Consider the following 109,097-nt stretch of genomic DNA (forward strand, 5'->3'; position numbering starts at 1 on the left):
CTGGAGCCGGGGCGGGTGCGGACTGCGCGGCGGCGGGCGAACCGCTGCCGATCACGCCGAGCTGGCCGCCGACCGACACCACGTCGTCCTCGTTCGCGCTGATCTCGAGCAGCGTGCCGGCCACCGGCGACGGGATTTCGGTGTCGACCTTGTCGGTGGAGACCTCGAGCAGCGGCTCGTCGACCTCGACCTGGTCACCGACCTGCTTGAGCCAGCGGGTGACGGTGCCCTCGGTGACGGATTCGCCGAGTTCCGGCATCTTCACCGGGGTGCCGTCGGCGGCGCCGCCGGACTGTGCGGCGGGCGCGGGCTGCTGCGCGGGAGCCTCCTGCGCGGGGGCCTGCTGGGCGGGCGCTTCCTGCGCGGGCGCGGATTCAGCCGGTGCCTGCTGCGCAGGTGCTTCCTGGGCCGGGGCGGGCGCCGGCGCGGATTCCTCACCGGCATCGCCGATCACGCCCAGTTCGCCGCCGACCTCGACGACGTCGTCTTCCTGGGCCACGATCTTGGTGAGTACACCCGCTGCGGGGGACGGGATTTCGGTGTCGACCTTGTCGGTGGACACTTCGAGCAGGGGCTCGTCGACCTCGACCGTGTCTCCTTCCTGCTTCAGCCACCTGGTCACAGTGCCCTCGGTGACGCTCTCACCAAGAGCTGGCATCTGGACGGAGAAGGCCATGTCCGTTGACTCCTCTAACTGCTCGACGGGTTCACAACAGTTCGTCTCTCGGCGGGGGCGCGCCGCGGTCGCGGCGAGCACCCGACTGCCACCGAACATTCCTGTGGCACCGGAGATCCGTGCGGTTCTTGTTCCGGTTCTCCATCCTTGCACTCGCCGTTGCGATACGTACCACAGGGCAGGCGGTCGGCGGGCCCATGGCGACATCACAGCATCCGTGCCGCTGCGGAGAGCTGCCTCGATGTCGATCGTCCGGCCCGGCGTGTCTGATTCGACACCCCGCGCGAAACCGCCGGGTCGGGACACGGTGCCCGCGGCGGACCTGGGCATCCGCCCGAAATGCCCGACAGCTGGCACTATCGATGGATCGGGAGCGCACGCACTCGACATGCGAACAGGAGGTAGGCGGCCGTGGGGTTGCTCGATCGTTTCCGCGGCGGCCGCGCGGGTAGAGGCGCCGACGCCTCCGATATCCGGTATCTGGCCGACTGGGTGCGCACCCACGTGGGCGTCGAGGCGTATATCGAACCCAAGACGACAGTGACCGATGTCACAGCGATACTTATCGCCGCCGATGGGGAATGGACGCGCCGGGTCGTGGGCGAGCGCGGCGCGCGCCAATTGTCGAGCCGCCTGGGGATTCCCGTCTACGACGTGGGCCGCACCGGTTACCCGCAGCGCATGCGCGACTACGACGCCCGCAAACGCATCGAGCGTAAGCGCGCGCTGGAGGCCGATCTGCGGGATCTGTCCGCGGAGTAAGCGTCCGCGGACAGATATCCGCAAGTCGATCCAGCAGGGAGCGGCGCCCCGTCGCAAGGGCGGCGGGCACGCGCCGACGATGCCGATCACTCCAGGCGGCGGTTACCCGGGGCGATGGTCACACGCCGACCGAGACCCCGGCCGGCCACGTCCGAGCGTGCCGCCGGGGTTTTCGAATGCTGTTGTGCCGCTTATTCGCCCGCGATATCGGTCAACACGGCGACCAGCGTGCGCACGGGAACGCCGGTGCCGCCCTTGCCGATGTAGCCGAACGGCCCGCCGGTGTTGTAGGCCGGACCCGCCACATCCAGATGCGCCCACTGCACACCCTCGGGCACGAATTCCTTCAGATAGGTTCCGGCGACCAGCATGCCGCCCCAGCGGTGCGGGGACACGTTGGCCATATCGGCGACCTTCGAATTCAGGTCGGCGCGCAATTCGCTGGGCAGCGGCATCGGCCAGCCGTTCTCGCCGACCTCCTGCGACAGCCGCGCGACCCGGTCGCGGAACTCCTCGGTGCCCATCACGCCGGGGGTGCGGGTGCCGAGTGCGACCATCTGGGCGCCGGTCAGCGTCGCGACGTCGATCAGGTAGTCCGGATCGTCCTCGCCCGCCCGCACGATCGCGTCGGCCAGGATCAGCCGGCCCTCGGCGTCGGTGTTGATGACCTCGATCGTGGTGCCGCCGTACTGGGTGAGCACATCACCCGGACGCTGCGCGGTTGCGGAGGGCATGTTCTCGGCCATCGGCACCGTCGCGGTGACCGTGATCGGGAGCCCGAGCCGCGCCGCCACCAGGGTGGTCGCGATGACCGCCGCGGCGCCACCCATATCGGAGGTCATATTCTCCATATTGGCCGCCGGCTTGATCGAGATGCCGCCGGTGTCGAAGGTGATGCCCTTACCGATCAGGGCGACCTTCGTGTCCCCGCCGGAGTAGGTGATGCGGATCAGCCGCGGCGGGCGCGAGGAGCCCTTGCCGACGCCGACGATGCCGCCGTAACCGCCAGCCTCCAACTGCTTCTCGTCGAGGATCTCCACCTCGAGTCCGGCCGCCCGCGCCAATTCCGCTGCGCGCTCGGCGAATTCGGCCGGAAAGAGCGCGTTCGGGGGAGTGTTGACGAAATCGCGCGCGGTCGCGACCGCCTCGGCGACGGCCTGGGCGCGGAACAGTTCCTCCTCGCCGGAATCGGCTGTGGGAACCAGGAATTCGACCCGCTGCAGCGGTTGTTCGGCCGGCTTGGGCGCGGACTTGTCGGACTTGAACGTGGTGAAGGTGTAGGCACCGAGGTAGAAGCCCTCGGCGGCGGCGCCCAGATCCAGTCCGGACAGCGTGGTGACGGCCGTGGCGGTGCCGGCGAGCGAGCGGGCGGCCACACCGGCGGATTTGCGGATCTGCTCGGCATCCAGCGCGTCCTGTCCGCCGAGTCCGACCGCGAGCACACTGGTCGCGCCGAGCCCGTCCGGTGCCGGGATCCGGGTCAGCTCCTCGGCCTTCCCCTTCGCGCCGACGGCCAGCAGCGAGGCCAGCAACTGCTCCCGGGTGCCGGCATCGAGCACCCCGTCGAACACGTCGGCCGCGGCGATCACGGGCCCGTCGTCGGTGGACAGAAGTCCGACCACGAGGACATCGGTGTCGGGGCCGATGCTCTCGGTACGTGCCAGTTCCGGGCCGAGTGAACGATCTGCAACAGCTGTCATGCGCCCAGGTTACTGGGTGGGCTCGGAGCACCATGGGGGGAGCGACGCGGTCGGAGACGGTGGTGCGCGTGACCACGGAGGCCGCCACCGAGCACGACGGGAGCCCGCCCGACGGAATTCGCTGGTGCCGGTTCGCGGTGGCATGCCATTGTGGTGATGAACTATGAACGATCGAGAACTGGTGCGCTTGTCGAAGCGCCTGTCGAAATGGCTGCGGCACGATCCGCGGGGAATCGGCCTGGACCCGGACGCGGCCGGCTGGGTGCCGGTGGACGTCCTGCTGCGGCAGGCGAACGCTGCCGGAACGACGATCACTCGTGCCGACCTGGACGCGGTGGTCGCCCGAAACAACAAGCAGCGCTACGAATTCGACGAGAGCGGCACATCGATCCGCGCCCGGCAAGGGCATTCCATTCCGGTCGAACTCGGCTATACCGCGGTCGAACCGCCGCCGATCCTCTTCCACGGCACGGCCGAGCATCTGGTCGATGTGATCATGGCCGAGGGGCTGCGTCCGATGCGCCGGCATGCGGTCCACCTGTCGGCGGATGTGGAAACCGCACGCGCGGTGGGCGGTAGGCATGGGCGCCCGGTGGTCTTCGACGTCGCGGCCGGGCGGATGCATCGCGACGGGCAGTCGTTCTACCGCACCGGCAATGGAGTCTGGCTGGTGAATGCGGTCGTGCCGGTGTATCTCTCGCTGAGAACCTCCGCAGGCTGAGTTGGGAATTGCCGGGGACTGCCTCGAGCCGACGCGCTCCCGCCCGGGTGCGAGTTCGGCTCACTCCTCGTCGGTCTGCGCCGACAGCGGTACGCCGGTGTGGAAGAACCGGATCAGCCGCCCGATCCGCACGCAGTGTGCGGCGCAGCGCTCGAAATGGTGCGCCAGCAGGGCCGTTTCGACCGCCATCGCATTGCCGTGATGCCAGCCGTCGTCGGCGACCGCCCGCAGCAGTCGCTGCTGGAGCTGTTCGATCGCCGGATCCGGCGGAATCAGCGTGGTATCCGGTTCCACCTGCTGGGCCGAGATCACCGCGATGGCCGCGGCGGTGAGGTCGACCAACGCCGCGGCCATCGCCGAGAGTTGATGCGTGATGTCCTCGGGCGCCACGGGTTCCGGGAATTTCCGCACCACACCGTCGGCCACCCGGCTGAGCCCGCCCGCGATGCCGGACAGATCCTCCGCGATCTGGATGGCGGTCACCACATTGCGCAGATCCCGCGCGACCGGCGCCTCCAGGGCGAGCAGAATCACCGACCGGTCCTCGCATTTGGCGTGCTCGGCCTGGATTCTCTCCTCCAGCGCGAACACCTCGTAGGCAGCGGTCAGATCGGCGTTCTCGATCGCCACCGCGGCGCGTTCGGCCGCCTCGTGTGCCAACCGAGCCATATGAGCGAGCTCTTCGGTGAGCGCCGCGAGTTCGGAGGAGAATTTCGTTCGCACTCTGGTATCTTCGCCGCCCACCGCGCCGAACGTGCAATATCGCAGGAAAAGTCGTCGAATATCCGCCTCGCGGGTCGGTGTCGCGCAGTGCCGCAGCGCGTGTCGATCATTAAGGTGTAGCGCACCGTGCCGACGGTTGTGCGAATGGAGGCTCTCGGGCTGGTGGAGTTACGAAGCGAGACATTATCCGGACAGCGCACGGAATCGGTCGAGGTCGTGGGTCCGCTCGATGCGGCACAGCCGGCGAACGCGGCGGCGGGCGACGAGGACGGTTTCGATTGGCTGGGCCGTACCCGGGCCGGCCGGGTGCTGCGGCTGGAACGGCCGCAACGGATCTGGGAGGGCGAGCGCACGCCGGGCCGCTCGCGCCCGTACGTGGTGGCGACCTTCAACTTGAAGGGCGGCGTGGGCAAGACCACCACCACCGCCGCGCTGGCCGAAATCCTGTCCGCCGAATTCGACAAGCGGGTCCTGCTGATCGATCTGGATCCGCAGGCCAATCTCACCGCGATGATGGTCGGCGAAAACCGCTCGGTGGAACTGGATTCCGCGGGCCAGACCCTGGCCGCGATCTTCGCCGCCGCTCTGGCCGGGCGGCCCGCGCCCGATGTGCGCGCGCTGATCCAGCACGAGGTGTCGCCCATGCACGCCGTCACCACCGTCGATCTGCTGCCCGCCTCGCCGAAACTGATTGCGCTGCAGGACGAGATGCCCGCACTGCGCCACGGCGAGCCCACCGCGGTGCTGGCCCGGGCGCTGTCGGGGGTGCTCGAGGACTACGACTACGTCCTCGTCGACTGCCCGCCGAATCTCGGCCCGATCACCCAGAACGGTCTGCGGCTGTCCGACGGGTACATGATCCCCACCATCCCGGACATCATGTCCACCTACGGAATTCCGCCGGTGCAGGCGCATCTGCGCCACCTCGCCGCGCGCTGGGGCGACCCCCTGGAGGAACTCGGGGTCGTGGTCACCAAGTACCGGCGTTCCTCCGCGGTCCACCGCACCACCCTGGAGATCCTGCAGGCCAATCGCACGCTGCCGCGGCTGTTCCCGACCCGCATCCCCGACTCCAATCAGATCGCCGCCGCGGCCGCGTTCACCGACTTCGGCAGTCTGCGCAGGAAATACGGGACGGGCGGGCAGTTCCTGGCCCTGCGCGAACTGACCGCGGACTTTCTGGCGACGACGCGAATAACCCTCGCGTGGGGGCGGTGAGGAGCGCAGGCCACGAGCAATGACCCGTAAATTCTCGTCAACCATGCATTGACAATCTTATTTTAGTCAACTGATGGTTGACGATCGCGTCGACTCGTCCTAGCGTGGGCGCATGTCCTCCACCGAACCGCCCGCACCGGCGATCACGCCCGACCAGCGCCGGTCGACCGGCGAATCCTTCGGCATCGATCCCGCCCGCTACGACCGCACCCGCCCGCCCTATCCGCAAGCCATGATCGACCGCATCGTCGCGGCGAGCCCGGGCCGGAGCTACCTGAACGCCGGCTGCGGAACCGGCATCGAAGCGCGGCAGTTCCGCGCCGCGGGCTGCACCGTGCTGGGTGTCGAACCCGACGCCCGGATGGCCGACTTCGCGCGCCGTGACGGTCTGGACGTGGAGGTGGCCCGGTTCGAGGAGTGGGATCCGGCCGGGCGCGTCTTCGATGCCGTGGTGTCCGGGACCGCGTGGCATTGGATCGATCCGATCGAGGGTGCGCGCACGGCGGCGCAGGCATTACGCCCCGCCGGTCTGCTGGCGTTGTTCTGGCACGTCTTCGAGTTGCCGCCGGCCGTGGCCGAGGCCTTCGCCGAGGTCTACCGCCGGCTGCTCCCGGATTCGCCGTTCCGTCCGCCGACCCACCCCGACCGGGCAGCGGATCCCTACGAGCCGATACTCGTCAACTCCGCCAACGGGATTCGCGATGCCGGCGGATTCGACGAGGTGCGGCGGTGGCGCTTCGATTGGGAGCGTCGCTACACCCGCGACGAGTGGCTGGACCAGATGCCCACCCAGGGCACGCTGACGCGAGCTCCGGCAGAGGTGGTGGATCAGGTGCTCGCCGGCGTCGGCGCGGCCATCGACGCGATGGGCGGCGGCTTCACGATGCCGTACGCCACCATGGTCCTCACCGCCGCCCGACTGTGATCTGACTCACATCTCCGGTCTGGTGGAACCGCCGCGTCTCGGGAGCGTCCAAACCCATGACGGACAACACCTTTCGAGACAAGGAATCGGCATGATTCGCACTACTGCCGCACTTCTCGCCTCCGCCGCGATCGCGGGCTTCGGCCTGACGGCCGCGCAGGCGGCGGCTCCGCTCGCACCGGTACAGCATCAGGCCGTCGAACCGTCGGCCGCGCAGAACGGCTGCCCGCCGCCGCCGATCGGCCCGGACGGTCGCCCGCTGCCGCCGCCGCGGGGTGTGGACGGCAAGCCGCTGCCCCCGCCCACCGGCGCCGACGGTCAGCCGTGCCCGCCGCCGACCGGCCCCGACGGCCGTCCCTTGCCCCCGCCGCCCGGCGCCTGACCCGGAACGGCCTCGCGCGCGGTCGCGGCTAGCGGACGAGAGTGTAACGGGCGCAGGCGAATTCGCCGTTCTGGGCCAGTTCGGTGAGCTTCAACTCGACTCGGCGGGGCAGCAGCGGCTGTCCCGCCCCGAGCGTGATCGGCGCGATCGATACACACACCTCGTCCAGCAAACCGTGGTCGGCGAACTGCCCCGCCAGCTCGCCGCCGCCGACGATCCAGATGCTCTTGCCCGCCGCGGCCTCGGTCATCTCCTTGTGCACGACGGTGACCGGTTGCTGGGTGTACCGCACGTCGGCCCCGTCGGTGCGCGGATCGAAGTCGCGGTGGGTGAGGACCCACGCGGGCATCGTGTAGGGCCATTCCATATCGGGATGGTTGTCGAGGATCCACCGGTAGGTGTTGGCGCCCATGGCGATCGCGCCGATATCGGTGATGAACGTGTCGTAACCCATCGGTCCGTTGTTGTCGACCTGCCGGGTCACCAGCCAGTCCAGCCGATGGTCCGGTGTGGCGATGAATCCGTCCAGGGTGGTGGCGGTGTAGTAGACGGTGCGGGGCATGGTCATCCTCTCTTGCGCAACCACATGATCGGGTCGCCGTTGTCGTGTTCTGTTGTCTGATCAGGAAATTCGCTGTCGAGCCATTGGCGCACCAGCAGTCGCCGGTAGGCCGAATAGGTCAGAACGTGGGCGATCACGGAGCCGAGGACGAAACTCTCCGGCGGCTCGCACAGGGCGTCGATCAGGGTGTCGTCCCAGCCGCCACGGCGGTCGATGTCGCGGACGGTATCCAGCCATCGCGGCACCACCTGCTCGAATCGCCGCGTCAACTCGGGGAGGTCGTCGGAGCCGCGGTCGGGTTGATCAGTGCCTTCGATCGAGGCCAGCCACACCTGTTTGGTCCACACCAGGGTCGCGAGGACGGTCGCGATGGACGCGTCCGGTCCATCCCACGACAGCACCGCCGCCGTCGAACGCTGCCGCCGGTACCGTTCGTCGTCCAGGCTTTTCGCCCTGTCGAGGAGTTCGCGCGTGTCCTCCACGTCGTGGTGCAGCAGCAGCGACGTCGGATCCATATCGTGTCTGCCTTTCGGTTCGCCCTCCACCCACAGCGACATCGGCGGGTGGAAATGGATCCCGTTCACCGCGGGAAGCCAACGGGTGCGGGATGCGGCCGGCGTCGCGCTGGGCGGATGTCCGTAGGCGCGGCTGTAGGCCCGGCTGAACCCCTCGACCGAGTCGTATCCGGCGGCGAAGGCCACGTCCGTCACCGCCGCGCCACCACTCAACTGCCAGGCGGCGCGTTCCAGCAGCACCCGCCGCCGCATCGCCACCGGTGACTCGCCGGTGCCGCGCGAGAATTGCCGGGAGAAGTGATAGGGCGAGACGAAGGCCCCCTGCGCCATCGCGCTCAGCGTGGTGTTGTTCTCATCGAGAACGGAATCGAGCAGTTCCCGTAATCGGTCACGTCCGGTCGTCACACCGTTCAGTGTGGTCGGCGCGGGTTATCTCGCGCTTGACCGATCTTGCGCATGTCCGCGCGAACCGGCTCCGTGCCGTGCTTTCACACACGGTAGTGCCGCCGGGGGCCGTATCCGGGCGGGCCGTATCCGCGGCGGTGGTGGATGAACAGGAAGAACAGCGCCGGGAAGACGAAGAACGGAATCATATGTGTGGTGGCGACGATCACCACACCGACCACCACGGCGGCCAGCAGCAGAACCGGGAACATCGGTCGTGGCCGGCGCTGCTCGCGCTGCGGGCGGGCCGGCGGGGCCGGTTGCGGACGCGGCAGGTCGGCGAACAGGACGATCAGGTCGGCGGCCGTTTTCGCGGCATAGGCGCGGCTCACGCGCTCGTCGTATTCGTCGAGTTCGAGGCGCCCGGCCGCGAAATGGTCGCCGAGCGCGGCCGCGGCCTGTTCACGTTCGGCCGTGCCGACGCGGACGCTCGGCGACCCGAACACCGCGGGGTCGAAATCGGTCATGGCAACCGCCTCACCGGGAGAACGAAATCACGATGCACCCAGCGTAGGACGGTTCGGCGAATCGTGCCTGCGCCCGCGGGCGTATCCACGGCTACGCCCCGCGACGGACCCGGCGCGTATCACCCGGCGTATACGGTGTGGATCAGTCCCCGGATGCGCCCCGGATGAGCGAGGAAAATACCCGGAAGCCTTGCGGTGAAACACCATTCACCGCGTCGGCGCAGGTCGCGAAAGTGTCGGATTTCGCACAGCTGTGAGCCGCGGCGACCTCCGGTTTCGCTCGGTAGCGTGGCTGGAAACCCGAGAGACAGCAAGCCCGAGATACAGCCATCGCAAGGAGTTGGAAGCCTTGGAGGAGGTACTTCGACCGCTGGTGGTCTTCGCCGCGACGCTCGCGGTCACCATCGCACTCGGCGCGGTGGTCGACCGCCTGTTGAATCACGCCGCGCAGAAGCATCCCGCTAACCGACTGCCCGGTCTACTGCGTCGCGTCCACCTGCCGTTGCAGGTGTTCCTGGCGACGATCGCCCTGCATTTCACCTATCCGCTGGCAGAGATCCACCTGCGCCACGACGCCGTCGTGCTGAACATCCTCGCCGCGGTGGCGATTCTTTCCGCCGCCTGGGTGGTGATGCGCGCCGTCGACGCGGTCGCCGAGAACACGCTGGACAAGTACGCGCACCGCACCCACGACATCGCCAAGGTGCGGCGGCTGCATACGCAGCTGACCTTGGTCCGGCGCATCATCACCACGGTGCTGGCGATCACCACCGCTGCGGTCGCGATCCTGCTGTTGTTCCCGAATCTGCGGACCCTCGGCACCTCGCTGCTGGCCTCGGCAGGCATCATCGGCGTGATCGCCGGTGTCGCCGCGCAGTCGACGCTGGGCAATCTCGTGGCGGGCCTGCAGATCGCGTTCGGTGATTCGGTGAAGATCGGCGACACCGTCGTGGTCGAGGGGGAGTGGGGCACGGTGGAGGAGATCACGCTGTCGTTCCTCACGGTCCGCATCTGGGACGACCGCCGCCTCACCATGCCGGTCTCGTACTTCAATTCGAAACCGTACGAGAACTGGTCCAAGGGCGGCCCGCAGATCACCGGCACGGTCTTCCTCTATCTGGACACCAGCACGCCGGTCGCCGAACTACGCGAACATCTGCGCGACTATCTGCGCACCCGTGACGATTGGGACGGGCGCAGCTGGAATCTGCTGGTCACCGACAGCACCCCCTTCGGCATCCAGGTCCGCGCCTCCATGTCGGCCCGCAACGCCGACGACGTGTGGACGCTGCGCTGCGCGGTCCGCGAGGAACTGCTGGCCTGGCTGCGCACCGAGCATCCGAACGCGCTGCCGAAGGTGCCGACCAGCGTGGTCGAACGCGACCATGCGATGGCCGAGTAGCCGCCTATAGAGTCGTGGGGTGCGCGAATTCCGCTTCGGAGTCAATTTCCTCAGCCCCGGGTCCGCCGACGAGTGGGCCGCGAAATGCCGGCGGGCCGAATCCCTCGGCTACGACGTTCTGCTGGTCCCCGATCACCTGGAACTTCCGGCGCCCTTCCCGTCGGTGCTGGCCGCCGCGCAGGCAGCCGAACGCCCGCGGGTGGGCACCTTCGTCCTGAACGCCGCGTTCTGGAACCCGGTCCTGCTGGCCCGCGACGTGGTGAGCACCGCCCAGCTCACCGGCGGCCGGCTCGAACTCGGTCTCGGAACCGGTTACGTGCGGGACGAATTCGAGGAAGCCGGCATCGAATTCGGCACCCCCCGCACCCGGGTCGACCACCTCGAGAAGACCCTGACCGAACTCCGGCGGCTGCTGCCCGAGCCGCGTCCCACCATCCTGCTGGGCGGCAGCGGTAACCGCATGCTGCGGCTGGCCGCCCGCCACGCCGACATCATCGCCTTCACCGGCGGCGAACCCGTCCCCGGCGCCACCGACGGCTCGATGCGGCTGTCCAGTGCCGAGACGGTCGACGAACGCGTCGCCGCGGCACGGCGTTTCGTCACCGAGTACGACCGCGATCCGGAATTCAACATCCTCGTCCAGCAGGTCGTCGAAACGACCGACCGCAAGGCCGCCGCCACCGAGATCGCCGCGCAGATGCATCATTTGAGCGTCGAAGAGGTGCTGGACGCGCCGACCCTGCTGATCGGCACGCCCGCCGAGATGGCCGATCAGATGCGCGAACGCCGGGAAAGGTACGGCTTTTCCTATGTCACCGTGCTGGAGCCGGCGATGGAGGGGTTCGCGAAGGTGATGCGGGAAGTGCGGGGCTGAGCCGTTAGTGCACGACCGACAGGTGCGGACCGATCTGCGCCTCGCCGAGGACTTCCGCGAGAAGCCATGAGTTCCATCGCAATTCGTCGGTGAGTTCGGTGCGCCCGAACCCCGCGTTGTGCGCGCGCACCACGGCCTCCGCGAGCAGGCCGGGGCCCTCGCCGGGATATTCGGCGACCGGCTCGCGGTCGTGGTGCAGGGTCCGGGTCGCTTCGATGCTGCGCATCCGAGGCGTCCGGTCCCGCACGATCCGCCTGATCACCTCGGTCGGCACACCCCACTGGCGCGCGAGCGCCGCCGGGCTGGGGAAGTGAATCGGCGACGGGCACAGCCGGTCCATCTCCTCGGCGGGAACGAGCAGTTCGGCGGCGAACCGGTCGGCCTCCAGCGCCTGAGTTCGATCTCCGGGCAGCGGGCAGGGGTGCAGCAGCAGATGACCGAGTGCGCGCGCACAGGCGAACCGGTAGCCGTACACGCATTGCGTATGCCGTGCGGCCACCACGATCAGCGAGCGGCCCCAGGTGTGCGTGGCGTAGGTGCCGACCCGGGCCATGGCCGCGCTCGTCGCCGGCGCCAGAGCCACCACGATGCCGCGCGACTCGAGGGTCGCGCCGAGATGTGCCAGCGGGCCCGGAGCGATTCCCCAGTGGTCGCGAAGCAGGCGCGCGGCGTCGGCGGGTGATAGTCCCTGCTCGAGGGCGGGCAGGTCGAGCGCCGGAAACCGCATCCGGCAGCCCAGCGTGTACGCCAATTCCCAGATGTACTCCGCGAACACCACCGCCTTCGCGCGATCCGACGCCGACGCGGAACCGGGATCGTCGAAATGCACGTCCGCGGCGTCGATCCGGCACATCGGGCGCCCGGTGGCGAAGTACTCGACGGGGACCTTCAAGACCCGGGCCAGGTCGGCCGGAACGTCCGGATCGGGCTGCACGGCGCCGATCTCGTACTGTTCGACGACCGCGGCGGACAGACCGGCCGCGGCCGCGAGTTCGGCGACGGACAGTTCGGCCCAGCGCCGCGCCTGGGTCAGCCGGATCGGCTCGAATGCCGACGCGACGAATCCGCCCGGCTCGCCGCTGCGGTCGGTGAGGAGTTTCAGCCCGCGTCGGTCCTGTCGACCGTCACTGTCCACCCGAATTGTTTACCGCATCGACGAGGGCTGCGGGTGATCCGACCCGAGGAAAAATTCGGTTTCCGGCGAAGCGGACAAACTCGGCTGCGGCGAATTGTCCCGCTTCTCAGGGCATTCCGCCGGGCGTGACCGGAAGCAGTTCCGGGCGTTTCGCCGGTCGGCCGTCACCGGTCGACACGCCGCGCAGCCGCCGCCAGACCCACGGGCGCAATGTCGCTGCGACCCAGGCGAGTTCGCCGGCCGCGCGGAACCGCTCGGAGCCGTCCGGCGGATGGGCCCAGCTGTGGTCGGCGCCGTCGAGCCCGAGCGCCTCCGCGGCGGCCAGTGCGAACCGTTCGTGGCCCAGTTCGGAGCCGTGCAGCCGGTCCGGGCTCCACATGCGCAGATCGGCCATCGAGGGAGCCCCGAACAGATCCACCAGGCGCAGTCCGTACCGGCTCGCACACAACCGAATTCGATCGTTGATCAGGTCGACGCGGGGTCCGATGTAGCGGGCGGCCAGTGGCACGATCCGGCGCACGTCCGGGAAGGTCGTCGTCACAACCGTTGCGCCGCAGGCGGTCAGCTTCGCGTACAGCTCCTCCATCAGGTCCAGTGCGGCCACTAGATCGGTGCCGGGCGCCGTGACGTCGTTCATGCCCGCGCAGATGCCGACCAGATCCGGTTCCATCGCCAGAGCGGCGTCGAGCTGTTCGTCGCGGATCTCGGCGAGGCGGCGACCACGCACCGCCAGATTCGCGTACCGGATCTCCGGATTGTCCTGAACCAGGCGCTCGGCCAGCCGATCGGCCCAGCCGCGCAAGCCGCTGCCGTCGTCACCGTCCCACAGCCCCTCGGTTTGGCTGTCGCCCAACGCGACGAAGCGTTCGTAGCGGTTCGGCGATGCCGCCGGACCGTCCGAACGCGGCGAGGACAACGTCGTCATGGCAGACCTCCGAGACGTGAAGAGGGTGATGCGGGAAGCGGCGTGACGGGCCCGAGGTCGCCATCGCCACCGGCTGGACAGGCTACATCGGTGCGGTCCGGTCGGATCAGGGCGTCCGAATCGTGGTGATCCGTGCCACCGGAACCGATCAGCCGGTCCGGATCCGGTCCCGATGGGCGGAACGGGGCCACCACCTCTTCGTGGTCCGCGCTATTACTCGATGCGAGTGGACCGGACCGCCGACGTCGCAGCGATGTCCGGCCGCGTGCCCATCGGAAGGATTTCGCCGTGACCGAATTGGCCGAACTGCACCGCCGTCTCGCCCGCGTCGAGGACGAACGCGCGATCGAGCGGTTGATCGCCTCGTACGGCCCGCTGGTCGACGCGGGCAACGTCGCCGCCGCCGACCTGTGGTCCGCCGACGGCACCTACGACGTCGAGGACTGGCAGATGCGCGGTCGCGCCGATGTCGCCGCCATGGTCGGTTCCGAGGCTCATCAGGGCCTGATCGGGCGTGGCTGCCTGCATTTCCACGGTCCGGCGGTGGCCACCGTCGACGGTGACGACGCGGTCGCGGTCTGCGAATCGATCCTCGTGGTCCAGCACAACGGCCGCAATGTCGTGGCCCGCACCGGCGCCAACCACTTCACCCTGCGCCGGATCGACGGCCGCTGGCAGATCACCGCCCGCACCACCCGCACGGTCGACGGCGATCCCGCGGCCCGCGATCTGCTGACCGCCGGAATCGAAGGGGTGGCGCGATGAGCGGCCAACTCGCCGGCAAGGTCGCCCTGGTGACGGGTGCCGCCGCCCGCGAATGGGCTCCCACCGGCGTCACGGTGAACGCGGTCTGCCCGGCCGCCAAGAGCCGCAGCTTCCAGCGCGTCCTGGGGGAACATCCCGAGATGGAAGCGATGGCGGATGCGGCGAACCCGATGGGACGCAGCGGAGATCCGTACGACGACATCGCGCCCGTGGTGGTCTTCCTCGCCTCCGACGGATCGCGTCATCTCACCGGGAACACCTTGTTCGTCGATGGTGGCAGTCACATCAACGGCGTCGCGTGGGCGCCGGATCTCGATGCCGCCGAACGAGATCAGCCGGCGTAACCGCTCCCACCCACACTCTCGGCACCATATCCTCTGCGCTCCCTTGTGCAATGTAATACCTTGATAGACAGAGGTTTTGGTAGCCAGGGGTGTGGCGGCTCCACCGAAGGACCCGCCCGGCTACGCCGGCAAGGGGGTCCGAGATGCCCGATATCAACTTCGAGCGGCGGCGTCAGCGGGTGGCGCAACAGCTCGGCGAACTGACCGTCCTCACGCCGGTGTGGCGGCGATTCCTGTCGGTGCCGCTGATGCGCAACGGCTGGCATGTGCTCGTGGAACGCGAGAACAGCCGTTCGGATCGCGTCGACGCCTACGCCGTCGGCCCGGGCGGCGTCTTCGCTCTGGTCCTCACCGACGTGGTGCCGGCCGCCGCGGAACTACGCCGGATCCGCTGGCGTGCGGAGGAGACGTTCGCGAATCTCACCGCCGGCCGCACCCGGTACGTGCCGCATATGATCGAGGTATTGCTGCTGATGGACGAGGCGGCCGACACTCCGGCCGAGGCCCGCTACGTCGCGGTCGACCCGACGACCATCGCCGCGCGGCTGTTCGCCGAAGCGAGCCTGTCCAGCCGCAGCGCCCGGCAGATCGCGATGACTGTGGCCGAACGCAACACCTGGTTCGCGCTGCTGTCCGCCGACAGCGGCGCCGGGCCCGAAACCTCGCCCGCCGAAGGACTTTTCGACACGACGACGCTGCGGGAAGAAGAACGATCGCGGGCGTTGAAGCGACCGTTCAGCGAATGGATGACATTCCTCGATCCGGCCCAACTCGACCTCGTCTACCGCAACTACAACGGGCCCGCGAGATTCAGCGGTCCCGCCGGAACCGGAAAGACCGTCGTCGCCCTGCACCGCATGGCGCGGCTGTCCAAGGAAGGCGCCGGGCGGCAGCTCTTCACCAGTTTCGTGCGGACGCTGCCGACCTATCACGAATCGGGATTCCGGCGCCTCGCCCCGCATGCGGGTGAGCGGGTGGAATTCACCGGGCTCCACTCCTGGACCACTCATTTTCTCCGCAGTCGTGATATCGGCTGCCGCCTGGGCAGCGGCGACAACGCGTTCTATCACGCCTGGCGCAACGCCCGCCGCCACCTCGAACCCATCGAACCGAATCCGAGCTATTGGAAGGACGAACTGCATCGGGTCATCAAGGGCCAGGGCATCGACCGCGATCTGTACCTGAAAATCGACCGGGTGGGCCGAAACCGCTTGCGTCTGGACAAGCCGCAACGCGAGCTCGTCTGGACGCACCTCTACCTGCCGTATCAGGCAGCGCTGCGGGACCTCGCGACGGTGGATTTCAACGATGTGATCGATCTGGCGATCGACGAACTGCGCGCGGCGCCGCTGGACGCACCCTACGACCTGGTGGTGGTCGACGAGGTTCAGGACTTCACCCTGATGGAACTCAAGCTCGTCCACCAGATCGCCGGCGGCACCTCGACCTCACCGCTGCTGCTGGTCGGCGACGGTCAGCAACAGGTCTATCCCGGCGGCTGGCGCCTCTCCGATGCCGGCATCCCGATCGTCGGCCGCGGCGCGGTGCTGCGCACCAACTACCGCAATCGCGCCGCCGTGCACGACTACGCCAAGCGGGTCGACGCGACGAATACGGTCGACGACCTGGACGGCGCCCCCGGATTCGTCCTGCGTGACAGCGAGGTCGTGTTGGCGGGTGGTACGGCCCGCGCGGAGACCTTCTCGCGGTCGCGCGCCGAGGAGAAGGTGGTCGCCGCCCTGACCGATTCCGGATATCCGCACTCCGACATCGCCGTGATCACCGACACCAACCGCCAGGCCGAGAGAATCCGAGCAGCACTGCGCCGCAAGAAGATTCCGTCCGTCTCCCTCGAACACTACGACGGTACCCAGCACGATGCGGTGAAGGTGGGAACCGTCCATCGCGCCAAGGGGATGGACTTCGCCGCGGTGTTCCACCTCACCGACGCGCCGACAGCGCCCGTCGACCGGTTGCGCGGCAGCGAGCGCGACCGGGCGGAGCTGGCGGCACGGCAGACCATGGTGGCGCTGACCCGCGCACGGGACCACATCTGGATCGGGCTGATGCGGGATTGACGCCCACGAGTCGGTCTTTCTCAGCTGAATCGGTTACCTTCGGCATCCATGACCGACGCATCACCGGGTTCGGCCGGGCCGTGCGCCCTGCCGGAATCGACGTCCACCGCACCCGCCCGAGATCGCCGGCCACGACGCCTGGGCAAGGTTCGCCAGGTGGTCGTCTCGGTGCTGCTGGCGGCGATGACCGCCATGGTCCCGCTGGCCTTCGCGCCCGCCATGCCCGCCTCGGCGGCGGTGGCGAAGCCGGGCGTGGAGAATCTGCCGGCTCGGGCCGCCGTGGCCGATCTGGTCGGCGACCACCCGTGGTCGGTGGCCCTGCCCGCTGATTTCGCGGCCGAGGCGGGCTATCGGCCGGTGGTCGAGGACGGGATTCTGGTCGATCCCGACGGTGACTGCTCGTCGCCGATCCAGCTTCCCGCCGAGTTCACCGAGGCGTGCAAGGCGCACGACCTGGGATACGACATGCTGCGCTACGCCGAACAGCGGCAGCAACCGCTGCAGCCGTGGGCACGCCAGGCCATCGACGCCACCCTGCAGCGCCGCATGCACGCCGCCTGCGATACGCGCGCCGACGCCGCCGCCCGCGCCCGCTGCGACGTCCTGGCCACGGTCGCCACCACGGGGGTCGATCTGAATTCCCGGCGGCAGAACTACGCGACGCCGGATCCGGAGTTCCTGTTCGGCACCCAGCTGTCGGGCGAACGGCTCAGCGATCAGCTGCTCCATCTCGGTGGTCCCGCCGCGGTGGGAGCGGTCTCGGCGGCGATCGTCGGCATCGTGGCGTGGCGGCGCCTGCGCCCGGCTCGGCTCCCGGCCGCCGCTGCCGTCGCGGAAGCCGGTGCCGCCGGGTGACCGCCGTGACAATGCAGAGCACAACCCCGCGGGCGAACTCGACGACGAAGACCCGCCGGCACCGGTCTCTCCACGTGCGTCCGCGCATCGATACGGTCGTCGCCGTCACCCTCGCCGTCGTGATGTCGCTGCTTCCGGCCGTGCTGCCACGCACCTCCGTATCCCAGGCCATCCTGACCGGTGTGCCGGTGGCGCTGGCCATCGGAGTGTCCGGTCTGCTGCGCTGGACGCTGAGCCGTTGGCGGATCGACATCGACGAACGCTTCGGCCGCCACCGCGTCCCGATCCTGCTGATCTGCGGCTTCGTGGTGACAGCGGTCGTCGTGCGCGCCGCCGCGTGGCAGAACGGCCTGCACGCGGCCATGGGGGAGGCCCCGGTCGGCGCGGCGTACTGGCTGCGCTGCGCCTTCGGTTCGGCTGTGGTCGCAGTCTTCCTGGTGGCGCTGGGACGCGGAATGCGTTGGGGGATAAGGAAACTCCTGCGCCTCTGAATTACAGCGCGGCCGCGACCTTCCATGCCGAGTGGATCGCGCCCTCGATGTAATCGACGGAACCGGCGTCACCCACGACATGCACTTCGGGAACCATCCCGGCCAGCGCATCGGCCAGGGGTGCTTGCGCCGAGACTCCGGAGGCGACCACAACTACGTCCGCCGGCGCGGTCGATATCTGCTCGCCGACGCGAAACTCGACGTGCTGCTCGGTGATCCGCTGCACTGTCGCGTGCCGGTGGATGGTGACGCCCACCTCGCCCGCGTGCCGAACGGCCGTCCACCGCCGCGGCATCGCCATCGGCACACCGAGCTGTCGACCTTCCTCGAGGAGCGTCACGGCGCGCCCGCGTTCGGCCAGGAACTCCGAAAGTTCCAGTCCGACGAGCGAACCCCCGATAACCACCACATTCTTGCCCATCGGCAGGAAGCGGCGCGTCACCGACCGGATCGCGGCGGGACTCTTCGTCACCCCCGAAATCTTGCCCAGCTTCGCGACGGTGCGCAGCAACGGTGGCACCTGCGAAACGTCGCCGACACCGGTCATCAAGGCGCGCAACGTGTCACCGGTGTGCACGTGCGGCAGATCGCCGCCGGGAACTGCCGGGCGATCCCGCACCGCCCCGGTGGCCACCACGACCACGTCGGGGTTCAGCGCCGTGATCGACGGCACGGTCGCCTCGGTCTTCAGACGGATGTCGATGCCGAGTCGCTCGACCTGAACCTTCAGCCAGTTCAGCAGCCGTTCGTTGTCGGGCGTGGTGAGGCTGGAGAACCAGAGGGTGCCGCCGAGGCGATCGGCCTTGTCCAGCACCGTGACTCGGTGTCCGCGTTCGGCGGCGAGGCGGGCGGTCTCGAGCCCGCCGGGACCGGCTCCGACCACGACGACATGTTTCGCGGTCGTGCTACGAACCAGCGGAAGGAGTTTCTCGTTGCCGAGTGCGGGGTTCACCGCACACAACGGGGTGTCGTCCCAGAAGTTCTCCTGCACGCACACATAGCAATTGATGCAAGGTCGGACGTTCTGCGGTGTCCCGGCACGCAGCTTGTTCACCAAGTCCGGATCGGCGAGCAATTGCCGCCCCATCGCCGCGAAATCCGCCTTCCCCTCGGCGATGATCTTGTCGCCGATCTCCGGCAGCACCCGGCCGACCGCGATCACCGGAATCGAGACGGCCTTCTTCACCTCGCCCGCCAATTCCGTATAGGCGCCCACGTGGTCGGGTAGCGGCCCATCGGTGAAATTGGAGAACGGGTTACGTCCCCAGCCCGTGACATGAATCGCGTCGGCACCGGCCGCCTCGAACAGCGCCGAAGCCTGCTTCGCCTCCTCGATGGTCAGCGCATCGTCTTCACCGAATTCACGGCCCGCGATCCGCACCAGAATCGCCAGCGAATCGCCGACCTCGGCCTTGACCGCGCGAATCACCTCGACCGCCAGGCGCGCCCGGTTCGCCGGCGAGCCACCGTATTCATCGGTCCGCTTGTTGTCCGCCCGGCTCAGGAAGCCACCGAGTATGTACCCGTGCGCGCAATGAATTTCGACCGCGTCGCCACCGGCCGCTCGCACCCGTCGCGCGGCCTCCGCGAAACAACGCACCACCCAGTCGATATCGTCCTGCGTGGCCTCGCGATAGGTGGCCTGCTTACCGCCCGTGACGGCGGCCAGCTTCTGCAGTTCTTCCGGGGTGTTGTCGGCCAGCGCCGACAGATCCGCGGAGCCGCTCGGCGCCGACGGAACCAGCAGCGGGCGCCCCTGCACGGTATCGATCCGGGCGATCTTGCCGTGGTGGGTCATCTGCACACACAACTTGCTGCCCGCGGCGTGGACGGCGTCCGCGAGCGCCCGGAGCCCAGGAATGAACCGGTCCTCGGACAGCCCGGGTTCCTTGGTGCTCGCACAGCCCACCGGGTAGGCGACAGCACAGCACCCGGTGATGATCAGCCCCGTCCCACCGGCCGCCCGAGCGACGAAATGATCGATATCGCCTTGCTCGATCTCTCCGTCTTCGCAGAGGTTCATATCCATCGCGGGCAGAACGACGCGGTTGGGGACGGTCATCGGCCCGATGGTTCCGGGAGCGAGCAGATGCGGAAAGGTCTGGTTGCGCGGCACGGGTCGAAGCTAGATCTCCCGGCAGTGGGCCAGGGCAAACCTCCCGATCACCGAGACATCGACCGCACCAGCGCGGCGGCCTTGTCCGCAAGGACCTCCGGAGCCCGATCGGTGTGAAGAACGGCTCCGCGTTCGTCGGCGTCCAGCGGCTCGAGCGTGCGCAATTGCGAATCGACAAGGGACACAGGCATGTAATGGCCCCGGCGGCGAGACATCCGAGCCACCAATTCGCCGCGATCGGCGATCAAATGCACGAAAATCACCTCGGTCGCGGCGGCCCGCAAGATATCGCGATACCGCCGCCGCAGCGCCGAGCACGCGATCACACCGCCGGTCTCCTCGGCCATCCGCTCGCGCAACCACCCCCCGACCGCCGCGAGCCAGGGCGCGCGATCCTCATCCGTGAGCGGAATCCCGGCGGACATCTTCGCGATATCGGCGGCGGAGTGGAGGTCGTCCGCATCCGCGAACGGAATACCGAGCCGGTCGGCCAGGAGACGACCGACCGTCGATTTCCCGGTGCCGGAAACCCCCATCACGACCACACCGAGCGGGCGCATGCGGGCGTTCACCCTGGCACGGTAACCGACACCGTCGCCGCGCCCGCAACCGATCAATGGCGGATATTCGTCAGGTCCTCCAGCAGGCCGGGGTGCGTCGGCTCCCAGCCGAGCACCTCGCGGGTGTGTGTGCTGGACGAGGGCTGGTCGGCGGCGAAGATCGGGCCGAGCGGGCCGTAGGTGTCCGCGGGAACCGACTCGACGGGCAGGTTCAGCTGCCGCCCGATGACCTCCGCGATGTCTCGCACTCGGTCGCCCTCGTCGGCGACGGCGTGCCAGGCAGTACCGGGTTCCGCCCGTTCCAGGGCGAGGCGGAAAAGGACTGCCGCGTCGAGTGCGTGGACGGCCGGCCAGCGCTGGGTGCCGTCGCCCGGGTAGCCGGAGACCCCGGTCCGCCGGGCGATGTTGGTCAGCAGGCCGGCGAATCCGCCGGTGCCCCGGTTGTGCACCGTGCGCGGCATCCGCACGGCCGTGCTCCGGACCCCGCGCGCGGCCAAATCCAGAACGGCCGTGACCGCCCGCCCGCGGCCACCCACGGGCCCGTCGGTCGACACGGGATCGGTCTCGGTGGATGCCCGGCCCGCCACGCTGGGCGTCCCGGAGACCGTGACGAAGGGGCGGTCGCTGCCGACGAGTTCCTCGCCCATGGTCGCCAGGGCCGCGCGTTCCTCGGCGACGGTGACGGCGAGGGCATCGGCGCTGCTGAAGTCGTTGCCGAATGCCAGGTGGATCACTCCGTCGGCCTGAGCGGCACCGGCCCGCAGGACGTCGAGGTCGGCGAGGCCGCCGCGCAGTGGTTCGGCGCCGGCGGCCTCGGCGGCGGCAGCGGACGCGTCGGAGCGGGTGAGTGCGAGCACGGTGTGGCCGCTGCCGAGCAACTCGGCGACCACCGCGGAACCGATCAGCCCGGTGCCGCCGGTGACGAAGACGCGCATGGATAACTCCTCCAGTGATGGGACCTTTGTCCCGTCACGCTACCACGCTGACGGGACTCTTGTCCCATCACTTATGATGAACCCATGGGTCGATGGGAACCGGGCGCACGAGAACGCCTTGTCGTCGCCGCGGTCGACCTGTTCACCGAGCAGGGATACGACGCGACGACGGTCGCGCAGATCGCCGAACGCGCGGGCGTCACGAAAAGCACCTTCTTCCGGCACTTCCCGGATAAGCGTGAACTGCTCGTGGCCGGCCAGGAGACGCTGAGCCGGCTACTGGCCGAGGGCATCGCCGAAGCGCCCGAACGCGCCACGCCCCTCGAGGCGGTCGCCGACGGCCTCGAACGCGCCTCGGCGGCAATGGGTCCCATGAACCGCGAGCTCGCGCCCCGCCTGAAGGCGGCCGTCGCCGCCAGCGCCGAACTGCAGGAGCGCGACGCCCTCAAGAGCGTCGGGCTGGCCGCCGCGATGACCGAGGCGCTCATCGCGCGCGGTGTACCGGACCCGACCGCGGCCCTCGCCAGTGAGCTGGGAGTTCTCGCCTTCAAACGCGGGTTCGCCGAATGGACCGACGGGGAGCGGGACGCCTCGGACGAACTGGCGCGGCATGTTCTCTCGGCGTTGGACGAATTGCGGGCGGCGAGCGCAGCGCTGGGCTGATTCCGCCCGAGCGACACCCTTATCCGATCAACCCTGCCGGGCGAAGGGTTCCGCGGTCGGCTCGGGCGCGATGGCAACGGAATCCGCCCGGAACCGCGGACTTCGGAGATGGGCCCGGTAGAACTCCATGTGCGCGAGAGCCGCTGTCTCCCAATCGTATCGGCGTGCGAGTGCCCTGCCGCGGTCGATGCGCGCCGTGTCGCGCCGCAGGTTCTGTGCCATCGTTGCCGCCATTCCGGTCGGATCGGTGGCGTAGGAGATCGCGTCGCCGAAGACCTCCCGAAGTACCGGAAGCTCGCGCGCGACCACTGCAACCCCTGCGGCCAGAGCCTCCATGGCCGCCAGTCCGAACCCCTCCTTGGTGGAGACGAACGGAACCAGCGCGGCTCCGGCGACGAGTGCGGGCAGCGCGTCGTGGGCTACCGTGCCGAGGATGACCGGCCGGATGCCCAGTTCGGTTGCGCGCGCGTCGAATCGAGCCCGGTACTCGCGGTAGTCGAAGAGGGTTTCACCGCCCGCGAAGACGAGGCGCAGCTGGGTGTGATCATGGCGGAGCAGCGCGAAAGCCTCCAGCAGGTCGATACTGCCCTTGCGAGGTTCGATGCCACCCAGGGCCAGGATGTAGGGACCGAGGCATCGCTGCCAGGTGCGACGGGCGGTCGATGCGGTGACCGAATCGCCTGCGGCGGAAGCGAATCGGTCGTATTCGACGCCGTTGGGGATGACGGCGGGGCGCAGATTCCAGCCCGCGTGAACTTCCGCGGCGACCGCGGCGGAGACGCAGATATGCGCATAGGGCTCGGTGATGGCACGGTCGTGGCAGCGGGCCAATTCGGGTGTGGTGAAGGTGTCGAGGTGGTGGATGGTGCGAACGCACCGGCCGACCGCGTTCGCGCTGATGCAGTCCTGGGCATGGACGATGTCGTAGTCCACGGGAATGAACGCGGAGCGTAAAACGCTGATGGAACGCAGGATTCGTGTCCCGACCGCTTCGCCGTCGATGGCCTCGAAGGGCACCACACGTACGGTCACCGCGGGATCCACCGGGCGGAAGAATCCCGCGTCGCCGCCCCGGCCCAACGTCCACACCGTGACCTCCGCACCGAGACGCGCGAGCGCCTCGGCGAGATTCAGTGTGTGGACCACCCCGCCTCTCGGCTTGGTCGAGTACGTGAGCAGCGCGATGCGCATCAGTAGCCGCCTTTACCGGTCATCAGGTTGTGGTAGGCGTCGACGCGGCGTTCCGCGAGATGCCGCAGCACCCGGCGCGCCCGCTCCACCTCCGCGTCGACGTCGATATCGGCCACCGCGAGGCCGCCCTTGGACCAGGTCTTGGCCAGGATGTCGCCACCTGGGCCCACCACCTTGGCCTGGCCGAGGAACCGCAGCGATCCGGTGATGCCGGTCTGATTGGAGGACGCGAGCACGACCTGGTTCTCGGCCGCGCGAGCCTGGTCGTAGAGATCGAACAGACGCGATTGGCGGTCGTTGGGCATCCGGGAGGCGCGGTCGGTGACACTGGCCGGCCACGCGGACAGCGCCGCGATCGTGCGCGCACCGTCGAGGGCCAGGGTGCGCGCGGATTCGGGGAAGGTCTTGTCGTAGTCGATCAACATGCCGAGGCGGCCGACCGGGGTGTCGAAGGCGCAGAAGCGATCCCCGGCCGAATAGGCCAGGTGTTCACCGGCGGGCTGGTGGACCTTGCGGTGGCGGCCGAGTACGCCGTCGCCGGTCAGGCAGACCGCCGCGTTGTAGCGGGTGCCGTCACAGTGTTCGGCATAGCCGACGCAGATGGTCATGGCCCCGGCCAGCCGGCACAGCAGGCGGATCTCCGGACCCTCGGGATCGATGGCCTCCGGCCCGGTGGCGGGATCCGGGTTGCGGAGGTCGCCGATATAGCCGCCGAGCGTCGCGTCGGGCAGCACGAGCAGGTCGACGCCGTCGGCGGCGAGCCGGTCGACGATGCCGGTGATCTTGTCGAGGGCGCGGGCGATGCCGGTGCCGAAATGAGCGGCGACGGCGGCGATCCGGGTGACGGCCATGAGAATCCGGTTCAGGCGGCGGCGGTCGCGCGGGCGGTGACAGTGATCCGATCCGCGAGATATTCGGCATCGCGGGCGACGGCGGCGAACCGGCCCGACCCCCACGTGTGCAGCCAGGGCAGGCCGAGGAAGTACAGGCCCTCGATGGAGGTGACGCCGCGGTTGTGGCAGGGATGGCCCTCGCCGTCGAATACCCCGACACGCAGCCAGCGGTAGTCGGTCCGGAAGCCGACCGACCACACCACCGACGTGATTCCGCTTGCGGTCAGGTCGATTTCGGTCACTTCGTGCTCGGGCCGCCACACCGGACGGTAGCGCGGTTCGGTGGGTGCGTCGATACCCTCCCGATCGATGTAGTCGTCGATGGAATCCTTGATGCTCTCGGCAACGGCATCCGCGGCGTCGAGCGAGGACTCCAGCGACGGGTCGAAACATGCTGTGCCGCCCGAGATATCGATCATCCGCCCGTAGAGGCGCATCCCCTCGAGTGCGAAGCGGCGCAGGTCGATATCGCGCCCGCCGTCGCGGCCGGTCACGTAGTGGTTGGTGTTCTCGCGCTTGCCCAGGCCGCCGGGCTGATCCTCGATGGGGATGTCGTAGTGGCCCATATCCTGCAGCCATGCCACACAGTCGCGGCCGCGGTAGAAGCGGGCCACTCTGGGCGCGCTGCCCACCGCCAGATGGACTTCGCGACCGGCCAGGTGCAGGTCCTCCGCGATCTGGGCGCCGGACTGTCCGGTGCCGACGACGAGAACGGCTCCCTCGGGAAGATCTGCGGCGCTGCGGTATTCGGCGGAGTGCACCTGCCGGATCGAGCCGGGCAGCCGCTCGGCGAAGCGCGGCACGGTCGGGATGTGATATCCGCCGACGGCGACCACGACCTGATCGGAATGCACCGGCCCACCGGTCGTTTCGATATCGAACCCGCCGCCCGCGGCCACGGTCACCGCGGTGACGGCCACCCCTTCGCGCACCGGCGGGTCGAAGGTGTCGGCGTAACCGCGCACCCAGGCATAGACCTCGTCACGCGTCATGAAACCGTGCGGCTGCGGGCCGTTGTAACTGTATCCGGGCAGCACGCACTGCCAATTGGGAGTGACGAGCGTGAAATTGTCCCAGCGGGTGTCGCGCCATTCGTGCGCGATCGTGTCGCGTTCGAGCACGAGATGATCGATCCCGCGCGCGGTCAGATACCAGCTGATCGACAGTCCGGCCTGCCCGGCGCCGATCACCACCACCTCGTGGTGTTCGATCGAAAAGGGTTGCGGAGTCACGGTTTTCCTCCGGAAGTCGCGGCGGGTACGGACGGCGGGGTCATTTCAGGCATGTGCGGCTGCCAATTCCTCCGGCAGCGACGGCTGACCGACGACGCCGTGGCGCGCGACCACGCTGTCGTAGACTTCCGGCCGCCGGTCCCGCAGGTTGTACATGCCGCCGCCGCGGGCCAGCCCGAGTACCCGGCCGACATCGACCGTGGCGGTCGCCAGCCCCGGCGCGGTGCCGGTGGTGGCGAGTATGTCGCCGCCCGGCCCGACGATCTTGGCGCTGCACACGAACCGCAGTGAGCCGAAGGTGCCGGCCTGGTTGGAAGCGATCCACACCACCTGGTTCTCGACGGCCCGGGCGCGGTCGAAGATGTCGAAGCGCTGGGTCCAGCGGTCGTCCTCGAGCCGTTCGGCGGTGGCGGTGCGGGCGGTCGGCCACGCCGACAGCGAGGTGATGATCTCCGCGCCGTCCAACGCCAACGCCCGCGCGGCCTCCGGGAAGGCCTTGTCGTAGCAGATTTGCATCCCCATCCGCCCGATCGGCGTGTCGAAGGCGTGATACTCCGAACCGGCGGCGTAGCAGAGGTTTTCGCCCAGCGGCTGATGCACTTTGCGGTAGGAGCCGAGGATGCCGTCGCCGGACAGGGTCACCGCGGCGTTGTAGCGCAGCTCGCCGTCGGCCTCGCAGAAGCCGAGGGTGACGACGAGATCACCCGCCATGGCGGCGATCCGCGCCAACTCGGGCCCGTCCAGGGCGAGCGCGGGCGGCAGGCTGCGCAACCGGCGTTGCCGAGCCTCGTCGTTCTCGGCGCCGCCGCCCAGGCTGGGCAGATAGCCGCCGAGACATGCCTCGGGCAGGACCAGCAGTCGGCTACCGCGAGCACGAGCCTGCTCGATCAGTGCGGAGATGGTGTCGTAGCAGGCTTCCATATCGCGGCCGAATTCGGCGGCCGCCACGGAGATGGTCAATTCGGTCATGAGATACCCAATCCGGTCACGGTGCCGGGCACCGCTGTGGTGGTGGTTCCGTCCGGCCAGCGCAAACGCACGCCGGGTTCGGAGGTGAGGACGCCGCATACCGCGGAGGTCGCGGGTCCGGTGGGGCCGATCGCGGATCCGGGGCGGTCGGCGGTGAGCATGGCGAAGCCGGGGAAGCAGGTGATCCATTCGGCCGGTGCGGTGTGCGCCGGACGCGGCATCCGGACCACATCCAGCTCCGCGCCGACACCCGATGCTTCGGCCAGCATGCCCGCCGTACCGGCGATCCCGGCCATGCTGACATCCTTCGCGGCCGCCGGCGCGGTGTCGGCGACGAACCGGCCCAGCGCCCGCAGTTCGTCCCCGGTGCGGTAGGAAGACGAATCCCATTGCCGCCCCGTATATCCGGCGCGCCAGCGCCCACCGAGATCCGCGGTGAGCCGAAGTTCGTGGCCTGCCCGGCCCCCGCCGCCGGGAACGGGCCGGGCGGTGCGGCCCAATGCGGTCACCGACAGTGCGGCCGGGCCGATCTGGGTATGCCCGCCCAATACGGGCACACCCCACGTATCGGCGGCTCGCGCCAGGCCACGCAGGATCCGGGTGAGCAACGAACGGGTGGGTGCCGCGACCGCGTCGAGCAACCCCACGGGTTCGGCGCCCATCGCGGACAGATCGTTGAGATTCACCAGGGCCGCGCACCAGCCCGCCCATTCCGGATCGCGTTCGACCATCGAGGCGATGATGGCGTCACATGCGGCGACGAGATCGCTGCCCGGCACGGGCGCACCGTCATCGCCGCGGAAATCTCTGCCGCCCAGGGTCATCGAACCATTCCCGAGGGTTGTCAGCAGTGGGCCCAGCATCGCCTTGGTCGAGCGCGTGAGCCGGTCGATGCGGTCGATGGGCCAGCGCACGCGAACGTGCGGTGCGCCGCCGAACATGGTGTCTCCCAGCCGGATCCAGCCGAGGTGGGTGAACAGCGCGGCGTATCGGTGCTGCACCGTCGCCTCGAAGCGCAGCACGTTGTTGCTCTCCGCATAGGCGCAGGCCGCGCGCACGAGGGCATTGCCCACCCCGCGCGTGCGGCGGCCACAGTCCACGACCAGCCGGCTGCCGGTCCACCAGCCGAGATCCTCGGCGGTGGCGGGCGCCAGGCGCACGCCACCCAGCACAGTGCCGTCCGACGCCAGTGCGACCAGCACGACGGTGCGCGGATGATCGTCGATATCGTCGGCATCGCTACCCTGGAACAGGCTCTGTTCGACCACGAAGCTCTCGCGCCGCAGCGTTCGATAGGCCGCCAGCTGCCGGGAATCCGCCGGACGAATCAGGAAGCCGCCGGGCGGTTCCTTCGGGTTCGGATGCCCGGACAGCACACAGTAATCGGGGGACGGCCTGCTGGATGCCACAGATCCGTCGAGCCACCAGCGCGGCGTGTCGATCGTCGTCATCTCAGCCTCCCGCGGTGCGCAGCACACTGCACGCGCCGCATGCCGCGCACCCGGCCGCCTGATCGGCGCCGCGCATCCCAGCGCGCCGCAGTTCGGCTGCGACCCTGCGCGTTACGTCCTCGAGCAGCGCCGGTGACGGTGCGCTCGCGTCGTCGACGTCGACGGCGAGGGTTCCGGCGAGCGGCCGGAAGGGAACGACGAAGGGATACACACCCATCGCGATCAATTCCCGTGCCCCACCGACCAGTTCGTCGGGATCCTCGCCGAGCCCTACCAGGAGATAGGTCGACACCTGGTTGCGCCCGAACACCCGCACCGCCTCGGTCCACGCCGCCCGGTAATCCGCGAGCGGCACGGTCGATTTGCCCGGCATCCAGCGCGCACGGACCCGATCGTCGAGCGATTCGACATGAATGCCGATGGAGTCCGCCCCCGCCGCCCGCAGCTCCGCGAGGACCGGCAGATCCCCGGGCGGCTCACACTGCACCTGAATCGGCAGCTGCGGCACGGCCCGCTTCACCGCCCGCACACAGCGTGCGAGATGCCGTGCGCCACGGTCTTTTCCGGCGGTGGTGCCGGTGGTCATCACCATCTGCCGCACCCCGTCGAGCCGGACCGCGGCGGCCGCGACCTCGGCAAGGTGCTCGGGCCGCTTGACCGCGACGGTCGTGCCCGCCGCCAGCGACGCCTCGATCGCGCAGAATCGGCAACGTTGGTCCTCGTCGTATCGAATGCACGTCTGGACCACCGTCGTCGCCAGCACCTCCGTGCCGTGCAGCCTCGCGATCTGCTCGTAGTCGATGCCCTCGGCGGTGCGCAGGTCGTAGAACCTGGGCCGCCGCACCGGCTCGACGGTGAGGCCGAGATCGGTGCCGTCGCGCAGCAGACGATCCCCGCTCAGCGTGTAGGGGCTGTCGGATCGGAGGGGAATGGCAGCGCCGGCACCCCCGAACGACACATGACCGTCGTCGCTGGGCCCGGCTCCGGAACGGCGCTGCACCGGCACGTCGACGCGAATACCGAGTAGCGCCAGGTCTACTCGCGTGGATACCTCGGTCATGCCGGCCGCCTACACCTGATAGGTGGAGTTGATGATCGCGCCCTTGCGTGCGTAGTAGATCAGCGCATCCTGCACATCCAGCGGATGTGCGGGAATGACACCTTCGATCAAATCCTCCTCACGCGCGCCGTGCAGAGCCAGACCGAAGCGGCAGGCGAATACCTTGCCGCCCTCCTTGATGAAGGTCGACAGCGCGTCGTTGATGTTCTGCTCACCCGGAAAACCGCTGTCCCCGGTGGTCGGGAATCCGCGGTTGGCGATGCAGTTGATCGCACCCGGCCCATAGAAGTAGATCGCCGACTCGAACCCCTTGCGCAGCGCCCGAGTCGCTTGCAGGACGGCCACGAAACTCACCGACGACTCGTGCGCGATCCCGTGCACCAGAGTGAAGTATGTTTCCCCGGCCTCGGCCTGATAGTCGGGAAAGATTTTGGTAGCGCCATAGATATTGGTGCCTTTCGGCAGCGCCGGATGCGGAATCTCGGACAGCGATTTCGCGATGTTCTCCTCGATCGCCTTGTCGATCTCGGAGGTGGTTTCGGTGGGTGCGGACATGCTTGTCTCCTGGGGAAGTGACGAGGACCGGTGAGGAATCGAGGTGATTCACCGATGGGTTCAGTTCACGCCCCAGGTGTTTCGTGATGGTCACATCCGGAGTAATACGACGTTGCCGGGTGTTCACCATCGACGATTATGGTCGAGTGCTGGTAATCCGTTGTCCGGCAACATGTCTCGCTGCGAATGGCATCCGGATACGTGGGATTCCGGAAGGCGGATGCCGTGCCGTGTAATCAACGTGCTGGGATTTCTCTCCCGCCGTTAACATTCGGCCGGCGTGGCACGAGCCGATGTGTAACAGGAGCGTCATCAGCGCGGCCGCCGGCCGGGCTCGGGGAGACGGTTGTCGCCCGGAATTCGATACCGACGCGGTCAGGCTTCGGGAATCCGATCGCCGATCTCGCGCGTGCGTGCGGCTCCGGGCTCCCACCCGGGCGGCCCGAACAAATACCCGGCCCATTCGCGAATCCGCTTGGTGGAGCGCAGATCCCGCCACAAGGCGCCGAATTCGTAGTACTGGAGCGTGAGGACGTTCGAGCTGTCGATGTTCTTCGTGAGTCCGTAGGTGGGGCGGAAGGTCTCCGCGCGGAAGGTGCCGAACATGCGGTCCCACAAAATCAGGATGCCGCCGTAATTACGGTCCAGATACTCCCGATCGCTGGCATGGTGCACGCGGTGATGGGACGGGGTGTTGAAGACGAATTCGAACCAGCGGGGGAGTTTTCCGATGGTCTCGGTGTGGACCCAGAACTGGTAGATGAGGTTGAACGACCAGGCCGTGAAGATCATCCACGGCGGCACGCCCAGGAGCGGCAGCGGAACCCAGGCCATTAGTTCGAACCACGGATTCCACTTCTGGCGCAGCGCGGTCGCGTAGTTGAAGTACCGGCTGTTGTGGTGCACCTGATGCGCCGCCCAGACCACCCGGACTCGATGCGCGAGGCGGTGATAGGCGTACCAGAGCAGATCCACCGCGAGCATGACTGCCAGCCACGACAGCGGGTTGCGCGGATCGACGTGCCAGGGGGCGTGCACATACAGCACGGCATAGCCGATGAGTGCGGCGAATTTCGCGGCACCGCTGACGAAGAGTGAGACGAAGCCCATGGTCAGGCTGGTCCGCGCGTCGGTCACGTCGTAGCCGGCGCGGTCCTCGGCGTGACCGCGCAGGGCGGCGATCTCCAGGACCATCGCGAGCACGAAGAACGGAACCGCGTAGGTCACCGGCTGGTTGATCTGTTCCCACAGGGTCATCGCAGGCACTCTCCGGAACGATTATATGACCCTACGGTCACTTCATTGAAAGTGACCGTAGGGTAAGTTCGGGCGCATGTCAACGGCCGCCGGACTCGGAACCAAGGGTATGCCCGCGCAGGACCGCCGCGAGGAGATCCTGATCGCCGCCATGCGGGAGTTCGCCGAACGCGGATTCGCCGCGGTCTCGATGGTGTCCATCGCCGGGCGCGCGGGCATCTCCAAGGCCCTGGTCTATCAGCACTTCACCTCGAAGGAACAGCTCTACGCGGAGTGCCTGACCGTGCTGGCCGACCCGCTCCTGGAGCGCCTCGACGACGAAATGGATCCCGCCACAGCCCCTTTCGCGATGCCCGGCAACGCCTTGCGCGGCCTCTTCGACACCCTCGGCCCCGACCGCACCGCCTGGCGGATCATCCACGACCCGACCGCACCGCCGACCGGTGCGGTGGCGGACCTGGTGCACGGCTACCGCACCCGGATCGCCGCACACGCCGACTCGGGCGTACGCCGGTTCCTCGACGCCCTGGGCGACACCGACGAACGCGATATCGAAGCACTCGCCGGCATCTGGACCGCCGCGGTAGACGCGGTAATGGCTTGGGCGCGAGCACATCCCGAGGAATCGGCCGCCGACCTGACCGCCCGCTTCACCCGTTTGATCGAGATCGTCTTCTCGATCGGAGCAACCCGCTGAAACGGCTCGTGTAGAACCATCGAACTCGGCGCGCCGAGCACGCGCATTCTGGTCGAAGTAGGGGACCGAAACAGGGAGGATCGGATGACGGCAAGGGGTCCGGACCCGACGAGTGCGGCTCCGGAAGACCGCTCGGCTGGGATTCCGCCGCGGTATCGCCTGCGCGACCTCTGGATCATCCGTCACGGCGAAAGCCGAGCCAATGCCGCGTTCAGCGCCGGCGCCGACGAGCCATTCCCCGGCAACGACTCCGATGTCGAGCTCTCGCCCACGGGGTACGAGCAAGCCGCCGAGCTCGGACGGTGGCTGGCCGGGCTGGACCCGGAGCGAGCGCCGCAGCTGGTGGTGTGCTCACCGTATCTGCGCGCGCAACAGACCTGGGCGGCCATGGCACGCACTGCCGAAGGCGCAGGCGCCATACCCACCGTGATCGACGAACGCTGCCGTGACCGCGAGATGGGAATCTTCGAACTCTTTCCGCCGCAAGCCATTCGACGCCGAGCGCCGCAGGAGTTCGAGCGCCGCGCCCGCCTCGGCGACTGGTTCTATCGGCCGCCGGGTGGGGAATCGCCGGCCGATGTCGCACTGCGGATGCGCGATCTGCTCACCGAACTCGACCGAACCACGGCCGAGCGGATTCTGATCGTCGCCCACGACGCGATCGTCGTCACCGCCGCACACGTCCTGGCCGGTGTGGGCGCGACGCCACCGGCTGATATGCCGCCGGTGCCGAACGCCTCGATCACGCACTGGCACAACGGCGAGCGCCATCTGCGGCTCGCCGCATGGGGCATCACGACATCCGCGCGCGACAAGACGATGCCGGGGACCACCGACGAGTGAGCGGCGAGACCACTCGCCCGTTCACGTGAACAGCCCGGCACGCGCGGCCGTCAGAGCCACCTTCGCGGCAGCGTCCGCGGTGCCGTCGTCCACCCGCTCTCCGGTGATCAGGACGCGGAAATAGATCGGCGCCACCAGCGTTTTGATCATCTCCGCCGGATCGGTGCCTTCGGGTAGCTCCCCGCGAGCGATCGCGCGCGTCACCACCGGCAGCGTGTGCCGAATCCGATCGCGAAAGACGTGGCGTGCGGAGTTCGGGGGTGCGGGCAGGCCCGCGGCGGTGGACACCAGCACGGCCAGAATGGCTCGCCCGGAGGCGCTGTCGGCCCAGGCGACGAGGCTGCGCGCCAGTGCGCGGAGATCCTCGTCGACCGAACCGGTGTCGGGAATGGGAATTTCCGCCGCGACACTCTCGGCCAGCGCCTCGGCGATCAGGCTGTCGCGGTCGGGCCACCGTCGGTAGACGGTGGTCTTGTGCACTCCGGTGCGCTGGGCGACGTTGTCGATCGTGAACGCGGCGTATCCGCGTTCGCTCAGCTCGTCGACGGCGGCGGCCAGCACGGCGGCGCGGACCTTCGGTCCACGTCCCAGAGGCGCGGACGAACTCATTGCAACTCCTAGTTGCGATATCGCGGACGGGCGGGCATGCTGACGATATCGCAACTCGATGTTGCGATATTCGGATGGGAGTCTCGATGCTGTCGAAACTTGTCCGGGGAGCCGCACTCCTGTTCCCCGGTCTGCTGGCCGGAGCGTTCGGCTACGGCGCCGTCAATGTGCTGTACGCGTTTCGTGAAGTGCCCCTCGAGGTCCGGTTCACGTTCCATGTCGCGCTCATGCGAGTCAACGGCCCGGTCATGCAATCGCTGATGGCGCTGGCGGTGCTCGGTACCTTGGTGCTCGCGGTGCGATCGCGGGGAGGGCAGCGTCGGATCGCCGCGAGCGCCACGGTGCTGGTATTGCTCTCCTTCCTGGTGACGCGATTCGGGAACGTGCCGATCAACCAGCAGATCAAACGGTGGGCGGTGGGCACTCCGCCGGCGAATTACGCCGATATCCTGCGACGCTGGGAACTGTTCCATTTCACCCGAACCGGTTGCGCCGTAGCCGCATTCGTTCTGGTGATCGTCGCGGTGGTCGGATTCACCGCGGCCGACGACGGCATCGGCCGGAAGGGCAATCCGCGTCGGTCGCCCTCGCGGCGCGACTTCCGCAATCGCATCGTCATCACCGCTCATCGCATCGGCCTGCCGTTCGGCCCCATCCACCTGCTCACCGTTGCGGGTCGTTCGACGGGAATTCCCCGGACCACGCCCGTCGACCCGATACAGCTCGACGGCGACCGGTACCTCGTGCAGGCCTATCCGAACGCCGAATGGGTCGAGAATGCCCGCGCGGCAGGACGCGGTGTGCTCGCTCGCGGCCGGAAATCCCGGATCGTGAATCTGATCGAAGTGCCCGAACCGCGGCGCCAACCGGTGCTGCGTGCGTTTCCTGTTCAAAATCCCAGGGGCGCACAAGCTTTCGTCAGGAATGGCCTGGTCGAATCCGGCTCGCCGGACAGCTTCGCGGACGCGGCGAGCCGCTGCGCCGTCTTTCGCGTCGAGCCGGTCTCCTGAGGCCGAATGTCGTCGCCGGTGCCGTATTCGGAGAGGAACCAATGATCCGCACGTCGTTTACGCCCGTCACCGGGCAAGCCCTGGGAGTCGTTGCCGACGGTACCGTCAAAATAGTGCTCGCCGCCGCCTACATCATCGGCGCCGAATCGCTGAGTCATCGACTCGGTGTCGCCACCCGGCTCATGATCGCCTGCGCCGCAGCCCTGCTCATCGCAGGCGCCAGTGAATTCGCATACCTGCGCAGCCGCCCGATGAGCACATATATGCGGCTCATGATCGGCTACGACACCGGCTGGACGGTTGTCACCCTCGTCGCGCTGCTGCTGGCATCGCAGGGGGGCGGAACGGCCGGCGAACTCTGGATCGGTTATCAGACACTCGCGCCCCTCGTCTTCGCGGCTCTGCTCGGGGCGGCAGGCGACCGGAAATCCGAATCCGATCAGGTCGGCGCCGGCAACTCCGGCTCCGCATGATCGCTTTCTGGCGTGCGCTCCGTCGCTGGAGAAGAGCCGCATCTCAAACCCGACTCGTCCGTATGTACTGATGAGTAATGACGGCTTCGGTAATTCATTGTCTTACAACGCTTTCGGCTGATGTAAGGTACTGTGCCTCTGGCGCCGCGATCGGTGGAGGCGCCGGATCGCTCGGATAATCGTTGTCTTACAGTGGAATCGAGATACGTGCGTGAATCACAAGCTCTGGTTGCTCGGTCGTTCTGTCACCGTCGGGACCCGGATGCTGGGCGAGAAGATTCACGGACCCAGATTGCGCTCCCTCGCCGACGTGCCGATCTCCGGTGACAAAATCACCCCCGAATGGCTGACCGCGGTGCTGTGCCGCGATGTTCCCGGGGCCGAGGTGTCGGGCTTCGAGACGTCCAACGGCAGCAGCGGCACCTCGACGAGGGTGGCGATCCGGGTCGAATACAACGATGTGGGGACCCAGGCACAGTTGCCGACGCGCTTGTTCGCCAAGACCACCACCAGTTTCAGCCAGCGGATCCTGCTGGGCGGCGGAAAGATGATCGACGGGGAAACCCGGTTCTTCCGCGACTTCCGCCCCGCCGTCGACATCGAGGCGCCGATCGGATACTGGGGCGCGTCCGACCCGGCCTCGTGGCGGTCGATCGCCCTGATGGAGGACATCGCCGCGACCCGCGGCGCCGTCTTCAGCGAGCCCACCGCCTCGATCACCCGCGAGCAAGCCGAGGATCTGGTCCGCAATCTCGCCCGCCTGCACGGCACCTTCTGGGAATCCGAGGCGATCGACGTCCTCAACACCCCGGCGTACATGCTCGACGTGTATCTGTCCGCGATCGATATGAAGAAGCGGTGCGAAGTGGGACTTCGCCGCGCGGAGGAGGTCGTTCCGCCCGCCCTGCACGGCAGCAGCGAGCGGCTGTGGGCCGGTGTCGAGCGGGCGGTCACCATCGCGACCGAAGAGGTTCCGCCGACGCTGCTGCACGGCGATCCCCACATCGGACAGACCTACCGCACGAGCGCCGGCCGCATGGGTTTCGTGGACTGGCAGGTCGTGATGCGGGGCGGATGGGCACACGATTTCGCCTACACCGTCAATTCCGGATGCGAGCCGGAAGACCGCCGACTATGGGACAGGGACCTGCTGGCGGCCTACCTGGACGAACTGGGAGAGGCCGGCGGTAAGCCCCCGGCCTTCGAGGACGCCTGGTTGCTCTACCGGCAGCAGTCGCTGTTCGCCTACGCCGCATGGGCTTTCACCATCGGGCGTGCGAGTTATCAGCCCAAGATGCAGTCGAACGAAACCTGCCTGACCCTGTTACGGCGCATCACCACGGCCATCGACGACAACGATTCGCTGGGCGCCCTCGGCGTCTGAGCACCAACGCTTTACCACGAATGATCATCGTGCTGCCGATGGTCGTCCCGGCCAGGGTCGTCCGGTACGACTACCGCAGCCTTCGACGCGCGCGACATCGCGTCATGCAGTTCGACGCAGCGTGCGATACGACAACTGGAGTGGTTGATGACTACGTCGCAGTTCCCGACCCGCCCGACGATGTGTCCCGTCGCCCACGGCTCTCCGACGAGTTCCGACGGCCCGCGAGTCCCCTTGTTCACCCCGGATTTCTCCGACGACCCGCACCGCGTCTACCGCGAAATGCGCAGCAGATACGGCTCGCTCGCGCCCGTCGAACTGGCGCCGGGTGTGCCCGCGACGCTGGTGATCGGCTACCGCACCGCGGTACGAATTCTCAACGACCCCGAACACTTTCCCGCAGATCCACGCGTGTGGCAGCAGACCGTGCCCTCGGATTGCCCGATTCTCCCGCTGCTGGAATGGCGCCCCATGGCCAGCAGAAGTTCCGGTGCCGATTTCCACCGCTACCGTGAGGCCATCACCGCCGGTATCGACGCCGTCGACCTGCACTCGCTGCGCGCGGCGGTCGAGAAGGCCACGCTTCCCCTGATCAACAGCTTCTGCCAGGACGGCAAGGCGGAACTGATCACCCAGTACATCTACCCCCTCGCGTTCGAACTCGTGAACGTGATGCTCGGTTGCCCGCCCGAGATCGGCGCGCAGGTCGCGGCCGGTACGGCCAAACTGCTCGAAGGCGTCGACGCCGAACAGGGCAACCGCATCCTCGGCGAGGCGCTGATGAGTCTGGTGCGCCTCAAACGAGCCACCCCGAGCAACGACATCACCTCGGTCCTGCAACAACACCCGGCCGCCCTCGACGACACCGAGGTCTCCCACCACGTCTCCCAGATCTACGGCACCGGAATAGAATTCGAGCTGAACCTCATCGCCAACACGTTGCTGCTGGTCCTCACCGACAACCGTTTCGGCGGCAGTGTGCTCGGCGGCAATCTCTCCTCCCGCGACGCGGTCGACGAGGTGTTGTTCAACGACCCGCCGCTGGCGAACCTCCTGATCACCTACCCGCGCCAGCCGATGCTGATCGACGACGTCTGGCTACCCGCCAATCAGCCGGTTGTCATCAGCATGGCCGCCTGCAACAACGACCCCGTGATTCGCAGCGACGATATGACGGGCAACCGCTCCCACCTGGCCTGGGGCATCGGCCCACACGCCTGCCCCGCGCAGTCGATCGCGTATCTGATCGCCCAGGAAGCGATCGACCAACTCCTCGACGCCCTCCCCGAAATCGAGCTCGCAACGGATGCGCCGAGCTGGCGACCGGGCCCGTTCCACCGGGCCTTGACGGCCCTGCCGGTGACATTCCCGCGGACCGAACCGCTGAATTTGAACAACAAGCCGGCAATGCCGGGGTGAGAGCCGAGCAGGTCGAGGATCGCGCGACCACTGCTATTCGGACATGGAGTCCACGGCCTTCCCGATTCGACCGAGACTGGTCGCATACCGTTCGTCGACGCTGGTTCGCGCGCTGACGACCTCGACGATCCTCTTTCCGATGCTCTCGAGTTCCGCCAGGCTGGACAGAATGTCCTGTTTCCGCGCCGACGCGAAATCGACGAGCGCCGGTCCGCTCTGCCAGCCTTCGTTCGCTTGCCGTGCCGGTTCGATCTCATCGAATTGTTGTTCGAGCCGGGTTCGGGATTCATTGCTGTTGGTGGAGATGTCCACCCCGGCCTGTTGCGCGGTGGCGGGGTCGATGCAGACGTCTGTCATGGTGAAGCCCTGTCAGAAGAACGCTTCGCACGGATGGTAGCGAGGCGAGATCGGTTCGTCGGTATTCGATTGCAGCAGTGCGGATCCCACGACCAAGGCGTAACCGACGCTGATGATCACCGCCGACGCCGCGACGACAATCGCGAGGACCTTCCCCGGGGTCGAGGAGAATCGCGCAGCGGCGACGATGAACACCACTGCTGCTGCGGCGGCACAGATCAAGAGGACCGTCCCGGCCCAGCTCGAGGCGGTGGCAGCCGTCGGAACGGGAATGCTTCGCGCACAATGCGATTCGAGAAGAGCGTCCGTCCGCTCCGCGAGTCTGTGATCGGCCACCACCAGTAGGAGAACGGCAGATGCGAAGCAGGCGAGGAAGATCGCGGCGGACACGATCGCGGGGCGTTTCAACTACCAGGTCTCCTTCGGCCGAATGATCCGGACGTTCTGTGTGCCGCCGTCCTGATTCGAGAATCCGATCCGGTCGGTCAGGCTGAAGTCCTTCCCGTTGGTGGTGTGCTGGGAGTAGAGGATGTCGCCGTTGGGAAGCACCGCGGTGACCACCGCCGTGTGGTGCGCTTCGCCCGGCTTGTAGTCGCCGACGTTCTGCGTGTGCTCCCAGTAGACGAGATCACCGGGTTTCGCGCCGGCGGTCCCGACCTCCTCCGCCCCATTGTTCAGGAAGAAGTTCTTCTGCTTCTCGGCATTGAACCAGGTATCGCTGTGGCTCAGTCCCTGCAGGGAACCGGGCCCCGGCGGGTCGAAGTTGATTCCCGCGGCGCGGCTGCGGTTCCAGCCGTCCGAATCGGTGGTCAGGGTGCCTTTGTAGTCGAGGCCGGCCGAGGCGAGGGTGGTGGAAACGAAGTTCGCGCAATTGTTCTGGAATTTGTCGATCGAGGTATCGTTCGCGTGGTCGCGAGCGAACTGCACCGCCTTCACAGCGTTGTAGCCGTTGGAGCCCTCGAGCTCATTCTTCACGCCGTCGGGAATTCCCGTGAGGTCGTGAAGTTCCACCGGCACCGCCAACATGAGTTGCTTGCGCCGATCGACGGCCAGCGAGTCCCACCATGCCTTCACCACATCTGGGGGCTGGCCCTGCGGCAGGGTCTCGCGAATGGCGTCGAGCGCGTCGGCCACCGCCGCTGACTGCTGTTTCAGCGCATCGTCGAGCGAGCTGGTGTCGACGTTGATATTCAGTTTGCGCAGCGCGCCGGCGACTTCCTGGTCGGCACGATCCGCCGCATCGATCGCATCCTCGAGCAGCGCGTTGTACCGCCGGCAGTCATCCGCCGCGGTCTCCGGATCGTGATGCCCGGCAGGGACGACCAGAACGTCGCCGTCGAGCTCCAGGCCCGCAACGGTTCCCGCTGTGATCGCCGAACTCGCCTGTGCCTGCGCGATTCGAGCCGCATCTTCCAACGTGTCCAGCGTGGTGACGGCACCTCGCAGCAGGACGCCGATCTCCTCCAGCTTTCCCGTGACATCGGAGATCCGCCCGCGCACGAGTTCACCCAGATAGTCGGTCCAGGATTCCTCTAGCCGCCGCGATCCGTTGGCATGGATCTCGGCGACGGCCTCCTCGCAGTCCTTGGCCGCCGCCAGCAGATCGTCCGCCGCGGCCTGCCAGCTGCCCGGATTGGCATACCGAAGTTGATGCAGATCCATGACCGTCCCCCCGTACCTTCGATGGTGGTCTGAGGGTAGTCAAAACGCCAAAAACGGGCAAATGGAACAAATTTGGTGAGGTGGCGACCTCGGCTGGACGAACCGCGCGCCGCCGGGCTATTTGCGGTGTCGGCCGGTATACCCCTCGGTCGACGGAGAATTCTCGCGGCTGTTGGCCTCGCCGCCGGAGCCATCCGCCGCACCTTTGCCGATCCGGCGCGGTTTGGCGATCCGCCGGATGCCGGCGGCGGGGGCAGCTTCACCAGCTCGTTTCCGCCGAAGTTCGTCCAGATCGACGACGCTCGCATCCTGGTCGCCGGGGCAGGCGTCATCCGCCGCAGGGCTCGAATCGCCCACCGCGGGTCCGTGCCACGCCGCAGCGGGATTCACCGGCCATGCCCCGGTCTCCCGCTGCAATTCCGATCGCATGACGGGTCTGGTCGGCGGCGGATCGTTGACGCGGCTGCCCTCCGAACGCCACGTCTTGCGGGCGGGTTGGGCAGCGTCCTGCGCCACCCGCCGGGGACGCCGGGGCAGCTGGACAACCTTGGGCGCGCCCGCTCCGGTGTCCTTCGGTGCGGATCGCGATCCCGGTACTTCCTGGTCAGACATCGAATTACCGGACGACGAGCGCCGCTGTCCCGGTCGCGGCGCCGGTCAGGTCGCCGAGTCGATGTCCACTTCTGTGGCTGATGGTGGTGCTCACGTCCCTATTGTCTCAGAGTGTCGCGGGTGGGAGCGAGGTCGGTGCGGTCGGGCGCGTGATGCTGTCGAACCGGCGTCGATCGGCGGGTGGCCGGCGGACCGCTGATGTGGTTCCGCGGGCCGGGCTCGAGGTGGTGATGAGCCGTCGATCCGAATCATCGGAATCCGTAATCAGAGGCAGTGCGCGGGCGGAGCCGGGCTCCAGCTGCCGATGCAGCCTGCGCCGATATACGCGAGGAGATCGATCACGGTCGAGCCGGTTTGCAGGACGACGGGTGAGGTCGCGGTGATCTGGTCAGTGTTGCTGTACTCCAAGGGGATTCCGGTTTCTGCGCCGGCGATGCCCGCGGGAGCGATACCGAAGGCGGCGACTGCGACGGCGAGGACGGCAAGCCGTTTCATGGTGTTCCTCTCGAACAACTGCATCAGGTTTCAGCGTTCGAGCCACCATAGTGTGAAGTGATCATGTTTCGGAGTGGATGGGGGGCTTTGCGCAGATAGGCGGACCGGCTGCTTGCGAGTTTGAAGCGCTGTGGGGGATGAGCCGCAACCCAGCGGGCTGCTGTACGCCCTGGTAGCCGCCGGTGCATCAGTCCCGGAAGAAGTCAGTTGCCTGGGCGGCTGCGAGGACGGCGTCCCGATCCGCAAACTGTCCTTCGGATTCTTCACCGCCGACAACGATTTCACCCAGGCTCCGGTCTACGCCGCGCACCTCCAGTGGCGCGGGACCATCGGCTGTAGCAACGACGCCGCCACCGAATCCGGCCCCGAAGTAGCGGAAGGCTACCGGTATTCCTGCGAGCAGGGCGCCAACGTCGTCTGGCGCAAATACAAAGCAGGCAGCCATGATTGGCCGAGCGGCGACCGCGGCGCGGATGTGCGTAACCGTATGTGGCAACTGTTCCAGAACCATTCGCTACCATGACGCTGAGGTGGGCGGCGGAACCTGTTGCGTGCCAACAAGATCAAGCTGGTCAACGCTCACCGGCCCAGCGGGGACTCCTGGTAATCAATCGTTGATATCGTCCGATTCGGGGTTGTCTTTCAGGTGCTCCGGCCGTCCTGGCCAATGAGGTGGAGTGACAGGCTGTCCCGTCCACGCATCCAGTGGCTGAATTTCGAAGATGGAGCGGTCCGCGATTCCCGCGGTATTCCACACGGTTCGATCTTCGAACTGGACCTCAGGAGCGAAATCTTGCCGGTCGCCGTCGACGAACACAATCCACCCATTCTTGAACCCCAGGCGAACCGCTCCGGTCTTGAAGAACACGGCCGAAACAATCCTCGCCCCTAGGAATTCCTCAACCTCAGCGCGGTTCCAATGATCGATTCGATGTCTGTCGGGGGAGTCCTTGGCGAGGGACCGAGCGGACAGTTCGGTGTCGTAACCGACCAACACGCGGAAATGGTTGTCGTCCAAGACGAGTTCGAGGTGGTCCGTTTTCCACTCTATCCTGGTGACGGTTCTTCCGCGTAGAGGCTTGAACAGCCAACGATCCTCGTGCTCAACGATGGCCCGAGGTGCCTCATCGGCTCCCATCAATCCTCCAGTCGGAGTGGATCCGCTGGCTTTGTGCGGCAGGTACGGCCGAGCGGTGACCGGGGCGCGGACGTGCGAAACCGCATGTGGCAATTGTCCCGGAACCACCCGCTACCGTCCCAGCTGCGCGGGTTCGATCCATCTATTGCGAGTTCTCGAAGCGATCCCAGCGAGCAAGGTCTTCCAGAATGGGGCCGGAGTCCGGCACGCGAAACCACCACCATTTACGCGTGCTCGGATCAACCTTGGCAACCGCGGACATACGCTTTCCTGAATCCTCGACCGTGATAGACCGGTATCGGTTATCGGTCGCGGATGCGTATCTCGTGACCTTGTCGGCCAGCGGTGGGGACAGGACGTCGATCGCTGTGTCCAGGTAGTCGCGTATGGTCAAGGCTGCGCAGAAGTCGTATTCGTTCCAGACGCTGCGATCGGACCAAGGCAATGACCTGTCGTTGTCGATTTTCTTGATATGCGCGGCCCAGGAATCGGCTGAACGGATCGCATCACGCCGCTCGCCCGACGCAAGCGTGACCGCGTGATTGATCAGCTCCGCACGTTCGGTCTCGGAAAACTGAACAGCTCCACCGTTGTTGATCTCTGTCACGACCTCCTCATAGTTCTCCGCCATCGTCGCCAATGCCTCGAATATCTGGCGCCCGCCGTCGTGCACATCCGTCCAACCTTCGGAGAACTCGTCGGCGTAGTCGCCGGTCCAACTGCGGTTCAGTAGTTCGGCGACGTCCTTGGCCGCGGAATCCAAGGCTTGGGACAAGGTGTCGGCCAGCCCGTAGATGTATGTCCCGACGTCGCGCACCCGTTCCGGGACAACCGAAAATCCCTGGCCAGGTGCTGAAACGTTCCCCCGCTATCGCTCATAGAGCGATGCTAACGTTCCGTCGACCGGCCGTCCATCGCGATGATGTGTGAGCAAAGTCGGGAAATGGCCAGGTCACCGCCAATTCGCTCGTGGGACCTCGGGTCGTGGAACGATGATCGGGTCCGCTGCCAAGACGGAACGACGTGCCGCGGGTGAGGTGCTGCGGCTCCCATCGACGGAGTCAGCTGAGGCCGAGATCCGTGACCCCCGCCTGCCGCGAGGACACGTCGCCCATCGGATAGCCTTGCAGCCGAGCGCAATACATCTATCGAGGGGGCGAGGTGTCCGATACGGCTGTCCGGGATCGCGAAGATCCGCAATTGCTGGCACAGATCGAACGAGCCGCAGCGCAAGCGGATCTCGGCGCACATCGTTCCGCTCATGCGGCCATGCATCCGGAACACCGTAAGAACATGCAGTTCCTCGGTATCGCTACCCCAGTCCTCGTCGTGGCGACCGTGATCGGCATTGCGGTAAACGGCAATTGGTGGTTTCTCACCGCGATCTTCGCCGTAGGGTTCGCGTTGGCTCTGGTGGGAAACGTAATCAAGAGTCGGCCGTACTACGACAAGAATCGTGGCGTCCGACTCGATCTCTACACCCGAGGTCTGATCTACACGCAGGCAAGTGGGCTGCGTGTCGTTCGGTACGACCGGACCTCGCTGTTGCACGCAACGACTGATTATCACCGCGTCGGTGAGATGCGCGTGGTGCGAACCGCATATCGCTACGACCTCGTCGATCTCGATGGTTCGGAATTCCGGATGGACGGCATCCTGGCGAACCCCCAGGATTGGAGCCGTGCGATTCAGGACGGTGTCTTCGAGGCCCAGGCGCCTTCGACCTGGGCCGCGCTCGAGGCAGGAAGTCGAGTGGAGTTCGGTGACGTGTGGATGACACGGACCGAGCTGGGCTACCGAGGAAAGCCCATACCCTGGAGCTTGATCCGGCGAGTTTCGGTTCAGAAGGGCGTAGTCGTCGTCGATGTCGCCGGAGGCGGTTTGATCCCGCCGACAGTCGCCGTCAGCCGAATCCGCAACTTCGGCGTGTTCTTCGCGTTGGCCGAGCGTCTGTGCGCAATGTCCGGCCACGAAAGCCCGACTCGCTGAACGTTATCGGTTCCCTGTCGGCCGCGCCGGGTTTGTGATCGACGCGCAATTCCCGTCGCGGGCGCATGGGGCCAGGAATCGTACTCGTCCGGCGTACATCGGGTCGCGATATAGCAGGGTTCAGAGACACCCCGCATCAGGCGCAGTGCGGCGCAGGTGCGTCGTTGAAACGGTCGATCATCCACGCGGCGGCTGTCGGGACGTTGGCGAACTCGGGAATCCCATGGCCGACAGCGGTTCCCGGGACGAGCGGTGGCAGCTCGATGGTATCGAGGGTGACCGGAACCCCGCGCGAACACCAGGTTTGCGCGAGGTCGTGCACGCGACTGTAGGGGACCGCGTCGTCATTGACGTTGGCGGCGAGCAGGACTGGTGAGGCGGGGGTGAGGTTTCCGACCGCCTGTTCTTCGACGATGCGTCGCCCGACCGGGTCGCCGACGACCGCCGCGCCCAGCGATTCGCCGGTGGTGGTCCATTGCGAGGTGTGCTGGAACGAGTAGCTCAGCAAGGTTTCCGCGACGCACTGGTTGGCCGTGTTGCGCATCATGGCCCGGCCCTGATCGTTGAGGACACGGTCGAGCACGGGTTGGATCTCCGGGTTGGTGCGCAAGGCGCCGTTGAGGAAATAGCCGACGGCTCCGATCAGGGTGCTTCCTTCGGCTCGGGCCAGGGTGTCGTCGAGTTTGACCGGCGGGGCGCCGGCGTAGGTGCCCTTCATGTTCAACTCCGGTGCGTAGGTCGGCTGGAGCTCCGCGGCGGCCGCGGCGGCGTGGCCGCCTTGGGAATAGCCCCAGAACCCAACCGGCCCTCGCGAACTCAATGAGGTTCCCGGCAGGCGCTGCGCCGCACGTGCCGCGTCGATTACCGCACGCGCCGAGGCGGTGCGGTTGCCGTAGGGGTGGGGTCCCGGCGTTCCGAGGCCCACGTAATCGGTGAAGACGACCGCGATCCCTTGTGCCAGTAGATAATCGACGGCCAGCTGTTCGTAGGCGATCGACATGTCGAACGGTGGGCGGTAGTTCAGCACCGACTGCATCGCGATCGACGGCGCGCACTGGCGCCCCTCGCCGATCGTTCCCGAGGCCAGCGACACCAAAGGCCGCGGCCCCGTGCCCGGCCACCGAGTGCTGGGCTCGAAATATGTGCCGGTCACAGCGATCGCGCGACCGGCGTCGTCGACGCTGCGATACATGATGCGCCGCGCCGAGCCGGGGAAAGTGCCCGTCGGCGAGGGGGCCGACAGAACCGGGGTGAAGGGCTGTTCGCGGATCACATCGCCTGCCGCTTCACCGGGCAAGACCGCAGGCGGATCGTAGAACGCCCCCCACGAACCGGACGGCGCGGGCACATCGGCGGGGCTTGCCGAGCCGTGCGGCGTGCCGACTCCGGTGAACAACATCCCAAGCGCCGTTATCAGCGCTGCCGAACAGGTCCGGACACTGCGTCCCATTGCGTATTGCTCCATCCCGTCGACCCCCACAACAGCTCCTCGGTAGTGACCCAGGACACATAGGGCGGCTGCGTGAAGTAATTACAGACACTCAGTGTCCGAAAGTCAAGGATTCGGGACCGTGATCGTCCGGCACAATCGAGACCGTGAGTTCCCCGAGGCGACCGCAGGACACCGCGCCCGCACGTGGCCGTCCGCGAGACCCGGGCATCGAGGCTCGGGTGTTCGCCGCAGTGCAGACCGTCTACTGGGAAACCGGCTGGTCAGGCTTCACCATCGACGCAGTCGCCAAGACGGCCGGGGTCGGCCGCGCGGCGATCTACCGCCGGTGGCCGACCAAGATCCAACTGCTCATCGCAGCACTCGAGCAGGTCTCGCCGCTGCACGACCCGATCGATACAGGCACGACACGGGGGGATCTGAAAGAGCTGACACACCAATTACTTACCGGCTATCAATCTCAGGCTGGGTTGATCGCTCTGCGGGTCGCACTCGACGCCCGGGTGTTTCCCGAGCTACTCGAACCGCTCACCCGGACCATCAGCGCCAGCCGATTCACGGCGACCCGCGACATAGTGCGGCGCGCCATCGACCGCGGCGACTTGCCCGCCACCACCAACATCACCACGTTGCTGGAGATGCTGACCGGGGCCGCGTTGAGTCACGTCTTGTTCTCGCACAAGGTGATTGGACCGCCGGGACCCGACGCCGCATATATCGAGCGCCTGGTGAACATGGTCATGACGGGGGCGAGAGGTAGTGAATGATCCACTGACTACACAGTGCGCACAATGTCCCGGGTTCTGCTTGCTCGGATATCGCTCGGGAGAACACGAATGAATATCGCCCGGAAGGCAGCGGTGAATTTTAAACTCATCCCGCGCCCGGCTCGCCGCTACGTACAGCGAGGACTGTTCCCGCAATTCCGCTTCGGCTCTTTCTGTGTTGCGTGAATCGAACGATGTCGAAGTCTCGGCAGTCGTGGCCGACAGTCCTGCCCAAGTGTCCTCCGCGGTAGCCCGGTACCGCGGCCGCTATGGCTGGCCGGGGCGCGGGCCGGCCACACGGTTGCGTTCCCGCACATCCCGCCACCGGACGGCCGTCATGAAGTAGTTTTCGTCATCGTCAGGGCCGATGCCGTCGCCGAGGATGGCCAGCGGGAGATAGAGGTGGAACAGCCAGGTGGCCAGGAGCCGGCCGAAGGTCGGATATCGGTTGGTATCGGGCTGTATGGCGACAAGCCCGAAGATCGCCTTACCGATGGTGGTGTGGACGATCGACTGGATAGCGACGCGGTCGACGAACGATGCCGCCAGCCAGCAGCCCAAGGCGATGAGCGGGTTGAAATCGATCTGCTGAATATCGTGGGTGCGCAACGCTTCCGGAGAGAACCCGGGCGCGACCAGCAGCGCTATCGCGATACCGGACAGCAGATGTAGCGCGACGTCGACGATGAACGCGCACGTTCGCCGCAGCTTGCGAGGAGACGGATAGCCGGAATCGTGCAGGCTGCCGTATCTGATGCGCGGTGGTGTGGGTTTCGCGGTTGGCGACTGCATGACGACTGTGCCATTTTCGCGGCTCAGTTGGTAACCAGCGTTACCGGCTGTCGAAGAGTGTTCTGGTCCGCTCCGCGGTCCCTCGGCGCGATCGGTGAATGTGAACCGCGGTGGTTGCCTTGCCTTGGAGTAATAGGCGTAGCGCAGATCCTCGCCGCCGGGCCGGGAAATCACTCCATACCTTTTCGGATCGCCAGCGAACCAAATCTCCGGCGTGTTGTGGTCGACCAACTTTCCGAGGTCTTTCGGCCAGGTGCTGAGGATGAGGGCCGAGACAGGGGTTCGGTGGGGATCGAGTAACATCACCCATTCATTTCGTCCTGCCCTGATGTATTGGATCTTCCATCTTGTCCAGGCGTGGCGTTTAACCGACCTTCGGCGCCGGTGTCCGATCCAGACAAAGGTGCCGCCCAAGATCGTGCATATCGTGAATATGACGGCGGTGGGTGAGATGAGCAGTCGGCCGATTCTTTCCGCGCCGTGGATCCCCGGCCGGTCGAACTCGTTGATGAGCAGGAGACACAGGCCGCCACACGCGATGCCGATGAGTAGCAGTGGCCAGCGGAAGAACCAGTTCCTTCGCAGGGCGGCGCGGGTAGCGGGCCACTCGATGGCCGGACTCGATTGTTGCATGGACACCTGATCGGTGGGACTTTCCATCGGCGATCAACCTTCGTTTCACATGTTCAGCTTGGAGGGCCGGCTTGGCGTCTTATCGAGCTTTGCCGACGCCGCGAGCAGGAAGAACATTTCCCGGAAGTGCGGACCTTCGGACACTGAGACGGTCGAGAACTCGATGGCGGCAACGGTGGTCCCATCCTCGGAAGGGATGAAGGCCTCGAGCTGGAAGACTGCCGCGGAACCAGATTCTGTTGTCAGACCGGTGATTTCAGGTTGCGGTTCTGTCCGGATGGACTCTGTGAACAGGATGGGACGGCCTTCGATGTCGACCGGCTCCACGATGAGGGATCCATCCTCCAACTTCTTCGCGGTCGCGATATCGGCCAGAGGAAGTCGAGGATTCCGCGGTTTGCCGTACTTCATCACCGAAATCACGAGCCACGAGGCGACACGTTCCCCCTTCTCCGAGACATGCTGTCCGAGTCCACAATAGCGAGTATTGCCGGCGACCAGCGCATTGAGGAGGAACTTCAAAGTGCCCATGACGTCGGCGACGGCCTCCGCCGGCATCCCGTCGCTGAACTTCTCGACAAATGGAAGAGCGGCATCGAGCTGATGATCGATGTTGTGCAGGGGGAGTTCGAAATATCCAGGAGGAATCTCGACGGCGAGTTCGTATTCGGCGGCCGAGCCGATCGGCTCCTGCACTTGTCAGTCCTCTCGCCATTGATTGTAGCCCCAGTGTCCGATATCGGACACCGAGGTCTTGACCCCCTTCAAGACCTTCAACGCGACCGCAGGATCGGGGATGCTGTGCGCCCCTTCCGCATTGGTGAATTGCAGTACTTTGTGGACGCCCGTTGCCACGCCGGAGTCGTTGATCTTGTCCGCGAGTCCGAACCAATTGCCGTCGATCGTCTTCTGATTGAGCCAGCCAGGTGCGTGCGCTGATTCGGACCAAGCGCGCGCCATCCCCTCGAACCGGCCGACGTCCCCTGCCGCATCGCCGAGAAGCGCGACCTTTCCGGCCTTTCCCAGTGCCCCCGCACCCGGGATGAGGCTCATCGCATCGCCTCCGATGGTTCCCGCAGCCTTCAGCTTCTCCTCCCAGCTGCCGTGCAACAGAGCGTCGCGCATGTCGGCGTCGGTCGCGTCCAGGGCCAGGGCGCCGGCGCCGGCCGCGAGTGAGACTCCCAGTGCGATCGCATCGATCGGTGGCGGCGTGACGATTGCCAGCAGGCCGGAGACGGCCGAAATCATGGAGAGAGCTTCGTGTAGGCCTTTCCGGTGGTCATCGATCCACTTGCCGACGTTTTTCACCGCGTCGGTGATCGTGTCCCAGATACTCTTGTCGGGCGGACTCGGCGCGAAATCCTCGGCGGCCGCGTCCAATTCGGCGGCGATCCGTTTCGCGAGCCCGTCGTGCTCGGCTTCCAGATCGTGTGCCCGTTTGATGATGGCGTCGATGGTCGCTTGCGCATCGCCTACTGCGGCACTGGCGGACCGAACCCGCGCAGTCGCCGCGTTCAACCGGCGTTGGGCATCAGCCAACTGGTTCTGGTCGGTAAAGCTCGTATTGGCCAGTCCCAGATCGGGATTGGCCTGCGCCTGCTGGAGAGCGGTCTGGGCCTTGGAGTGTTCGCTGCGAGCTGCGGCCGCCTCGGTCTCCAGGCCCTTCGCGGTTTCCTGGTAAGCCACCAGGCCGGTGTGCCATTCGTCGAGCAGACCAACTGCGCGCTCGAGCGAATTCTGTGCGTAGCCGAGGTCCTGCGCGAGTGTGGCATCGAAAGATGCGCGAAAGGCGTCGCCGCCATCTCCGACCCAGACAGTGTCGTTACTGTTGCGCAGGCGTGTGAGCAGGCCGTTGGTCTCCTTCACGCCCTCGTACGCCGAGTTGATCTGGCCCCGTAATCCGGCCACGTGGTCGGCTGCACCGGGGACGGGGTTGAATCCCAAGTTCGGATACGGGTTCGCGGCCGCCTTCACGCCGTTGTCTCCGGTGCGGCCGCCTGGGGTGGCGCGGGGGTGGTCGTCTGTGCGATCAGCTGGGCAAATTGCGTATCAACCTGCTGATATGTGTCGTGGCACCGAGATATGCCATCCGCGGTTGTGGTGGCAGCCTCGCCGATGCGCTGGATTCCGAAATGCCACCTGCGTTGAAAGCTGTCAGCGGCGTCATCGAGGGATTTCGTACCGATATCGGTATGGCCGTTGTGGGCCATCGCCTTCATGGCATCGTTCAGCACCTGCTCCGAATTGCGCAGCAGCTGAACCGCTTTGCCCAGCGCCTCGATATCAACTTGCAACAGCCCGGCCATCGGACACCTCCTCGTCTGCCGACAGCCTGACGACGGGATGTCGGCAGGCGAGCGGACGTCATGGTCGCTCGAAGAAGAAGACGCACGCAACGCCGGAACGGTTCCGCCGGCGTTCCAGGCACCTGCGGAACTTCGAAGCACCACCGGAGGCCTCGTCGGCGTTGACCGAACGGGCGAGGGCGCCAGAGTCCAGCGCACGGGCCAGCATCCTTGTGCCAGAACATGTTTTGTGCCCGAAGTCGACGTCTTCGGGCACCCCGTTCTCCCGGCACCGGTCCCGATCGGCGGTCCACGCCTTCGGCGGATACAACTCCCTGTCGATCAGGGTGCGGCCCTTGGCGGTCGTGTACGTGCAGAACACGCCGAGCTGACAGTTCTCCACCCGGCCAGCCGTTCCTGAGTACTGTCGTTGCGCCCCAGCGGATTTCACTCCCTCCTCAGGAATCCTTTTCTCGTCGACAACCAGCACACCGTCCGCATCGCCAGGTGCTCGACGGCATAGGCGCGCACTCATCGCGGACTTCGTCGAGTCCCACACCGCTTGTTCAAGAGCCGCTGCATCCCATTCGGCGTCAGATCATCCGCGGCTTCAGCCAAGGTCCAGCCGTTCTTCCCCACCAGCGGCGCCGACAGGCCCCGCACCAACGCTCGCGCCCGCAACCGAGGCTCCGTCCGATGAAACCGCCCCGCGACCCGCGCGAACAACTCCTGCGGCCCAGCCGTCCGGCAACCATGCCCTCCTCAACCAGCGCGAAACCTCATGCCGCCCAACAACATCACGAAGCGATGCTGGAGTATTAGCCGACGTGGGGTATTCAATCGAATGATACATTCAATGACTTCGACTGGTGGTCGCTTTTGTTATCCGAGTTCGCCACGGAATCTCCTCCTGCAGAGCCCGCCGCACGGTGCTGGATAGTGTTTTGCTAATACCCCCGCCAGATCACCGCAAGGATCGGTGCCTGTCAGTCACCACTGAACCACAAATAACCTTGCTGCCGGATCGCCGATTCCGATGCTCGCCGCAGGATGGAGAACAGTTCTCGCTCCGAGTCGCTCCGCGGATTCGCGGAGTCCAGCTCCTCCAGAAAGAATTTCAACTGGTATGAATTGAACATGGTGTCGGCGTATTTATGAATTCCGCGCATCATCGGACCGGTGGGTGAATCCAAGACTATATCCGAGAGCGTGTCGGCGGCAGCGCCGGAGAACGACTCCATCTCGTTGTGGTTCATGTTTCGTATGCTTATCGTAATCCCCAACTCATCCTCCTTATTCGCCTTGTGGGCTTGTCTGGCCGCGTCGCTCATATCCTTGACGCCTTCGACGAGTTCTTTTGCGCCACTAACCCATTCGCGGTAGCGTCGTCATAGGCGCGGGCGGCCACACCCTCCCAGCAGGTGCCTTGGAGGGCTGCGACCCGGTGTTCGATATCGGTGAGATGGTCGGCGATGAAGCCGGCCGGACCGGACAGCCGGGACACGATCTGGTCGAGGTGTTCGAGGTCGACCGAGAACTGTGAAGCCATCGGACTACGTCCAGTTCAGCTTCGGGATATCCAGCGCCGCAGCATTGTTCGCGTCCACCGACTGGAGTGTTTCGGCGGTGACTCCGAGCTTCTCCGCCATGGTGGTCAGTGCCGCGAATATCTGCCGCCCGCCGTTGTGGACCTCGGTCCAGCCCTCGGAGAATTCGTCGGCGTAGTCGCCGGTCCAGCTGCCGTTGAGCAGTTCGGAGACTTCCTCGGCCGCGGAATTCAGAGCTCCGGACAAGGTGTCGGCCAAGCTATAGATGTAGATCCCGACATCACGCAGCTGTTCCGGGACAACCGAAAACCCCTTGCCAGGAGTCGGAATATTCCCCCCACTATCAGTCACACGGCGATGCTAAGCGGTCAGCGGCCCGTCCGTCCATCATGGTCGAGGGTGACGACCGACGCGTGAACAAGCAGCTAATCAACTACCTCCTACATCGGGGCCGTTCGGCGCAGTATTACAGCGGGGGGATTCCGCTCTTGACGCGGTTCCTGGCGGCGTGGATTCGCGAACGCGAAAAGGTGAAAGACGAGATTGCGGTCATGGTGGAAGGATATGGATGCCAGATCTCATAATTCGACCGGAGATCCAATGCCACCCCACTTGGGTGTATCGAAATGGTATGTACGACAACGTGTCTCCGCGTTCGCTGGGGCTTTCATCGGCCCTGGTGCGCGCGCTCGGCGACTGGGCGGCCCGTTGGGACGCGACCTACGATTTGGTCAACGATCCTGCTAATCCGACGTTCGACTCGCCGGCTGCCGAGCAGCACTTCTGGGACGAAGGGCGCCGCTTAGGCGAGCGGCTTCGGTCGGAGTTGGACGACCGGTGGGAGATTCGGCTCGACTTCGATGACTGACGTATCCGGATGTTCTTCGTGGTCCTGGGCCGACAGGTACGGGTCGCTCGCGGAGAGAGGGGTGGTTCTTACCATTCGGCTTCGGCCGGGTTAGCTGCTTCGATTTAGGTTGCTGCACAGAGACTTCACGTGCCTGTCTACAACAGACCGGATTCCTCGAGTCCGGCACGCAGGCGTTGCTGATGCTCCGGCGGCCCCTGCCGGTATGGCATGCGCAGTGCATCGGAGGAGATCACGCCGAGCATTTTCATCGCGGCTTTGGCCTGAATGGCGCCCTGTGAGACGTGCATGATCGCATCGACGGCGGGGATGAGACTCCGATGGATCTCGCGTGCCCGAGACAGGTCGCCGCGGTCGACGGCGGCGATCATCTCCGCGTAGTGATCGCCGGCGACGTGACCGACCACCGACACGACGCCGGTGGCGCCTTGAGCGAGGTGTGGCAGGTTGACGACGTCATCGCCGGAATACCAGAGCAGGTCGGTCTGCGACATGAGCCTGCTGGCCTCGAAGAAATCACCCTTGGCGTCCTTGACGGCGCGCACGGCGGGAATGTCGGCCGCGCGGAGGATGGTGTCGGTGCTCAGCGCCGTCCCGGTCCGGCCCGGGATGTCGTACAGCATGACGGGCACACCGCCGCCGGCCTCGGCGACCAGACGGAAGTGTTCGAGGATGCAGTCCTGCGGCGGCTTGTTGTAATACGGCGTGACGACGAGGAGAGAATCCGCCCCGCAGGCGACCATTTCGCGCGCCGCACGAGTGGAATGCTCGGTGTCGTTGGTGCCGCAGCCGGCCATCACCTGGACGCGGTCGCCTACGGCCTCGACCACCGCCCGCACGCAGGCGTAGTCCTCCTCGTCGGTGGTGGTCGCAGACTCGCCTGTGGTCCCGTTGACCAGCAATCCGTCATGGCCGTGGTCGGCGAGGTATACGGCGAGGTTCTGCAGGCCGTCGTAGTCGATCGAGCCGTCGGCGTGCATCGGGGTCACCATCGCCGTGATGACTCGACCGAAGGGGGTGTCCACCATGATCGTGAGATTACCTTTGCCCAGCACCTCACTTCTGCCTTGGTCGAGCGCAGCGTACGTTGGTAGCTAGAGGTTTGCCTCATGCGACAGCGATGGTGGATGTGGATTGCGGCGTTCCTGACGGCATTGGGGATGTGCGCTGTAATCGGGTGCGTCAGCGGCACCCGGCCCGAGCGTGCTGCACCCGGCTCGGACACATCCCGGGTAGGGGGCTCGGACACATCCTCCGGGGTAGGCGGCCCGGAAACACCCTCCCGGGTGGGGGCCCCCGTGTTGGTCGTGAAGGTGGACAACAGTCCGCAGGCCCGGCCACCGGTGGGGCTCGGAGCCGCCGATGTGGTTTACGTCGAGCCGGTCGAGGGTGGTTTGAGCCGGTTGGCCGCGGTTTTCTCGACCGACAAACCCCCGGTGATCGGACCTGTCCGAAGCGCGCGGGAAACGGATCTGACGCTGTTGGCCCAGTTCGGTAACCCGACGTTGGCATCCTCTGGTTCCGCACCCGAGCTGATTCCCGCCATCGAGCGCTCCTCGCTCCAGAACGCCTCGGCTGATCAGCAACCCGCGGCGTACTTCCGCGACTACAGTCGCGACGCTCCGCACAACATGTTCGTCCGCCCCGATCAGTTGCCCGAAGGCGGCGGCTGGCCGGAGGCTTCGCAACTGCACTTCGGTCCTGCGCCTCCCGGCGGCCGGCCCACGCAACATGAGGAAGCGCGGTATCCGGGCGCTGTGATCGGTTTCGACTGGTCACCCGGCGACCAGGGGTGGGTGGTCTCCATGGATGGTGATGCCTACACCGATGCCGATACCGGACGGCTCACGGCGAGTACGGTCGTACTGCAGAGCGTGCCGGTGCAGAACTCGGCCATCAGCGACGTCGCGGGCAGCGTCTCACCCCGGGCGCAGACGACCGGTAGCGGTCAGGCACGCGTACTTCGCGACGGTCGAGAGTTCCCGGCCGTGTGGTCCCGGCCCTCCCCGGAGGCGGGCACAACGTATACAACGCCCACCGGTGCGGTCATCCCCTTCGCTCCGGGGCAGGTCTGGACAGTTCTGGTTCCAGAGCAGCTCTGGTGAGTCCTGTCCTCGCGGTGTGACCGTTGATGTCGGATTCGGAGAAGTCGGCGACGTACCGACCTGCAGGCCAGAGATCGTTTCGCCGAGCAGTTCGGCCGTATCGAACGGGTTGTCGAAACCATTGGATGGTTTCGAATCAGTGGGCCATTATTTCGACGGCGGCAAGGGCATTTTCTATTTCTCGCTCGTTGTAGCCGGTTCGGTATCTGCCCTCCAGAGGACCTAGGTGCTGCCACGCTATTCGGAGCGATTCGATCCAAATATTCACGATGCTTTCAGGAATGGTTCTGATGATCTGCGCTTCGGGATCGATCCGCTCTGCTGACTGCCGTTTCGCATTCAGCTCCGTTGCTGTGTGATTGTCGGTCTCGCAGACCGTCAACTGTACTTGTTTCGGTTCTTCCAACTCGCGAGGGACCGAATACATGAGATGTTTGAGGAACTGCTTCGTATCGGCAGTCCATCCGATTTCTTTGAGCTCGTCCTGTGCGACGTTCGAAAGTTCGTACGTCAGTTGTCGCGCAACGCTGAATTCCGTCGCACCCAGGGAGAACGTCCGCTCGGAGTTCTGGTCCCTCATATGGCCTCCGTGTACTGGTGCTGGTTACCTGAGTTCGTGTTCGAAATAGTCGTGCCCATCTTTTGGAGTATAGACCGATCCGCCATTGCCGTTTTCGATGACAACTGCTCCAGTCGCTGGATCCCAGTAGGCGATCCGACCGTTGGAGAGATATCGTGTCTCCTCGTTCGGGAGTTCATTGTTCAGCACCTTTTCGACATAATCGGCAAGATTCTCGGGCGCCACGCCCTTGACATAATGATCGCCGGTTCCTTGTTGTCCTCGGCCATTCGCGTGTTCAGCGATATTCTTGGCGATCTCTCGGGTCGGATCCTCGATTCCGGGCCCGGATCCGTCGCCGTGGTCGTCGATGAAGACCTTCATGGCGATGATGGCGGCGAGTTTGGCGGCGTCTTTTTCGAGGTCGTTGACGGGGACGGCTTCGAAGGCTTTGACGGCGGCGACGGCGCCGATAGCGAGGGTGGTGACGCCGAGGATTTCGACGAGGGCACTGGAGGCGAAAGCTTCTTGGATCGCTCCGATGGTTGCGGTGACGGCAGTGGCGATGCCCTCGGCGGCGGCTTCGACGCTCATGCCGACGGTGAAGATGGCGAGGGCGACGCCGGCGACGGCGGCTGCGGCGACGCCTGCTTCGAGCCAGTTGATTTTGTTGGCGGTGTCGTGGCCGAAGGAGACGGTGGCGTCGTGGTACTGGCCGGCGGCTGTAGCGATGTTCTGGGCGCCGGTGGCGACGTTGCCGGCGCCGGTTTTGAGGGTGGTGAAGTGGTCTTGGATGAGTTGACGGTTGGTGGCATCGTCCATGCCGTCGAACATGGCGGAGATGGTGGCGATGTCGGCTGCGGCGTTGGTGAGGGTCTGGTGGGTGGCGAAGGTGTGCCAGGTGGAGCGTGCTTTGTCGAGTTTGGCGGCGTCGGCATTCGGGAGTTTGCCGAATTTGTCGGCGACCTCGAGGACAAGTTTGTCGAAGAATGCTTTCACGCCGCCGTGGTCGTCGAATCCGCGGCCGCCGTCGATGGGGACCGAGGTGGGCAGGTCGACGGTGTAGTCGCCGACTTGGCGAGTGTCGGGCCGCGGCGGGTTGGATTTGTTGGAGTTGCCCCAGTGGAAACCCTGGGCGTAGAGCACGGCACCGTAGTTGGTGAGGGCGTTGGCGAGGCTCGCGGAGGCTTGCAGGGTGTGGTGGGCGGCTTGGTCGTAGGACTGGCCCCATTGTTTGCAGCCGTTCGCGTCGCCGGCCATTCCCTTGCAGTCGCCTTTGACGGCATCATGGACGGGTTTATCTGCTTTGCGTAGCTCTGTTGCGAGGTCCTGGCATTTCTTGGCGGCTTCGTAGTAGGTCTGCCAGTCGATATTCATTTACTGCCCGCTCTGCAGCATGCGCCGGTTGAGTTCCAGGGCGCGGGTGTAGCCGGTATGCGCCTGTCTCGCGGAGTCGCACATCTCGCGGACGCCGTCGACGATTTCTTTTGCTGCGCTCAACCATTCGCGGTGTGCGTCGTCGTAGGCGCGAGCGGCCACGCCTTCCCAGCCTGTGCCTTGCAGGGTGGTGACGCGTTGTTCGATTTCGGTGAGGTGATCGGCGATGAAGCCGGCGAGCCCGGACAGGCGGGAGACGGTCTGGTCGAGGTGGTCCAGATCGACGGAGAACTGCGACCCCATGCTATGACCAGTTCAGTTTCGGGACGCCGAGCGCGTCGGCGCTGGCCTGGTCGACGGTGGCGAAGGTGTCGGCGGTGACGCCGAGTTTCTCGGCCATTGTGGTCAGTGCTGCGAAGATCTGTCGGGCGCCGTCGTGGACTTCGTCCCATCCTTCGGAGAATTCGTCGGCGTAGTCCCCTGTCCAGCTGCCGTTCAACAGCTCGGCGACATCTTTGGCGACGGAATCCAAAGCGCCGGAAAGGGTATCGGCCAATCCGTAGATGTAGATTCCGACATCGCGCACCTGGTCCGGAACGACCGAGAACGTCTGGCCACGAGCTGGAACGTTCCCCCCACTCTCACTCATGGCGTCATGCTAAGTGTCGGCCGACTGTCCGTCCACCGGAGGTCTTGTTACGCCGTGAGGCATGACGCCCAGGTCAACGGCGGTCCTCTGCGGCGTGACCCGGTGGGTCCGGGTGGCGTCGAGCATTATTCGCTCAAGCACCGTTCGACTTCGGCCAGGGACGCGGATTCGAATAGGCGCTCGCCGTCGTCGATGTCGACCAGAACCCATCGGTTGATCTGCTTGGGCTCGGCGATCAGTTGGTACCCGGCGCGGCGGGCGCGTGCCCTCAGGGGGCACAGGCGCGCGGTCTCCGGGGTGATGTGGCGGTGATCGATCATCGCGGCTGTCGGCTATCGGGGTGGGGCCGCCACTCGCGCAGGGCGTCGGCGAATCGCGTCAGTGCGGTGATGTTCGGGGTGGGTGGCCGAAGGAATTGGTAACGGGGCATGGGATCTGAGTGCGGCCGGGTTTTCGCCGTGGCAGTTCGTCGAGCATGTATTCCTCCGCGGTTTCGGTCAGTAGCCCATGTGCGGCCGGTCGGCCGGGACCATGCGCTGTGCGGTGACGAGGTGGGCTTTGGCTTGCTGCTTGATCGGACAGACGTTGATGGGGCAGTCGATGTGGCGCTGCATCACCGCATGGGCGAGCGTGACGGTCATGGCCGGGACACGGTGGTGATCGGTGACGGGTAGCCCGAATGGTCCCGGTGCTGTCAACGGACCGGTGTGGGAGTCGGGCGTTCGTGTCGGCTTGTCCGAGTTCGTCAAAGCGCTTGTCCCTTCACAATTCGGGATCGAGCGGTGGTCACTGTGAGGCCTCGATGTACTGTGCTGCGAGGCGGAATCGGGGGCAGCCGTGCTTGGCGTGATCGGCCATCACGTGGATGGCGTGTGCTCGCCCGCGGATGGGTTCGGTGCTCTTGCAGCCCGTCGGCGAATCGAGGTGGCGGAGGCCGGCGGCGACGCGCTCGAGGAGGTCCCGGTTGCGGGTGTGCCAGAGTCGCAGGGTGGCCGCCATCGACCGGTTGTGCGTGCGCCTGATGGGGAGTTTTGGTAGGTCCTGGCGGTGCTGCTGGACTATCGACGATTCGTTCGTGGCCGGGTTGTTGTCGCTGTGCAGCAAAGCAACTACTCCATGCGACCGCTTCTCTTCTGTCACTTCGCAGCCCTTCCGAAGGTGATTGTTCCTGGGCGGAAGTCCCGCCCTCGGACGTCGCATTCAGCCTCGCGATGCTCGTCCTGTGGCACCAATCCCCGTGCGGGATATCCCCAGTGGGGATTGCTCGTTCGCGACCGTGCACAGTGCCTTTGGCTCCACCGGCCCGCACCCACGGTTACGGTGAAGTGAAAGAGCCTCCGGCCCAACGGAAAGTGCCGAATCATAGGAGAACGACAGCAGTGCCGCTCCTGCGGAAATGGAGCTCCGATCGAGAATGCCGCCGGCTTGTGCGCGGGGTGCGCCCGAGCGTCGGGCTTCCGTCGACCCTTGCCAGTTGGTTTCTTTACCGGCCTGGCAATGCGAACTGCGTTGTCGGAATACAACTTCGGAGTCGTCTTCGCTGCGATTCGCGACTGCACCGGCATGTCCCAGACCCAGCTTGCGGCGCTGGTCGGGCTGAGTCAGGCTCGGGTGTCGGAGGTGGAAGCCGGAGCGCGGCGGTTGACCAGTGCCAAACTGGCCGCGCGTATCTCGACCGTCTTCGCGGTTCCCGCGCAACTGCTCGGGTTTCATGTGAACACCGCCGACCCCGCGCCCGGTAGCCTGGCCTGCGAGGAGGTGGACTGGGTGAACCGCAGAGATTTCGTCACCCTGGCAACCGCTGCCGCCCACGGCTCGCGTCTGCATCCAGAACTCGAGCGACTGGCCCATGTTCTGCCCGGCCGGCTGGAACACGCGACTCGACCTCGAATCAGGACGCTGAGCGCCGCTACTACGAGCTATGGGAAGAACAACGCTTCGCTCAGGCCGCGGATGCGCTCAGTTCGGTGATCGCCAGCGCGGGGGAGGTACACGGGCCCGACAACGCTAAGGTTCTCAACCTCCGCAGCTTGGTCGCCATCGCCATCGAACTCAGTGGCGACCATCGTGCCGCTCGCCGCGAATTCGACTCCCTCGCCGCCGCATACAGACGCGTGGAAGGCAGGTTCAGCGAAAGTGCCTGGGATTGCCGAGCTTCCGCCGCCCGATGCCAAATGGCTTTGGGGGACATCGAAGAAGGGCTGGCCGATATGGAGCAGCTCGTTAAAGAGGCGATCGAGTTGACCAGTGACGGGTCGGAAGCGGCGCTACGACTACGCGCCCAATATGGGGAACTTCTGGCCGGCGCAGGGGACTTCGCCGACGCGCGCGACGTGTTGCAGCCCTTGTACGACGATATTTGTTTGATCAAAGGTCCGGAGAATGAGCTGGCCGCTGAGGTCGCCACAACCTTGAAGGATTTGGCGGAGGACTGACAAGCGATATGCGCTCTAGGTGAGCGCATTCAGACTCAAACGCGGAGAACCCGAAAAGCGATTCTCACAAATCCAGCTCCTGTACACGTTCCACAATCCGCCACGGCAGGTCAGCCGCCGCCAACCGATAGCTCGACCACTTGTCCTGACTATTCGGGCTGGCCGACGCAGCGAACCGCAGCATGCCCCGTGAGGTCGGTGTCCCCGTCAGCAGTTCGAACTCGTGACTCGGCACGAGCCAAGCGGCGCTGATCGTGCCGTGCTTGATGTCCACCAGGATGAAAAGCAGATCCAGGTTGCGCCGAGGTCGGAACGTTGCTTGACGAACCAACGCTTGAAATCTGCCTTGAGCGGCAGCCGAACCGTCCGACATGCGCGCCTTGACCTGTACGGCCAGGGTGGCAGCTTGACCGCGCAAGTGGAATACCAGGTCGACACCTTCGTCGTCGACGATGGAGGTGGACACGTTCAGTTGACCGCGGGTGGCCAGGATGCAAATAGCAGCGACAAGGTACTCGGCCGCTTTGCCCATGCGCGCGGAGTCGGCGGACTTCTTCAGGTAGTCAGGTTGGCCGTCCTCCACCAGATCATTGGCCGGTTCTTCAAGCTGCGGAGGCTCATCACCGCTGTTGTTGATGGGTCCGCTCACCGGATCAGGCTCTCGACGAGATCGCGAAAGCAGCGGCCATTCATGTCGCTATACGACGGTAACAACACATTCATGGTGTCGTCGGTCAGTCGCATAGTGTTATCGCTGGTCGAGGTCGGGCGCATCAGAGCTGTTCTTCGCTATCCGTCTTCGCCTTCGATTCGATCGACTCCCCGTGAGGAGCAACCTGGCTGTGAGGGCGTGGTGTGTGGCCGTCGCGTCGTATAGTTCGTACCGGTATTCCGGCCAGTGGGAGGGCACAAGTGCGACGGACAGCGGCAGTTCTGGCGATGGGAGCGGCGCTCCTCAGCGCTGGATGTACTTCCACGACTGACGGTTCGCCGACCGCAAGCACGACCGCACCCCAGGCGTCCGCGCTATGGAATCCCTGCACGGGGATCTCTAGTGACGTGTGGCACCGCGTTGGAGTCGATCCGGCGACGTTGAGCGACATGGTCGGCGGGAGCGTGACACCGCCCGATGGGTTCAAACTCTGTGGCGGCCACGACAATCCGTGGACCTACTCCGTTGATGTGTGGTCGCAGCGTTACGGCGTCGACGACTTCCGAAAGAAGGAGTCGGAATCGGCGTTTACGCCGCTAACCGTCAGTGGCAGGGAGGGCTTTCGATACAGCAAGAGCAGCGACGAGTGTGGTGTGGTGTTTGCTTCCGCGCAAGGATCGTTCAGTATCGAGGTTGAGAAGCAGGAGATGGATGACCAGTCGGTGCCGTGTGACCACCTGGTGCAGGTCGCCGGCGCGATCGTGCCGCTACTGCCGAAGTAGGCGCGAAAGGGGGAGTCGATGGCCGATAGCAATGATGTGACTCTGTGGAAGTTCCTCGCCGAGGAGTCGAAAGCGGGGCGGCTGAATCTGGATCCATCAGTGGCATCGGACTGTCTGAAGGCCTGCGAAGACCAGCTGCAGGTCTACCGCGAGTGCCGCGATATGACCCGGCAAATGTCGCATGTCACCGGCCTTGGTGACTTCCCCGCCGCGGATGAGCTGGCAAAAATGCTAGGGGCCAAGGCAGTTGGTGGGGAAGGCAACTTTCACGAGGCGTTCTCTGAGCACATTGAAGTCCTGACCCTGATCCGCGACACGATCAAGTCCTCGGTCGACAGAATCAGTGAGCAGGATCGACAGAATCAGCGCGAGGTCGCGCAACCTGAATAGTGCGTCGCGCTGCTTGTACTCCTTCGCTGCTCGACGCAGCGGACTCCTGCTGGACGCTGGGTCCAGCGCGGAGTGATAGGCGCCGTCAGAGATGGCCGGCCCTGACGGCGACCGTGAACGAATCCCACTCCGCTGCGCTGAACACCAGCTCCGGGCCGCCAGGACACTTGGAGTCGCGAACGCCGACCGAATCTGCTCCCAGGAAAGCCACCTCCACGCACTCTTGGCTTCCAGAGCTGTAGCTGCTCTTGAACCACTGCGGATTCGACGGCTCGGTGCTCACTCCCGTAACTCCTTCATCAGCATGCGGATGAGGTTTTGGCTATCTCCGTCATCCAGCGCGGCTCGCTGGATCTCAGCATAGGCGTTTCGGTACTGCCGTACCTCATCCGGTTTTTCCAGATAGAGCGCTCCGGTGAATCCTTGGATGTATACGACCGGTGGCTCGGTCAGCTTCGCCGTGGGATGCCTCGGGAACTCGAGCAGTACGAAGGGGCCGGCAATCGTTCCGCTATGCCTGCCGACCTGCATCGGCACGACCCGCACAGACACGTTCGGCAGGCTCCCGATCTCGACGAGGTGGTGGAGCTGGGCCGCCATCACCTCACGAGAGCCGATCAGGCGTCGTAGGGCGCACTCGTCGATGAGGGCACAAACTGTCAACGGATTCGTTTTGTCTCGCAATCGCTGTTGCCGTCGTTGGCTGAGTTCGATGCGGCGCTCAACTTCATCCGTCGGCATGGAAGGAAACTCGGTCCAGATCACCTCTCGCCGGTAGTCGGCTGTTTGAAGGAGGCCCGGCAGCAACAGAGTGCTGTATGAACTGAACCGTTTCGCCGCGTCTTCGAGACCCACGTAGAAGTCGAAATGCTTGGGAAGCTCATCACTGTATGCGTGCCACCAGCCCTTTCCCTGTGACTCTTCGGTCAGAGCGAGAAGGACATCCGTGGTCTCCTCGCTCACCTTGTACAGCTCGGCCAGGTGACGGATGAACAGCGGATTGATCCGCGTCGGTTGCCCGGTTTCCATGCGCCAGAACGTTTGTCCTGAGACGCCGATTGCCTTCCGTGCGGTATCGACCGCGATGCCCGCGTCCGTCCGTGCGTCTCTCAGCAGGCGGGCGAGGATGCGGCGCGGGAGGGTGGAACCTGTAGTCATCATTTCACTCCGCGAGGGTGTCACACCAGCTCCTGTCGTTCGTTTGGGAATCAGTTTGACGTCTCTCCAGGAAGCTCGCAAATATATCCGCGAAACTTCGCACAGGAATATTCCAGTTTTGGCGACCTCGTGTTGAGCTGAGCGGGCGACCACAGCAGCGGTGAGATCCCAACGGGCTCGTCAGCCAGGAGGTCGCCTCGAAGGTCTTCTACGAGTCGAAGGTTCGCTCATGGACAGCTTTGTGGCAGGTCGGAGGTCGATGTGGTGAGCACACGCCTTCCGGGGAAGAACCGTGTACTGCAGGCGTGTCGCGGGATCGACTACGGCGATCACCTCGTGTTGCGCCTGGCGCATGATCTCGCAGAGCTGCACGAGCGTCGGCTGAGTGCGGGATCGGATGTAGTTGTCGAAATCGACCGGGCTCGTGCGAATTTGGTAAAGGGGATCGATGACTGGGCGGCGGCGTCGCTGCCGCCGGCGATCGCTGCCGCTTACGTCCATACCGAAACTGTCGGCGCGATAGTCGACCGCCTTGCTCAGTTCACTGCCCATGCCTTCGCCGCCTTGGCCGGAGGGCCTGTGGCAGATCTGGGAAACGTTTGGGAGCGGCTGGCGGAGTTGGCGATCGGCTACGAGGATCTCGTCGAACAAGTGCATACCGGGCACCGGCGCTTACCCGGCGGGCTCTAGAGCTCGGCTTTCAACTGTTACAAGCGAAGTCGCAATGGAGTTCGCGCGGGGCTGGTCAAACATTCGCCGGTATCTCTGCTGCCCGCGCGATCGGGCTTGTCGCTGCTGCAGGTTTTCACCTTCTGCCCGTAACTGACTGGGCGGCAGACATATCTAGGGGAGGAAGAGATGGCAGATCAGAGCGCTGGTCCCCCGGGGAGCGATCTTCCGAATATCCCGGTGGAGCCTTCAGCCTCTCGCCCACTGGCAATCGGTATGGTGCGGCCCGATATCTCCGGTGCTGATATTGCGACACATGCTCTCGAAATACAATGTTACGCAGCCTCTCTCGGCTACCGGTGGCTATTAACCCTCCGGCCTCCAGGTGTCACGGCGGACTCTGTCGGGTACGTCTTGGCGATCGCGGCAGGGATGGATGTGTCAGCCATCCTCGTTCCCGATCTCGACCACATCGACAATCGAGCGGAACGTATCACGGCCGGTTTCGATCTCGTTACCGTTTCTCCCGCGCGACTGTGGCGCCGCGGAGAAGTGGGGCCTATTGCGGTGCAATCACTTCCGCTGAATGACTGCACCTTCGAACCGACTCAACTCGAACGCGACTGTGCCCGTCGGCTGTGGGAGGTGCATCGCGACTGCTTCCCTGACTGCCTGGCCAGGCTCGCGGCGAGCGCGGCACTGTCGGCGCTGGATGAAGTGGATTGATCGCCGCTCGCGTCGTTTCGTTGCCCTGCGGCGGCCGATCCCGCTTTCCGCATTCACTGCTCGGAACTGCTGCCAAGGGCGACCAACCAACTGCTACGCATTCGAAAGCGAGGAACCATGCGCATTGATGCCATTGGCTACCTGCGTCGGGATGTCTCCGGCGTGCGTCAACCGTGGGATGAGATCCAGATCCGTTCGCTGGCAAAACGACTCGGCTACAACCTGCGCAAGATCATCACCTTCACGACCGAGGTCGACGACGTCGGGGTTCGGGTCCGCAACATTGCCGAACGGCTCGGCGTCGAGGCTGTGTTCGTCCCGAGCGTCGACCACTTCGAGGGCGGTGTAGTCCCCGCGAAGCTGGTAGAAGTCGCCGATGTGATCACCGTCGAACCCGAATACACCTATGCGCGATGGGCTAGCGGAGAACTGCCGGCCGAGATCGGGGGCGACCAGTGACGGCAACGTTAGAACGGGCCGGGTGGAGTGCGGAACGCTCACTGATCCAGTCCAATTACCGGACGGCCGCCGGCGGTCGCGGCGTATACGGCGGACGCCCTCCGGGTCGATGGCTTGGCAGTACTCGGGTACGGTCACCAACCCCTGCGGCTGACAAGGAGCGACCAAGGATGAGCGAACAGGGTGGCTGGGATGAATTCGTGGTGGCGCTATGCGATTTGGCGGTGAAGTACGACGCTGATGCATTTCTCCACGAGTCGCTGGTGCTTCTCACGGCACGCGCGATACCGCCGCGCGATAAGGCGGGGAGGATCGCGGTCACCCGGTTCGACGACGAAGCTGCCCGGATAGAAACCGGATGGTGTTTCAACATCGTCACCGACTACGTCGCCGAGGACACCACTCAGCCGGTGCCCGCACTGAGGCTCGTCGAAGCGATCTGTCGCGGTGATGCCGAAGAGCACTGCTTGATCGATGAGGACGGTCGTTGGGTCGGAGTTCTCCTCGATGCATGGGGGAAGGTGGCAACTGGATGTCGGGTGACCACGACCGGCCCGAGAAGAGGGTGACGCGACGGTTTCCGCGCTGGAGCGACGCTCAATGACAGCTACCGCAGCCCGGCAACGTTCGTCGACCGGGCCGTTCGCCGCCGGGGTCTACCTGTCGGTGTGGGGCTGCCGTATGACGTTGGGACCGAATGTGTGTGCCGCTTAGTCCTGGCCCCCCTCGTGGCGTTTGCGCCGTTGCTCGTTGACGTAGTCCTCGTATTCGGTGCCCTCGAAGTCGTATCCGCCGTAGCGGTCGGACAGGTGGAATTTCTGGTCTTCGGGGATCTCCTTGCGACGCTGTTCGAAGGCAGCAAACGCGGCGTTGATCTCGTCCATCTCTTCGGGGGTGGTATTGGTCTCGGTGGTGCGTTCGAACGTTTTTCCGCCGATGTGCACGCGGTCGGGGTTGTCGTCGGTGGTGCTCATGGGGCTCCTTATCTAGTGCTCGATCATGCGGATGACGGTGCGTCCGCTGGCGGGGTCGGTGAACCGTTCGGTGACATCGAACTTGGTGCCGCTGCGGAACAGCACTTCCTGTTCGTGGGCCACTGTCGGGTTTGCGTACTGGGATATGTCTTTGCCGGTCTTCGAGAAGATTTGGAACTCGACGTCTCCTGCGAACGGTGTGCCGTTCTCGGCGGCGGAGGTCGAGGTGAACGCGTCCTCGGTGATGGTGGTGTTGGGCTGGTATTTGGCCAGCACCTCCGGCGGCATCTCGCTGGAGTCGACGCGCCGCGACACGACGCCGCGATGGTCGGGCAGTTTCGACAAGGCTTCGTTGACATTGTCGACGCGGAACTGCAGTGCGTCGCTGCCCTCGACGCGACCGTTGCGGATGGCGGCGTTCAGTTCGCGTCCCCCAGAGGTGCTGTAGTCCAGCAATGCGTCGGAATCCTTCCCGGTCCAGCCCGCCGGGTCCACTCGCGCCGGCGCCGGGGGCTTTTCGATGGTGGGCGGCTTTTTGATGTCTTCGCTGAGTTTGGCCAGGTTCTCCAGTTCTTTCGAGCTTTTTGCCAGGTCTTGTTCGACCTTGATGCCTTTCTCCAGTTTGTGGCCGGCTTTCCAGGCGTCGATGATCGCGCGGATCGGGGCGGCGAAGCGGGCGGCGATCTCGGCTACTTTCGCCGACGCGATCGCGGCGCCGATACCGAAGGTGACGAACGAGGTCGCGACGCCGATGGCCGCGGTGATCGCGACCTCTTTGAGCAGTTCTTTGCCAAGGTCTTCGAGTTGATGCTTGAGGTCTTCACGTAGCTTGGCCAGCGCGTCGTGGTGTTCGGTGCACGCACCGGCGAGCGCTCCGAATGCTCCGGTGACCGCGGTGACACCGGTTTTGAGCTGGGCGAGATCATCGGTGATGAACTGGGTTTCCGGGGATTGGATCGCGGCGAATATGCCGGTGACCCGGTCGATTTCGGTAGGCAGATTCGCCACCGCTTCGGCTGCTGCCAACTGGGACCAGGCGGTGGCGATGTTGCCCAGTTTGCCGGTGTCGCCGTTGGGGACGGTGATGCCGATCTTCTCGGCGAGCTTGACCCCACCGTCTTCGAGGCCGTTGCTCGGCCCACCGGCCGAGGGCAGCGGCACTCGGCAGAGGTAGACCGCGGGGGTCGGGGCGGCGGGTCGTTCCGGTGGTGCGCCGCGCTCGCCGATGGTGGAGTTGTAGTCGGCGAGGGCGTGGTTGTAACCCATTTCGCGCAGCACCGCGGCGTAGCCGTCGAGCGCTTCGGCGGCGTGCACGGCGGTGTTCATCGCCTCGTAGGCGTGCTGGTCGTAGCTTTGGGCCCACTTGGTGGCTTCGTCGTAGGTGCCGGACATGTGCTGGCAGTCGGCCAGGGCGTCCCATTTGCCGTCGACGGCGTTGAACAGGTTTTCCGCGGCGGTGTGCAGTGCGGCGGCGGCGTCGTAGTAGACGCTGGGCTGCACGGCGAGAGGTGTGGTCACCCTCAGCGCCCCAGGAGTTTGAGGTTGGCCGCTACGGCGTTGCTGTAGTGGCCGTGCGCGGCCGCGGCGGCGGCGCGCATCTTCTCGATACCGTCGTGGACCTCTTCGGCGGCTTTCATCCACTCCTGGTGTGCGGCACGGTGTTTGTCGGCGCCTGCGCCGGTCCAGCTTTGATGCGCGGCCGCGACGCGTGCGTCCAAACCGGCCAGGCTGTCGGCGACAAAGCCCTGCAGGCCCGCGATGGCGGCGGTGACGGCGTCGAGGTGATCCAGATCGACGCGGTAGCCGTCACCCGGTGTGGGTGTAGTCATGAGTGCTGTCCCACTTCATTCACATATTGAGCAACGGGCCGGTCGGTCCCCCCGGCTGAGTCGCGGTGCTCGTGCCCATATTCAGCGCGGCGAGGCCGCTGGCAGTGCGGTCGTCGACGGATGCGTAGGACACCGCGACCACACCGAGTAGTTCGGCCATGACAGCCAACGCGTCGAGGACTTCCAGCGCACCGGTTTTCGCTTCGTCCCAGCCGGTCAGATAGGCGTCAGCGGCCGCGCCTTTCCACGTGGACATCAGGCCGACGACTTCGCTGTCGGCGCTGCGGATGCCGTTGACGAGCGCCTCGGCGGTCAACTGCACGAACTTCCCGGCGTCTTGCACCTCGGTCGGCACCGCTGTGAACGCAGCGGCCGATCCCTGCGGATCTGTCACAGAAACCTCCCTCGTCCAGATGTCAGGGTGGAACCGAGAGCGCGAAAGGCGGCCACCAAGCCTGGACACAGTAACGATCGGGTCCCAGGCTGTCGCATCCACCCGGGAAACCGGACTGTCGGGCGGAGGAAAATTCCCGCTACTCGGCAACTCTCCTACCCGGTAGCGGATCCTCCAGAGATACGATCGCCGGGCCCGACCCGAAGACATCACCCAACCTCCTCCACGCCCGTGAGCATCACGGCAGCGGACGGAAACACCGTGTGACGCAGGGTTTTAATCGATGAGCGCGAGGCGAATACCCGCTTCGCTCATCTCGAGTTCCTCGACACCTGACCGACCCAGTCCCTCCTCGGCGTTCTCGAACGTGGTTGTGCACTCGAGGCTTCCCCGTTGGGGGCACAACAGTGAAGTCGAAGACCACCCGCGACGCGTAGCCGACCACCCAGACCAGCCCGCACGACCGCCTACGCGCAAGCTCGGCGGCCTTGGCTCAGCCGAAGAAGGTTTCGGCGACGGCTTGGGCGCCAACTGCGGCCGAGGCACCGGCGGCCGCCGCTGCGACGCGTACGGCTGGCCAATTGCCTTGCTGCGGCGGAGATTTGTCCACTATCGGGGCGATCTCGCTGAACAGGACGGCCAACATGTCGTTCAGCACGAACGAAGCTGTTCCGGCGGCGAGAGCCGGTCCGGTACGACGAGCAGCGCAAGCCCGATCGAATGACCCAGCACCACTTCGTGTCCGGACCGACCCAACAAACGCTGCGCCAGAAGAATCTCGTCCGTTTGTCACACTCTCCCGATTTCGGTCGTCGGATGGGTGAAGGAAGCGAACGACCGGAACGGCACTGCGAATCGAGGAGCGAACTATGACTACAGACCATCGTGTATCCCGTCAACGACCTGGTGAAGGCTGAGGCCTTCCAACCTGACGCCTCCGCGCAAACACCGACCGTCGTGCCTGTGCGCCCCGCCTTCCCAGCCCAGATGGCCGCCCGGTGGCCGCAATGAGCACGCGGCACTACGTTGTGATGTGCGCGACACGACCCAGCAATCCCCGAATACACACATTTGCCGGGCCACGACCCGGCGCCAGCTGAAAACTCGAGACAGGAACATGTTCGAATGAGAAGCTTTGCCGTCGCATTTCCATGCCTGGTGGCAGCGACGCTCGTTGCCGGCACGTTCGGGACCGCGTCCGCGGACCCGGTGGCGGACACATCGCGCGAGGTCGTCACCGACGACGGTTGGCAAGTGCGAGTCAGCAAGGTCGCGGAGAATCTGGATCGTGTTCCGAACCTGGCCGAATCACCGTTCACCCGTGAGGGATTCGTCGGGCTGAAGGCGATCGCGGACATCACCGGACATGGTCGGGTGCCGGTCGACTCGGGGAGTGTGACTGTGGGGTATCAGATCGGTTGCCAGGTCGATGTATCCAACGGGATGACCGTCGGGCTGTCTGCGGCGATCGGACCCAACGTGGGCATTTCGGTGGGCGGTGTGAACGCCGGTGGAAGCGCGCTGGCGATTCCCAGCGTGTCCTTCTCACCGAAGCCGGGCACGATCACCACCGTGCCACTGGGAACGAAGCAGCTCACCGGCGCGCATGCCTCGATCACCGTTGATCAGGTGCAGATCAAAGTCGACGCGTGTATGGGGCCGGTGAGCTTGCGCTCGTACGCGGCCGTGTCCACTTCGACTGCCGACGCCGACACCTACGTCGCCGTGTACGGCGACCCGATATGGCTGTGACGCCGATGCGTGTCAGGTACTTCTACTCGATTACGGTCGCGCTGGCGATCTCCGCGTGCTCGGTTCCCATTGCCCGCGCCGACGCGGCGGTGCCCGCCAACACCTGCAACGGGACGCAATCCACCGTGGAATCCTGCCCACCCAAGCCATCGGGCGGGGGCACTCGATCACCGGGTCTGCCGCTGCCGCAGCTGGTTTCGCCGCCCCGAAACCCGAATCGCCCGAGCCCGGGAGGTCTGGCTTCTGCGCTCCCCTTGCCTCCACCCGGTCCCCCCGCGGCCGAACCCATCGTCGAGTAGCCGAATCCTCCTCCGTCACAGGGGCAGAGAGGGTTTCGCGCCGCACGGACTTTCGACCAGGAGCGGACAACCTGCGCCGGCGAGGAATTCCGGGACCATTTCGGCCCGGGCCTCGCCGGGGCGGACCCGACCCGGCTCGGCCAAGCCACGGGCCCCTGATGCGATCGCGTCGCTCACCGGGCTTGTTCCCGGTATGCCATAGTTTAGATGAGCTTCGAAGCTATTCCGCGCCAACATTTTTCGGTAAGTACGGATGTTGGACATCGAGACGGATCGATATGGAAGCCGATACCGCTCACCTGGCGCCCGGGCCGCACGACACCATCCATTTCGGTCTCCCGCCGCGCGGTGCTCCATCGGTGCTGGACATGAACCTTCCGATCGATAGCGGTGCCGGGCCGTATGGCCTTGTTTTCGGTTCCATCGAGGGGTGCCCCTATGGGATTCGTCAGGGGTGGGGTGGGGTGTTGAGGTGTTCGGTGAGGTCGTCGAGGCATGCCTCGAGGTCTTGTCGGTCGGCGAACTCGTAGTGGGTGCTGGTGCCGGCTCCGGTGATGAGGCTGGCGACGTCGAGTTCGGCCTCGCCACTGGTCCAGACGGTAAGTTGAGCGGCCGTGTGGGTGTTTCCGCAGGTAACCCAGGCTGCGGACTTGTCACGGGTCGGGCCGAGGGTGAGTTCCCAGTTGGTGCCTTCGGACTCCCAGCTCTGGCTGCGGTCCTGGATGGCGGCCGTGAAGGCGGTGAGGTCGAACTCGGTCATGCTGTGATCTTCCAAGAGTTCGTCAGGCTGCCGAACTGCCGGCGTCGGGTGGGTTGGTGGGGCTGCTCGTCGCGGACCATGGTGTAGATGACGTCGCAGCGGCGTCTGGCCGGCAGATGAGGGCGGCGTTGCGTTTCTTGCCCTCGGCGCGTTTCCGGTCCTAGTAAGTCCTGCTGGCGGAGTCGTGCAGCGCGGCGAACGCGGCCAGGACGAACGCGCGTTTGAGCTTGTGGTTGCCGAACCGGGCGGGGTGCTCGCCGCTGATGGAGGTTTCGGAGCGGTGGGTGACTGCTCTCCCACATCTTGTCGCGACGGCCGACGGCGGTGGGTGTCATGAACCCAATACCGTGGTCTCCTCACGCGTGTCGTAGGTCTCGCGCGCGGATTCGATGGCCGGCATATGGTCGGCTGCCCACGCCAACAGTACATCGACAGGGTGGCGCAGGGTTTTGCCGAGGGGGGTGATTCGGTATTCGATCGCGACGGGGCGGGTGGTGACGACTACGCGTTCGATCACGCCGTTGCGCTCGAGTCTGCGCAAGGTCGCGGTGAGCGACTTCTGGGTGACCGCGGGAATGGCGCGGCGTAGTTCGTTGAAGCGGCACGGGCGTTCGCAGAGTTCGTTGAGGACGCTGAGCGACCACTTGTCGAGCACTTGATCGAGTAGGTCACGGTGCGCTGTCTCGATGCGGATTTCACCGTTGGTATCCATGCTGAAACCTGGTTTCGTTGAAGTGTCCTTCGTCAACTAAGTATCTTAGCGATACTTCGAAAACGAAAGGTCCAGAGCATGACTGTCAAGCACTTCACGCCCGAGGGGATGTTGCAGCCGACCCCCTACCATCACGTGGCTGTAGGCACCGGATCGCGCCAGGTGCACGTCAGCGGGCAGGTCGCACATTTCCCGGACGGCACTCCGGTTGTGCCGGGCGATCTCGCCGGCCAGGTAGCCCAGGCGCTGCGCAACACTGCTCGCGGATTGGCCGGTGCGGGTGCGTCTTTCGCGGATGTGCTGCGCCTGACGTTCTACGTCACCAGGTGGAGTCCGGAGCAGATCGACGACTTCATGGCCGGCGTGGAGGCGGTCGCCGCGGAGATCGGACTGCCGATTCCGATGCCTCCGGCGTCGCTGATCGGTGTCGACTACCTTTTCGAGCCGGATGTGCGGGTGGAGGTCGAGGCGACCGCGGTGCTCGACTGACCGGCAGGAATATCCGCAAGCAATGTCATGACTTCTCAATGCATATCGCCGAGATGAGCGGTTACCCGCCCGCACGACCCGGTTTCACTGCCCTCGCCACGGTGCATGCGGGACTGGGTATCTGCTCCCGGCCCAACTGCCCTGGGCCGGGAGCACCTGCCTGTCGAAGCTGCCGTGAATGATTCGGTTGCTGGCATGCCCCACGGCGGCACCCGCACGGGCAGCCCTCGTCTCACGCTAGCCGGCCCGTCAGCGAGGCGGCCGAAAAGACAAGAGACGCACGCTCTCCGGGCGCCGGCGTGATTGTGGCGCGAACCCTGTTTGGCAGTCCGAATGCCGGGAATACGGGCGCAATGGGAACCGCCGTCAAATATGTGATCGGCCTCGTCGAATCGACGGGGACCGCTCGGGCAGCCGACTTCGACATCGAGGGCATCGTCGACAATCTGCATGCCTTGGTCGACGACTGGGACTTCAGCATCATCGACCGCCCTTTGTTCTGGGGCGTCATCGCCAGCTACCAACGGTCATAACGGTTTCCTGAGGCTCGCCTGGCTCGGCCCGGGTGACGCGCTCTCCGACGAGCAGCGACGTGCCGGACGCCGTGCGAACGGCGAAACATACGCGGTCGTACCCCACTTCCGCCGCCACTCGCCGCGTGGCGGAGGTCCCAGCGCCGATCGGGCTATGGCTCGCTGTGGGCCAGGTCGGCGGCGGTGTCCGCAAATGGCCGCACAAGGTACTGTGCCGCCTTCGAGTGTGGGTCGTTGCGCGCACCGGTAAGTCGCTCTGTTCGAGGCTTCGGCTGGAATGCCTGCCTGCGGTGACGCTCGATATCACCCCACGGTCCGATGCCATGCCATACCTGGGGATGAGAGGAAACGAGAAGTCGGCCGATAGCTTCGGTGTATCGACACGTCACCCCGCCCCACGCGCGATGCGCCGGATCCCGATCGACATCGGTCGGCATCCAGAGCGGGCGGGGTGTCGTCCGCGCCTCAGCTCCCAGGAAGAACCATGACGACACCGGCTTTGGTCCCCCTGCCCTCCCCGAGATCATCGCGGCGTACCGGCGCCGACGGTGATTACGCCCGCCTGTTACGTCGAATCTCCGAGGCGGGCTTGATGAATCGACGTCCCGTCTACTACGCCATCCGGCTCGGCCTCGTCGGGATTGCGTTCGTAGCCGGCTGGGTGGCCCTCGTGCTCGTCGGCGACTCGTGGTGGACGCTTCTGGTCGCGGCGTTCATGGCCGTGACCTTCGCTCAGGTCGCGCTCGTCATGCATGACGTCGCCCACCGCCAGGTGTTCCGGCTCCGTCGCCCGACCGAGATCATGGGTCGGGTCGTCGGTAATGCCGGGATCGGACTGGCGTACGGGTGGTGGCAGGACAAGCACACCCGGCATCACGCCAATCCGAATCATGAAGACCTTGATCCCGATGTCGCGCCGGACATTCTGGTCTGGTCGCAACGGCAGGCGCGGGCCAGTCGCGGACTGCCTCGGCTGATCGGGCGGGTGCAGGCGTTTCTGTTCTTCCCGCTGCTGATGTTGGAGGGGCTGAATCTGCATGTGGCCGGAGTGCGTGCGCTCCGGAGCCGGGCGGTCAAGCATCGCGTAGTGGAGGGGGCGCTGCTCTTCGGCCACTTTGCTGCCTATCTGATCGCGCTGTTCGCAATTCTGCCCGCCGACAAGGCTTTCGCGTTTCTCGCTGTGCACCAAGCGCTGTTCGGTCTCTACATGGGGTGCATCTTCGCCCCGAATCACAAGGGCATGCCGACCTTCACGGGCGACAACCGGCCCGACTACTTGCGCCGGCAGGTGTTGACCTCGCGCAATGTGCGCGGCGGCGTGCTGACCGATATCGCTCTCGGTGGGCTGAACTATCAGATCGAGCACCACTTGTTCCCGAGCATGCCGACTCCGAATCTGCGGCATGCCCAGGTCATCGTCCGCGACTACTGTGCCGAGATCGGCGTGCCGTATCACGAGACCGGGCTGGTCGCCTCGTACCGCGAGGCGCTGAGGCACCTGCATGACGTCGGTGTGCCGTTGCGCACCGGAGGTTCGCACCAGGCGCAGGATGAATCAATCGAGGAGCCGGCAGCGGGACGCTAGGACGGCTCGATTCGAACGCCCATCTCTCATCGCGCCCGACCCTCGCGTGACCGCATTACGCACCCACAGCATCGCGCCTGGCGGCGCTGCATCAGGCGCCCCCAGCATCGCCCGCGCAGCTGGTGGCACCGCGCCACGCGCCCGTCACCGCCAGACGCGGCGTCACCGCGTCACGCCCCGCGGCACCGCGCCAGACCGTGCGGCACCGCGCCAGACGCGGCGTCACCGCGCTACACCTCGCGGCACCGCGCTACACCCCGTCACACCCCGCGGCACCGCGCTACGTCAGCGATGCCGTGCCGCGCACGGAGAAGTGGTCGTGCCCTTAATCCACAGCATCCGGCATCGACCGGCGTGCGGGGGTGTGTACTGATCGTGCCAACCGCGCCGAATTTTGCAGTTTTCGGGCTGTTGCAGAATGTGCCGAAGGCTCGATAGTGACGTCACATCAGGTGACCAAACGACCTTCCTCGGGACGCGATATTGCCTCTGCCGCCCAGCTGGACCTGTGACCCAAGTCATGGCGGAAACCCGCTCGCATTCTGCAACAGCCCGTTTTCTCGCATTCTCGTCGAGGTTTGCACGAAAAATTCGGCCCCGACGCCCAGTCGACATCGCGCGAGGCGAGTCGCAGCCCCACTTCGTGAAGTCGCCATCATTCGCGCTATTCAGCGGGCGCACAATGGGCCGTGCGAGGATCGGAGCACCCAACCAGGGGAGATGTGATGACCACACTGGAACAGGCGGTGGAGCTCGGTCGCGCCGAGAAGGGGCTCGCCGTCGTCTCCACTCTCAGATCCGACGAGACCATCCAATCCACGCTGGTCAACGTCGGGCTGCTGGCTCATCCTTCGACGGGGGAGCCGGTTCTTGGTTTCGTTACGTACGGCAAGGTCAAGCTTGTGAATCTTCGTGCCCGCCCACAGGTGAGTGCCACTTTCCGGCAAGGCTGGGCATGGGCGACAGTGGAGGGGCGCGCTCAGATCGTGGGTCCCGACGATCCGCAGCCGTGGATCGACGCCGAGGGATTGCGACGGCTTCTGCGTGATGTGTTCACGGCCGCCGGCGGTGAGCACGACGACTGGGACGAGTACGACCGCGTGATGGCGGCGGAGCGCCGTGCGGTGGTCCTGGTGGAACCGACTCGGGTGTACAGCAACGGCGGCTAGTTTCGACGAAAGGGATTGGGCCATGCGGATATTGAGAACGCCCGACGAACGCTTCACGGGGCTGCCCGACTTTCCGTTCGAACCGCATTACGTCGAGGTGCCCGCGGGTGACGGGACCGCGCTGCGGATGCACTACCTGGACGAGGGCCCGCCCGACGGTCAGGTCGTGCTGCTGCTGCACGGCGAACCGTCGTGGTCGTACCTGTATCGGCGGATGATCCCGGTGCTGGTGGCGGCCGGGCTGCGGGCGATCGCGATCGAGCTCGTCGGCTTCGGCCGCAGCGACAAGCCGGCGGACCGTGCGGACTACACCTATCAAGCACACGTCGACTGGACCTGGGCGGCGATCGAAGCCATCGGCCTCGACCGGATCACGCTCGTATGCCAGGACTGGGGTGGATTGATCGGGCTACGTCTGGTCGGTGAGCATCCCGATCGGTTCGCTCGCGTGGTCGCCGCGAATACATTCCTGCCGACCGGTGACCGCCATCCCGGCGACGCGTTCCTCGCCTGGCAGCGCTTCAGCCAGGACACACCCGACTTCCGAGCGGGGAAGATCGTCAACGGCGCGTGCCTGACCGACCTCTCTCCCGAGGTGATCGCCGCCTACGACGCCCCCTTCCCCGACGACACCTACAAGCAGGGCGCGCGCCAGTTCCCGCTCCTGGTTCCGACCAGTCCTGAGGATCCTGCCGCCCCCGCGAACCGCGCCGCGTGGGCAGTCCTGGAGACGTTCGAGCGGCCGTTCCTGTGTGCCTTCTCGGACTCGGATCCGATCACGCGCGGCGGGGACAAGGTGCTGTCGTCGAAAATCCCTGGCGCCGCGGCGCATTCGCCGGTGACCATCACCTCGGCCGGGCATTTCCTCCAGGAGGACAAGGGCGAAGAACTCGCCGCAGTTGTCGTCGACTTCGTCCACGCGACGCCATTGGATCAGTCGCTCGCCTGAGGCGGCCGGATCGGCGGCGTCCCCGACTCGACCGCTCCCGTTGTCGGCGTGCAACCGAGGGCTGCGGTCGGGCACTGCCTGAGCGATCCGCAGCGCGGGCTGGGCCAATTCCGGATCCAGGTCGTAGAGCGGATCGATCAACCGGGCCACGTCCCACCGAATCGGACGGTGTCCGAGCCGGCGTCGCGGTCGTGCGGACCGTGAACGGTCGAGGCCGAAAAGACAAGTTTCCTTGACATCGGATGTCAAACATCCTTAACATTTGTGTCGTGGTCGGCGATCAACAGGAGCATCCGGTACGCAAGCGACGGCGCGAGTGCCGGATGACCCAGGCGCAATTGGCGACGACCGTCGGCGTCAGCCGGCAGACCGTGATCTCGATCGAACAAGGCGACTACGCGCCGAGTGTTTATCTCGCACTGCGGATCGCCCGTGCGCTGGGAACGACGGTGGAAGACATTTTCTGGACCGAGGATCTGGAGGGGACATGGCCAAAACCACTGCATTCGAAGACATCTTCCTAGCGCCCGACGAGCCGGCCTGGGGCGACGAGCGCGCCCGCGAGGAGTTCTACCGAGGCTCGACCATCGCGCTGTGCGCCACGATCTACGGCTGTTACGCCATCGCCATCGTCGCCGCAGCGTTGGATGCCAAGTGGGTATCGCTGCTGATCTTCGTGCTGCCCAGTCTCACATCACTTCTGCTCCTACGCTATTGCGCGCGGCGCGGCATCGATATGCAGACCGTGCTGAAAGGCTTCCCGCCGCGGCGCAAACGGATCGCGTATGCCACGACGTATCCGCTGATCGCCGCGTGGGTGATCGTCTTCCTGTGGCGCACCCTGCCATCGGATTCGTTGCCGCAGAGCCTGTTAGGCGCGGTGGTCGGCGGTGCGGTCGGAGCGGCTGTCGCCGGAACGATCGCAAAGCTCGTTCGGCGCCGCTCCGCAGCGCAGCAACTTCCCGAGGACGACAGCTTCGACTAGCGATGCGTGTTAAGGTGCGGCTTTCAGCGCGGAAGATGATGTGACGCAGCGCGATAACGTCCCGGGGGAGTGCTGTACTCGCGCTTGAATGCCTTGGCGAAGGCGAATTCGGAGGTGTAGCCGACTCGCTGGGCCACAGTGTGCAACGGGGTGTCGTCGGAGCGGAGCAAGCGGCCGGCGAGAGTCATGCGCCACCAGGTGAGATATGCGAGTGGGGAACGGCCGACCGTGGCGGTGAAGCGGCGGGAGAAGGCGGCGCGTGACAGCCCGCCGAGGGCGCCTAGTTCCTCTACGGTCCAAGGCTTTTCGGGGCTGGTATGGATGGCGCGCAGGGCGGTGGCGACGGGGCGATCGGCCAATGCGGCGGCCCAGCCGTTACGCGGGGTCCCGTCGTCCTCGGTGTCCAACCACCAGGCGCGCAGGATGTAGAGCAGCAGGGTGTCGAGCAGGGACGTGATGATCGCGTCCGAACCGGGCTGGGACTCCTCGAGTTCGGTGCCGAGTAGTTCGACCGCCGCGCGCAGGGAGCGGTGCGCGCCGACTCGTGGGCGCAGATGGACGACATCGGGGAGGTCGGTGAGCAGGGGGTGAGCGCGTCGACGGTCGAGTTGATATGCGCCGCAGAGCAATAACGTACGGGGCGCCTCGGGTTGGTGGGGTTCCGTCGCGGGTGGTGGCCACGATCCGTCGGGCAGCGGGTTCACCACGCGCAGCGGTACGGACGGATCGCTGGCCAGGGCGTGGCCGCGGCCGTGTGGCAGGAAGACGATATCGCCGGGGCCGAGCGGAGTGGGTTCGCGATTCTCGACGATCAACCATGCCGAGCCTTGCAACACGACATGGAATCCCGTGCCGTCGGATGCGAGGAAGCGCATCCCCCACGGAGCCGACTTGCGCTGGCGCGAGGAGTGCGGGCGGCCGGTTCGCATCGTCGCGACGGCATCGCTGAGTACGTCCAAGCCCATATCCGCATGGTAGCCGCGAACGGGGCAGCGAGACGAACGGACATTTGCGCAAGACTTTCACGCATAGATCATCTTCCCGGCGGTACATACCGTCGATGGCATGACAACCGACGCGATTACCGCACGCACCGTCGTCTTCCACGAACTCGGTGACCCCGAGGTATTGACCATCGAGAATCTCGACCTGCCGGCCCCTGGACCGAGGGAGGTACTCATCCGCATCGAAGCGCTCGGACTCAACCGGGCGGAGGCATTGTTCCGGGCCGGCACCTACTACTACCTGCCGACGCTTCCGGGATCCCGGCTCGGCTACGAATCCTCCGGGGTGATCGAGGCGGTGGGCGCCGACGTCGCCGAATTCGCTGTGGGGGACAAGGTTTCGACTGGCCCGAACATCGAGATGAGCTCGGCGGGGGTCTACGCCGAGCGGGTCGTGCTGCCGGTGGAGTCCGTGGTCCCGCGCCCGGAGGGCCTCGACGCGGTGACCGGCGCGGCCACCTGGCTGACCTACTCCACCGCATACGGTGGACTGATCGAAACCGGTGGGCTGCGGCCCGGTGACCACGTACTGATCACCGCGGCGTCGAGCGGTGTCGGTATCGCCGCGCTGCAAACCGCTGCCCGCATCGGCGCCATCCCCATCGCGGTCACCCGCACCGGCGAGAAGAGCCGATACCTCCTCGACAACGGAGCGGCGCACGTCATCGCCTCGGGCGATACCGACGTCGTGGCCGAGACCCGACGCATCACCGACGGCGTCGGCGCGCAGGTGATCTTCGACGCCGTCGGCGGGCCGGGCCTGGCCGAATTGAGCACGGCCGCAGCGCATAACGGCACGGTCGTCGTCTACGGCTGGCTCGACCAGCGCCCGATGGCGATGCCCATGAACTGGCCGCTGCGAATTCTCGGATACGCGAACATGGAGCTGTCGGTCACCGCCGACGGTCGCCGCCGGATCAACCACTGGATTGCCTCCGGCATCCGCGATGGTGTTTTCCGGCCGCACGTGGGCGCGGTCTTCGACGGTCTCGACAGCATTCGCGACGCCCACCGTCTGATGGAATCCAGCACCCACACCGGCAAGATCGTCGTCAAACTCTGAATGTGGGCCATGACGCGCATGATGGAGCCGTCGCTGGTCGCCGGTGCGGGTGACGGCCGGCTCGCCGCTGTCGCGGCGGATGGACGAGCAGTTCCTGGCGCCGGTTCGGGCGTCCGGAGTGCCGCGCTCGGCGTTTTCCGGAGGGAGCAAGGCGTCGTCGAGCGATGAATCGCGGGAGGATCGGCGGCATGGGTCGAGGAGCTCCGGACGTAGATCCGCCCCTCCGGCGTCGCGAAACCAACCGCTGTATCGGTGATTTGGTGAAAAGTGCCGATTGTCACCGCGGAGTAGCCTCGACGCAGGGCGGGCGGACGAAAGGCGACATGTATGTCCAGTGGGAATATGTTCAGCGTCTATGGGCGGATGAAGGCTCTGCCCGGGCGGCGTGACGAACTGATCGCTGTGCTCCTCGCCGGATTTCGCGTCGGCGGAGACGACAGCGGCCTGCTCCACTACAGCATCAACATCGCATTCGACGACCCGGACACGATCTGGCTGACGCAGCTGTGGCGCGATAAGGACGCACACGACGTCACCACCCGTTCCGAGCCGGTCGCGGCGGTTTCTCGCCAGGTTCCGCCGCTGCTGGCCCAGCAGCCCGAAGGCGGTTACGGCCACACCGTCCATGTCGGCGGCCGAATCACCGAAGGCTGAGCGGTCCGCTGCGCGACTGGCCGTCCCGGACCGGCGAGCGGCCGAATCGCCCCGGCGACGAAGGCCGGAACAGCACGTCGGTCACTGTCCCGCCGATCGAGAAGCGCGGCGATGACAAGGCGGAACGGCACCCACGGCGGCTACCTCATGACCGCCATACGGGTGGCGGCCCCGATGGAGCCGGCGGAGCCGCGGGCGCGCATACCCTGGACCCGCGTATGCCCGGCTCGCCGTGGTTACCGTGTACCCCTTCGGATCTCGCCACGGCCGGCCCGGGTTGGCCGCGAACCAGCCGCGCAATTCGGATTCCACCTCGGCACGGATCTCGGAGTATTCGGGCGCGGCCGGTGCGACGCCACAGAACGCGAACAGCGATTCCGCGAACCGAATCGCGGGTTCGGGTTCCGGGATGACCAGTGCGTTGTCGAACGATCGCACTTCGGCATTGCCGAAGACATCCCGCATCATGGCGGGCACGGTGTCGGAGTTGACGGTGTGGTTCATCATGCCCGGCGGCTCTCGGAATCCGTAGCGGCCGGCGACGGCCGTGACGAGGTCGCGGGTCCGTGCGCACGCTCCCGCATGGTTGACGACGACACATACCGTGCCGCCGGGACGGACTATTCGCCGGAACTCCCGGAGAGCGGCGACCGGGTCGTCGAGGTGGTAGAGCATGTGCCTGGCCGTCAGGCAATCCCACGCTCCGTCGGGAGCCGGTATCTGCTCTGCCGTCGCGCGGACACCGGCCGCGCCCGGCACCCGGGCCGCCGCAGCCGCGGCCGACGGCGAGGCATCGAGACCGCACAACCGCCCGGCATGCCCGCGCTCGGCGACGAGTGTAATGAATTCTCCTGTACCGCAACCGATATCGATCAGATGCTCGGATCCCGCGAGTCGCAATGCATCGAACACCGAGGCGTTCACGTCGTCGCCGACCTCGGAATAGAGCCGGTGCGTCCGGATGCGGATCCGAAGAGCATCCAGGTTCGCATACTCGGAGGTGAGCGACGGAGTTGTCATCGGTGCCCTCCCAGATCGGTGCTTCGCCCTGGAAACCACTCTGCCGCAAAGGCAGGCGGGGCGCTCGACGTTCGGTGAACAGGAATCCGAGAGCGCCGCACCGGTTGCCGATGCCGTGACCTCGCCGGGTCCCGAATGCCCCACGACGCCGACCCGACTGCGGAATAATCGTCGAAGTCGTTGCGTGACAAAACATGTGAATGACGGGGGTGGCTGGTGAACGACTATCTGTCTCTGCTTCCATCGACCTTGCAGTGGATTTCCAGGCAACTCGACTCGGTGTCGCCGATACCGTGGCCGCTGTGGATCGGCGGGTTGTTTCCGGTCTACGTGGCTGTCGTGTCTGTGCTGCTCTGGTTTCTGCGTGGTTCGGTGTGGCCGGTTCAATGCGCCTATCCGCGCACGAGCAAGGGGCGACCGTGTCGCAATTGGGTGCCCGGCGAGTGGATGCGCTGTCGCCACCACAATCGCCGTGTCACATATCGGTACGGGCACGAGGTGGTGAAACTGCAACGCTGGCAGACGCTCACCAGGGGCAACAAGATCGTGGACAGGCCGGAGATCGGCGTGGGAGCGCTGAGGCTGCGCCCGGCCAATGCCACCTTGCTGTACGAGAGAGGTTACGCCAGACCGCCTTTGGCTGTGGTGCGGTTGCTGCCGGACAAGGTCGAGGCGGGGCTGCGGCGGGTGAAGGAAGCCCGCTTGAGAAATCCGGCGTCGCCCGCAAACGATACGGAGTCCGATCGCACACCCTACGAACCAATCGCGACGGAACGGCGGACCGATATCGCGAAAGGGCTGAACCAGGTTGTCCGAGCGACCCAGTTCGCGACGATCGCCTTCTGCGTCGCCATCGTTTTCACGATCACCGCGATCTTGCTCCGAGACACCGCTCAGACAGTCCTCCAGTATGTGGCGACCTTGGGATTCGTATTGGCCTGGGCGGCAACGAGTGCGGGAGTCTACGGGCGCAGCGAGACGTGGCTCAAAGGCGCATGCCTGAAATCACTGAAATGGTGGGCGGGCATTTTCGTGCCGGTGGGTCTGCTCAATCTCGCCTTCACGGTCATGAACAAATCTCCCGCATAACGCCGGATGCTCTGGGCCCGGCCCATCGTGACGAGCTCGGTGAGGGCCTCGGGAACCCGGCGCAACCGCGATCGTTCGCCGACAGAACTGTCAAGCGCGGTCGTGGAGGGTGATGTGGTAGCCGTCGGGGTCGGCGAAGGTGAACGTTCGGCCGAAGGGGCCGTCGATCGGTGCGGAGACGATGGCGCGGCCGTCGGCGACCAGGGCGTCGTGGATGGTTTGGACGTCTGTGGCGTGGAGCCAGATCGCGGTGCCGATGCCGGGCTGGGCCGCGGATGCGAGATCGGTGCCGGGGACGATGTCGCGGAGCGCGAAGGCGATGGGCTTCGTCTCGAAGACGACGGCGTGCGGCGGGCCGGTCGGCGAGCGGACGAGGCCGAGGTACTGCTCGTAGAACGCCTGTGAAGCGGCGAGGTCGCGGGTTTGAAGTGAGATGAAGTCGGGGCCGGTGACGGACATGAGGATGCTCCTTAAGTCGTGTCAGTTTTCTGACACGGGCAACGCTATGTCAGAATACTGACATGAGTCAAGACGGTGCCGGCGTCGACCTCGAGACGTCACTCGGCTACCTGCTGAAAGAGGCTTCGAGCGTTCTTCGCGTCGCCATGGAGGAGGTATTGCGGCCGCTCGGGATGAGCGTCACCCACTACTCCTGCCTCGAGCTGCTGGCTCAACGACCCGGCTTGTCGAACTCCGAGCTGGCGCGGGGTGCGTTCGTGACACGGCAGTCGATGAACGTGCTGCTCCAAGCCCTGGAACGAGACGGCTACGTGACCAGGCCCGCGGAAGCGCCGGTCGGAAAGGTGCTACCCACGCGCCTCACGCCTCGCGGACGAGGGAGCCTCGAGAAGGCGAGCGCGGCGGTCCGGTCCGTCGAAGTCAGAATGCTGGCCGGCCTGACCGAGAGTGAGCAGGCGACCGCGTTGCGGATCCTCCGCAGCATGATCCGTTCCCTGCGCGAGGGCAACGAGGACGCATAACTCGTTACCTTCGCTGGAACGCGACTGAAATCGCTCATTCGTGGTAGCCGGAACATATGGCCACGCACGTGAACGAAAGGGAACGGAAGTACCAGTTGCCGATCACGGGTGGGGTGCCGCTCGATGATGTGCCCGGTATGACTCTCGACCCGCTGACCGACGAGCAGGTGCTCGACGCTGTTTACCATGACACTGCGGATCTGCGGTTGGCGCACAGGGGAATTACGCTTCGGCGCCGGACCGGTGGGGACGACGCGGGGTGGCATCTGAAGCTGCCGCTGGGGGAGGACACCCGCGAGGAAATTCAGGTTCCGCTGGGGCGCGGGGGCAAATCGGCGCCAGAGGAACTGACCGACATGCTGACGGGCATCACCAGGGGGCAACCGCTCGCGCCGGTCGCGCATATCCGGACGAAGCGGCGGAAATGGCGGCTGTTGGACGAGACGGGCCGAGTCGCGGCCGAGGTCGTCGCGGACAGCGTGTCCGGTCAGACGCTCGGTGAGTCGTCCTCGGTGATGTCGTGGGAGGAGATCGAGGTCGAGTTGGCCGGCGGTGGTCCGGATGTGTTCGACAGCGTCGAGAAGAGATTGGGCAAGCCATCGGACGCGCCGCCGAAGGCGCTGCGCGTCCTCGGTGTCCGTACCGAGCGGCGCCCGCCCGAGCCGGGCGTGCAGGGCTATATGCGCGAGCAGGCGGACAAGATGCTCGAGCAGGACGTCCTGATCCGGCGCCGCGCCCCCGACTCGATACACCAGATGCGCGTGGCCGGACGCCGACTGCGCAGCATCCTGCAGGCCTTCAAGGGATCGCGAGAGCTGCGCAACGAGCTGAAGTGGCTCTCCGGGGTGCTCGGAGACATGCGGGACCTCGAGGTTCTGCACGACCACCTCGTCGCGGAAGTCAGGGCCTTACCGGACGAACTGGTGATCGGCGAGGTCCGCCGGCGGCTGACCGAGTCTTTCGTGCCGCGCCGGTCGGCGGCCCGCGCCGACGTGCTCGAGGCACTGAACAGCGAACGGTATTTCGCGCTGCTGGACTGCGTCGAAACCAGCCACCGACTGCCGCTGAAGCGCACGAAGGCCACGGCGCTGTGCAAGACACGCCGCCGTGTCGACCGCGCCTTCGACAACATCGGCCGGCTCGGTACCGATCGCGGCCTGCACGAGGTGCGGAAGGCGGCGAAACGTACCCGCTACGCGTCCGAGGCGACCGGCAAGAAGAAGCTGGCCCGCCGCATGAAGAAGCTGCAGAAATCCCTCGGCGTCCACCAGGACGCGGTCGTCGCCCGCGCCGAGGTACGCACCCTCGGCGTCCAGGCGCACCTGGCGGGGGAGAACGCTTTCACCTACGGCTTGCTGTACGGCAGGGAGGTACAGCGCGCCGAGAAGGTGCGGCAAACGCTGCGGCTCGGAGAGCGATAGGCGAACCTACCCGCCGTCGGGTTGCGCGAAGCGGGCGATGGCCCGGGCGATCGCATCGCTCATGGCAGGACTACCGGTGTGGCCGGAGTCGTCGATGACGTGCAGGCGAGCGTCCGGCCAGACCTTCGCGAGTTCCCAGGCGGTTTCGAGCGGCGCGCTGAGGTCGAGGCGGCCGTGGATCAGGTCGCCGGGGATCCCCGCCAACCGCCCGGCCTCGCGGAGCAGCACACCTTCGCCGAGCCACGCCGCGTGCGCGAAGTAGTGCGTGCAGATGCGGACGAAGGTGAGCATCGCGGTGTCCGGCTTCGCGCTGTATTGCCCTGGGCGGCCGAGTGATTCGTGTGCGATCACCGCGTCCTCCCAGCGGCACCACTCGATCGCGGCCTCGCGTCGCACGGCCGGGTCCGAGTGTTCCAGGAGTTGCCGGTAGCCCTCGACCAGGTCGCCGTCGCCGGGCACGCCGGCCCGGAATCGTTCCCAATCGGCGGGCAGCAGCGGTGCGACACCCCGGTACAGCCAATCGATTTCGCGGCGGCGGGTCGTGGTGACGCCGACCAGCACGATCCCGGTGACCCGCTCCGGATACCGCTCGGCGTAGGCGAGGATGAGCGTCGAACCCCAGGAGCCGCCGTACATCAGCCAGCGGTCGATGCCGAGATGGGTACGCAGCCGCTCCATATCCGCCATCAGGTGCTCGGTGGTGTTCACGGCCATGTCGGTGTCCGGGTCGGCGGCGCTCGGAAGGCTTCGGCCGCACCCGCGCTGATCGAACTGCACGATCCGGAAGATGTTCGGGTCGAACGACTTTCGCGGTCCCGGAGTGCTGCCGCTGCCCGGCCCGCCGTGCACGACCAGCACCGGCCGCCCCGTGGGGTTGCCGCTGGTGCACCAGTACACCTGATTGCCCTGGTCGACCTCGAGCAGGCCGTCGGCGTACGGGTCGATCGGGGGAAAGGAGGTCGGCACGGTTGCCGAGGTTAGCGGAACAGGGGTGACGGCGTCGACGACTCAGTCGGGGATCAGGGCATACACCTGCACGAGGAATTCCTGCGTCGCCCCGTAAGGATCGGCGATGTAGAAACCGCGGCGAGACAACGACTTCCGCTCCATCGGCATGCGGGTTCTGCCGCCGGAGACGATGTTGGAGAGTACGCGCTGGTCGTAGTTGGCTCGGACGTCGACCATCACACTGAACTTGATCACTTCGGTGCCGGGGCCTGTCCGCCAGAGCAGTTCTTCCGCTTCCGGCGGCACGGTCGCGAACGAGAAGTTGTCACTCGATCGCGCCTTCTGATTGCGCCGAGGCTGTGAATCCGACCGGACCTCGGCGACCAAGACCTCTCGCATCGCTGCCCTCCCTGTATGTCTTGCGCCGCTTCGGGGTGTCATCGAATCTTAGCGGTTACGGCTGTCCGATCCCCGGTTCGTGATGTCATCGGTGTCGCGGGACGGCGCGGGGACGGATGAGCGTCCCGGATTCGTACTCTTCCATCGCGTGGGCCAGCCAGCCGGCTGTTCGCGCGACGGCGAAGACGATTTCGCCCGCGCCGGGAATCATGTCGAACACCGTGGCGAGAACGCCGAGTCCGAAATCGCTGTTGATCGCGGGCAAGCGACGGTGCCGCAGCTCCGCCGAAATCGCCTCGGCCACAAGGAGAGCCGGGTGATCCGGTGCGATCGTGCGGATCGCATCCACCAGGTAGGTGCCACGCGCGTCGCCGGATCGGTAGACCGCGTGGCCGGCGCCGGGAATACGTTCACCGCGGCGCAGACGCTCGTCCAGCGCCTTGGGTACGGCGCCGGGATCGGTGATCTCGGCGAGCATCCGCTCCACCGCCAGCGAGGCGCCTCCGTGCATCGGACCGCCGAGAACTCCCAGGCCGCAGCCGACCACGGCGTAGGGGTCGGCATGCGCCGAGGCCGCGATCCGGGCCGCGAACGTGGAGGACGCCAGCTCGTGATCGGCCAGCAGAACCATTGCGGCGCAGAGTATGTGCAGTCGGCCGTCGTCGGCAGGCGCGGTGGCGGACAGTCGTGACCACAGCATCGCGGCGGCGGACCGTCCGACCGGGACGGACAGCTGGGGAAGGGCCTCGATCATGCCGGCGATCATGGCGCGCGCGATGGTGACGACGGTCGCGCGGTCGCGGTGGAAACGCAGGGGGTCGCCGACGGCCAAGGTGGTGACGATGAGTTGCAGCCGATCGATCGGCAGCAGGCACTCGGGCAGGCCGGCCTGGGTGGCGCGGGCTGCCGCCACCGCCTTGTCGGAGAATTCCCAGGGGCCGCTGTCGGTGAGGTCGCCGTCCCACAACCATTCGGCGACGGTCTCGAAGGTGTGCGAGGCGGCCAGGTCGACGGCGTCGCGACCGCGGAAATACGGCCGGTCGACGCCGAGCGTGGTGATGAGGGAGGCGATGTCGATCTCGGTCGGCGCAGGCTTGCGGCGCGGTTTGCCTCGCCGGGCCAGCTCCTCGATCTCGGCCGGATCGAACAGGCTGCGCCGCCGGACCGGATCGTAGCGGCGTTTCAGTACGCCACGGCTGACATACGCGTAGAGGGTCGCGGGCTTCACCCCGAGCCGTTCGGTGGCGTCGGCGGTGTCTATCCACTCCATGGGTTGACCATAATCAATATTGATTACGGTGGTGCAGGGGCGCACAGTTCACTCATGCACCTGGTATCGCAATTCGAGCTGCAGGCCAAGGCTTGCGACAAGCTCGGTTCACCGCTGTACGGCTCCCTGCTGCGCGATATCGCGCGCGATATCGACGATCGTGGACCCTGCGCCGCGGTTCTGGCGGGCTACGAGACCATCGACTTCGATTCCGCGGTGCCGCTGCGCTTGCTGGCCGGCGTGCACGCACTGGTATTGTCCGGCGCCGCAGCCGATCTCGCGCCCTTCTATCCCAGTTCGGGCGCGTCGGTGCGGGCCCACGATCCCGCCGGCGCGTGGGCGCCGTTCCGGCAGGTCGTGGCGGAGCGGGCCGGGTGGATCCGGGACTGGCTGACTCGTCCGCCGCAGACCAACGAGGTCGGCCGGGCCGTTCCTTTGCTGGCCGGGTTGCTCGCGGCGGTCGATGTGACTCCGCTGCCGATCCGGTTGTTCGAATTGGGCGCCAGCGGCGGCCTCAACCTGCGCGCCGATCACTTCCGGTGGGACAGCGGCGATATCGGCTGGGGGCCGGAGGATTCACCGGTCACGATCGCGGACGCGTGGCGAGGACCGGTCCCGCAGTGGCTGGCCGGGGCCGTGCGACGCCATCCGCGTCTCACGGTCGTCGAGCGGCGCGGCTGCGATCCGACTCCGCTGGATCCGCTGTCGCCGCGCGACGCACTCGCGTTGCGCGCGTATGTCTGGCCGGATCAGCAGGCCCGTGCGGCCCGCCTCGACGGCGCGTTGCGACTGGCGGAGAAGATCCCCGTCGATATCGCCGTGACCGGCGCCCGCGACTTTCTCGCCGGCATCGAAGTGGAGCCCGGCACGCTGACCGTCGTCTGGCATTCGGTGATGCGCCAATACGTGCGCAAGGACGAATGGCAGGCGGTGACCGCCGAGCTGGACCGGCTGGCCGCGGCCTCGCGGGCCGACGCCGGATTCGCCTGGGTCGCTTTCGAACCCCAGAACAACTCCGACGACCGCAACGGGTTCCGGCTCACCGTCCGGATCGGTGCGAACGAGCCGGTGATACTCGCCCGTGCGATGCCGCACGGCGTTCCGGCGTTCACCTATCCGCTCGACGAGCCCGGCAACACTTAGCCGTCTGCCCGCTTCCCGGCTGCACCCCTCCGGCAGCCGGGCCGGCGGAACCTCTGACGCCAGTATCTCAGTCCCCGAACTGATTTCGCACGGAATGGTTGGCGTGGATCAGGTCCGCCGGATCCCAGCGATCCTTCGCGGCGACCAGCCGCGGCAGGTCGGCGCCGAACAGGCGATCCGGCGCCGCTGCGCTTTCGGTGAAACTGCTGATGTCACGGTCGAGGCGCGCGGGGGCGACGGCGGACGTCAATGCTCGGAAGCCGGTCGTGGCCGCTTCGGCCGCAGCCGGGGCGGGGACCACGGCGACAGCGAACAACAGTGCTGCGGATCCGAGGGTGGGGCTCGCCTCGGTGCGGTCGAGGGCGCCGCCGAGGTGGCGCAGCTCGACCGAGGGGAGGGTGTCGGCGGGGCCGTCGATGACCGCGGTGACGACGGCGTCCACCATATCTGCGGGAAGTGTGCGGAGGAGCGCGCTGCAGCCGAGGGCCGGGACGGGAGTCGGGGGATCCATATGCAGTCCGGCGAGCGCCGACGGGGCGACCACGTCGAAAGTGTCGATGAGAGGCGATAATTCACGCAGCGGAGCGAGCAGGTCGTGTGCCGTCGCCGCGTCGGCTTGCATCACGGCCTCGATGATCGCGAAAGTCCGTCCGGCGAACATCGGTGGCACCTCGGGTGTATCGGGGAAGCGGAGGACGCGTGCCACGGAGGTCACCGTCTCCGGTGCGGTCGCGATCCATGCCGTCCAGGCGTGGAAGATGTCGCGGGTCGATTCGACCGGCCAGAACAGGGCGCCGGCGACCACATCACCGATGGCGTGCAGGCGCAGGGTGAGGGCGGTGATCACGGCGATATCGGCGCCGGCGAGGACCGATTCGAACAGGTCGTCGCCTGCTCGGACGCGGCGGATCACGCCGTCTGCGGTGACGAGTTCGAGCTCGAGAACCGAGGCGCGGGAGGGTCCGTGCGAGCGGGCGAACCAGCCCAGGCCACCGCCCAGCACGAGGCCGACCACGCCGACGTCGGCCGAGAAACCGCCGATGGGTACGAGTCCGGCCGCTGCCGCGGCAGCCGTGAGGTCGGCGCAGCAAACCCCGGCCTCGACATGCGCGATACGGCCATCGGCGTCGATCTCGACCCGGTCGAGTGCTCCGGTGCGCAGCAGGATCGTGCGTGCGAGGTCACCCAGCGGAGTGGCGTTGTGACCGGTGGATTGCGGTGCGACGCGCAGTCCGAGTGCGGCGGCGGCGCGGACGGTGAGTGCCACGTCGTCGGTGGTCGCCGCGGCCACCACGGCGATCGGTCGTTGATCGGCCAGCAGTTGCCAGGCGGCGCGGGCCTGATCCCAGCCGGCGTCAGCTGGTCGAATGAGGGCGCCGGTCAGTGCCGTCGCCAGGTCGTCGAGATCGCCGAAGATGTTCGGCAACTCGAGGTTTCGATCGTCGAGAACACCGGGTCTGTTCGTCGCGTGGGTTTCGTGCGGCAGAGTCATGATTTCTCCTTGTCGCAATGGCTGTACGGGTATGACGGATCGTCCGGCCTGCTGGAAGTGCAGATCGGGTGGGAGTGAAAGAGGATGTGGCCCAGCGGAATCGACCGCGAGAGGCGGCGCGAGGCGCCTTGCGATGAGCGGTTGTCGCAGGGGCCGGTGGGCGCAGATCATCGGCCGGCGTGGTCCTCGGCGAACGGATCGTTCAACACCGGACGCTGGTCGGCTCGACAGAACTCCGGAAGTGGGAGAACTCGGCTGGGACAGTGGGCGAGGTGCCGAGAAGCTGGGGTGCCCGGGATGGGAGGGCAGGCGCCGGTTCGGCAGGAGTGGAAGGCGCGCGAACTGTTTTGCGATGCACCGACACCGGACAGCTGGGCGTCGACTGACCCGATCAGGCGTGGGGCCTGATCACGGCCCAGCACCGATCACCCGGACGGGCCGAGCGTCGGTAGCTCTAGGTCCGCTGCTGAGTGGCGGATCGCACTGCCTCGGCGATGATCTCGTGCACGGCCTCGGGACCGGGGGATCGGCGGATCGCGTCGCCGATCGCCTCGGCGCGCAGGCGATAACGCTGGTCGGTCAGCACGGTGCGGACCGCGGCGGCGACCTTGTCCGGCGCAGGGTTGTCGCAGCGCAGGTCGATGCCCACTCCGGACCACGCCACTCGCGCGCTGACCTCGGTCTTGTCCTCGGTGCGGCCGGCGACCACGATCGGCACTCCGTGTTCGAGCGCATAGTGCACGCCGCCGTAGCCGCCGTTGGTGACGAAGACGTCGGTCTGCGGCAGCAATCGGTCGTAGGGAAGGAATTCCGCGACACGCACATTGGCGGGCAGGTTGTCCGGCAGCGTGTCGACCGGACGTCCGCCGGTGCTGACGACGACGATGACGTCGTCGCCGGCGAGTGCGCGCACCGTGGGCTCGATCAGAGTCCATTCACCGGTGGCGACCGTGCCCTGTGTCACGTGCACGACGCGGCGGCCCGCGAGATCGTCCCACCACTCCGGCACCGGGATCGCCGATGGCCGCGACCGCGCCACCGGACCGACGAAATGCACGGTGTCGGGCAGGCCGCGGCGTGGATATTCGAATTCGGGGACGGTGAACTGCACGAGGTGGTCGGCTCCGGCCGGCCAGTCGAGGAAGAACCGCGGGAGGGCACGCCCGGTCTCGGCGCGCGCGATCTCGTTCGCGAAGCGCTGCACGGGAGCGAACACGACCTTCTCGGCGCCGAGGGTGAGGACCGCGTTGCGCAGACGTCCCAGCGGCCCGCGCATCGGCGCGATCCCGAGACCGAAGGGTGCGACATCCGGATCCTTCAGCGCGAGGGGCAGGATCCCGAGGTTGACCAGCAGTGGTCGTTCCGCGCGCGGAATACCGCTCAGGACCGCGGCGGCGGCGAACATCGACTCGGCCAGAACGGCATCCGTGGACTCGGCGGCGATGGCCTCCCGGACCGCCCGCAACTGGGCGGGGACCGGGCGGAGGAAGATCTCGATCATGTCGTATCGAATGCCCGCGGGGCCCGACAGTCCGCGACGGCCGGGGAAGGCGGCATCGATATCGCGATCGTCGTAGTCGGCCTCCGGCGGGAGCGGCAGGAAATCGGCGCCGGTGGCGAGGACGTCGTCGCGGAAGCGGGTACCGGTGAGGAACCGCACCCGGTCGCCGGCTGCGACGAGCGCCTCCGCGATGGACAGCAGGGGCGTGACGTGGCTGCGCACGGGTGTGGCGGTCAGGAGAACGGAGATCATGGGCAGGTCTTCCGACGGGTGAAGCGAAGTAAGATTGGTGACACCGATGAAGTATTCACTACCTCGCCGGGGTAGTCAATTAGGAATTGAGATGAGTGACAAGACCGCCACCCGGACCTACCGATCCGCCCTGCGCAGTGAACAGGCCGCGGCGACCCGCCGCCGTGTGCTCGACGCCGCGGCGGCCTGCTTCGTGGAGCGCGGCTACAGCGGCACGTCGCTGGCCGATGTCGGCTCGCGCGCCGGAGTCTCGACCGAAACCGTGAAGGCCAACGGCCCCAAGCGCAATCTGCTGCTGGGCGCCTTCGAGCAGGCGTTCGCGGGCGAGGAGGGGGAGGCACCCGTCTCCGACAGCGATGCCGCGGTCGAGGTCAACGCCATCGCCGACCACGACGCCTTTCTGCGGGCGGCCGCGAGCTTCGTTGCCGCGGCGAACGCTCGCACCAGTGTGCTGTGGACGGAGTTCCTGAGCGCCGCCAACGCCGATGCCGCCGTCGCCGAGGCGCTGGCCGGACTGCTGACGCGCCGCAAGCAGGACTACCGCACCGTGGTCGGCATGTTGCTCGAACGCGGAATCGCCCGGGCCGACCTCGATTCCGAGACCGCGGCCGACGAGCTGTCCTTCCTCTGGTCGCCCGAAAGTCATCAGCAGCTCGTCCTGCAGGGCGGATGGAGTATGGAACGCTACGAGGAGTGGCTCGTCGCCGCGGTCCGGCGTCAATTCGGCTGAGATCCGAAAGCCGTTGCTTCGCAGTGCTCTTCGACATCACATCCCCGGTTGCGGTTCGATAACGTCTGCGGCCGCAGCGGAGACCGGCGATGAATTCCGGTCACCGGATTCGTCTATCTCTTCGAGGCCATACGTCTCGTGGAGATAGGAGGGCGTGATGTCGTCAACTGACCGGGAGCCGACCGAGGCAGGGCGCTACGCGGAGCATCCGACCGTGAAAAACCTTGCCGCACAGGCGAGAAAGGCGCCGGATCCGGTGCTGAGCGCTGAGCGGCTGCGGGAGATCTGCCTCGCTGCCGGAGCCGACGATGTGGGCTTCGTGTCCGTCGACGAACCGAGGGTGGCGGAGGAACGCGAGCACGCGCGCGGCATCCTGCCCTCGGCCCGCACCTTCGTGGCCTTCTGTCTCCGGATGAACCGCGACAATCTGCGCAGTCCGATGCGCAGCCTCGCCAACGCCGAGTTCAACCATGCAGACGACGAGACGAACGTGGTGTCGCGGCGCATCACCCGGGCCCTCGAGGAGGCCGGCTACCGCGCGGTCTATCCGGCGCCCGGATATCCGATGGAGGTCGAACAGTTTCCGGGGCGGGTATGGGTGCTCGCGCACAAGGTGGTGGCCGAGGCGGCGGGCCTGGGAGTCATGGGGATTCACCGCAACGTCATTCATCCGAAGTTCGGCAATTTCATCCTGCTCGGCACCGTGGTGACCGACGCGGTGGTCGATGAGCCGAGTCCGGCGCTGGACTTCAATCCGTGCCTCGAATGCAAGTTGTGCGTCTCCGCGTGCCCGGTCGGCGCGATCACCAACGACGGTGGTTTCGATTTCCAGGCCTGCTACACCCACAACTATCGCGAGTTCATGGGCGGCTTCACCGACTGGGCCGAAACCGTCGCCGACAGCGCCGACCGCGACGACTACCGCGAGCGGGTGACCAGGGGTGAATCGTTCTCGATGTGGCAGAGCCTGTCGTTCAAACCCAACTACAAGGCCGGCTACTGCATGGCCGTATGCCCGGCCGGCGAAGATGTGATCGGCGCCTTCCTCGACGACCGGAAAACGCATCTCGACGAGGTGGTGCGCCCGTTGCAGAACAAAGCGGAAACCGTCTACGTATTGCCGGGATCCGCGGCCGAGGAACACGTTACGCGCCGGTTCCCCAACAAGACGCCGAAGCCGGTCGGCAACGGGTTCGGCGACGAGGTCAACGATCTGCTCGATCAGATCGGGCCGCGCCCGCGCCGGGGCGCTACGCCGGAGTGACCTCGGCTACGAGCGTTTGCGCAGCTGCCCGAGCAGCGGCAACAGCGACACCACGACGATGACCGCGACCGCGGGCAGCAGATACTTGTCGACGTTCGGCACCGACGCCCCGAGCCAGTAACCCAGCAGGACCAAACTCTGCGACCATACGATCGCGCCGACGATCTGCCACAGCGTGAACGTGCGCGTGGGCACGTCGAGCACCCCGGCCACCGGGCTGATGACCGTCCGGACCATCGGCACGAAGCGGCCGATCACGATCGCCCGGCGCGCGCCGTACCGGTCGAGCCAGCGTTCGCCGCGGGCCACCACGGTGTGCACTCCGGAGTTCGATGTGCGGTGCAGGACGGCGCGGCCGCCGTGTTTGCCGAAGACGTATCCGGCCTGCGCGCCGGCGATCGAACCCACTGCGGCGCAGAGCAATACCTGCCACAGGATGAGGTGGGGGCCGGAATGGGTCCCGCCCGCGCACAGGATGCCGGCGGGGAAGATCAAGGTGTCGCCCGGAAGGAAGAACCCGACCACCAGTAGCCCCGACTCGGCGAAGGTTCCGGCCAGTACGGCCAGCGCCCCGAAGTTGGCCAGCAGCGCAGACCCACTCGTCGGGTTGAGTGCGGTCCACGTGCCGGTCACGGGACAACCGTAACGGTTTGCCGGATTCGGGGCCGGAAACGGCGTCCGCTCTAGGGAGCGTTCCCCTCCCGCCTGCGCTCGACCGTCTGACCCGGTCGTAGCACCGTTCCGCAGTCACCGGTCTTCTGGTAGTCCGACAACAGGTGCGGAAGGACCTCGGCCGAGTACCGGCGCAGTTGCCCGAGTTGCTTGTCGCCGCGCACCACATCCTTGCGAACCCAGTCCTCGTCCGGACTGGCGAGGTTCTGAGACTGCTGAATCCGGTAGTAGTCGCGGTCCATACGCGGATCGACGGTCAATCCGTTCTGCATCCAGACGCCGTGAGTGTGGACGAAAGTCGGCTTCAGATCCTCGAATACGTAGTCGGCCAATCCGATGTCGGCCTTGCCCGCGTAGATGTCCGCGATCCGGGCATCGGCGAGTCCTGCCATATCGATCAGCCGCAGTCGAGAGGTCAGCGCGCTTCCGCCCATGTCGGGGGCGAGCAATGTGCCCTGCTGCAGGTCGAGGATGTCGGCGTACCCGTTGAAGTAGCGGCCGAAGCGAAAGGCTATCCAGCACAACGGGATATCGGAATCGGCACGGTACGAGTCGGCGGCGTCCGCCAGGGCGACACCGGAGGGGATCATGGCGGCGACCAGCGTCAGCGCGACGAGGGCCCGGCCCCGGGTGCGCAGCCGGGTCAGAACCTCGGTCGCCGAGAGCACGACGACGAGCGCGGCGAGCGCCCACACCGGAGTGGCGAATCGGAACTGCCCCATCCAATCCGGTTGCAGCACGCAGTAGCCGGTGATCGCCAGCGTCAGCGGAACCAGCAGGGCGAGAAGGCCGTTACGGATTCTGCTCGGGCCGGCCAGGGCGAGCCCGGCCACGCCGACGGCCGCGACCACGGCGGGCGCGCCCGCGTACTGCACCAGATCGCCTGCCCTGGTGAGGTCGTGCACGGTCGGCATCGCCTGATTCTTGGCGACCGCCGTATTCGCGACGAGCCGGCCGAACTCGCTGACCCGCCACGCCAGATACGCCCCGAACGGAATCGCGAACGCCGCACCGGAATACAGCACATGACGAAGTGCGACGGGCCAGGTGGCACGGCGAACCAGGATCACCGAGACCAGGGGGTACGCCGCGAGGTAGATCAGGCCGTCGGGACGGGTCAGCGCCGCGAACGCCGCTATCGCACCGGCCGTCACGGCCACCGCGGGTGTCCACAGCCGCTCGTCCAGCACCGCCAGGAACAGGCGGACGGCGAGAGCGCATACCGCCAGCGCGAACAGCGAGTTCTCCAGGCCGGAGAAACACCAGATCACGAAGGACGGAATCGCGGCGAGCACGGCGCCGGTCACGAACGTCACCACCGCGGGCCATCGCGACACCCGCCGGGCGGCGACGTAGCAGCAGAGGAGGATTCCGGCGCAGCACAGTGCCGCGATCGCCTTGGGGTAGAAGACGAAGTCCGGGATGCCGAACAGGGCGCCGGAGTCGAACAAGCCGCACCATTTGCCCAGCACCAGCACCGCGAGCCAGGTGGGATCGGAGAATCCCTCGACCGGTTGCGCGCCGGGTTGCAGTACCGGCCCGGCACCCTCGGCGACACTGCGCGCATACGCGAACGTGATTCCGGCGTCGTCGACCAGCCAGATGCCGTACTGCGCCGCCTGCCACACCAGTAACAGCACGCCGCTCGTCACCGCGGCCGCCGCGCCCCACCATGATCGCCCGCGTCGCCGCCGCAGGTTCTCCCGCTGCCCGCCGGAGGTTTCCGGCCGCGCTGTTACTACCTCAACCATTCACCAGAACCCATACTCGAAAGAGTCGCCAAGGGGCACAACAGCTTTTGCGCCCCTCGCGAGTACATCTACAGAGGTCGGTCGATCTTGAATCCGCGTGTGGACAGCTGTCAATCCGGCGGGACCGGCCAGGGGTGGGGAAGGGCGCGTGCCGGCGGCTCGCCATCGCGCGTCGTCATCGAAACGAGAAGTTCACGCACGACCAATGATCCGGTAACACCCGGAACCGTAGATTCTGTCCAGAAAATATTTCATCTGAAAGCAATGGGAGGTGGGTCCATGCCGCTGTATCAGTTCAGCTGTCGCGGATGCGGGCTGTTCGACCGGTCCTACCGCATGGCCGAGGTGCCCGCGAGCGTGGCGTGCCCGCGGTGTGCGCAGGCCGCGGTGCGGCGCCCCGGGGGTGGGTTGGTGCGGCGTTCGGCCGCCGTCCGGATGCTCGACGCGACCGCGCGCACCGCGTCCGAGCCGGCCGTCGTCGGCGCCGTACCGCAGCGCCGGACCTCTCGCCCGACGACCGCCGACCCCCGCCATCGTCGCCTGCCGCGTCCCTGACCGAAAGCAGAACCGCCATGCCCGAGCTGATCTTTCCCCTCGACTCCAGCAAGAAGTTCACCGAGCAAACGCTGGTCGGCCACAACCGGTGGCACCCCGACATCCCGGCGGTCGCGACCGTCAGGCCGGGCGACGAATTCCGCGTCCACGTCCGCGAATGGTTCGACGGCGCCATCGTCAACGACGACTCCGCCGCCGACATCCTCGACGCCCCGCTCAGTACGGTGCACTGCCTGTCCGGTCCGTTCGCGATCGAGGGGGCACAGCCGGGCGACCTGCTGATCGTCGACATCCTCGACATCGGGCCCATTCCGCAGGAGGACTCCGGGCCGCTGGCCGGGCAGGGCTGGGGATACACCGGGATCTTCGCCACCGACAACGGCGGCGGCTTCCTCACCGAGCAGTTTCCCGATGCCTACAAGGCGATCTGGGATTTCAGCGGCCACACGGCCACCTCCCGGCACATCCCGGGCGTCAGCTTCACCGGCATTCAGCATCCCGGCCTGATGGGCAGCGCGCCGTCGGCGGCATTGCTCTCGTCGTGGAATGCTCGCGAGGCCGCGCTGATCGCCACCGACCCCGAGCGGGTGCCGCCCCTGGCGCTGCCGCCATTGCCGCGCGATGCCGTGCTCGGTTCGCTGACCGGCGCCGACTTCGACCGGGTCGCCGCCGAGGCCGCGCGCACCGCCCCGCCGCGCGAGAACGGCGGCAACCAGGACATCAAGAATTTCACCCGGGGCAGCCGGGTGTTCTATCCGGTATTCGTCGAGGGTGCGAACCTGTCGGTGGGCGACCTGCACTTCTCCCAGGGCGACGGTGAGATCACCTTCTGCGGGGCGATCGAGATGGGCGGTTACATCGATCTGCGGGTGGACCTGATCAAGGACGGGATGAGCCGCTACGGCGTCACCGAGAACGCGATCTTCCTGCCCGGCAACGAGGGACCGGTCTATTCCGAATACCTGGCCTTCTCCGGCACGTCGGTGACGCTCGATGGTGAGCAGCGGTATCTGGATTCGCAATTGGCGTTCCAGCGTGCCTGTCTGCACGCGATCGACTATCTCAGCTCGTTCGGCTACAGCCGCGAGCAGGCGTATCTGATCCTCGGGGCCGCGCCGATCGAGGGCCGGTTCTCCGGAGTGGTCGACATCCCGAATGCCTGTGCGACGGTGTACATCCCGACCGCGATCTTCGATTTCCCGGTCACCCCCACGGCTTCCGGGCCGGTCACCGTCGACCCCGGCCCCGGCGTGCCGCATGCCGCGCGCTGACGGCCGGTGAACGACAGGCGGGGCCGATCAACCGGTGGGCCGGGACGCCCCGATCGGTGTCTCGGGGTGCTCGGCCCGCAGGAACTCCAGCAAAGTCGTGAGCTCGCCGATCAGCTGTGGCCGGGCGCCGGGGATCGTCTCGAGGGCGGTGTTCTCGAGACTCCGCCGCATCTTCTGATAAACGAGAGTCCCACGGCGCGTGCGGGATACGAGCACGCGGCGCCGATCGAGCGGATCCACCTTGCGTTGCACCAGATTGTCCGACACCATCGCGTCGATCAGCCGGGTGAGGCTGGCGCCGGTCAACGGGGTGAGTTCGGACAGCTCCGACATCGACAGGCCGGACCCGCCGTACAGCGCCGCCAGCACGTGCCAGCGGGCGACGGTCGGCTCACCGAGCCGTGCCGTGATCGCCTCGTCGAGCTGCTGTGATGCGCGTCGTAACAGGCGCGCGAATTCTTCCAGTGCGTCCCCTGCGCTGCTACCGTCCATTGAGGACGAGTATACAGCGCCGTATGGGTAATTTTCAGATGAAAATATACGGTGGTGGTTGCGATGCCGTACGGGCAATGGGCACGTGCCCGCCGGCCGACCGTGGACATCGCCCTCGTGGTGCCACTCAGCGGTCCGGCGGGCATGTTCGGGCCGTCGTGTGAAGCGTGCGCCGCCCTCGCCGCCGCCGATCTCGATGCCGCGGGCGGGATTCTGGACCGGCCGGTGCGGCTGCATGCCGTCGACGCCGGTGCTCCGCTGCCGGTGCTGGCCGCTCGCGTGCGGCGCTTGGTGAGTTCCGGTGCGGTCGACGCGGTGGTCGGCTGGCATCTGTCGGATGCCCGGCGCGCGATCACCCCGCATACGGCGGGCCGGGTTCCCTATATCTATACGACGTTCTACGAGGGTGGGGAGGATGCGGCCGGGGTGTACATGGTCGGGGAGACGCCCGATCGGCAGTTGTTCCCCGCACTGCGATGGTTGCGCGCCGAATCCGGCGTCCGGCGCTGGTGCATCGTCGGCAACGACTACGTCTGGCCGCGCGAGACCGCGCGCGTGACGAAGGATTTCGCGTCCGTACTCGGAATCGAGGTGGTCGGCTCGGCATTCGTGCCACTCGGTGGGCGGGAGTTTCGTGGTGTTCTCGAGACGATCCGGACCTCGTCCGCCGAGGGGGTGCTCATGCTCATGGTCGGCGCCGACGCCGCGGCGTTCAATCGCGCCTACGCCCGTGCCGGCCTGGATCGCGACCGCATCCGGCTCGCCATGATGATCGGCGAGGATGTGCTGTACGCCAGCGGTGCGGCGGGTACGCACGGCCTGTTCACGGCCTGCGGATATCTCGAGGGCGTCGCGTCGGCGCCGTCGATGGAGTTCGGCGCGCGATATGAGCGGCTGTTCGGCGCGGAGGCGCCGACGTTGACCAACATCGGCGAATCCTGTTACGAGGGAATGCTTCTGCTGGCCGCGCTGGCCGAACGGGCGGGCAGCCTCGACGTGGGCGCCATCGAGCGTGCCGCGGCCGGGGTCAGCTATCAGGGCCCGCGCGGCGAGGTGCGGGTTCGCGGTGCGCACACGACGCAGCCGGTGTATCTCGCCGACGTGGATGCGCTCGACTTCGGGCTGGTGGCGGACCTGACACCGCGAGGCCGGTGATCCGGGCGCCGGGGATCGAGGCTCGACAGCCTCGATCCCCGGCTTTTCCGACCGCACGCGAACCTTCCCTGTTCCGCTGTCGCTGCGGGGATTACAGCGCCGGTGTGGATTGCCGCAAGCCGAGGTCGGCGGAGGTGGATACCGGATCCTGATGGGTGGCCGACTGGCACTGCTCGTGGCAGCCCTTGGTGAGCGTGCAGGTCAGCGACGACACCGTGCCGCCGTGGAAGGGGCAGTCGTGCACCATGTCGGGGAGTTCGTAGCGCTTGCCGTCGACGATGTCGAGCAACGTCTGCCCGGCCCACAGCGGTTCCCGCTCGATCTCCTCGCGCAGCGGATTCTTGCGTGCCAGATAGTATTTGCCCTTCGTGGCGACCGCGATGACCGGGGCGAGCACCATCGCGACCGCCAGCGCGAGGTACGGCGACCAGGCCTGGCAGAACTCGCCGAACGCGCCGAAGAACGCGGCGATCGAGACCGCCGAGGCCACCAGCATCGAGACGAAGCCCACCGGATTGATCGCGTACAGATAGGCCCGCTTGAACTCCACGTACGGCGGGCTGATCTTCAGCAGTCCCTTGTTGATCACCAGATCCGCGACGATAGCGCCGATCCAGGCGATCGCCACATTCGAGTAGAAGCCGAGGATGGTGTTGAGCAGCGAGAACATATTGCACAGCATCAGTGTCAGCGCGATCGCGATGTGCAGCGCCAGCCACACCACCCGGCCCGGATGGATGTGCAGGGCCCGGCTGAAGAAGTTCGACCACGACAGCGAACCCGAATAGGCGTTGGTGACGTTGATCTTCACCTGCGACAGCAGCACCATCACCGTCGCGACGCCCAGCGCGACGCCGTGGTTGTGCAGGACCGCACCGTAACCGCCCAGGAACTGCTCGATCGGTTCGGTCGCGCGGGTGAACCCGACCTGGCCGACCACGTAGAAGGCCAGGAAGGCGCCCGAAATCTGTTTGGCCGCACCGAGAATCACCCATCCCGGGCCTGCCAGCAGCACCGCCGACCACCATTTCAGCGGCGGGGTCTCCGACTTCTCCGGCATGAACCGCAGGTAGTCCACCTGTTCACCGATCTGCGCGATCAGCGACAACGCGACGCCGGCTCCCGCACCGACGGCGATCGCGCCGACCCGTTGGCTGCCGCCGTCGCCGGTCCAGGACAGGAAGCCGTCGGCCCCGTGTGGATCGGCGATCAGAATCATCGCGATCGGCGCCACGAACAGCACCAGCCACAGCGGCTGGGTCCACACCTGGAACTTCGCCAGCGCCGACATCCCGTACAGCACAAGGGGAATGATGAGGACCGAGCCCAGGATGTACCCGATCGGCAAGGGTATGTGGAAGGTCAGCTTCATCGCCTGCGCCATGATGGCGCCCTCGAGCGCGAAGAAGATGAAACAGAAGCTGGCGTAGATGAGGCTGGTGAGCGTGGATCCGAAGTAGCCGAAACCCGCGCCGCGGGTCAGCAGGTCCATGTCCACGTTGTATTTCGCGGCGTAGTACGCGATCGGGATGCCCGTGAGGAAGATCGTGGCCGCCGCGACCAGAATCGCGACGATCGCGCTGGCGCTGCCGTGGCTGACCGCGATGGACGCGCCGATGGAATAGTCGGCGAGATAGGCGATTCCGCCGAGGGCGGCGACCCCGCACGCCATCGGCGTCCAGCGGCGGAAGGTGCGCGGGGCGTAACGCAGCGAATAGTCCTCGATGTTGTCCTTGGCGGCCCACGTCTGGAAGCGGTTCCACCGCGTCGGTGGAACGCCGGAGGCCGGCGGTGTCGGGGAAGTGTTCATCGTCAGATCTCCTTGCAACGAACGCTGCGACACTTCGGAACTCTGTCGACTGCACTGTCCTACGTCATCCGATCAGCAGCAAAACTCAAGGTAGGAGAGCTGATTCCGTTTGACAACATTCAAATGAATATTTTTCGAACGGGCAATCTGTTGGTTACAAGCGGGCTCGGCACCGTCCTTGCGCACACTGTCGCTCGATTCTGCCGCGCGACACCGTCTGCGCCAGGCCGATCAGCCAGCAGGTGGGGCAGCCGCGCAGCGCGACCACACCGGCGGGCAGCAGGAGCAGGGCGGCCGGTCCCGCGGCGGGGATCAGCGCGATCGACGCGGCGATCAGGCCGAAACCCAACAGCCCGCGTCCCAGGTGGACCGGGACCGAGCGGCTGGCGAACGTGTTCTGGTGTCCGGCATCGTCCTTCACGGCCGCAGCCCCCGATCCGGCATCCCGAGTTGTGCGCGAACAGTAGCCCGGGCTCGGTGCAGTCTGGATTTCATTGCCGCCGTGCTCAATCCGAGCGTGCGGGCCACCATGCCGCCCGGCAGGCCTTGGACGTCGCGCATGATCAGGACTCGGCGCTGATCGGCGGGCAGCGCCGCGATCGCCGCGGCGATTCGCTCGATTTCCAGCCGAGCCAGCACATCGTCCTCCGCCGAGGCCGCCGCGATCTCCGCGTCCGGTTCCCGGTGCACGGCTGTGCCTAGCCGCCGCAAGCACTCGTTGCGCACGATGCGAAACATCCACGAAGCCAGCGCACCCGCCGCTCGCAGCGTGCCGATTTTTCGGAACAGGACCAGCATCGCCTCCTGCGCGGCGTCCTCGGCGTCCTGACTGCTCGCGCACAAGGAATGGGCGAAGCGCTGGACGTGCGGATAGGAACCGGAAACCAGGGCGGCGACGGCGGACTCGTCGCCGTCGCGGGCCGCCGCGACCAGATGTTCCTCCGGCCAGGCCGATCTCGTGCACTCAGCCACGGGTACGCCTCCGCCGCAGAACCAGCATGCAGCTGCACAGTAATACGGCCGCGACCACCACGGCGATGACGGCGACAACCATGTCGACTCCTTCGGTTACGCGGGCCCGGTTGCCCGCACGGTTATGAGAGCGATCGAGGGCGGGAAGGATTCAGGGCGGTGTCGAGTGGGTGCGCGCGGCCGGCCGGGCACCACGAGGGCCGCCGGTTCCCGGTCGATTCGCTGACCGGCGGGTACCGTGCCGATAGCGGGTGCGGCGGATATCGCGGAAGGAACGGGGTCGATGGCGGCAGTGTCGGATACCGTCCCCGAATTGCTGCGCGCCCTCGATCTGACCGGTGTGTTCGCCAACGCGATGCTCGGCGGGGCGGTGGCGCGCACGTTCCGGTTCGACCCGATCGGATTCGCCGTGCTCGCTACCGCTTCGGGGCTGGGTGGCGGCATCATCCGGGACACGCTGCTGCAGCGGGGGACGCCGGTGGCGCTGGTCGACTACGCCTACCTGCTGACCGCCCTGTTCGGGGCGTCGATCGCCTTCATGTTCCGGTTCGAGGGCCGATTGTGGGACCGGCTGTTTCCCTGGGTGGATGCCCTGGCGCTGGGCTGCTGGGCGGCGGTCGGTGCGCAGAAGACGCTCGAAGTCGGGCTCGGGTGGCTGCCGGCGGTGTTGCTGGGAACGACGACAGCGGTCGGGGGTGGGGTGGTACGCGATATCGCGGTGGGCCGGGTGCCGACGATTTTCGGGGGTAACACGCTGTATGCCACCGGTGCGCTGCTGGCCAGTGCGACACTGGTGATCATCTGGTATTCCGGCCACGCGACGGCGGGTTCGATCGCGGCGACGGTGGTCGGCGCGGGATTGTGCCTGCTGGCGCGGTGGCGTGGATGGATGCTTCCCGAGCAGGTGAGTTGGCCCGAACGATTGCGTTACGGTCGGCGAAAGGAGAGGTGATGACCTCGACCACGCGGGATAGCTCGGTACTGGCGGGTCTGGACGACATCCGTGGGTGGCAGGAGGAGTTCTACCGCGACTTGCACGCCCATCCGGAGCTGTCGCATCGAGAACATCGCACGGCCGGACTGATCGCGGAGAAGTTGCGGTCGCTGGGTTACGACGTGCACGAAGGGATCGGTGGAACGGGAGTCGTCGGAATTCTGCGCAACGGTGACGGGCCGGGGGTGCTGCTGCGCGCCGACATCGACGCGCTGCCGGTGCGTGAGGCGACCGGATTGCCCTATGCCAGTACGGTTTCCGCTGTCGACAAGGACGGCAACGAGGTGCCGGTGATGCACGCGTGCGGCCACGACGTGCACGTCACCTGCCTGCTGGGCGCCGCGCAGCTGATGGCCGAGCAGACCGGCCACTGGCACGGGACGCTGGTGGCGCTGTTCCAGCCGGCCGAAGAGGTCGGCGACGGGGCGCGCGGGATGGTCGACGACGGACTGGCGAAGGTACTACCGCGACTGGATGTCGCGCTCGGCCAGCATGTGCTGCCCACGCCGGCCGGTTCCGTCGCCACTCGCAGCGGGCCGACCATGGCCGCGGCCGACAGTATGCGCATCACGGTGTACGGGCGAGGCGGGCACGGGTCGATGCCGCAAGCCACCATCGACCCGGTCGTGCTGGCATCGATGATCGTGCTCCGGCTGCAGATGGTCGTCTCGCGCGAGGTGGCGCCGACCGAGACGGCGGTGCTGACCGTCGGCAGCATCAACGCGGGTACCAAGAGCAATGTGATCTCCGATCACGCTGTGCTGCAACTGAATGTGCGCACCTACAACGAGACCACCCGCACCACGATCCTCGACGCGATCCGCCGGATAGTCACCGCGGAGTGCCAAGCCTCGGGCTCGCCACGCGACCCGGAATTCGAACTGTTCGACCGATTTCCGTTGACCGACAACGAGCCCGGCGCCACCGCCCGCGTGGCCGAGGCCTTCGCCGCCTACTTCGGCGACCACGCCACGGAAATGCCGATGGCCAGCGCCAGTGAGGATTTCAGCGATATCCCGAACGCCCTCGGCGTGCCGTACACCTACTGGGGCGTGGGCGGAACCGACCCGGAGGAGTTCCAGGCCGCACTGCAGGCCGGCCGCGTCATGCAGGATATCCCGGTCAACCACTCGCCGAATTTCGCGCCGGTGATCGAGCCGACGCTGCGAACCGGGACGGAAGCACTGGTCGTGGCCGCGTTGGCGTGGTTGGGACGGTAGGTCACGGCCGGACGACGACCTTAGTTGTCCGCGTGTGATTCTCGGCGCTCGTATCGGCTGCGGGCGATGCGGTGGGCGCAGCGCAGGAGGTCGGCGACGGCGGTGGCGGTTCGCGGGCCCGGGTTCACGACGGCGAGCCAGGCCTGTGTCCCGTAGAGGGGGTGGGGGAACAGGGTGTCGGCGAGGCTCGGGTCGGCCGGGATCGCGGCCTGGTCGCGCGGCGTGTGGCCGGTTCGTTCGATGAAGGCCTCTTTGCCCGCGAAGATGTTGAGGCGGAACATGTTCGGGCGGTCCAGGCGCGATGATCCGTCGTCCGGATAATCCTTGGTGACGATGGTGGCGAAGGGCTGGGTGCGGGGTACCACGCCGTCGGGGGCGTAATAGAAGAAGGTATCGCCCCAGCTGATTTCGGGGGTGCCGTCGCCGGGCCGGGGACTCAGCGTCACGACGCCGCCGAGGTTTTCGACGAATTCGATGATCTCGTTGATCTCCATTGCTCTAGCGTTTCATTGAAGTGCTTGTGGAGACTTCTTCCATCGGAATGGCAGGTCGCGTGATGACAAGTCGCACATCCACTGGTCTGCGAACCGTGGATGTGGCGCGGCGGGCCGGCTGTTCCGTTCAGCAGATTCGCAACCTCGAACGCGACGGTGTGCTGCCTTCGGTCGAGCGCGGTCCGTCCGGGTATCGCAGCTACCGTCGGGTGCATGTGCTGTCGGCCCACGCGTATCGGCTGCTGGCGGTGGCCGTCGGGCCCGCCGAGGCGAGAGATGTTCTGCGCGCGACGCATTCCGGGCAACCATTGCCCGCGCTGCTGGATGCCGCGCACGCGCGCCTCGACGCACAGCGCCGGGAACTGCGGCTGGCGAAGCGAGCGGCCGCGGCGATCGCGGACGAACCGATCGGGGATGCGACATCCGCCGACTCGATGACGGTGTCCGAACTGGCGGGCGCGCTCGGTGTGCGGCCGTCGACATTGCGGCACTGGGATGCGGAAGGACTGGTCGTGCCCGGCCGGGCCGGGGCGCGCGGTGCGCGGCTGTACGCGCCGGACGATGTGCGCGATGCGCGGATCGCCCATCAGCTCCGGCTCGCCGGATATCGCATACCGGCGCTGCGCGATCTGCTGTCTGCCCTACGGGCTTTTCGAGGTGGTGACGTGTCGGCCGCACTCGCGGCGCGGGAGGCCGAAATCGACACGCGCTCGTGGGCGTTGTTCGAGGCGGCCGCCCTGTTGTTCCGGATCGTTTCCCCGTCCGGCGACGACTCCTTCGAGGCCGGATGAACGGTCGCCGGCAATGTGTTTCGTTTTGCCCGGTCGGGTCGTCTGCCGGAGACGGCCCGGTCGGGATGTCGCTCGGCCGCCGTCGATCCTGTGCGCGGGGCAGGAGCGGGCGGCGGCCGACCCGGTGCGGTCACCCGCGAGCGCAGCTCACGACACGGGTGCGTCGGAGGCGATCTCCGGCGCCAAAGGTGCGATGGCGCCGATGATTTCGCCGACGGTCGGCTCCGGAACGCCGGCGTCCGTCAGGGCGTCGGTGAGGTGGCCGGCGACGAGGTTGAAGTGGTGCATGGTGATGCCGCGGCCCTGGTGGACCTGCTTCATCGGGGCGCCGGTGTACGGTTCGGGGCCGCCGAGGGCTGCGGCGAAGAATTCCACCTGGCGCCCCTTCAGCCTCGACATGTTGGTGCCGGTGAAGAAGCCGGCGAGATCCTCGTCGGCGAGGACGCGGACATAGAAGTCCTCGACGACGGTTTCCAATGCTTCGTGCCCGCCGATCTGCTCGTAGATCGACGGGGCGGGCGCGGACGGGGCTGCGGACGATTTCGAGAAAAGTGACGAGATTCGCATGAAAACAGGAAATCAGCGGCGTGTTTCACCTCCGTTAGTTGTGTGTCGCCGACGGGTTGCCCTGTGTAGAAAGGCGGTTGCTCCGATCTCACCTCCGCCGCGGCCGGGTTGCGAGGTTTCTCTCGCTGCGATGACGAGCACGCGGGCCGCGACTATCGAACTACGGGGTGGGCATGGCCGGCACCGCCCGGCTGGGGTCCACGCCGGAGAAGGCCAGCGCGATGACGAAACCGGCGGCCTCCTCCAGCTGACGTGCGCGGTCCAGACCGCCCAGCACCACCGGTACGGCGCCGACGTCGCGTACCAGGTGTTCGGTGGTGCGCAGGGCGGCCGGGGCGTCGCCGCAGATCGTGACCGAGGGCGGTCGGTGAGTCGATCCGGTATCGGCGGTCGCGTCGGCTTCGGGTGCGGCCCACTGTTCGCTGGGGAACAGGTGGAACGCCTTGACCACGTGGGCTCCCGGCGCGAGTTCGGCCACGCGCTGCGCATGCGAGGTGCCGGACGGCAGGCGCAGCACGCCGACCCCATGGTCGATCGCATTGGTCGCATCGATGACGGTGAGACCCGACAGCGCACCACCGGGCGCGCCCACCGCGCGCAGAACCTCCTCGACTCCGGTGTAGGCCACCGCCAGCAATACCGCGTCCGCAGTTCTTCTCGCGCCCGCCCCTCCTCCAGCGTCTGCGCCGCCCGTGACTGTCGCTGGGTAAGCCGCCGCCGGAGCGTGCGCGACCACCTTTCCGCCGGCCCCGATCTCCGTCAGCGGCACGGCCCGCACATCGGCACCGAGCCGCCGCGCGAGCGCCTCGGCCTTGTCCATCGAACGCCCGGCCACCGTGATCTCGTGTCCGGCGCGGGCCCATCGGCGGCCCAGTGCCTCGGCCAAGGTGCCGGTGCCGAGAATCGTGATTCGCATCGTGTGCTCCTTCGAGTTGTCGATCCGGCGCTACGGTAGGACGGCCGATACGCACCGATCGGTGCGCGACGGATGGGTGATCATCACGGGATGAGCGGTTACGACGAGCATGCGGGCGAACTGGTCGCCGATTGCCGATTGCGCGCGGCCACAGACCTTTTCGCACACACCTGGGATCCGGTGGTGCTGGTCGGACTGCTCGGCGGAGCGCGCCGGCGCAGCGAATTGCGGGCCGAGATCGGCGGCATCAGCGACAAGGCGCTCACCGAGGCCCTGCGCCGGCTGCTCGGCCACGGCCTGATCGAGCGTCACCGCTACGCACAAGCGCCACCGCGGGTCGAATACGCGTTGACGCCGCTCGGGCTGAGCCTCGTCGAGGGCCCGATGCGAGCACTCGGCGCGTGGGTGGAGGAGCACGGGGACGCACTGCTCGAGGCGGACCCGCTCGCCGAGTTCGACACGCACGAGCACGGCTGACCCGCCGCCACCCCGCGCCGCACAGTGACCGACCCGACACAGCCGCCCGGGCGCGGACCGCGAGCCGCCGGCGCTCGATAAGCTCGCCGGGTGACCGACGAGACGCTGCAGCAGGGCCCTATCCACGCCGTCCACGCGGAGCTGGGCGCGACCTTCGCCCCGTTCGGGGGGTGGGAGATGCCGGTGCAGTACGCGGGGACCGTCGCCGAGCACACCTCCGTGCGGACCACCGTCGGTGTTTTCGATGTGAGCCACCTCGGTAAGGCGACCGTGCGCGGCGCGGGGGCGGCGGCGTTCGTGAACGCGGCGCTGACCAACGATCTCGGCCGCGTCGGGCCCGGGAAGGCGCAGTACACGCTGTGCTGCACCGAGCAGGGCGGGGTGATCGACGATCTGATCGCCTACTACGTCTCCGACGACGAGATCTTCCTGGTGCCGAATGCGGCCAATACCGCCGCGGTGGTGGCGGAGTTGCGCAAGGCCGCGCCGGAGGGCATCACGATCACCGACGAGCACCGCGAGTACGCGGTCTTCGCGGTGCAGGGCCCGAAATCGGCGGAAGTGCTTGCCGCGCTGGGCCTTCCGACCGATATGGAGTACATGGCATTCGCCGATGCCGAGTGGGACGGCCGTCCGGTGCGCGTCTGCCGCACCGGATACACCGGTGAACACGGCTATGAACTGCTGCCGCGCTGGGCCGACGCGGAGGCGGTTTTCCGCGCGCTGGTGGCCCGGGTCGACGCGGCGGGCGGGCAGCCGGCCGGACTGGGTGCGCGCGACACGCTGCGCACCGAGATGGGCTATCCGCTGCACGGCCACGAGCTGTCGCCGGAGATTTCGCCGGTGCAGGCCCGCGCGGGCTGGGCGGTCGGCTGGAAGAAGCCGGAGTTCTGGGGCAAAGCGGCTCTGACACAGGAGAAGTCGGCGGGCCCACGGCGAGTCCTGCTGGGGCTCAAGGCGCTCGATCGCGGTGTGCTGCGTCAGGGTCAGACGGTGCTTCGAGGTGAGGAGGCCGTCGGTGAGACCACCTCGGGCACCTTCTCGCCGAGCCTCAAGGTCGGCATCGCCTTGGCACTGCTGGATACCGAGGCCGGACTGGAGCCGGGCGACGAGGTCGAGGTCGATGTGCGCGGCCGCCGGTTGCGCGCCGAAGTGGTGCGCCCGCCGTTCGTGACGCCGCACACCTCCTGAACGGCGGTCGCGGACCCTCTGCGTGTGGCGGAAATCATGACGTTTCCGGAGTGGAGGGTCCGGTGGCCGTGAGTGTGCTGCGCGATTGGGACGCGGCTCTCTCCGGAGGGGCCGTTGCGGGACGAATACCTCGCATCGGACGCCCTCGACTGGGGATTATGCCCCGATTGTCGGGATTCTCGATCGCTGCTCGGCCGGTCTCCACGCAGGTCCGAGCATCGGCGTCGACGACCGCAGTTCTAGTATCGAGGTCATGACAGTCGCTGCACAGTTCACTCGTACCCCGCATCCCGCCCCAGTTCCGGCGGATCGGCGCACGGAGATTCTGGCGGCGCCCGGGTTCGGTCGCTACTTCACCGACCACATGGTGTCGATCGACTATCTCGACGGGCAGTGGACCAATGCGCGGGTCGAACCGTACGGGCCGCTGTCGATGGATCCGGCGACGATGGTGTTCCACTACGGTCAGGCCATCTTCGAGGGTCTCAAGGCGTATCGGCAGGCCGACGGCAGTATCGCCACCTTCCGCATCGATGCCAACGCGGCGCGGTTCCAGCGGTCGGCGCGACGACTGGCGATGGCAGAGCTGCCGGAGGAGTTGTTCATCGAATCGGTGCGCCAGCTACTCGAGATCGACGCGGACTGGGTGCCCGCGGCCGGTGGTGAGGAGTCGCTGTATCTGCGGCCGTTCATGTTCGCCACCGAGGCGGGACTCGGCGTGAAGCCCGCGTCCGGCTACAAGTATCTGCTGCTGGGATCGCCTGCGGGAGCGTATTTTCCGCGTGGCGTGAAGCCGGTGCGGGTGTGGCTGTCCACCGAATACGTGCGCGCCGCCCCCGGCGGTACCGGTGAGGCCAAGGTCGCCGGCAACTACGCGTCCTCGCTGCTGGCGCAGCAGCAGGCCACCGACAAGGGCTGCGACCAGGTCGTGTGGCTCGACGCCTGCGAGCGCAAGTACGTCGAGGAAATGGGCACCAACAACCTGTTCTTCGTCTACGGTTCCGGTTCCGAGGCCCGGTTGGTCACCCCGGAGCTGTCGGGGTCGCTGCTGCCGGGCATCACCCGCGACAGTCTGCTGACCCTCGCCGCCGACTCCGGTTATCCGGTCGAGGAACGCAAGGTGTCGGTCGAGGAATGGCGCAACGGCGCCGAATCCGGCGAGATCACCGAGGTTTTCGCGTGCGGTACCGCCGCGGTCATCACCCCGGTCGGCTGGGTGCAGTCCGCCGAGGGCGAATTCGAGATCGGCGGCGGTGAGCCCGGCGAGGTCAC

General features: G+C 66.4%; 126 protein-coding genes and 3 pseudogenes (1 of these 129 running past the window's edge). 57 read left to right on the plus strand and 72 right to left on the minus strand.

The features are described from left to right. On the minus strand, nt 1-676 hold a 676-nt coding region (locus tag NE2_RS16925), incomplete at its 3' end, for a biotin/lipoyl-containing protein (protein WP_305781573.1). 411 nt (nt 677-1,087) lie between these two features. Between NE2_RS16925 and NE2_RS16930 the strand changes: the two genes are divergently transcribed. Further along, a complete protein-coding gene (locus NE2_RS16930) occupies nt 1,088-1,438 on the plus strand; it encodes a hypothetical protein (RefSeq protein ID WP_030515322.1) in 351 nt (116 codons plus the stop codon). Nucleotides 1,439-1,629: 191 nt separating this feature from the next. Here NE2_RS16930 and NE2_RS16935 read toward each other — a convergent pair whose 3' ends face one another. Further along, nucleotides 1,630-3,138: a leucyl aminopeptidase gene (locus tag NE2_RS16935; protein WP_063027295.1), complete on the minus strand. Its 1,509-nt coding sequence runs from the start codon at nt 3,136-3,138 to the stop codon at nt 1,630-1,632. 163 nt (nt 3,139-3,301) lie between these two features. Between NE2_RS16935 and NE2_RS16940 the strand changes: the two genes are divergently transcribed. Then, nucleotides 3,302-3,859 (plus strand): RNA 2'-phosphotransferase, encoded by a 558-nt coding sequence (locus NE2_RS16940; protein WP_063027303.1) that lies wholly within the window; start codon nt 3,302-3,304, stop codon nt 3,857-3,859. A 60-nt stretch (nt 3,860-3,919) separates the two neighbouring features. Here the strand turns inward: NE2_RS16940 and NE2_RS16945 are convergent, their stop codons facing one another. Continuing rightward, nucleotides 3,920-4,582 (minus strand): phosphate signaling complex PhoU family protein, encoded by a 663-nt coding sequence (locus NE2_RS16945; protein ID WP_063027520.1) that lies wholly within the window; start codon nt 4,580-4,582, stop codon nt 3,920-3,922. A gap of 375 nt (nt 4,583-4,957) precedes the next feature. On the opposite strand from NE2_RS16945, the gene NE2_RS16950 reads away from it, so the two are divergent. From NE2_RS16950 to NE2_RS16960, 3 genes are all read left to right on the plus strand, one after another. Further along, nucleotides 4,958-5,800 carry a ParA family protein gene (locus tag NE2_RS16950; protein ID WP_063027522.1) on the plus strand — a complete coding sequence of 281 codons (843 nt, stop codon included), beginning with the start codon at nt 4,958-4,960 and terminating at the stop codon, nt 5,798-5,800. A 112-nt stretch (nt 5,801-5,912) separates the two neighbouring features. Continuing rightward, nucleotides 5,913-6,725, plus strand: a complete 813-nt coding sequence (locus NE2_RS16955; RefSeq protein ID WP_063027305.1) for a class I SAM-dependent methyltransferase — start codon at nt 5,913-5,915, stop codon at nt 6,723-6,725. A 91-nt stretch (nt 6,726-6,816) separates the two neighbouring features. After that, the gene (locus NE2_RS16960; RefSeq protein WP_030515317.1) at nt 6,817-7,107 is read left to right on the plus strand and encodes a hypothetical protein; all 291 of its coding nucleotides are present in this window, start codon (nt 6,817-6,819) and stop codon (nt 7,105-7,107) included. Between the two features lie 28 nt (nt 7,108-7,135). Here NE2_RS16960 and NE2_RS16965 read toward each other — a convergent pair whose 3' ends face one another. The 3 genes from NE2_RS16965 to NE2_RS16975 form a co-directional block, all read right to left on the minus strand. Then, a complete protein-coding gene (locus NE2_RS16965) occupies nt 7,136-7,669 on the minus strand; it encodes a dihydrofolate reductase family protein (protein ID WP_063027524.1) in 534 nt (177 codons plus the stop codon). 2 nt (nt 7,670-7,671) lie between these two features. Further along, nucleotides 7,672-8,589: a helix-turn-helix domain-containing protein gene (locus NE2_RS16970; protein ID WP_218018619.1), complete on the minus strand. Its 918-nt coding sequence runs from the start codon at nt 8,587-8,589 to the stop codon at nt 7,672-7,674. A gap of 83 nt (nt 8,590-8,672) precedes the next feature. Continuing rightward, nucleotides 8,673-9,095, minus strand: coding sequence for a DUF1707 SHOCT-like domain-containing protein (locus NE2_RS16975; protein WP_051755959.1), 423 nt, complete (start codon nt 9,093-9,095; stop codon nt 8,673-8,675). Between the two features lie 349 nt (nt 9,096-9,444). On the opposite strand from NE2_RS16975, the gene NE2_RS16980 reads away from it, so the two are divergent. Together NE2_RS16980 and NE2_RS16985 are read left to right on the plus strand one after the other, a co-directional pair. Further along, nucleotides 9,445-10,497 (plus strand): mechanosensitive ion channel family protein, encoded by a 1,053-nt coding sequence (locus NE2_RS16980; protein ID WP_063027309.1) that lies wholly within the window; start codon nt 9,445-9,447, stop codon nt 10,495-10,497. Nucleotides 10,498-10,516: 19 nt separating this feature from the next. Further along, entirely contained in the window at nt 10,517-11,371 is an 855-nt protein-coding gene (locus tag NE2_RS16985) for a TIGR03621 family F420-dependent LLM class oxidoreductase (protein WP_063027311.1), read from the plus strand. Between the two features lie 4 nt (nt 11,372-11,375). On the opposite strand, the gene NE2_RS16990 is transcribed toward NE2_RS16985, so the two are convergent. Together NE2_RS16990 and NE2_RS16995 are read right to left on the minus strand one after the other, a co-directional pair. Further along, complete coding sequence (locus NE2_RS16990; protein ID WP_063027313.1) at nt 11,376-12,506, minus strand: ImmA/IrrE family metallo-endopeptidase; 1,131 nt, start codon at nt 12,504-12,506, stop codon at nt 11,376-11,378. 106 nt (nt 12,507-12,612) lie between these two features. After that, complete coding sequence (locus tag NE2_RS16995; RefSeq protein ID WP_063027314.1) at nt 12,613-13,431, minus strand: SGNH/GDSL hydrolase family protein; 819 nt, start codon at nt 13,429-13,431, stop codon at nt 12,613-12,615. A gap of 288 nt (nt 13,432-13,719) precedes the next feature. Here NE2_RS16995 and NE2_RS17000 point away from each other — a divergent pair, with 288 nt between their 5' ends. From NE2_RS17000 to NE2_RS17020, 5 genes and pseudogenes are all read left to right on the plus strand, one after another. After that, entirely contained in the window at nt 13,720-14,196 is a 477-nt protein-coding gene (locus NE2_RS17000) for a nuclear transport factor 2 family protein (RefSeq protein WP_063027316.1), read from the plus strand. Nucleotides 14,197-14,207: 11 nt separating this feature from the next. Further along, nucleotides 14,208-14,540: pseudogene (locus tag NE2_RS17005) on the plus strand (SDR family oxidoreductase); the annotation flags it as partial. 143 nt (nt 14,541-14,683) lie between these two features. Further along, complete coding sequence (locus tag NE2_RS17010) at nt 14,684-16,618, plus strand: UvrD-helicase domain-containing protein (RefSeq protein WP_063909407.1); 1,935 nt, start codon at nt 14,684-14,686, stop codon at nt 16,616-16,618. Nucleotides 16,619-16,666: 48 nt separating this feature from the next. Then, complete coding sequence (locus tag NE2_RS17015; RefSeq protein WP_063027318.1) at nt 16,667-17,473, plus strand: hypothetical protein; 807 nt, start codon at nt 16,667-16,669, stop codon at nt 17,471-17,473. Nucleotides 17,474-17,547: 74 nt separating this feature from the next. Continuing rightward, nucleotides 17,548-17,964, plus strand: coding sequence for an alpha/beta-hydrolase N-terminal domain-containing protein (locus tag NE2_RS17020; protein ID WP_063027320.1), 417 nt, complete (start codon nt 17,548-17,550; stop codon nt 17,962-17,964). 1 nt (nt 17,965) lies between these two features. On the opposite strand, the gene NE2_RS17025 is transcribed toward NE2_RS17020, so the two are convergent. The 3 genes from NE2_RS17025 to NE2_RS17035 are packed head-to-tail and all read right to left on the minus strand — an operon-like array spanning nt 17,966 to nt 21,575. Beyond that, on the minus strand, nt 17,966-20,080 hold the full coding sequence (locus NE2_RS17025; protein WP_106958654.1) for an oxidoreductase: 2,115 nt from the start codon (nt 20,078-20,080) through the stop codon (nt 17,966-17,968). A gap of 47 nt (nt 20,081-20,127) precedes the next feature. Continuing rightward, nucleotides 20,128-20,640: a gluconokinase gene (locus NE2_RS17030; protein ID WP_063027530.1), complete on the minus strand. Its 513-nt coding sequence runs from the start codon at nt 20,638-20,640 to the stop codon at nt 20,128-20,130. Nucleotides 20,641-20,693: 53 nt separating this feature from the next. Continuing rightward, the gene (locus NE2_RS17035; protein ID WP_063027322.1) at nt 20,694-21,575 is read right to left on the minus strand and encodes an SDR family oxidoreductase; all 882 of its coding nucleotides are present in this window, start codon (nt 21,573-21,575) and stop codon (nt 20,694-20,696) included. Between the two features lie 84 nt (nt 21,576-21,659). Here NE2_RS17035 and NE2_RS17040 point away from each other — a divergent pair, with 84 nt between their 5' ends. Next, nucleotides 21,660-22,238, plus strand: a complete 579-nt coding sequence (locus NE2_RS17040) for a TetR/AcrR family transcriptional regulator (RefSeq protein WP_063027324.1) — start codon at nt 21,660-21,662, stop codon at nt 22,236-22,238. A gap of 27 nt (nt 22,239-22,265) precedes the next feature. Here the strand turns inward: NE2_RS17040 and NE2_RS17045 are convergent, their stop codons facing one another. From NE2_RS17045 to NE2_RS17080, 8 genes are all read right to left on the minus strand, one after another. Then, a complete protein-coding gene (locus NE2_RS17045) occupies nt 22,266-23,429 on the minus strand; it encodes an MSMEG_0565 family glycosyltransferase (protein ID WP_084494104.1) in 1,164 nt (387 codons plus the stop codon). Next, a complete protein-coding gene (locus tag NE2_RS17050; protein ID WP_063017797.1) occupies nt 23,429-24,280 on the minus strand; it encodes a carbon-nitrogen hydrolase family protein in 852 nt (283 codons plus the stop codon). The genes NE2_RS17045 and NE2_RS17050 overlap by 1 nt, the downstream gene beginning before the upstream one ends. An 11-nt stretch (nt 24,281-24,291) precedes the next feature. Next, the gene (locus tag NE2_RS17055) at nt 24,292-25,554 is read right to left on the minus strand and encodes an MSMEG_0569 family flavin-dependent oxidoreductase (protein WP_233429804.1); all 1,263 of its coding nucleotides are present in this window, start codon (nt 25,552-25,554) and stop codon (nt 24,292-24,294) included. Between the two features lie 45 nt (nt 25,555-25,599). Next, nucleotides 25,600-26,523 (minus strand): carbon-nitrogen hydrolase family protein, encoded by a 924-nt coding sequence (locus tag NE2_RS17060; RefSeq protein ID WP_063027326.1) that lies wholly within the window; start codon nt 26,521-26,523, stop codon nt 25,600-25,602. After that, nucleotides 26,520-27,974 (minus strand): MSMEG_0567/sll0787 family protein, encoded by a 1,455-nt coding sequence (locus NE2_RS17065; protein ID WP_063027327.1) that lies wholly within the window; start codon nt 27,972-27,974, stop codon nt 26,520-26,522. The genes NE2_RS17060 and NE2_RS17065 overlap by 4 nt, the downstream gene beginning before the upstream one ends. Before the next feature lies 1 nt (nt 27,975). Then, a complete protein-coding gene (locus NE2_RS17070; RefSeq protein WP_063027329.1) occupies nt 27,976-29,034 on the minus strand; it encodes an MSMEG_0568 family radical SAM protein in 1,059 nt (352 codons plus the stop codon). 9 nt (nt 29,035-29,043) lie between these two features. Beyond that, complete coding sequence (locus NE2_RS17075) at nt 29,044-29,589, minus strand: MSMEG_0572/Sll0783 family nitrogen starvation response protein (protein WP_030515292.1); 546 nt, start codon at nt 29,587-29,589, stop codon at nt 29,044-29,046. 375 nt (nt 29,590-29,964) lie between these two features. Next, the gene (locus tag NE2_RS17080) at nt 29,965-30,846 is read right to left on the minus strand and encodes a sterol desaturase family protein (protein WP_063027331.1); all 882 of its coding nucleotides are present in this window, start codon (nt 30,844-30,846) and stop codon (nt 29,965-29,967) included. Between the two features lie 76 nt (nt 30,847-30,922). Here NE2_RS17080 and NE2_RS17085 point away from each other — a divergent pair, with 76 nt between their 5' ends. Then, nucleotides 30,923-31,543 (plus strand): TetR/AcrR family transcriptional regulator, encoded by a 621-nt coding sequence (locus NE2_RS17085; protein WP_063027333.1) that lies wholly within the window; start codon nt 30,923-30,925, stop codon nt 31,541-31,543. Nucleotides 31,544-31,627: 84 nt separating this feature from the next. After that, complete coding sequence (locus tag NE2_RS17090) at nt 31,628-32,386, plus strand: histidine phosphatase family protein (protein WP_174553952.1); 759 nt, start codon at nt 31,628-31,630, stop codon at nt 32,384-32,386. A gap of 21 nt (nt 32,387-32,407) precedes the next feature. Here the strand turns inward: NE2_RS17090 and NE2_RS17095 are convergent, their stop codons facing one another. Beyond that, nucleotides 32,408-32,995 (minus strand): TetR/AcrR family transcriptional regulator, encoded by a 588-nt coding sequence (locus tag NE2_RS17095; protein ID WP_063027335.1) that lies wholly within the window; start codon nt 32,993-32,995, stop codon nt 32,408-32,410. An 86-nt stretch (nt 32,996-33,081) separates the two neighbouring features. On the opposite strand from NE2_RS17095, the gene NE2_RS37115 reads away from it, so the two are divergent. The 4 genes from NE2_RS37115 (at nt 33,082) to NE2_RS17120 (ending at nt 37,281) form a co-directional block, all read left to right on the plus strand. Then, nucleotides 33,082-34,005, plus strand: coding sequence for a nitroreductase/quinone reductase family protein (locus NE2_RS37115; protein WP_228816294.1), 924 nt, complete (start codon nt 33,082-33,084; stop codon nt 34,003-34,005). 41 nt (nt 34,006-34,046) lie between these two features. Then, nucleotides 34,047-34,478 (plus strand): hypothetical protein, encoded by a 432-nt coding sequence (locus NE2_RS17110; RefSeq protein WP_063027337.1) that lies wholly within the window; start codon nt 34,047-34,049, stop codon nt 34,476-34,478. A gap of 211 nt (nt 34,479-34,689) precedes the next feature. Further along, nucleotides 34,690-35,862, plus strand: coding sequence for an aminoglycoside phosphotransferase family protein (locus NE2_RS17115; RefSeq protein WP_063027339.1), 1,173 nt, complete (start codon nt 34,690-34,692; stop codon nt 35,860-35,862). A gap of 147 nt (nt 35,863-36,009) precedes the next feature. Next, nucleotides 36,010-37,281 carry a cytochrome P450 family protein gene (locus NE2_RS17120; protein ID WP_063017816.1) on the plus strand — a complete coding sequence of 424 codons (1,272 nt, stop codon included), beginning with the start codon at nt 36,010-36,012 and terminating at the stop codon, nt 37,279-37,281. Nucleotides 37,282-37,314: 33 nt separating this feature from the next. Here NE2_RS17120 and NE2_RS17125 read toward each other — a convergent pair whose 3' ends face one another. The 5 genes from NE2_RS17125 to NE2_RS17145 all read right to left on the minus strand — a co-directional run bounded on the left by NE2_RS17125 (nt 37,315) and on the right by NE2_RS17145 (nt 40,431). Beyond that, entirely contained in the window at nt 37,315-37,638 is a 324-nt protein-coding gene (locus NE2_RS17125) for a hypothetical protein (protein ID WP_063027341.1), read from the minus strand. 12 nt (nt 37,639-37,650) lie between these two features. Beyond that, nucleotides 37,651-38,046 (minus strand): hypothetical protein, encoded by a 396-nt coding sequence (locus NE2_RS17130; protein WP_063027344.1) that lies wholly within the window; start codon nt 38,044-38,046, stop codon nt 37,651-37,653. Beyond that, entirely contained in the window at nt 38,047-39,300 is a 1,254-nt protein-coding gene (locus NE2_RS17135; RefSeq protein ID WP_063027346.1) for an amidase domain-containing protein, read from the minus strand. Between the two features lie 117 nt (nt 39,301-39,417). Then, nucleotides 39,418-39,912, minus strand: coding sequence for a hypothetical protein (locus NE2_RS35735; protein WP_146165315.1), 495 nt, complete (start codon nt 39,910-39,912; stop codon nt 39,418-39,420). A gap of 264 nt (nt 39,913-40,176) precedes the next feature. Next, nucleotides 40,177-40,431 (minus strand): hypothetical protein, encoded by a 255-nt coding sequence (locus NE2_RS17145; RefSeq protein WP_063027349.1) that lies wholly within the window; start codon nt 40,429-40,431, stop codon nt 40,177-40,179. Between the two features lie 106 nt (nt 40,432-40,537). Here NE2_RS17145 and NE2_RS17150 point away from each other — a divergent pair, with 106 nt between their 5' ends. Beyond that, on the plus strand, nt 40,538-40,930 hold the full coding sequence (locus NE2_RS17150) for a hypothetical protein (RefSeq protein ID WP_063027351.1): 393 nt from the start codon (nt 40,538-40,540) through the stop codon (nt 40,928-40,930). Nucleotides 40,931-41,014: 84 nt separating this feature from the next. Here NE2_RS17150 and NE2_RS17155 read toward each other — a convergent pair whose 3' ends face one another. Continuing rightward, a complete protein-coding gene (locus tag NE2_RS17155; protein ID WP_106958655.1) occupies nt 41,015-41,545 on the minus strand; it encodes a DUF6188 family protein in 531 nt (176 codons plus the stop codon). Between the two features lie 142 nt (nt 41,546-41,687). Then, nucleotides 41,688-42,371, minus strand: a pseudogene (locus NE2_RS17160) (WXG100 family type VII secretion target); the annotation flags it as partial. Nucleotides 42,372-42,706: 335 nt separating this feature from the next. On the opposite strand from NE2_RS17160, the gene NE2_RS17165 reads away from it, so the two are divergent. Next, a complete protein-coding gene (locus NE2_RS17165) occupies nt 42,707-43,534 on the plus strand; it encodes a DUF6585 family protein (protein ID WP_063027357.1) in 828 nt (275 codons plus the stop codon). A gap of 136 nt (nt 43,535-43,670) precedes the next feature. Here NE2_RS17165 and NE2_RS17170 read toward each other — a convergent pair whose 3' ends face one another. Continuing rightward, nucleotides 43,671-44,933, minus strand: coding sequence for a lipase family protein (locus NE2_RS17170; protein ID WP_063027359.1), 1,263 nt, complete (start codon nt 44,931-44,933; stop codon nt 43,671-43,673). A 272-nt stretch (nt 44,934-45,205) separates the two neighbouring features. Here NE2_RS17170 and NE2_RS17175 point away from each other — a divergent pair, with 272 nt between their 5' ends. Continuing rightward, nucleotides 45,206-45,751, plus strand: a complete 546-nt coding sequence (locus NE2_RS17175) for a TetR/AcrR family transcriptional regulator (protein ID WP_233429805.1) — start codon at nt 45,206-45,208, stop codon at nt 45,749-45,751. Between the two features lie 267 nt (nt 45,752-46,018). On the opposite strand, the gene NE2_RS35740 is transcribed toward NE2_RS17175, so the two are convergent. From NE2_RS35740 to NE2_RS17215, 8 genes are all read right to left on the minus strand, one after another. Continuing rightward, a complete protein-coding gene (locus NE2_RS35740; protein WP_106958656.1) occupies nt 46,019-47,203 on the minus strand; it encodes an RDD family protein in 1,185 nt (394 codons plus the stop codon). 18 nt (nt 47,204-47,221) lie between these two features. Continuing rightward, a complete protein-coding gene (locus tag NE2_RS17190) occupies nt 47,222-47,872 on the minus strand; it encodes a hypothetical protein (RefSeq protein ID WP_063027367.1) in 651 nt (216 codons plus the stop codon). 3 nt (nt 47,873-47,875) lie between these two features. Continuing rightward, nucleotides 47,876-49,150: a hypothetical protein gene (locus NE2_RS17195; protein ID WP_063027369.1), complete on the minus strand. Its 1,275-nt coding sequence runs from the start codon at nt 49,148-49,150 to the stop codon at nt 47,876-47,878. Further along, the gene (locus NE2_RS17200; protein ID WP_063027371.1) at nt 49,147-49,482 is read right to left on the minus strand and encodes a hypothetical protein; all 336 of its coding nucleotides are present in this window, start codon (nt 49,480-49,482) and stop codon (nt 49,147-49,149) included. Before NE2_RS17200 ends, NE2_RS17195 begins: the two co-directional genes overlap by 4 nt. Before the next feature lie 58 nt (nt 49,483-49,540). Continuing rightward, the gene (locus NE2_RS17205; protein ID WP_146165317.1) at nt 49,541-49,996 is read right to left on the minus strand and encodes a transposase; all 456 of its coding nucleotides are present in this window, start codon (nt 49,994-49,996) and stop codon (nt 49,541-49,543) included. Nucleotides 49,997-50,447: 451 nt separating this feature from the next. Further along, nucleotides 50,448-50,792, minus strand: coding sequence for a hypothetical protein (locus tag NE2_RS37120; protein ID WP_228816292.1), 345 nt, complete (start codon nt 50,790-50,792; stop codon nt 50,448-50,450). Further along, complete coding sequence (locus NE2_RS37125) at nt 50,789-51,010, minus strand: WXG100 family type VII secretion target (RefSeq protein WP_228816290.1); 222 nt, start codon at nt 51,008-51,010, stop codon at nt 50,789-50,791. Before NE2_RS37125 ends, NE2_RS37120 begins: the two co-directional genes overlap by 4 nt. A gap of 4 nt (nt 51,011-51,014) precedes the next feature. Then, nucleotides 51,015-51,359: a type VII secretion target gene (locus tag NE2_RS17215; protein ID WP_233429806.1), complete on the minus strand. Its 345-nt coding sequence runs from the start codon at nt 51,357-51,359 to the stop codon at nt 51,015-51,017. A 217-nt stretch (nt 51,360-51,576) separates the two neighbouring features. Between NE2_RS17215 and NE2_RS17225 the strand changes: the two genes are divergently transcribed. Then, nucleotides 51,577-51,876 carry an immunity protein CdiI family protein gene (locus tag NE2_RS17225; RefSeq protein WP_507755865.1) on the plus strand — a complete coding sequence of 100 codons (300 nt, stop codon included), beginning with the start codon at nt 51,577-51,579 and terminating at the stop codon, nt 51,874-51,876. A 137-nt stretch (nt 51,877-52,013) separates the two neighbouring features. Here the strand turns inward: NE2_RS17225 and dapA are convergent, their stop codons facing one another. Next, nucleotides 52,014-52,904: a 4-hydroxy-tetrahydrodipicolinate synthase gene (dapA, locus tag NE2_RS17230; protein ID WP_063027540.1), complete on the minus strand. Its 891-nt coding sequence runs from the start codon at nt 52,902-52,904 to the stop codon at nt 52,014-52,016. A 270-nt stretch (nt 52,905-53,174) separates the two neighbouring features. Here dapA and NE2_RS17235 point away from each other — a divergent pair, with 270 nt between their 5' ends. Then, nucleotides 53,175-53,981: a DUF3048 domain-containing protein gene (locus NE2_RS17235; protein ID WP_063027381.1), complete on the plus strand. Its 807-nt coding sequence runs from the start codon at nt 53,175-53,177 to the stop codon at nt 53,979-53,981. Between the two features lie 136 nt (nt 53,982-54,117). Here NE2_RS17235 and NE2_RS17240 read toward each other — a convergent pair whose 3' ends face one another. From NE2_RS17240 to NE2_RS17265, 7 genes are all read right to left on the minus strand, one after another. Continuing rightward, the gene (locus tag NE2_RS17240) at nt 54,118-54,561 is read right to left on the minus strand and encodes a hypothetical protein (RefSeq protein ID WP_063027383.1); all 444 of its coding nucleotides are present in this window, start codon (nt 54,559-54,561) and stop codon (nt 54,118-54,120) included. A gap of 24 nt (nt 54,562-54,585) precedes the next feature. Then, complete coding sequence (locus tag NE2_RS17245; RefSeq protein ID WP_063027385.1) at nt 54,586-55,917, minus strand: hypothetical protein; 1,332 nt, start codon at nt 55,915-55,917, stop codon at nt 54,586-54,588. Then, the gene (locus NE2_RS17250) at nt 55,918-56,220 is read right to left on the minus strand and encodes a WXG100 family type VII secretion target (protein WP_063027387.1); all 303 of its coding nucleotides are present in this window, start codon (nt 56,218-56,220) and stop codon (nt 55,918-55,920) included. 1 nt (nt 56,221) lies between these two features. Beyond that, complete coding sequence (locus NE2_RS17255; protein ID WP_063027389.1) at nt 56,222-56,566, minus strand: WXG100 family type VII secretion target; 345 nt, start codon at nt 56,564-56,566, stop codon at nt 56,222-56,224. Nucleotides 56,567-56,691: 125 nt separating this feature from the next. Further along, nucleotides 56,692-56,886, minus strand: a complete 195-nt coding sequence (locus tag NE2_RS36720; RefSeq protein ID WP_233429807.1) for a hypothetical protein — start codon at nt 56,884-56,886, stop codon at nt 56,692-56,694. 177 nt (nt 56,887-57,063) lie between these two features. Continuing rightward, on the minus strand, nt 57,064-57,207 hold the full coding sequence (locus NE2_RS35010) for a hypothetical protein (RefSeq protein ID WP_167356748.1): 144 nt from the start codon (nt 57,205-57,207) through the stop codon (nt 57,064-57,066). Between the two features lie 145 nt (nt 57,208-57,352). Next, the gene (locus tag NE2_RS17265) at nt 57,353-57,670 is read right to left on the minus strand and encodes a hypothetical protein (protein ID WP_146165318.1); all 318 of its coding nucleotides are present in this window, start codon (nt 57,668-57,670) and stop codon (nt 57,353-57,355) included. A 363-nt stretch (nt 57,671-58,033) separates the two neighbouring features. Here NE2_RS17265 and NE2_RS17270 point away from each other — a divergent pair, with 363 nt between their 5' ends. Beyond that, on the plus strand, nt 58,034-58,537 hold the full coding sequence (locus tag NE2_RS17270) for a helix-turn-helix transcriptional regulator (protein ID WP_233429808.1): 504 nt from the start codon (nt 58,034-58,036) through the stop codon (nt 58,535-58,537). Nucleotides 58,538-58,596: 59 nt separating this feature from the next. Beyond that, on the plus strand, nt 58,597-59,001 hold the full coding sequence (locus tag NE2_RS17275; RefSeq protein WP_146165319.1) for a hypothetical protein: 405 nt from the start codon (nt 58,597-58,599) through the stop codon (nt 58,999-59,001). A 64-nt stretch (nt 59,002-59,065) separates the two neighbouring features. On the opposite strand, the gene NE2_RS17280 is transcribed toward NE2_RS17275, so the two are convergent. After that, nucleotides 59,066-59,650, minus strand: a complete 585-nt coding sequence (locus tag NE2_RS17280; RefSeq protein ID WP_233429809.1) for a hypothetical protein — start codon at nt 59,648-59,650, stop codon at nt 59,066-59,068. A gap of 290 nt (nt 59,651-59,940) precedes the next feature. On the opposite strand from NE2_RS17280, the gene NE2_RS17285 reads away from it, so the two are divergent. Together NE2_RS17285 and NE2_RS17290 are read left to right on the plus strand one after the other, a co-directional pair. Further along, nucleotides 59,941-60,435 (plus strand): DUF3558 domain-containing protein, encoded by a 495-nt coding sequence (locus NE2_RS17285; RefSeq protein WP_084494108.1) that lies wholly within the window; start codon nt 59,941-59,943, stop codon nt 60,433-60,435. Nucleotides 60,436-60,453: 18 nt separating this feature from the next. Continuing rightward, a complete protein-coding gene (locus tag NE2_RS17290; protein WP_030518854.1) occupies nt 60,454-60,825 on the plus strand; it encodes a hypothetical protein in 372 nt (123 codons plus the stop codon). Between the two features lie 85 nt (nt 60,826-60,910). Here the strand turns inward: NE2_RS17290 and NE2_RS17295 are convergent, their stop codons facing one another. Further along, the gene (locus NE2_RS17295) at nt 60,911-61,108 is read right to left on the minus strand and encodes a DUF397 domain-containing protein (protein WP_063027401.1); all 198 of its coding nucleotides are present in this window, start codon (nt 61,106-61,108) and stop codon (nt 60,911-60,913) included. Further along, nucleotides 61,105-61,986, minus strand: a complete 882-nt coding sequence (locus tag NE2_RS17300) for a helix-turn-helix domain-containing protein (protein ID WP_063027403.1) — start codon at nt 61,984-61,986, stop codon at nt 61,105-61,107. Before NE2_RS17300 ends, NE2_RS17295 begins: the two co-directional genes overlap by 4 nt. Before the next feature lie 258 nt (nt 61,987-62,244). On the opposite strand from NE2_RS17300, the gene NE2_RS17305 reads away from it, so the two are divergent. From NE2_RS17305 to NE2_RS17320, 4 genes are all read left to right on the plus strand, one after another. Beyond that, on the plus strand, nt 62,245-62,673 hold the full coding sequence (locus NE2_RS17305; protein ID WP_063027405.1) for a DUF4254 domain-containing protein: 429 nt from the start codon (nt 62,245-62,247) through the stop codon (nt 62,671-62,673). Between the two features lie 417 nt (nt 62,674-63,090). Continuing rightward, nucleotides 63,091-63,378, plus strand: coding sequence for a hypothetical protein (locus tag NE2_RS17310; RefSeq protein ID WP_146165320.1), 288 nt, complete (start codon nt 63,091-63,093; stop codon nt 63,376-63,378). Nucleotides 63,379-63,495: 117 nt separating this feature from the next. Next, a complete protein-coding gene (locus tag NE2_RS17315) occupies nt 63,496-63,837 on the plus strand; it encodes a hypothetical protein (protein ID WP_063027409.1) in 342 nt (113 codons plus the stop codon). Between the two features lie 170 nt (nt 63,838-64,007). After that, a complete protein-coding gene (locus NE2_RS17320; protein ID WP_063027411.1) occupies nt 64,008-64,406 on the plus strand; it encodes a hypothetical protein in 399 nt (132 codons plus the stop codon). Nucleotides 64,407-64,547: 141 nt separating this feature from the next. Here NE2_RS17320 and NE2_RS17325 read toward each other — a convergent pair whose 3' ends face one another. The 5 genes from NE2_RS17325 to NE2_RS35750 form a co-directional block, all read right to left on the minus strand. Continuing rightward, complete coding sequence (locus tag NE2_RS17325) at nt 64,548-64,811, minus strand: hypothetical protein (RefSeq protein ID WP_063027413.1); 264 nt, start codon at nt 64,809-64,811, stop codon at nt 64,548-64,550. A 12-nt stretch (nt 64,812-64,823) separates the two neighbouring features. Beyond that, nucleotides 64,824-66,329 (minus strand): ADP-ribosyltransferase, encoded by a 1,506-nt coding sequence (locus NE2_RS17330; protein ID WP_063027415.1) that lies wholly within the window; start codon nt 66,327-66,329, stop codon nt 64,824-64,826. 2 nt (nt 66,330-66,331) lie between these two features. Further along, nucleotides 66,332-66,640, minus strand: a complete 309-nt coding sequence (locus tag NE2_RS17335) for a WXG100 family type VII secretion target (protein ID WP_063027417.1) — start codon at nt 66,638-66,640, stop codon at nt 66,332-66,334. Between the two features lie 19 nt (nt 66,641-66,659). Next, a complete protein-coding gene (locus NE2_RS36290; RefSeq protein WP_063027419.1) occupies nt 66,660-67,034 on the minus strand; it encodes a WXG100 family type VII secretion target in 375 nt (124 codons plus the stop codon). Between the two features lie 493 nt (nt 67,035-67,527). Then, nucleotides 67,528-67,692: a hypothetical protein gene (locus NE2_RS35750; protein WP_157110943.1), complete on the minus strand. Its 165-nt coding sequence runs from the start codon at nt 67,690-67,692 to the stop codon at nt 67,528-67,530. Between the two features lie 413 nt (nt 67,693-68,105). Here NE2_RS35750 and NE2_RS17345 point away from each other — a divergent pair, with 413 nt between their 5' ends. Continuing rightward, complete coding sequence (locus NE2_RS17345; protein WP_233429810.1) at nt 68,106-68,786, plus strand: MspA family porin; 681 nt, start codon at nt 68,106-68,108, stop codon at nt 68,784-68,786. Nucleotides 68,787-69,533: 747 nt separating this feature from the next. On the opposite strand, the gene NE2_RS17350 is transcribed toward NE2_RS17345, so the two are convergent. From NE2_RS17350 to NE2_RS17355, 3 genes and pseudogenes are all read right to left on the minus strand, one after another. After that, nucleotides 69,534-69,845: an immunity protein TriTu family protein gene (locus NE2_RS17350; protein WP_063027423.1), complete on the minus strand. Its 312-nt coding sequence runs from the start codon at nt 69,843-69,845 to the stop codon at nt 69,534-69,536. Beyond that, nucleotides 69,842-70,134: pseudogene (locus NE2_RS37130) on the minus strand (hypothetical protein); the annotation flags it as partial. The gene NE2_RS17350 and the pseudogene NE2_RS37130, both read right to left, overlap by 4 nt. A 42-nt stretch (nt 70,135-70,176) precedes the next feature. Further along, nucleotides 70,177-70,557 carry a winged helix-turn-helix transcriptional regulator gene (locus NE2_RS17355; RefSeq protein ID WP_063027425.1) on the minus strand — a complete coding sequence of 127 codons (381 nt, stop codon included), beginning with the start codon at nt 70,555-70,557 and terminating at the stop codon, nt 70,177-70,179. A 78-nt stretch (nt 70,558-70,635) separates the two neighbouring features. On the opposite strand from NE2_RS17355, the gene NE2_RS17360 reads away from it, so the two are divergent. The 7 genes from NE2_RS17360 to NE2_RS17390 all read left to right on the plus strand — a co-directional run bounded on the left by NE2_RS17360 (nt 70,636) and on the right by NE2_RS17390 (nt 76,267). Further along, nucleotides 70,636-71,046, plus strand: a complete 411-nt coding sequence (locus NE2_RS17360) for a RidA family protein (protein ID WP_063027427.1) — start codon at nt 70,636-70,638, stop codon at nt 71,044-71,046. A 353-nt stretch (nt 71,047-71,399) separates the two neighbouring features. Next, nucleotides 71,400-71,579, plus strand: coding sequence for a hypothetical protein (locus NE2_RS17365; protein WP_063027429.1), 180 nt, complete (start codon nt 71,400-71,402; stop codon nt 71,577-71,579). 592 nt (nt 71,580-72,171) lie between these two features. After that, nucleotides 72,172-73,164, plus strand: a complete 993-nt coding sequence (locus tag NE2_RS17370; protein ID WP_233429811.1) for a fatty acid desaturase family protein — start codon at nt 72,172-72,174, stop codon at nt 73,162-73,164. 725 nt (nt 73,165-73,889) lie between these two features. Next, nucleotides 73,890-74,333 (plus strand): PPOX class F420-dependent oxidoreductase, encoded by a 444-nt coding sequence (locus NE2_RS17375; protein WP_063027433.1) that lies wholly within the window; start codon nt 73,890-73,892, stop codon nt 74,331-74,333. 22 nt (nt 74,334-74,355) lie between these two features. Further along, on the plus strand, nt 74,356-75,282 hold the full coding sequence (locus NE2_RS17380) for a haloalkane dehalogenase (RefSeq protein ID WP_063027435.1): 927 nt from the start codon (nt 74,356-74,358) through the stop codon (nt 75,280-75,282). A gap of 242 nt (nt 75,283-75,524) precedes the next feature. Next, nucleotides 75,525-75,806, plus strand: a complete 282-nt coding sequence (locus NE2_RS17385; protein WP_063027437.1) for a helix-turn-helix transcriptional regulator — start codon at nt 75,525-75,527, stop codon at nt 75,804-75,806. Further along, complete coding sequence (locus NE2_RS17390; RefSeq protein WP_030514831.1) at nt 75,770-76,267, plus strand: hypothetical protein; 498 nt, start codon at nt 75,770-75,772, stop codon at nt 76,265-76,267. The genes NE2_RS17385 and NE2_RS17390 overlap by 37 nt, the downstream gene beginning before the upstream one ends. Nucleotides 76,268-76,290: 23 nt before the next feature. Here the strand turns inward: NE2_RS17390 and NE2_RS17395 are convergent, their stop codons facing one another. After that, nucleotides 76,291-77,232 (minus strand): AraC family transcriptional regulator, encoded by a 942-nt coding sequence (locus NE2_RS17395; protein WP_233429812.1) that lies wholly within the window; start codon nt 77,230-77,232, stop codon nt 76,291-76,293. 100 nt (nt 77,233-77,332) lie between these two features. On the opposite strand from NE2_RS17395, the gene NE2_RS17400 reads away from it, so the two are divergent. Continuing rightward, nucleotides 77,333-78,334: a zinc-dependent alcohol dehydrogenase family protein gene (locus tag NE2_RS17400; protein WP_063027439.1), complete on the plus strand. Its 1,002-nt coding sequence runs from the start codon at nt 77,333-77,335 to the stop codon at nt 78,332-78,334. 327 nt (nt 78,335-78,661) lie between these two features. Then, nucleotides 78,662-78,988, plus strand: a complete 327-nt coding sequence (locus NE2_RS17405; RefSeq protein WP_084494110.1) for a putative quinol monooxygenase — start codon at nt 78,662-78,664, stop codon at nt 78,986-78,988. A gap of 81 nt (nt 78,989-79,069) precedes the next feature. Here NE2_RS17405 and NE2_RS17410 read toward each other — a convergent pair whose 3' ends face one another. Further along, nucleotides 79,070-80,008 carry a class I SAM-dependent methyltransferase gene (locus tag NE2_RS17410; protein ID WP_063027443.1) on the minus strand — a complete coding sequence of 313 codons (939 nt, stop codon included), beginning with the start codon at nt 80,006-80,008 and terminating at the stop codon, nt 79,070-79,072. A gap of 216 nt (nt 80,009-80,224) precedes the next feature. On the opposite strand from NE2_RS17410, the gene NE2_RS17415 reads away from it, so the two are divergent. Then, nucleotides 80,225-81,097: a hypothetical protein gene (locus NE2_RS17415; RefSeq protein WP_063027445.1), complete on the plus strand. Its 873-nt coding sequence runs from the start codon at nt 80,225-80,227 to the stop codon at nt 81,095-81,097. A gap of 90 nt (nt 81,098-81,187) precedes the next feature. On the opposite strand, the gene NE2_RS17420 is transcribed toward NE2_RS17415, so the two are convergent. After that, nucleotides 81,188-81,556, minus strand: coding sequence for a VOC family protein (locus NE2_RS17420; protein ID WP_063027447.1), 369 nt, complete (start codon nt 81,554-81,556; stop codon nt 81,188-81,190). Nucleotides 81,557-81,618: 62 nt separating this feature from the next. Here NE2_RS17420 and NE2_RS17425 point away from each other — a divergent pair, with 62 nt between their 5' ends. Beyond that, a complete protein-coding gene (locus NE2_RS17425) occupies nt 81,619-82,077 on the plus strand; it encodes a MarR family winged helix-turn-helix transcriptional regulator (protein ID WP_063027449.1) in 459 nt (152 codons plus the stop codon). 56 nt (nt 82,078-82,133) lie between these two features. Next, complete coding sequence (locus tag NE2_RS17430; RefSeq protein WP_063027451.1) at nt 82,134-83,498, plus strand: CYTH and CHAD domain-containing protein; 1,365 nt, start codon at nt 82,134-82,136, stop codon at nt 83,496-83,498. Nucleotides 83,499-83,504: 6 nt separating this feature from the next. On the opposite strand, the gene pip is transcribed toward NE2_RS17430, so the two are convergent. The 3 genes from pip to NE2_RS17445 form a co-directional block, all read right to left on the minus strand. Continuing rightward, nucleotides 83,505-84,464, minus strand: a complete 960-nt coding sequence (gene pip, locus NE2_RS17435) for a prolyl aminopeptidase (protein WP_063027453.1) — start codon at nt 84,462-84,464, stop codon at nt 83,505-83,507. Nucleotides 84,465-84,506: 42 nt separating this feature from the next. Beyond that, nucleotides 84,507-84,845: a hypothetical protein gene (locus NE2_RS17440; RefSeq protein WP_030514821.1), complete on the minus strand. Its 339-nt coding sequence runs from the start codon at nt 84,843-84,845 to the stop codon at nt 84,507-84,509. 85 nt (nt 84,846-84,930) lie between these two features. Continuing rightward, nucleotides 84,931-86,115 (minus strand): citrate synthase, encoded by a 1,185-nt coding sequence (locus NE2_RS17445; RefSeq protein ID WP_063027455.1) that lies wholly within the window; start codon nt 86,113-86,115, stop codon nt 84,931-84,933. 54 nt (nt 86,116-86,169) lie between these two features. Here NE2_RS17445 and NE2_RS17450 point away from each other — a divergent pair, with 54 nt between their 5' ends. After that, complete coding sequence (locus tag NE2_RS17450; protein WP_063027457.1) at nt 86,170-87,258, plus strand: DUF2332 domain-containing protein; 1,089 nt, start codon at nt 86,170-86,172, stop codon at nt 87,256-87,258. Between the two features lie 67 nt (nt 87,259-87,325). On the opposite strand, the gene NE2_RS17455 is transcribed toward NE2_RS17450, so the two are convergent. Together NE2_RS17455 and NE2_RS17460 are read right to left on the minus strand one after the other, a co-directional pair. Then, the gene (locus NE2_RS17455; protein ID WP_063027459.1) at nt 87,326-88,750 is read right to left on the minus strand and encodes an FAD-binding oxidoreductase; all 1,425 of its coding nucleotides are present in this window, start codon (nt 88,748-88,750) and stop codon (nt 87,326-87,328) included. Between the two features lie 454 nt (nt 88,751-89,204). Next, nucleotides 89,205-90,503: a glycosyltransferase gene (locus tag NE2_RS17460; protein WP_063027461.1), complete on the minus strand. Its 1,299-nt coding sequence runs from the start codon at nt 90,501-90,503 to the stop codon at nt 89,205-89,207. Nucleotides 90,504-90,594: 91 nt separating this feature from the next. On the opposite strand from NE2_RS17460, the gene NE2_RS17465 reads away from it, so the two are divergent. Beyond that, nucleotides 90,595-91,233: a TetR/AcrR family transcriptional regulator gene (locus NE2_RS17465; RefSeq protein ID WP_063027463.1), complete on the plus strand. Its 639-nt coding sequence runs from the start codon at nt 90,595-90,597 to the stop codon at nt 91,231-91,233. Between the two features lie 157 nt (nt 91,234-91,390). Next, nucleotides 91,391-92,497, plus strand: a complete 1,107-nt coding sequence (locus NE2_RS17470; RefSeq protein ID WP_063909411.1) for an epoxyqueuosine reductase — start codon at nt 91,391-91,393, stop codon at nt 92,495-92,497. Nucleotides 92,498-92,503: 6 nt separating this feature from the next. Here NE2_RS17470 and NE2_RS17475 read toward each other — a convergent pair whose 3' ends face one another. Continuing rightward, the gene (locus tag NE2_RS17475) at nt 92,504-93,130 is read right to left on the minus strand and encodes a DedA family protein (RefSeq protein WP_063027465.1); all 627 of its coding nucleotides are present in this window, start codon (nt 93,128-93,130) and stop codon (nt 92,504-92,506) included. A 50-nt stretch (nt 93,131-93,180) separates the two neighbouring features. Continuing rightward, nucleotides 93,181-94,920, minus strand: a complete 1,740-nt coding sequence (locus NE2_RS17480) for a hypothetical protein (protein WP_233429813.1) — start codon at nt 94,918-94,920, stop codon at nt 93,181-93,183. 279 nt (nt 94,921-95,199) lie between these two features. Between NE2_RS17480 and NE2_RS17485 the strand changes: the two genes are divergently transcribed. Then, nucleotides 95,200-95,475, plus strand: coding sequence for an FmdB family zinc ribbon protein (locus tag NE2_RS17485; protein WP_063027469.1), 276 nt, complete (start codon nt 95,200-95,202; stop codon nt 95,473-95,475). A gap of 17 nt (nt 95,476-95,492) precedes the next feature. Beyond that, nucleotides 95,493-96,746 (plus strand): formamidase, encoded by a 1,254-nt coding sequence (gene fmdA, locus NE2_RS17490; RefSeq protein ID WP_063027471.1) that lies wholly within the window; start codon nt 95,493-95,495, stop codon nt 96,744-96,746. A 27-nt stretch (nt 96,747-96,773) separates the two neighbouring features. Here fmdA and NE2_RS17495 read toward each other — a convergent pair whose 3' ends face one another. After that, nucleotides 96,774-97,238: a MarR family winged helix-turn-helix transcriptional regulator gene (locus tag NE2_RS17495; protein WP_063027473.1), complete on the minus strand. Its 465-nt coding sequence runs from the start codon at nt 97,236-97,238 to the stop codon at nt 96,774-96,776. A gap of 63 nt (nt 97,239-97,301) precedes the next feature. Between NE2_RS17495 and NE2_RS17500 the strand changes: the two genes are divergently transcribed. Then, nucleotides 97,302-98,393, plus strand: coding sequence for a substrate-binding domain-containing protein (locus NE2_RS17500; protein WP_063027475.1), 1,092 nt, complete (start codon nt 97,302-97,304; stop codon nt 98,391-98,393). A gap of 91 nt (nt 98,394-98,484) precedes the next feature. Here the strand turns inward: NE2_RS17500 and NE2_RS17505 are convergent, their stop codons facing one another. From NE2_RS17505 to NE2_RS17515, 3 genes are all read right to left on the minus strand, one after another. Beyond that, nucleotides 98,485-100,203: a purine-cytosine permease family protein gene (locus NE2_RS17505; protein ID WP_063027477.1), complete on the minus strand. Its 1,719-nt coding sequence runs from the start codon at nt 100,201-100,203 to the stop codon at nt 98,485-98,487. A gap of 154 nt (nt 100,204-100,357) precedes the next feature. Further along, entirely contained in the window at nt 100,358-100,624 is a 267-nt protein-coding gene (locus NE2_RS17510) for a hypothetical protein (RefSeq protein ID WP_063027479.1), read from the minus strand. Then, the gene (locus tag NE2_RS17515; RefSeq protein ID WP_063027481.1) at nt 100,621-101,175 is read right to left on the minus strand and encodes an RNA polymerase sigma factor; all 555 of its coding nucleotides are present in this window, start codon (nt 101,173-101,175) and stop codon (nt 100,621-100,623) included. Before NE2_RS17515 ends, NE2_RS17510 begins: the two co-directional genes overlap by 4 nt. Before the next feature lie 283 nt (nt 101,176-101,458). On the opposite strand from NE2_RS17515, the gene NE2_RS17520 reads away from it, so the two are divergent. Next, nucleotides 101,459-102,127: a trimeric intracellular cation channel family protein gene (locus tag NE2_RS17520; RefSeq protein WP_063016025.1), complete on the plus strand. Its 669-nt coding sequence runs from the start codon at nt 101,459-101,461 to the stop codon at nt 102,125-102,127. After that, nucleotides 102,127-103,389, plus strand: a complete 1,263-nt coding sequence (locus NE2_RS17525; protein WP_063027483.1) for a M20 family metallopeptidase — start codon at nt 102,127-102,129, stop codon at nt 103,387-103,389. The genes NE2_RS17520 and NE2_RS17525 overlap by 1 nt, the downstream gene beginning before the upstream one ends. Before the next feature lie 20 nt (nt 103,390-103,409). On the opposite strand, the gene NE2_RS17530 is transcribed toward NE2_RS17525, so the two are convergent. Next, on the minus strand, nt 103,410-103,883 hold the full coding sequence (locus tag NE2_RS17530; protein WP_063027485.1) for a DUF6194 family protein: 474 nt from the start codon (nt 103,881-103,883) through the stop codon (nt 103,410-103,412). 62 nt (nt 103,884-103,945) lie between these two features. Between NE2_RS17530 and NE2_RS17535 the strand changes: the two genes are divergently transcribed. After that, a complete protein-coding gene (locus tag NE2_RS17535) occupies nt 103,946-104,674 on the plus strand; it encodes a MerR family transcriptional regulator (RefSeq protein ID WP_063027487.1) in 729 nt (242 codons plus the stop codon). A gap of 147 nt (nt 104,675-104,821) precedes the next feature. Here the strand turns inward: NE2_RS17535 and NE2_RS17540 are convergent, their stop codons facing one another. Both NE2_RS17540 and NE2_RS17545 read right to left on the minus strand, forming a co-directional pair. Beyond that, nucleotides 104,822-105,241, minus strand: coding sequence for a group I truncated hemoglobin (locus NE2_RS17540; protein ID WP_030514801.1), 420 nt, complete (start codon nt 105,239-105,241; stop codon nt 104,822-104,824). A gap of 160 nt (nt 105,242-105,401) precedes the next feature. Further along, nucleotides 105,402-106,157 (minus strand): NADPH-dependent F420 reductase, encoded by a 756-nt coding sequence (locus NE2_RS17545; RefSeq protein WP_063027489.1) that lies wholly within the window; start codon nt 106,155-106,157, stop codon nt 105,402-105,404. Between the two features lie 90 nt (nt 106,158-106,247). On the opposite strand from NE2_RS17545, the gene NE2_RS17550 reads away from it, so the two are divergent. From NE2_RS17550 to NE2_RS17560, 3 genes are all read left to right on the plus strand, one after another. Further along, nucleotides 106,248-106,634: a winged helix-turn-helix transcriptional regulator gene (locus tag NE2_RS17550; RefSeq protein ID WP_218018620.1), complete on the plus strand. Its 387-nt coding sequence runs from the start codon at nt 106,248-106,250 to the stop codon at nt 106,632-106,634. 90 nt (nt 106,635-106,724) lie between these two features. After that, nucleotides 106,725-107,825, plus strand: coding sequence for a glycine cleavage system aminomethyltransferase GcvT (gene gcvT, locus NE2_RS17555; protein ID WP_063027493.1), 1,101 nt, complete (start codon nt 106,725-106,727; stop codon nt 107,823-107,825). Between the two features lie 253 nt (nt 107,826-108,078). Further along, nucleotides 108,079-109,097 carry the 5' portion of a branched-chain amino acid aminotransferase gene (locus NE2_RS17560; protein WP_063027495.1) on the plus strand. The gene runs 82 nt beyond the window's last position, so the window shows 1,019 of its 1,101 coding nt (coding positions 1-1,019); it begins with the start codon at nt 108,079-108,081; the stop codon falls past the right edge of the window.

The organism is Nocardia elegans NBRC 108235 (assembly GCF_001612845.1).
GTDB classification, from domain to species: domain Bacteria; phylum Actinomycetota; class Actinomycetes; order Mycobacteriales; family Mycobacteriaceae; genus Nocardia; species Nocardia nova.

Excerpts from the sequence above, each read along its gene's own strand:
- NE2_RS17240 (WP_063027383.1), bottom strand. The coding sequence starts at position 54,561 with ATGAGGGACCAGAACTCCGAGCGGACGTTCTCCCTGGGTGCGACGGAA.
- NE2_RS17050 (WP_063017797.1), bottom strand. The coding sequence starts at position 24,280 with ATGGCCGTCACCCGGATCGCCGCCGTCGCCGCTCATTTCGGCACCGGC.
- NE2_RS35010 (WP_167356748.1), bottom strand. The coding sequence starts at position 57,207 with ATGACCGTCACGCTCGCCCATGCGGTGATGCAGCGCCACATCGACTGC.
- NE2_RS17075 (WP_030515292.1), bottom strand. The coding sequence starts at position 29,589 with ATGTCCGCACCCACCGAAACCACCTCCGAGATCGACAAGGCGATCGAG.
- NE2_RS17545 (WP_063027489.1), bottom strand. The coding sequence starts at position 106,157 with ATGCGAATCACGATTCTCGGCACCGGCACCTTGGCCGAGGCACTGGGC.
- NE2_RS35740 (WP_106958656.1), bottom strand. The coding sequence starts at position 47,203 with ATGGAAAGTCCCACCGATCAGGTGTCCATGCAACAATCGAGTCCGGCC.
- NE2_RS17550 (WP_218018620.1), top strand. The coding sequence starts at position 106,248 with ATGAGCGGTTACGACGAGCATGCGGGCGAACTGGTCGCCGATTGCCGA.
- NE2_RS17450 (WP_063027457.1), top strand. The coding sequence starts at position 86,170 with ATGCACCTGGTATCGCAATTCGAGCTGCAGGCCAAGGCTTGCGACAAG.
- NE2_RS17095 (WP_063027335.1), bottom strand. The coding sequence starts at position 32,995 with ATGAGTTCGTCCGCGCCTCTGGGACGTGGACCGAAGGTCCGCGCCGCC.
- NE2_RS35735 (WP_146165315.1), bottom strand. The coding sequence starts at position 39,912 with ATGTCTGACCAGGAAGTACCGGGATCGCGATCCGCACCGAAGGACACC.
- NE2_RS17445 (WP_063027455.1), bottom strand. The coding sequence starts at position 86,115 with ATGGAGTGGATAGACACCGCCGACGCCACCGAACGGCTCGGGGTGAAG.
- NE2_RS17255 (WP_063027389.1), bottom strand. The coding sequence starts at position 56,566 with ATGAGTGAGAGTGGGGGGAACGTTCCAGCTCGTGGCCAGACGTTCTCG.
- NE2_RS17315 (WP_063027409.1), top strand. The coding sequence starts at position 63,496 with ATGCGCATTGATGCCATTGGCTACCTGCGTCGGGATGTCTCCGGCGTG.
- NE2_RS17390 (WP_030514831.1), top strand. The coding sequence starts at position 75,770 with ATGGCCAAAACCACTGCATTCGAAGACATCTTCCTAGCGCCCGACGAG.
- NE2_RS17525 (WP_063027483.1), top strand. The coding sequence starts at position 102,127 with ATGACCTCGACCACGCGGGATAGCTCGGTACTGGCGGGTCTGGACGAC.
- NE2_RS17285 (WP_084494108.1), top strand. The coding sequence starts at position 59,941 with ATGGGAGCGGCGCTCCTCAGCGCTGGATGTACTTCCACGACTGACGGT.
- NE2_RS17420 (WP_063027447.1), bottom strand. The coding sequence starts at position 81,556 with ATGTCCGTCACCGGCCCCGACTTCATCTCACTTCAAACCCGCGACCTC.
- NE2_RS17070 (WP_063027329.1), bottom strand. The coding sequence starts at position 29,034 with ATGACCGAGGTATCCACGCGAGTAGACCTGGCGCTACTCGGTATTCGC.
- NE2_RS17365 (WP_063027429.1), top strand. The coding sequence starts at position 71,400 with ATGGGAACCGCCGTCAAATATGTGATCGGCCTCGTCGAATCGACGGGG.
- NE2_RS16965 (WP_063027524.1), bottom strand. The coding sequence starts at position 7,669 with ATGCCCCGCACCGTCTACTACACCGCCACCACCCTGGACGGATTCATC.
- NE2_RS17300 (WP_063027403.1), bottom strand. The coding sequence starts at position 61,986 with ATGATGACTACAGGTTCCACCCTCCCGCGCCGCATCCTCGCCCGCCTG.
- NE2_RS16940 (WP_063027303.1), top strand. The coding sequence starts at position 3,302 with ATGAACGATCGAGAACTGGTGCGCTTGTCGAAGCGCCTGTCGAAATGG.
- NE2_RS16935 (WP_063027295.1), bottom strand. The coding sequence starts at position 3,138 with ATGACAGCTGTTGCAGATCGTTCACTCGGCCCGGAACTGGCACGTACC.
- NE2_RS17530 (WP_063027485.1), bottom strand. The coding sequence starts at position 103,883 with ATGGAGATCAACGAGATCATCGAATTCGTCGAAAACCTCGGCGGCGTC.
- NE2_RS17465 (WP_063027463.1), top strand. The coding sequence starts at position 90,595 with ATGAGTGACAAGACCGCCACCCGGACCTACCGATCCGCCCTGCGCAGT.
- NE2_RS17495 (WP_063027473.1), bottom strand. The coding sequence starts at position 97,238 with ATGGACGGTAGCAGCGCAGGGGACGCACTGGAAGAATTCGCGCGCCTG.
- NE2_RS17425 (WP_063027449.1), top strand. The coding sequence starts at position 81,619 with ATGAGTCAAGACGGTGCCGGCGTCGACCTCGAGACGTCACTCGGCTAC.
- NE2_RS17030 (WP_063027530.1), bottom strand. The coding sequence starts at position 20,640 with ATGCGCCCGCTCGGTGTGGTCGTGATGGGGGTTTCCGGCACCGGGAAA.
- NE2_RS17200 (WP_063027371.1), bottom strand. The coding sequence starts at position 49,482 with ATGGCCGGGCTGTTGCAAGTTGATATCGAGGCGCTGGGCAAAGCGGTT.
- NE2_RS17040 (WP_063027324.1), top strand. The coding sequence starts at position 21,660 with ATGGGTCGATGGGAACCGGGCGCACGAGAACGCCTTGTCGTCGCCGCG.
- NE2_RS17430 (WP_063027451.1), top strand. The coding sequence starts at position 82,134 with ATGGCCACGCACGTGAACGAAAGGGAACGGAAGTACCAGTTGCCGATC.
- NE2_RS16955 (WP_063027305.1), top strand. The coding sequence starts at position 5,913 with ATGTCCTCCACCGAACCGCCCGCACCGGCGATCACGCCCGACCAGCGC.
- NE2_RS17410 (WP_063027443.1), bottom strand. The coding sequence starts at position 80,008 with ATGACAACTCCGTCGCTCACCTCCGAGTATGCGAACCTGGATGCTCTT.
- NE2_RS17155 (WP_106958655.1), bottom strand. The coding sequence starts at position 41,545 with ATGGGAGCCGATGAGGCACCTCGGGCCATCGTTGAGCACGAGGATCGT.
- NE2_RS17325 (WP_063027413.1), bottom strand. The coding sequence starts at position 64,811 with ATGAGCACCACCGACGACAACCCCGACCGCGTGCACATCGGCGGAAAA.
- NE2_RS16995 (WP_063027314.1), bottom strand. The coding sequence starts at position 13,431 with ATGACGACGTTGTCCTCGCCGCGTTCGGACGGTCCGGCGGCATCGCCG.
- NE2_RS17335 (WP_063027417.1), bottom strand. The coding sequence starts at position 66,640 with ATGACTACACCCACACCGGGTGACGGCTACCGCGTCGATCTGGATCAC.
- NE2_RS17350 (WP_063027423.1), bottom strand. The coding sequence starts at position 69,845 with ATGACCGAGTTCGACCTCACCGCCTTCACGGCCGCCATCCAGGACCGC.
- NE2_RS17320 (WP_063027411.1), top strand. The coding sequence starts at position 64,008 with ATGAGCGAACAGGGTGGCTGGGATGAATTCGTGGTGGCGCTATGCGAT.
- NE2_RS16975 (WP_051755959.1), bottom strand. The coding sequence starts at position 9,095 with ATGACCGATTTCGACCCCGCGGTGTTCGGGTCGCCGAGCGTCCGCGTC.
- NE2_RS17375 (WP_063027433.1), top strand. The coding sequence starts at position 73,890 with ATGACCACACTGGAACAGGCGGTGGAGCTCGGTCGCGCCGAGAAGGGG.
- NE2_RS17090 (WP_174553952.1), top strand. The coding sequence starts at position 31,628 with ATGACGGCAAGGGGTCCGGACCCGACGAGTGCGGCTCCGGAAGACCGC.
- NE2_RS17060 (WP_063027326.1), bottom strand. The coding sequence starts at position 26,523 with ATGACCGAATTGACCATCTCCGTGGCGGCCGCCGAATTCGGCCGCGAT.
- dapA (WP_063027540.1), bottom strand. The coding sequence starts at position 52,904 with ATGGTGGACACCCCCTTCGGTCGAGTCATCACGGCGATGGTGACCCCG.
- NE2_RS17460 (WP_063027461.1), bottom strand. The coding sequence starts at position 90,503 with ATGATCTCCGTTCTCCTGACCGCCACACCCGTGCGCAGCCACGTCACG.
- NE2_RS17080 (WP_063027331.1), bottom strand. The coding sequence starts at position 30,846 with ATGACCCTGTGGGAACAGATCAACCAGCCGGTGACCTACGCGGTTCCG.
- NE2_RS17360 (WP_063027427.1), top strand. The coding sequence starts at position 70,636 with ATGACTGTCAAGCACTTCACGCCCGAGGGGATGTTGCAGCCGACCCCC.
- NE2_RS17245 (WP_063027385.1), bottom strand. The coding sequence starts at position 55,917 with ATGAATATCGACTGGCAGACCTACTACGAAGCCGCCAAGAAATGCCAG.
- NE2_RS17485 (WP_063027469.1), top strand. The coding sequence starts at position 95,200 with ATGCCGCTGTATCAGTTCAGCTGTCGCGGATGCGGGCTGTTCGACCGG.
- NE2_RS36720 (WP_233429807.1), bottom strand. The coding sequence starts at position 56,886 with ATGATCGATCACCGCCACATCACCCCGGAGACCGCGCGCCTGTGCCCC.
- NE2_RS17470 (WP_063909411.1), top strand. The coding sequence starts at position 91,391 with ATGTCGTCAACTGACCGGGAGCCGACCGAGGCAGGGCGCTACGCGGAG.
- NE2_RS17085 (WP_063027333.1), top strand. The coding sequence starts at position 30,923 with ATGTCAACGGCCGCCGGACTCGGAACCAAGGGTATGCCCGCGCAGGAC.
- NE2_RS17145 (WP_063027349.1), bottom strand. The coding sequence starts at position 40,431 with ATGCAGTTGTTCGAGAGGAACACCATGAAACGGCTTGCCGTCCTCGCC.
- NE2_RS17225 (WP_507755865.1), top strand. The coding sequence starts at position 51,577 with ATGCCAGATCTCATAATTCGACCGGAGATCCAATGCCACCCCACTTGG.
- NE2_RS17440 (WP_030514821.1), bottom strand. The coding sequence starts at position 84,845 with ATGCGAGAGGTCTTGGTCGCCGAGGTCCGGTCGGATTCACAGCCTCGG.
- NE2_RS17400 (WP_063027439.1), top strand. The coding sequence starts at position 77,333 with ATGACAACCGACGCGATTACCGCACGCACCGTCGTCTTCCACGAACTC.
- NE2_RS17370 (WP_233429811.1), top strand. The coding sequence starts at position 72,172 with ATGAATCGACGTCCCGTCTACTACGCCATCCGGCTCGGCCTCGTCGGG.
- NE2_RS17500 (WP_063027475.1), top strand. The coding sequence starts at position 97,302 with ATGCCGTACGGGCAATGGGCACGTGCCCGCCGGCCGACCGTGGACATC.
- NE2_RS16960 (WP_030515317.1), top strand. The coding sequence starts at position 6,817 with ATGATTCGCACTACTGCCGCACTTCTCGCCTCCGCCGCGATCGCGGGC.
- NE2_RS17120 (WP_063017816.1), top strand. The coding sequence starts at position 36,010 with ATGACTACGTCGCAGTTCCCGACCCGCCCGACGATGTGTCCCGTCGCC.
- NE2_RS17135 (WP_063027346.1), bottom strand. The coding sequence starts at position 39,300 with ATGGATCTGCATCAACTTCGGTATGCCAATCCGGGCAGCTGGCAGGCC.
- NE2_RS37120 (WP_228816292.1), bottom strand. The coding sequence starts at position 50,792 with ATGAGCGACGCGGCCAGACAAGCCCACAAGGCGAATAAGGAGGATGAG.
- NE2_RS17010 (WP_063909407.1), top strand. The coding sequence starts at position 14,684 with ATGCCCGATATCAACTTCGAGCGGCGGCGTCAGCGGGTGGCGCAACAG.
- NE2_RS17455 (WP_063027459.1), bottom strand. The coding sequence starts at position 88,750 with ATGACTCTGCCGCACGAAACCCACGCGACGAACAGACCCGGTGTTCTC.
- fmdA (WP_063027471.1), top strand. The coding sequence starts at position 95,493 with ATGCCCGAGCTGATCTTTCCCCTCGACTCCAGCAAGAAGTTCACCGAG.
- NE2_RS17065 (WP_063027327.1), bottom strand. The coding sequence starts at position 27,974 with ATGACGACGATCGACACGCCGCGCTGGTGGCTCGACGGATCTGTGGCA.
- NE2_RS17480 (WP_233429813.1), bottom strand. The coding sequence starts at position 94,920 with ATGGTTGAGGTAGTAACAGCGCGGCCGGAAACCTCCGGCGGGCAGCGG.
- NE2_RS17015 (WP_063027318.1), top strand. The coding sequence starts at position 16,667 with ATGACCGACGCATCACCGGGTTCGGCCGGGCCGTGCGCCCTGCCGGAA.
- NE2_RS17250 (WP_063027387.1), bottom strand. The coding sequence starts at position 56,220 with ATGGGGTCGCAGTTCTCCGTCGATCTGGACCACCTCGACCAGACCGTC.
- NE2_RS17405 (WP_084494110.1), top strand. The coding sequence starts at position 78,662 with ATGTCCAGTGGGAATATGTTCAGCGTCTATGGGCGGATGAAGGCTCTG.
- NE2_RS37125 (WP_228816290.1), bottom strand. The coding sequence starts at position 51,010 with ATGGCTTCACAGTTCTCGGTCGACCTCGAACACCTCGACCAGATCGTG.
- NE2_RS17205 (WP_146165317.1), bottom strand. The coding sequence starts at position 49,996 with ATGAGTGCGCGCCTATGCCGTCGAGCACCTGGCGATGCGGACGGTGTG.
- NE2_RS17045 (WP_084494104.1), bottom strand. The coding sequence starts at position 23,429 with ATGCGCATCGCGCTGCTCACGTACTCGACCAAGCCGAGAGGCGGGGTG.
- NE2_RS17125 (WP_063027341.1), bottom strand. The coding sequence starts at position 37,638 with ATGACAGACGTCTGCATCGACCCCGCCACCGCGCAACAGGCCGGGGTG.
- NE2_RS17290 (WP_030518854.1), top strand. The coding sequence starts at position 60,454 with ATGGCCGATAGCAATGATGTGACTCTGTGGAAGTTCCTCGCCGAGGAG.
- NE2_RS17505 (WP_063027477.1), bottom strand. The coding sequence starts at position 100,203 with ATGAACACTTCCCCGACACCGCCGGCCTCCGGCGTTCCACCGACGCGG.
- NE2_RS17035 (WP_063027322.1), bottom strand. The coding sequence starts at position 21,575 with ATGCGCGTCTTCGTCACCGGCGGCACCGGGCTGATCGGTTCCGCGGTG.
- NE2_RS17380 (WP_063027435.1), top strand. The coding sequence starts at position 74,356 with ATGCGGATATTGAGAACGCCCGACGAACGCTTCACGGGGCTGCCCGAC.
- NE2_RS17385 (WP_063027437.1), top strand. The coding sequence starts at position 75,525 with ATGTCAAACATCCTTAACATTTGTGTCGTGGTCGGCGATCAACAGGAG.
- NE2_RS17395 (WP_233429812.1), bottom strand. The coding sequence starts at position 77,232 with ATGGGCTTGGACGTACTCAGCGATGCCGTCGCGACGATGCGAACCGGC.
- NE2_RS17355 (WP_063027425.1), bottom strand. The coding sequence starts at position 70,557 with ATGGATACCAACGGTGAAATCCGCATCGAGACAGCGCACCGTGACCTA.
- NE2_RS17535 (WP_063027487.1), top strand. The coding sequence starts at position 103,946 with ATGACAAGTCGCACATCCACTGGTCTGCGAACCGTGGATGTGGCGCGG.
- NE2_RS17540 (WP_030514801.1), bottom strand. The coding sequence starts at position 105,241 with ATGCGAATCTCGTCACTTTTCTCGAAATCGTCCGCAGCCCCGTCCGCG.
- NE2_RS37115 (WP_228816294.1), top strand. The coding sequence starts at position 33,082 with ATGCTGTCGAAACTTGTCCGGGGAGCCGCACTCCTGTTCCCCGGTCTG.
- NE2_RS17520 (WP_063016025.1), top strand. The coding sequence starts at position 101,459 with ATGGCGGCAGTGTCGGATACCGTCCCCGAATTGCTGCGCGCCCTCGAT.
- NE2_RS17110 (WP_063027337.1), top strand. The coding sequence starts at position 34,047 with ATGATCCGCACGTCGTTTACGCCCGTCACCGGGCAAGCCCTGGGAGTC.
- NE2_RS17170 (WP_063027359.1), bottom strand. The coding sequence starts at position 44,933 with ATGTTGTTCACCGGAGTCGGCACGCCGCACGGCTCGGCAAGCCCCGCC.